The following is a 115,343-nucleotide window of genomic DNA, read 5'->3' as shown; positions in this document are numbered from 1 at the left end:
GTTAAAATTTGATTTAAATGACGAATAAAATACTGTAATAAATAAAATTGTTTTCCTGTCAAAAGAATTTCTTCTTCATCAATCGTATTGATTATTTGCATATCTTTCGTATAAATTTTAAGGTGCTGCAATGTCAGTACATCATCACTTTTTTGATATCTTCTTAATAATACTTCCAGTCTTGCTACGAGCTCATCAGGGTGAAATGGCTTTGTTAGGTAATCATCAGCAAAATGCAGCCCTTCAATTTTATCTTCAACAGCTGTTCGTGCTGATAACATTAGAATTGGCAGGTCTTTATTTTCCCGTTTAATTCTTTTACCTAAGGAGAAACCGTCCAATCCAGGTAGCATCACATCCAATATAGCAATATCTTTTGAGTTAATATGTTGCTCAAGCCCCTCCCCTGATTCCAGCCATGTCACGTCATAACCTCGTTCAGTTAATTCCTTGCTTACCCATTGTCCGATTTCTTTTTCATCTTCTATGTACAATATACGAATCAATGTTCAACCTCCTTGATACATTTAACTAAAATTAGAAATTTATAATTTCCATACATGGTTATTATAGGGGAACTGTTATTTATTTTCTTAGGAAATTCAAAAACGTTGATTTATTGAAAAAAGCAACTAATAAAAGTTGCTCTTTTATAGTATACGTTGCTACTTTATCAACTGCTTCAAATTCATTTAGAAAGGTGTAGGGAATCGGTATTACAAGGCAAGCCCCAAAGCATGCAAGAATCATATACTCCTAAGTTGAATTATTTTTTCATCGACGTTGCTCGCTTCACATTTAGGTGCTTGAAAAAAGAAACTTTACTTCTTTTTTCTTTGATAAATATGCTAACATGGCCCTAACTATATTAAAAATATTAGAGAAATATAATTTACTTAGGTTTTACCTATAATAGAGGGGTGTTTATGTTTGGATATAAGACAACTACGCTATTTTATAGCAATTGTGGAGGAAAAAAAGATTTCTGCTGCGGCTGAAAGGTTACATATTTCTCAACCACCGTTAAGTCAGCATTTAAAAACGATGGAGGAAGAACTCGGTTCAAAGTTGGTAGAAAGGAGCGGCAAGTATTTTGAAGTAACTGAAGCGGGAAAGACATTATACAAATATGCGTTGCAGGTTGCACAATTAATGGAAGAGGCAGAAGCAGAGGTTAAGGATATTGGATTAGGCCTTCATGGTCGATTGACATTGGGCATTAATACATTTTCAGTAATTGAGCTACCTCAATTACTACAACAATTTCAACAATATTATCCAAAGGTGACTTATAAAATTCAACAAAACGAATCTTCTTATCTATGTAAATTAGTAAGAGACCGTATTGTAGAACTTGCCATCATTCGCTTACCTTTAGAATTAGATGATTTCTCTGTTCTTCATATGTACACTGAACCATTTTACTTTATACAATCCAAAAAATTCGACTTCTTAGAACACGATGTATCTTTAGTTGACATACAAAATTGGCCAATCCTTTTACCAAGCACTGAAGGCTTAGGCGTACATTATTCGATATTAGAAGCATTTTCTCGCTTCCAGTTGCAGTCCCACATTGTTGGAGAATGCTCAGATACGGCACTGTTAATGAACTTGATTGCTGCTGGCTTTAGCTCCTCTATCGTACCTGAAACTATTTTAAAGCAATATGGAGATTTACCACTTCATACATACAAAATTCCATCAGCAGAATTATCCACCTCAGTAGGACTCGTATGGCTGAAGAATCATTATTTATCTAAAGCCGCTCAAAACTTTGTGGATTTAATGGGGAAGTATTATTGTTAACGATTAATAAAAAAGAGAACAAATTAGAAACGTTAGTTTGCTCTCTTTTTGAACAGTTATTGAATAATCAGCATATCATTCTCATCAAACTGCCACATGTCGCCATAGGCAACTTCCCAATAGTAGCCATTTGGATCTTGAAAATATCCACTATAGCCACCCCAAAATACAGTTACGGGCTCCTTAATAATTTCTGCACCCGCCTTTTTTGCTAATGCAAAGACTCGATCTACTTCTTCTTTTGATTTACCATTATAGGCAAGCGTGATTCCACCAAAGCCTTGGCTAATTTCTGGTGGATTGGATTCATTAATATCTTTGACTAAACGTTCAATTGGAAATAACGATATTTTTGTTCCTCCATTATTAAAGAACATGACATCGGGATTCGTCTCCTCTCCGTATACCACCACTTCAAAACCCAGTCCCTCTCGATAAAAATTTAGAGATTCCACCATATCTTTAACACCTAATGTAATTAAATTTAAACGATTCATCTTCAAAATCCCCTTTTTAAAGTATTACTACTTTAATTCTCTACCGAACGTATATTTCCTTTTATTACCGCAAGAAAAATATTTGTTTAATTGTCTCCAAAGCCTTTTGTAGACTACTCGATATTTTTTACTAGTAGTTAAGACCAATCAGGTGTGACATTTTTATTTAATCGTTCATCATCAATAAATATTTTTATTCCTCTAATCATTGCCAGCTCACAAAAGTTACCTCTACGTTTCTATGACACAAAAAAGTACGTACTTTTTTTGAGAGTTTATTAGCAGCATAATGAGTAAGCAATCCAATAATCACAAAACATGGAGGACTAAAAATGATTACTCATTTACAAGATACAATCACTTTAAATAATGGCCTACAAATGCCTGGTATGGGTTTAGGGGTTTTTCAAGTAGAAAATGACGCTACTGCAGAAATGGTTAAAAATGCTATCGAGGTTGGCTATCGAAGCATCGATACTGCTGCTATTTATGGCAATGAAGCAGGTGTAGGAGAAGGTATTAAACAAGCTCTAGCATCTACTGGCTTACGTCGTGAAGATTTATTTATCACATCTAAAGTATGGAACGATGGTTTAAGCTATGATGAAACAATTGCAGCATATGAAGAGAGCCTAAAAAAATTAGGATTAGATTATTTAGACCTTTATCTAATTCATTGGCCTGGTAAAGATAAATATGCTGAATCGTGGAAAGCACTTGAAGACTTATATGAACAAGGCAAGATCAAAGCAATCGGTGTATGTAACTTTACTGTGGCACACTTGGATAACTTATTATCATTTGCTCATATTAAACCTGTTGTGAACCAAGTGGAATTCCACCCACGCTTACAACAAGTGGAGCTTCGTTCATTCTGTGACAAGCACCAAATTCAACTTGAAGCATGGGCACCTTTAATGCAAGGTGGACTTCTTGAAGATGAAACAATTTCAAAAATCGCAACAAAATACGGAAAATCAAATGCTCAGGTTATTTTACGCTGGGATGTACAAAATGGAGTGATTACAATTCCAAAATCAGTACGTAGAGAGCGTATGATGCAAAACGCTGATATCTTTGACTTTACTTTAACAGACGAAGAAATGGCATTAATCAATGAGATGAATCGTGAACAACGTGTTGGACCAAATCCAGATGAATTTGACTTTGCTCTATAAGCATTAAAAAGAGGAAAGAGACTGTCTTGTATATGACAGTCTCTTTCTCCCCCTCATTATGATGTTTGCTGCATGGCAATATCATCATCACGTTGTTTTAACAGTACATCTTCACCTTTATCCTGTAATAATTCAACATGTTTTTCACCCCACGTACAAAGCATGTTCAGAATTGGTTCCATTCCTTGTCCATAGGCTGTTAATGAATATTCAACTTTTGGTGGTACTTGATTGAAGACCTTTCGATTGATTAACCCAGCCTGCTCCAGTTCCCTTAATTGGTTTGTGAGCATTTTTTGTGAAATACCTGGGATCAATCGTCGAAATTCGTTTGTTCGAATTTTACCATGGTGGTTTAAATGACAAAGAATAACTGGTTTCCATTTACCACCAATAACTTCTAGTGTAGCTTCAACACCAATATTATAAACTTTTTGCATCGTAAACCTCCTGTAATATCCAAAAGTAACTAAAAGTACTCTACATATCTTTTTGGTATGTATGAATATTACTACACATAATAAAAAAAATCAAAGGAGATAGTAGTAAAATGTCAAAATCAAAAAAGCCAAATGCTAAACTTACCTTACTAGCACTTGCTATCAGTGCATTTGGTATAGGGTCCACTGAATTTATCAGTGTCGGACTTTTACCATTAATTACAGATGACTTTGGTATTTCTCTTAGCACAGCTGGCTTAACCGTTTCTATATATGCACTAGGGGTAACTGTTGGGGCTCCCTTACTAACAGCTTTAACATCCCGCCTTAGTCGAAAAACCGTATTATTGCTTGTCATGTCCATTTTTATAGTGGGTAACCTAGCAGTCGCTTTAGCTCCTAATTTCGCATTACTATTAATCGGACGTATTATTTCAGCATTAGCACATGGTGTGTTTATGTCCATCGCTTCTGTTATAGCAGCAGATGTAGTGGAACCAAATAAACGAGCAAGTGCTATCGCCTTTATGTTTACTGGCTTAACATTGGCTACTGTAACAGGTGTCCCACTCGGTACATTTATTGGACAAGTAACAGATTGGCGTATGTCATTCATTTTTATTGTTGTCATTGGAATTGTCGGTTTAATTAGTAATGCATTTTTAGTACCTAGCCAATTATCGAAAGGCAACCCCATCTCTATCCGTGATATTGGCAAAGTATTAGGCAATATTCGAATGATCTTAATACTATTCATTACCGCAATTGGATACGGCGGTGCTTTTGTTGTCTACACATATGTTTCACCTATTTTAGAGCAATATATGGGGTATTCCCCACATACAGTCGTCATTATTCTAGTTGTCTATGGTATTTGTGTAGCTATCGGTAATACTCTTGGAGGTCATTTTGCTAATCATAATCCGCTACGTTCCATCTTTATTATTTTTGTTGGACTTGCATTGGCATTGCTTGGCATTGGCTTTACTCTTGAATCACCTATTATGGGATTAATAATGGTGCTGACAATGGGATTGTTCATGTTTATGAATGTCCCAGGATTGCAGCTATATGCTGTTCTACTATCTGAAAAATATATACCATCAGCAATTTCAATGGCCTCAGCATTGAATATTTCTGCTTTCAATATTGGCATATTTTTAGGCTCATATATCGGAGGCTTTATTATTCGCCACCAATCGTTGGCGCATACGCCTATATACGGATTCCTGATGGTTATGCTAGCTGCAATTGTTACACTTTTATGGTTACTTTTCGATAACAAAAAACAATAACTCTCTGAATTTCATTTTGTATAAAAAAGTAGTAGAGAATGTGTATTGTTTGTTGATATGTAGTATCCTATAATTTACTTGAACCAAACGAGAATGATTATCATTCTAATTTAAGGGAATACCCTTACTGTTTTAGTAAATCTATAGGAGTGAATAAAATGCGTAGAGGTCGATATTTTTCATTTGTAGTTTTCTTTGCACTTATATTCGTATTAGGTGCCTGTGGCTCAAATGAAGTAAAAGAGGATACAGCTACAGAAGAACAATCATCTAAAGATACAAGAATTGTAGAAGACGAGTTTGGAAAAGTAGAAATTCCTACAAATCCACAGCGTGTAGCTGCTATCTATTTGGAAGACTATTTAACTGCTTTGGATGTAAAACCCGTTGTGCAATGGTATCACCCATCTTGGGGAAAACAGGACTATTTAGGATTAGATGTTCCTGAGTTCGACATTACTGGTAGCATGGAAACATTATTACAAGCCAAGCCTGATTTAATCATTGTAGATGGTGCCGCGGACAAGGCAAAGTATGATGAATACTCAAAGGTAGCGCCTACTTACCGCTTGAAAGAAGATATTCTACAAGATCCACGTGAAATTGCGAAAACAATAGCTGATGTTTTAAATATTTCCGATAAAGCAAAAGAAATGGTTGATCAATATGAGCAACGTGTTTCCGATTTAAAAGCAAAACTAGATGAATCAATCGAAGACGAAACAGTTGCTGTTGTACGACTAAATGTAGCAGATAATACATTAGCGTTATTTGGTATTAAAAATCGCTACTCTGGCTATATTTACACAGAGACAGGCTTAACACCACATCCATTAGCCCGTGATATGACAGAGTTTCACGAGGTTTTATCAGAAGAGGCTATCACGGAATTAGATGCGGATCATATCATCCTTTTCCCTTCAAACGGAACATGGGAGTCTAAAGAAAACCAAGAAGCCATTAAATGGTTAGATAGTACACTATGGAAAACACTCCCTGCTGTAAAAAATGGGCATGTTTATATTGCTGATCGCACATATTGGCAATCTGGCGCAATCACAGCCAACTTGCTAAAGTATGATGATTTAGAGAAATGGTTCGTCAAATAATTTTCCAAAGAAAGCTCTTAATGAGGGCTTTCTTTGTGTTGTTCTGCCAATTCAAAAAAAGGGGTGAATTATTAATGGGTAACTTAACACATGTTTATACGTTACAAAATATCTCTTATTCAATTCAACCGTCAAAAAAGTTATTGATTAGTAGTGATTTCTATACACTTTTTATCGTAATGAATGGTAGCGGAAAGCTAGCCATAGATCATGACACCATTCATTTTAGTGAAGAAAAGTGCATATTGATTCCGCCAAATAACACGGTTAGTATCCACATTCAAAGTGAACACCTTTGTTTTTATCAGTTACAATTCAACATTGTCAATCTCAGCAATAGTCAAAATTCATATAGTCATTTTACAAGTATCAGCGAACGACATCTTCTCCCCTTTTCACAATGTCATAGACTGCTAGAAGTCATCTATCAAAACCGGTTAGCGGAGGATGAACACACGATTTTTGAACAGCATGTGCACTTTCAAGAGCTGATGTTATTACTCTTACATCAAACCATACCCAAGCAGATGAAAAAAAATGATCGCCAATCTGTTGAGCAGTCCGTTAACCATTTACAAAAACATTTTGAAAAAGAGTGGACGGTTGAGCAGCTAGCACAGCTAGCTGACGTACCAAGATGGAATTACACGCGCATTTTTAAAGATATTACGGGACAAATTCCTCTTCACTATTTAACTAAACTTCGTATTGAAAAAGCTAAGCATTTATTAATGACAACAAATGATCGAGTATTTGAAATTAGCCAGTCTGTCGGATTTAATAATGAGTATTATTTCAATCGTCGCTTTAAGGAACATGTCGGCATCTCTCCAGGACAATATCGAAGAAATCAAAGCAGCCATATACGTGTATTTGCACCATTCTTAGAAGATTTCTTTGTTGCGCTTGGGATTACGCCAATTGCTCAATTCAGTCATTCAAAATGGGGGAAACAAGACTATTTAGGTCTACAGAAAGTGCCAGATATCGATGTACAAAATAGAGAAATGGATCGACTCTTTTACTATAAGCCAACTTTAATTATGTTAGATTCTGGTGTAGAGCGTTGGGAATCCTTTCAGCACTTAGATGAAGTAGCCCCCGTCTGCCATCTTTCACACCCTGGAGAGAATTGGCAATCTACTTTATTTAAAATTGCAGATCTAACAGGAAAAACCTCCTTGATGCAAGACGTAATCCTACAATATGAAGATAAAGTACAACAAGCAAAAGGAATTCTTAGCAAATCTGTTTATGGGCAAAGTGTAGCATTTCTCCGTATTTCAGCCATTGGCATTACTCTATATGCGGGTCCTGAATGTGGCTATACGGGCCCCATTTTATATCGTGACTTAGGTTTAATGCCACATTCACTAGTATGGAGTATTCCGCACAATCAACGTAAAGCACAACTGACATTTGCTCAATTGTTGCAATTAGATGCTGATCATTTATTTATTACCTTTGATAAACAACATTCCATTTATGAAAATGAGGAACGTGCTATTTTAAAAACTCCTACTTGGAAAAACCTAGCTGCCGTTAAAAGCAACTGTGTCTATGAAGTAGACTTTTTAACATGGATGAATTATGGCATTTTATCACATAGTAAAAAAATTGATGATGTCTTAAATGTACTTGGCTAAAAGGAAGCTTACTTTAGCTTCCTTTTTCAATGATTAGGACAAACATTGCACTGCTAATAACACCGAAAGCCGTTTTGCTACATAAGATAGGATATCAGTTATAGGATAGGAGGAATGACCTTGTATTACAATCCTTATCCGTATTTTGTGCATCCCTATCATTATCCAACATCGCCTATCGCTAATCATTTTGCCATTAGACCCTTTTCGCAACATCTAGCAATGCCGACCAATAATCCTTTTCCACCTGTCGATACACACAAATTAAAAGCTTCAGCATCACGGATAAAGGCAATGATGCAGCAAGCCCAATTACTTACGGATAAAATAGATAGCTCCCAACAATTCGCACATGATTTAATGAATGCTGCTCAACTTTCAAATAAAACAGAGGTTGAAAAATTAATCACATCAACAGGCATTACGATGAAATTTGAAACAAACTATACACCAGACAGTTTTAGAATACGTCTTATTGATAATGATTGTTGTGGAGTCACCTTAAATTTGAATTGGTGAAAATTCCTAGTGAACTTGTAAACTATAAAAAACTATGCTAAAGTGTTTGTATTGTTATTTCTGAAAATTCTTATATTACTTTTCTTATCAAGAGAGACGGAGGGATTGGCCCGATGAAGTCTCAGCAACCAGCTAACAGTATGGTGCTAATTCCAATTGGCAAAATGATCAGCCTTGAAGATGAGAAGAAGAACTACCGTTGTTGCAGCAGGAGTCCTCTTCTATTAGGGGACTCCTTTTTATTTACAACTATTTTTACAGAAAGCAGGGAAATCGATGTCTAATGAACTTTTACAAGCATTGCAATTATTAAAATCGAAACAGTGGGTTGACTTAACACATACATTCGGCCCTAATTCACCACATTTTTTTATGTTTGAGGACGCTAAATTTGAAACGTTATTTTCTCATAAGGACGGTTTCTTCGCTCAACAATTCACGTTCCCTGGTCAATATGGCACACATATCGACCCACCCATTCATTTTGTGCGAGATACTCGCTACTTAGAAGAATTAGAACTAAAAGAGCTTGTTCTTCCCCTTGTTGTTATTGATAAATCACAAGAGGCTGCGAGCAACCATGATTTTTCATTAAGTGTTGAAGATATTCTTGATTTTGAGGACAAGCATGGAGAAATTGAAGCAGGAACATTTGTAGCATTACGCACAGATTGGAGTAAGCGCTGGCCAGATAAAGAGGCTTTCAGTAATAAGGATGCAGATGGACATAACCATATCCCTGGCTGGGGTTTAGAAGCTTTACAGTTTTTACTAAAAGAACGCAAGGTAAGCGCAATTGGTCATGAAACTTTCGATACGGACTCTGCTGCTGATTTTCGTAAAAATGGCAAGCTAGATGGCGAATATTTTGTACTTGACCAAGACACCTATCAAATTGAGCTAATGACGAATTTGGACAAGCTACCTGCGAAAGGCGCTATCATCTTCAATATCGTACCTAAGCCAGAAAAAGCATCTGGCTTCCCTGTGCGCTCATTTGCTATTTTGCCATAACTTAAAAGTCGGTATAGCGTATACCGACTTTTATGTTTGTCCATTTCTTTTTTTGAATAGAAAGTAAACAATGAGCATCCCTACAATAAATAAAAGGATAAGATAGATACTATAATGAGTCAGATAGTATCCAACAAATCGCCATTTCTCTCCAAGCATCTTTCCTAATGATATAAATGTGAACGTCCAGATAAATGCCCCTGTATAGGCAAAAAGCGCAAACTTTCTATAAGGATAATTATTAATAGCCGCAATATACGCTGTCAAATGACGTACCCCGGGGATAAAATAGCCAATTAATAATAGGGTAGGTCCTATTTTTGTAAACATCTTTTTCGTAAAGTCAATTTTTTGCTCTGTAATATGAATTTTAGGCCCATATTTCTGCAATAACGGTAAGCCAAAACGATAACCAATATAGTAACTTAAGGTAATGCCTCCAACCGCACCAATCATTGCACTGACTAAAGCAGGAATATGTTCAAGACTTTCTCGGTAAACACTATAGCCTACATAAGTTAGAAACACCTCATCAGGAAGTGGCACCCCTACAATACCTCCAATTAGAATCACGATAATTCCAAAGTATCCGTAATGTTCAATTAGAGACTGCACGTGATGTGCCATAAATCATCCCACCTAAAATTTATTAAAATCTACCTGCTATATATAGTGTAGCCTCAGCGCTCTAAATGACTTGAAGCTGACGTAAAGCAAAATTGATACCGCCATCCGTAGATGTCTTTGTAACAAAATTCGCAACACTTTTTAGAGCTTTACTACCATTTCCCATGGCAATTCCTACTCCTACATATTCCAACATGTCAATATCATTATCCCCATCCCCAAAGGCAATCGCATTCTTAGGGTCAATATTGAAATGATCAAGCACCGCTTTAATAGCTATAGACTTCGAAACATCCTGCTGTAATACATTCACAATATAAGGATGCCAACGCTGTAAAAATATATTCGAAACTTGGCTAGTATATCTTTTTTCAGCCAGCTCATCCGCATATAGACACATGAGAAAAACCTCTTCATCTACAATTTTTTCATTTATATGTGGAAAATCCCGTAAAGATAAAGTTTCTTGCATCGCTCTTAAAGCTACTGGACTTTGTATGCTATTCATGGATAGCTGCTCTGTAAAAAATGTTAGGCTATGCTGCTGTTCCTGTGCAAACGCCTGTACATTGTGGACAATTTCTTTGGCAATCGGAGTTTTATGTATGACAAGATCCTTATGTTTCACATAGGCCCCATTTGCAGTAATAAAGGTTTCAATCCCCAGCGCTTTTAACTCATAGCACATAGATAAGGGTCTTCCAGTAGCCGCTACAAGATGGATTCCTTTTTCTTGCAATAGCTGAATAGCTTGTTTTGTACTTTCTTCCACACAGCCATCCTCGTAATTAATCAATGTGCCGTCTACATCAAAAAACACGATATTATACTTCATTTCGAGCACCTCCTTCATAGTCATTTAGAACCAATTTATAATTTTTCTCCCATGAAATATGTGAAAGTATTTTGACAAACTTTAAGCAAACTATATAACTTCCTTTTGCGCCACCGATAAAAACTATTACAAGCGTATTTATAATAATATTTAACTAAAAATTCCTTGAATATTTTTATTTAATAATTCTAAAGGAGTATACCAAAGAACACAAAATTGTTAAAATAAAAGATAATATCTTAAATACATTGAACGATAAAATTTTACGTATAAATAGAACAAAAGAAATAAAATTTTAGTGCACGCAAAGGAGTTGATTCTTATGGCATTTAACATTTACTACTATGAAAGTAGTGTGGATTGTAAATTTTGCAAAAAGCAGTTTACAACATATAAAGTTCGCCCTAATCGATATAAAATTATCGAAGAACAGACGGATTTCATGCCTGTTTACGATGGCCTAAACCCTTTGCTATATGAAGTTGCCGTATGTCCACATTGTGGTTATGCCTACCATAAATCTATGACACGGACATATGGACCTTTCATGCTACTCATTGATGAACTATACATTAAAGAGCTCCAGAAACCTATGGATATCTGTCAGGAACGTACAATTGATGATGCCATTATCAGTTTTAAGCTCGCCTATTTAGTATCCCGTGCATCAATGGAAGAATCTCTTTTAATGGCGAATTTCGCTTTAAAAATTGCGTGGCTCTATCGATTAAAAAAGGACGAAGAATCCGAAAAGCGTTATCTTTTTGCAGCTAGAGACTTTTATAGTAAATCCTTTGCCTCTAATCAAGAAGGTGGGGAGAGAATTCAGTTTTTACATGCTGAATTAAGCCTTCGACTTGGTGATATTCCTGAAGCAAAAAAAGGATTTTCACGCTTAATCGCTGATCGAAATGTTTCGCCAAAATATCGCAAGCTTGCACGCAATCGTTGGGAAAATTATAAATATGACGAACAACCCATAACAATTAATGAAATCATTAATTAATGGGACGAGGAGATGATTAATTATGTTGCTATTTCAAAAGAAAATTGATGTGAGAGAAGAGGATATATTTTCAGAGCTACATCATTTTTTATTAAGAAAAAATAATCGCTACCTAACAAACGAAGAAGTTGTCGCTCTAACAGGCGTATCATCTGAGCTGCTTTACAAATGGGTAAAAGCAGGAAAATTAAAAAACTCCATTTTCCCTAATTTAGGGGCTCCATGCGAACGTTGTGGACAGATTACGCAAGCTAAAATTTGCGTGAGCTGCTCTTCCTCCATTGTTGGGACATTAAAACAAGAAGAAAAGGATCGTGCATGGTTTAACCAAATTCAACGTAACCATGTAAGAGCAAGTACGTATCACTATAAATAGCATTCCAACATCTCCATCAATTGGAGGTGTTTTTCTTTTTTACATACTAAATTTAAACTAATTTTAAACAAATTCTTCCTAAACTTTAAACTTGCCTTTCTATAATTAGTATCAATATAAAGTGAAGGGCTGATAATTAATGAGGAAAGCTAGGAAACATAAGGTTTTATTAAGTTTTGCACTGGCAAGTTTAATGACAGTAAGTGGAGTAGTAAATGTCTCTGCTGCTGTCCCTGTAAATGAGCAGATTATTAAAAACGATTCTGCTGTCAAACAAGCTAGGACTTCTAATGAAACATTACTTGATTGGAAAAAATGGGCGAATGACCATGCATACAGCCTGTCATCCATCCAGCCTGAAACGTTTGACGGACAAAAAATTCCCGCTAACAAATTTGACGATTTAGAGATGCTAAAACCTTTATTACATGATAAACGTATTGTCTTTTTAGGGGAAAGCTCTCATGGAGTGGCGCAATTCAATCTAGCGAAAACACGTTTAATACAATTTTTACATCAAGATATGGGCTATAATGTCCTTGCCTTTGAAAGTGGTATGGGTAATGTGATGAATGCTCAAGGACAAATTGATAAACAAGCAGCTCTACAAACAATGAAGGATGCCATTTTCGGCGTTTGGTGGACAAAAGAAACTTTGCCTCTGTTTGACTATGCAAAATCGACTCAAGCAACAGAGCAACCTCTTGTACTTACTGGCTTCGATATTCAACAACAAGGAGCATTTACGAACGGAGATTGGCTGCAAAACCCTAAGTTGGCTCAGCAATTCAATGAAGCTGAGAAGCAACTTGCTGAATGGAGCTCGGGAAAAGATTTGAAGGGCTATCAAAAAGTAAAAGCTACTATAATTGATGTATATAAACAGGTAAAATCACAAATACAATTCAAAGAAAAAGAGCTACAGGCAGCTTATCCAAAAGAGCCTCATATTGTAAAACTAATGGATCGCACTCTAGCAGATCGTATTCGACTAGCAGACGAATATATAGAGTTAACAATTCAGTCCAATATCGACATTGAACAAAATAATATAGAATCATTTTTGCAAACTATGGAATGGCGAGATCAAGCGATGATGGAGAACTTACTTTGGTTAGCTGAAGAGGTGTACCCTACAGAAAAGTTTATTGTATGGGCTCATAACGATCATATTCGTAAAGCACAATCGGATGTAATGGGATCTCCTTACCCAGTTAAATTAATGGGGGAACGTTTACCTGATATCTATAAGAAATATAGCTATGTATTAGGTCTATACATGACTAGTGGAGAGACAGCTAATAATATGGGAGAACCTATGCCTGTTTTACCTCCTGTCAAAGGATCTATTGAAGATATTCTGTCTTCAACAAATAAACCTTACACATTCATCGATTTACGCAATCGACAAAATGAACGAGGCAACTCATGGATGTTTGAACCACGCTTATCCTATAGTTGGGGAATGATACAGGAAAGTCTTGTTCCGCGCGACCAATACGATGGTATACTTTTAATAGATCAGGTGAATAAACCAACTTATATCAAATAATCTCTCTTATTAAACAATAGCAAACTAGATTTCCTAGTTTGCTATTATTTTAAGTATCCATCGATATAGTATCCCATTCTTCGCCTTGATATCCAATCATCCAAAATAAGCCTCTCCTTCTTTCCATCACAACACTTTCATTTAATGCTAAAGGAGCTTCTTGTCCATTGATGCGGCTATCTACACAAGCCCAATGTAATCTGTAAATTTTATCCGCCTCATCCACTATATCTACCTTACTGCGCAGTACCGTTTGACCATAAAATTGCTCAAATGTCTCGCAACGAGAAACTACTTGAATTGCATATTCACAATCACATACATCGTCAGGGAAATATAGCTCTTCCACAAGTCCCAATGCCCAAATAAGTGTCCAATAGGCTTCATATTGCCATGATATATTGACCGCTTCTTGAGCACCAGGATGCTGAGCCTCAAGAAAGAATTTTTCATGCTCCGTTAAAAATTCATGCACCTCATATGTGTGTAGCATATTGGTAAAGAACTCTCTAGACTCCTCAATATCACCCTTCTGTGCTACATCACAAGCGAATTGAATAACAATCAACAGGGCAACTGCTCTTCTTGCAATATCCTCTTGGCTTTTAAATTGAAGATTTTCTACTGGTGGTAGCTGAGGAAGCGATGCCGCATAAGGTATGTCCTTCTCTTTTAAAAAGGCTATCGTTCTAATTTTTCGTGCCTCTCCCTGTGCTGATGTGACCTCTTGTGCATGTATCTTTCTTGTACAAGCATGTGGTTGAAAATCAGATGGACCTGATTCTCCATTAGGATAAACAATAACCATACCGTTCTGATCCAGCAAAGTACCATCTGATAGGAAACCAATCCCCCCTATGCTTGCTAGTAATTTTATAAATTGCTGCATATGGTCTTCTGTCATCTCTTTGTTCATTTCGATTGCAACGACAGTATTGAGCACTGATATTTGAATCATTATACGTTCTTTTAGCTGTTCATCTTTAAATGGAATTTTATCGTAAAAGCCCATCATCCCAGGTATATTTTTTGCAAAATAATCAGGGTTCGTATCTTCAGTTAAAATGTTTATAGAACATCTATATTTATTAAATAAACCTCTTGATTTTAATAAATATTCGTTTTCATCTTTTTCAATAATGAAGCTTTTTGCCAATACATCGGATAGTTTATCCTGAATATCATCTGTATCATTTTTGGAAGCGAATATCGTAAAATGGTTCAATCTACTCTCTCCTTAGTCGCATATAGCATTTTAATAACCAATTTTCCAAACAACTAAGCGCTTGGCTAAACAGCTGTTTATTTTTCCGTAGCACCTCATGTTCAACCCAATACGCCAGCAAAGGACGCCATTTTTCTTCGTCTATCATAGTTGTTGGTGTGATTCCCCGCTGCATCATCTGACAAACAGCTCGGATGGATGTTAGCCTCTCTACTTCGTTGCCATTTAACCACTCGTATAATGTCTCTGCACTTGGTTGTGACTCAGCTAAAAGTGTATCCCACCCATCAATAGGAAACGTGACATAGGATCTCATCCAGTCTATAATATTTGGATGGTGAAATTGGCGTAGACGATATAGGGCAGTATAGGCATCAATTCTATCTTTTTCGATATCCATTAAGATAAAAGATTGTCCTTCATTTACTGGCAAACAATGTACTGTTACATAATCACGCAGCCAGTCAGGTACGTCATTCTGTCCTTGCCAAAGTTCTCTCGCCCAATTTCCCGCCTCACTCGGACATATCTTGACTAAAATTTCACTCCACGCCTTTTGTTCTGATTGAGATTGAGCTCGCTCTAACTTATGTCGAAGAGCCTGATACACCTGTACTCCATCAAAATGCAAAAATGCCTCCTGCACGCTTGTTTTTTTCACACCATGCATGGAAACATAATGAAGTAAAGATGCTAAGCTGGATTGAGCCTGCTGTAAATTAGAGCTTAAATATTGTTCTAGCCAAGTTAGCCATAATTGTGAGCGATACAATTCAATATCCAATCCATTTTCACTACAAAATTGACGATGCTGTCCGCAATCTACGCCAATACAGCCTAAAGCCGTCATATTATCAACGTACGAATGAAAGCTGGCAGCAAGCAAATCAAGCTCATCTTCTTCATGGCTCCAATACCAAACCGTTTCGTCGTCAAGCTTAAGGAGAAGGGCATCTCCATTACCGGCCGTAAAAAATTGTAAATATTGCTGTTCATACGATTCATCATTCTCTCCAAAGTAAGGAAAGTCTAGAGCTTTTAGGCTCCAGCCAAATTCACCAGAAGGCGCATCTAACAATTCAGTGGGAAGTATCGCCTCATCTGGTAATGACCAATAAATACTTACTTGCTTTGAGCAATTTTGCAACAGTTGACGAAACCCATTAGGGATTTGTACACCAAGTCTTTCCTCAACCTGCTGTAACTCTTGCTCGGTAGCGACTGGCCGCATTTCAATCGGATGTACACAAGCTCCCTGCTGCTTCAATCGCTCTACTAAATGATTCCAACGCTCAATCCACATTGTCTCTAACCTCCATATAAGGCTCATGTGATGTCATACTTCTTATTTATCGTCAGGAAATCATTTACTGATTAGGCTAACTTTAAACAGAATGACAAAATGCTATTATTTTACTGCCATCTAAACCTTCGTATATGATAAATGTCTCAGCTATATTCATTCTTTTCTATTACGTCTTAATGAATTATTTTACTTTCTTTACTTCCATCATAATTTTGGTTACATACTCTTCTTCTCGATTTTTCATTACGGCATCATAAATGTATTCCTCGTATACATACTGACCTAGCTCATAACCCTTTTCATGCATGACATTAAATAGCCGTGTGTATGTCTCACCAAGTTTTGAGGAGGGGCCTACATGATAACCAATCACAAATTCACCCTCTATCGCCTTAAAATAAGGATGCCCTTCTCTTGGATGAGGCTGCTCAATATACAAATAACTATAGTTATCGTAATTCCCAGCTAACACTTGCTCTCTTCTTGTTATCCCTCCAATGGGATACCCCGTATCTAATTGAGAGCGATCCAATTCCTCAATAAAGTCAGATACAGCCTTCACAAACTGCTCTTCTGTAGAATTCTCAATATTTTTACTCAAATATAATGTATCTTCAGGAAAATACTCAATCGTGATGTCCTTAAAATTTAGATGCAGTGCTTCCTCTGTCATTTTGATTTTGACATCAATAATATTCTCAATCATTTCTAGTTCTCTACGCTTCTTCGCAACATGCTCTTTTTGTTGGTGCATCAATTCTAAAAAATTTTCAGGTGATTTCTCTGCCATATAATGCTGAATATCCTTTAAGGACATCCCCACTGCCTTTAATAATTCAATAACACCGAAAAAATCATATTGAGCAAGTGAATAATACCTATAATCCTTACTATCTTTCATGATGGGAGATAATAAACCAATTTGATCATAATAAATAAGTGTCTGTTTATTCACCTTACATAATTTAGCAAATTCACCAGTTGTAAAATACTTTACATTTTTATTAAGCATTTTTTGAGTTTCCTCCCTTGACTATATAGTTACTATATACTTTAGATTGTACCTATTCAAAATAAAAATAGAAAGGTTTTGACATTATGTTCACGGAAATTCGTGACATTACAGCTTTTAACAAGAAAGAAATTTTAGCATTACGCATCGCTGACAATCAGCAACATTTTATTGAATCTACAGAACAATGCTTAGCAGAGGCGGAAATGGATCGACGCTTTACGCCTTTAGGTCTGTATAAAGATAACACCGCTATAGGCTTCGCTATGTACGGCTTATTCCCTCATGATGATTACAGTCAACGAGTATGGCTTGATCGCTATCTAATTGCAGAACAATACCAAGGACAAGGTTTGGGAAAACATTTTTTACAGCAACTTATTCAATATTTAACAGTAAAGTTCAACTGTCTTCAGATATATTTAAGTGTTTATGACAATAACGCTGTAGCTATCCAGCTGTATAAACAATTTGGTTTTATATTTAATGGAGAGCTAGATGATAAAGGGGAAAAAGTGATGGTTTTGGAGGTGCATGGTTATGACAACCATTAATCCAATTGAAACAAAGCCACTGAAACCATTATTTTTATCATACTTATTCCCTGCAATGATCGGGATGCTTTTAATGTCCGTCAATATATTGGTAGATGGCATTTTCGTTAGTCATGGCGTGGGACCTACAGCTTTAGCTGGAGTTAATATAGCTGTTCCTATTTTCTCTATTTTGCTTTCTATTTCTCTATGGATTGGCATGGGAGGAGCTACTCTTTTCTCGATTTCTCTAGGAGAGGGCAATAAGCAACGTGCCCATCAACTATTTACATTGGCGTTTTCTACAATGCTAGTGGTTGTGATAACGATTATTGGATTTCTCGCGTTAAATCTAAAGGACATTTCTTATATATTCGGAGCGAGCGATGATACGTATCCGTATGTGCAGGAATATTTACATGTAATTTTGCTCTTTGGGATATTTTACACAATTGAAAATTTATTAAGTATTTTTATTCGGAATGACGGCAACCCAAAATTGGCTATGCTGGGCTTAATTACAACATCGGCTTTGAATATACTCTTAAATTATGTTTTCATCTTCGTACTAGATTATGGCGTGACTGGCTGTGCCTTAGCGACAGCAATAGCTACAATTATAGGTACGTCTGTGCTATGTCTTCATTTTTTCCGTCCTCAATCTGAATTAAAATTTGTCACTTCATTTTTAAATCTATCAGATTTGAAAAAAATTTTTGCTATAGGTTTACCTAGCTTTATTGTTGAAGCTTCCGTTGCAGTTATCGTTATTTTGTATAACGTTACATTTTTACATTATTTGGGTGCGAATGGCGTTACTGCCTATGCAATGGTCAATTATATCCATACTGTCTTGCTGACTATTTTCCTTGGAGTCGGTATGGCTCTACAACCGTTAGTTAGCTATCACCACGGGGCAAGATTACTTGAAAGATTAACTGCTTTATTGAAAATCGGTTTAGCTACCGCATTTATTTTAGGATTAACAACTGCTCTTATAGCTCTTCTTTTCCCTTCTCAATTAATGGCGTTATTTGGAGATAGCTCATTTGAAATTCGCAGTATGGCAGCACAGGGCTTTGTACATTTTGCCATTGGCTATGTATTTTTAGGGATCAACATGGTGTTCGCAGAATTCTTTCAATCCATTGAAAAAATTCGTATTGCTACAACAATTATGTTACTACGTAGTATTATCTTATTTATCCCTACTCTCATCATACTACCCAAGATACTTGGCTCGCAGGCTATTTGGTGGACCTTCCCAGTAGCAGAAGGAATTACAGCATTGCTTATTTACTTGTTCATTAGGAAAAATCCAAGAACCCTTTCATCTCCTGACCATGCTTAAATGAAAGGGGACCTCATCAAGGTCCCCTTTTAATATGTTTGCCTAACAAAATTGCATTTTTAGCGTACCTCTTCCTTCTTCTACTATTACTTCCCCAACTGCTCCATTCACTAGAATTAATTGAGGGGGGACATGTCCAATATCTACTTCATAGAAAACTGGTATTCCCATCTCGTCAAAAATATCCCTTAATGCATCCACCAATGTAAAGTCCCCTAGATTTTCATATAGTCCTGCTCGCCCGATTAGAACACCATTACATTTATTGAACCAACCATTATACTTTAATTGCCACAAAGCTCGGTAGATTTTTGCTGCATCCATACCAACACTTTCTAAATACCATATTGTTCCTTCCTCAGAGCAATATTCGTTAATAAATGATTGAACGTAATCGAAGGGCGTACCTATAAGAATTTGCAATGTATTTAAACAGCCACCTATCAACCTACCTGTCATACGATTACTACGCTCTTGGTTTAGAACTTTCCATTCGGTTTCACTGTCAAAATAAAATCCTGTAGCAGGATTTTTATAAACTTGCTCCCAGCTCGATTGAAAATAGTGAGAAGAGCTTTGAGTTATTGAATGACCAGTCTTACATGTAATTACGTCTATCCATTTAGAAGAAAGTTCATCCCATTGAGGTGCAGATAATTCAGTAAAATTCACCCCATGTGCGGATGCGTACCCCGTCATGGTTGTGTATACAAAAGATAAAGTACTAATATCTGAATACCCCAATATCCATTTGGGTCCCGCTTTTTTTAATTCGTCCCAATCGATTAAAGGTAATAACTCCATTAGAAAACTGCCTCCCCACGGTGGCATGACGACATCTATTCGCTCATCTAATAAATAGTCCATAAGTTCAGAGACTCGCTTTTCTTTTGTTGTACTTCTACCTTTAAGTTGCGTCCAGGTAGTATTTCCAATAATAACTTTCATTCCTCTTTGTATTAATTGTTTTTCAGCTTCTGTTATTAATAGATGAAGATGCTGTTCGACTCCACTAGAGGGTGCTGTCACGCCAATCGTAAGAGGCGTTTTTAAAGTAGGATATTGTATTTTCATTTACCATCTCTCCTTTATGCCTGCAACAAATAATTGTTTTACAACAACAAGATGATTTTGGGTCTCTTAATTAGTTTTGCTATATCAGATTTAGAATGCATTTTAACTAAAAATACAGCTATGAAAGTTTCAACACTATTTCTGTCCTTCACACACAGAAATTTTTACCAATTATACTTGTGTTCAGAAAAAAAACCAACACAAAAATCTGTGCTGGTTAAATTTCTACTTTTGAATTTTCATATATTCATCACGCAACAGACTCATAATGATTTCATCAGAAAATGTATTATTCATAAACAAGGCCTGCCTCAAAACACCTTCTTTTTTAAAGCCGACCTTTTCATAGGATTTAATTGCTCTACTATTGTGTGAATATACCTGTAATTCTAAGCGATTCAGATTTAGCTCCTCAAATGTAAATCTTTGAGCAAGCCTAACTGCTTCTGAACCCATACCTCTGCCACAATTCTCTATATTATGTAAAGCTATACGGAACACTGCCTTTTTATTATCTAAATCAACCTCCATAATCGCCAAATCACCAATTACCTGATCATTATCAACTAAACAAATAGCAAAATCATAGCGAGAAGAATCTGCTTTAAAGCGTTTGATCGCCTCTTTGATTTGTTCCTTTGTTAAAATATTCCGTGTTCCTGTCATATACATGATTTCTTCATTTTGAAAGCATCTTATAATACTATCACTATCATCTTCACGTATTTCTCTTAAATAGACCTGTTGACCTTTTATCAATATAAACACCTCTTGTGCATTAAATAAGGAATCATCATATATGTAGATGATTCCTTTGTTTGGAACTATTCCATTTGTTTTTCAGTGTGTACCTTTACCGATTTCTTCGCAGGGTCTTCCGAGGAGGTTACACCTAGAATATCAAGCAGGAACATAAATAGTGGAATACCTATGATTAGTCCCCATACACCAAGGAAATGCTCAGAAAAGAGAATGACCATAAACGTATAGAAAATCGGTAAATCTGTTTTGGCAGACATAAGCTTTGGATTTAAGAAGTAAGCTTCAATGGCATGTAAAACCATGACAATAACTAAAATATAGACGATGTACATCAAGCCACCAATGCTATATGCGATAATACTTAATGGTATTAATGAGATGATAACTCCCGCGACTGGAACTAAGCCTAAAATAAAGAGCATAATCCCAAGTGCAATCAAATGTGGGAAGCCCATAATAGAAAGGGCAATGACGGATAACACACAGTTAACAGCAGCAATAATAAATTGTGCTTCAATTACTTTACCAAATGAGCGGATGAATATTCTTGAGAAATAATGAAGCTCATCGTAAAGCGGCCCAATTTTACTATCCTTAAACTTAGCTGTAAACTCAATAATACGATTCTTTTCTAACAAGATGAATAAACTCAAAATTAGAGAAATCAATATTTGCATAATGATTTTACCAATATTCGTAATATTTTTAAGAGTTAAATCCACACCTTGCTCTAAATATTTCCCGAGCTCTATTTTCTCAAAAGTCGGTGCTAAGTATCTCGCAATCTCATTGTCATCTGGATCGAGATTAAAACTTGCAATGAGGTCGAAAAGCTGTGTGATCTGCTGGGTCACAATTGGTAAATATTTGTAAATAACAGCTACAATACCCGCAACAAGTAAAAGGTATAATGTTACCGTCACAGCTTTTTCATTCATCGGCGTATATTTTCTTATGCTTTTCGTTGTCTTCGTAGTAAGCTGGTTCATCAAATAAGTAATAATAAACGTAAGTAAAATTAGATTGATCATACTACGCATTAAATATAATGCAAGAGCAATCCCGACTAGAATAATAAAACGCTTAAATCCATTACTCCGAAAGAAATTATTCATTTATTCACTCCTTCTACAAAACGGCCTTGCTGCCTCTGCTACCTAGGGCTACACTATAAAATTGATTTATAACAATACGCATCATTCTTATGTAAAAATTTCCCTCTCATTTAATGAGTATAGCCATCTACCTTCAAAATAAGACGAAATGTATGTTTCTTTTAGAAGTGTCTGTATAAAACCTAAGGCGGGGTTGAAGTGAATTGTATGTCTTGTCAAATTAAAAAGTCGATACTCTTATCCTTTGTGAAAGCTTTACCAGCGTATTAGCCAAAATTCTATAAATCTATTATAACCCTTTAAACCAGCATATCCAATTTGTATGTTCTTTTATAATGGTATTTGTATAGAACTTTTATCAACTATTACTTTATGCTATTTTGATTAGAGATATAAATTAAACAGAGACAAGGACTGATTCTATGAAAATTGCGAGAAACCCTCAGAACATTCATCCACCCGTTGCTCCTTATGTTCATCAAATTGAGGTGACGGGACCTCAGAGATGGTTAACATTATCAGGACAAATTGGCATGATAGCTGATGGATCTATACCTGAAGATGCAATAGCTCAATTGAAGATAGCACTTGAAAATATTAAAAGAAATCTAGATAGTGCCGATATGGAGGTTCAAGATATTACAAAGCTCGTCTTTTATTTAGTGGGGGATATGGATGCTATTCAACGTAAGGAAATTATCAGTGACTTCTTGGAGGAACATCTTCCATGCACAACATTAATGTATGTCGTTGCACTCGCTACGCCAGCTTTAAAGGTTGAGATTGACGCATGGGCTTGTAAGGAATTATAAATTCATCCTATGTTTTATAAACTAAATTTGTGCATTTTTTTCTTATTTTTTCAATACCCCTTTAGCAACGCTAAAGGGGTATTGCCTTATTATTTAAGTAATGTCAGCGTCGTTGCAATGGCATTATCAACAAACGAGCGTTGTGGCTGCGATTTCAGCATAACTGTTAACCCTATTAACGCAACAATTAATGCTTGCGCTAAAGACTTTGAATCCGTGTTCGCCTCTAGTTCTCCTGATTGAATTCCCCGTTCAATTGTCTCCTGAAAAATTACTGATAGATAGAGTTGATGCTCTCTTGTCAAAATCTCGAACTTCTCATCATGTGGAGCTAATTCAACCATTGTATTGATACAAAAACAGCCATTACTAAGATCTTTTGTATATTCAGCAGTAATCACATCTTCAAAAAATATAGAAAACGCCTGTTTTACAGAGGCATAACTTTGAAGTTTAGTCCGTATTTCGGATGCGCGAGTTGTCGTATATCTACGAAGTGCCGCTTCAAATAGTTCCTTTTTATCCCCAAACGTTGAATAAATACTAGGACGCTGAATCCCCATTCTAGTAGTAAGATCACTTAAAGAAGTTGCTTCATACCCCTTCTCCCAAAATAATTGCATTGCTGCCTCTAACACTTTTGCCTCATCAAATTCCCGAGTTCTTGCCATTATAGATACACCCCCATTAGGAAAAAATAGTAAGTTAATCATTAAATTTTACGATACTAAACAGTATGTAATTATTTTATATCTGGCTTTTTTTATTGTCAATTTCATTTCATCAATCGAAATAAAAAGAAAATATATACCAAATAAATATTGACAAATCCAATGTAGTTAAGATATATTTACCAATAATTATTTTGTACCGAACGGTATGTTATAATTACAATTCAATTAGAAAGGGAGGTTACAATGTGAACAATGCAAATGATGATGCAATTCATATAAATCAATCATCTTCTATATCCCGAGCTGTAACATTATTATTCGCTACAGCCTGCGGAATGTCTGTCGCCAATATTTATTTTGCTCAGCCGCTGCTAGATGAATTATCGAATGATTTTGCTATTGATCAATCAATTATTGGTTTGATTATTACTGTCACACAAATTTTCTATGGGCTAGGCTTACTTCTTCTAGTTCCACTTGGAGATTTACTAAACCAACGACGCTTGATTATTGGACAAATGCTATTGTCCTCTGTTGCTTTGCTTCTAGTCGGTACTGCCTCCTATGTTGTAGTGCTATTTGCGGGTATGGCCTTAGTTGGTCTACTTGCAGTCGTGACTCAAACCCTTGTTGCGTTCGCTGCAACTATGGCTTCCTCTACAGAACGTGGTCGTGTCGTAGGCATTGTTACAAGTGGCATTGTCATTGGCATACTACTTGCTCGTACCTTTGCTGGGTTAGTAACAGATCTTGCAGGGTGGCGTTCTGTCTATCTAGCCTCCGCCGCGTTCATGCTTCTAATGAGTGGTATGTTTTTAAAAGTTTTACCAAGGGGCGAACGTGAAGTAAAATCAATCACCTATTCTCAGCTAATTCAATCCGTGTTTACGCTGTTTATTCAAGAGCGAACATTACGTATCCGCTCTATTCTAGCCATGCTAATTTTCGCTGATTTTAGTGTTTTGTGGACGCCCCTTGTTCTGCCACTTAGTTCACCACCATTTTCTCTAGCACACACTGTAATTGGCGCTTTTGGTCTTGTAGGTGTGGCAGGGGCATTAGCTGCTGCACAAGCGGGTAAACTTGCTGACCAAGGCTATGGACAAAGAACGACAGCTATTGCTTTAACGCTTTTACTTATCTCCTGGATATTTATTAATTATTTAGATAAGTCATTCTTGGCATTAATTATTGGCATTGTGTTACTTGACTTGGCAGTACAGGCAGTACATGTCACAAACCAGACGATGATTCTCCCATTACGTATAGAAGCACGAAGTCGACTGACCGCAGGCTATATGGTGTTCTATTCTATTGGTAGTGCTAGCGGTTCAATCGCATCGACTCAGATGTATGCACATTTTGGTTGGGGAGGGGTTTGCTTACTCGGAGCCTCTATTAGTACAATTGCTCTTCTTTTTTGGGCAATAACTAATCGATTTACTAAATAAAATTAGACTTGGAGAGATAACAAATGGAAATAGGAATTACTTCTTTCGTAGAAACAAAACCAGATGTTCACAGTGGTGAAATAATTAGTCATGCACAGCGTTTACGTGAAGTAGTAGAAGAAATCATTCTTGCAGATCAAGTAGGAATGGATGTCTTTGGCATTGGTGAGCATCATCGTGAAGACTATGCCGCCTCTTCTCCAGCAATGGTGCTATCTGCTGCTGCTTCTCAAACGAAAAACATTCGACTCACAAGTGCTGTAACTGTCCTTTCTTCGGCAGATCCTGTGCGTGTTTTTCAGGATTTTGCCACATTGGATGGACTATCAAATGGACGTGCAGAGATCATGGCAGGTCGTGGTTCTTTTATCGAATCCTTCCCCTTATTTGGCTACGATTTACATGATTATGATGAATTATTTGAGGAACATTTAGACTTACTACTTAGCATTCGTCAGTCTGAGAAAGTAGTTTGGGAAGGTAGACATCGTCCAGCAATCAATCATTTAGGTGTGTATCCTAGACCTGTTCAAAAATCTCTCCCAATCTGGGTGGCTAGTGGAGGAAATCAACAATCTGCTATGCGTGCGGGCCTTTTAGGATTACCCCTTATGCTAGCAATAATTGGTGGCAGCCCAATGCAATTTGCACCGATTGTACAGCTATATAAAAAGGCAGCACTTCATGCAGGTCATGATTTATCAAAACTTCAGGTAGGTTCTCATTCAATAGGTTTCGTTGGACCGAATACGGAATGGGCAGCAGACACATTTTTCCCATCAACAATGACTGGTATGAATAAATTAGGCAAGGAAAGAGGCTGGCCTTATTATGACCGTTCTAGTTATGATGCTGCAAGAAGCTTTGAAGGAGCATTATATGTTGGTGATCCAGATACAGTTGCTGAAAAAATTATTCATCTTCGTAAACATGTAGGAATTACACGGTTTATGCTATACGTTCCTTTAAGTACCATGCCGCATGATCAAGTCATGCAAGCTATAGAACTGCTTGGAACAGAAGTTGCTCCCCGTGTACGTGAAGAAGTCGCTAAATGGGAAGCTGAAATGGCTCTAGAAGGAAAGCCATTTCTTTAAGATTCATTATTCAACAGGAGGAGTATATATGACCATCATTAACCGAATTTTACCAGAATTAAGGCAGGCTTACTCAGAATTTCCTGGCTTTCGATTGGAGGAGGATTTAACTTGGAGTCGAGGTCTCTTGTCCAATCCACCTTCAAAAAAATCAGAAGATGTACTTACGACCAACTGTATGATTCCTAGAGGTGACGGGGACGAAATGCTGGTTAAAATCTATGAACCAGCTAAACGGGAGCAGGATAAACTTCCAGCTATGCTTTGGATTCACGGAGGTGGCTTTGTCATGGGGCACCCTGATATGGATGATGTTTTATGTGAACGCTTTGTTGAGACAGCTAACTGCGTTGTCGTATCCATTGATTACCGACTAGCGCCTGAACATCCCTACCCAGCGGCTATTGAAGATTGTTATACTGGATTAGTTTGGTTGACTAATGAGCACCAATCACTTGGTATCGATGTCAAACGGGTGGCAATTGCTGGAGCAAGCGGTGGAGGAGGATTAACAGCAGCACTTGCATTAATGGCTCGTGATAAAGGAGGACCATCAATTATATTCCAGATGCCACTGTATCCGATGCTTGATAACCGAAATGTAACACCTTCCAGCTATGAGATTATTGATGATCATGCAACATGGAGTAGAACAAATAATTTAACTGCTTGGCATTTGTACTTAGGAGAGGAGAAGGACATCAATGCCCGTTCTCCGTATGCGGTCCCTGCAAGAGCTGAAAATTTAACAGGATTACCGCCAGCCTATATATGTATTGGCCAACTTGATTTATTTCGTGATGAAACCATTGATTATTTAACACGTCTTGCGCAGGCAGGAGTGGACGTTGAATTCCACCTCTACCCTGGCAGTTACCATTGCTTTGAGGTCTTTGTGCCTGAAGTAAAAGTAAGTCAACAGGCTATTCAGAACTATTTAGATGCCATGGCACGTGCACTCAATTTTTGATTAGCACTTCGCCTTCTAATAATAAAAAATGCGAAAATGTTGGCTATCAACATTTTCGCATTAATTGAAAATCTATTGTGGACGTTCTATCTCATAAATCCCGCCAACTTTAGCTTAGCTTGATCCTGCAAACCCGCTTAATCAAGCTCACGCACTTTAATCGGGATTAATGTTCTTTCTAGTTGTTCACGATGTTGCTCGTATTGAGGTGGCAACATTAATTGGCTACCCATTGTCTCTGGTGTCTCGTCATGAGCAAATCCAGGAGGATCTGTAGCGATTTCAAATAAGATTTCGCCAGGTTCACGGAAATAAATAGCATTAAAATAATTACGATCTTTTACTTCTGTTACATGTTGTCCATGATTCATCACATACTCTTGCCATTCTAAATGATCTGTATTATCTTGGGCTCTCCACGCAATATGATGCACAGTTCCTACACCCATTTGGCCACGTTGACCTGCAACTGTTTTTAAATCCACTGTATTGCCGATCTCTGCACTAGAAGTAAAACGCGTATAGTCACCTTCCGTCGCTAACTTTTCAAGACCCATTACTTCTGTTAAAACTTTGGCAGTTTCTTCAGGGTGACTTGAGAATAGTGTAGCTCCACCAAATCCTTTGATAGCAACCTCAGGTGTTACTTCACCAAATGACCATTCGTTGTGCCCGCCTTTCGCACGTGCCACGAGTTCAATATGCAAACCATGTGGATCATCGAATTGAATGACTTGCTCACCAAAACGTTCAGCTTTTTGGAAAGGAATCGAGTATTTCGCTAAGCGATTAACCCAAAATGGCAGTGCTCCTTCTGGTACAACATACGTTGTAACCCCAACCTGACCATCACCAATACGTCCTTGATAAGCATTAGCCCAAGGGAAGAAGGTAATGATTGTTCCTGGTTTCCCACCTTTGTCACCGAAATATAAATGATATGTGCCCGGATCATCAAAGTTTACTGTTTGTTTTACTAAACGTAAGCCTAATACTCCCGCATAAAAATCAATATTCTCTTGCGGATGTCCTACGATCGCTGTGATATGGTGTATACCTGCTGTATGTTTTTTCATGTTAACAAGCCCTTTCATGACTATATTTCTCACCTATACTATGCCCTATTTATACCTACCTCAATCTGTAAAAGCTTAGCGAATTGTATACAACGCTTTAGACCATGGGATCAATTGATCTAACATTTGGTTTACTGAATCTATTTGTACTTCTTTTGGTTTAAATTCTGTGCCATTTTCAAAATCTGTGAATAATGATAGTGCTGGATGAACACGCACATCTGCGATTAAAAGCTCACCCATAATCCCACGTAAATGTTCTGCTGCACGAGCACCGCCAACAGAACCATAAGATACGATTCCAGCCGCTTTGTTATTCCATTCAACACGTAAGTAGTCTAGTGCATTTTTTAATGCCCCTGTAATAGAGTGATTGTATTCTTGTACGATGAATACAAAACCATCTTGTTTAGCAATAATTTCTGACCAACCTTGTGCTCCTGAAGCATCCTGTCCTGGCTCACCTAATAATGGTAATTTATAATCAGCAATATCAATCACTGTATAATTGGCATCTCCACGTTGATCTGCAATTTCCTTTACCCACTGTGCTACTTGAGGGCTTACACGCCCCTCACGAGTTGATCCAATAATAATACCGATATTTAATTCTGCCATTGTTTGTTCCTCCTCTTTTTTTGAGCTAAAAAATTTATTAAAAAACCCCATAATTGTACCTCCTAACGAAGCTAAAGGTTCGAATTCATTTATCTTGAATTTATTTATCTTGAATTCGAGATAATAATAACACGATATTTTTATAAACGTCAACAACTTTGTTTTGAAAATTAAAAAGGCAGAGATAATTAATTCTCTGCCTTCCCTAAAAGCTTATAAACTTGTGTTTTTAGATAACGATATTGACTATCATTAGTATCTTGAAAAGCCTCTACCCTATTTGAATCAATATCTTGGTAGTCGATTAGATATGGGAATTGTTCCTCGGAGAAATCCTTTCTTTCTCCATTAATAATATTATAAAAGTGCCAGCCTTCCTCAAGAAATGTCTTCCTAATTTCTCCGCCAAGAATATCCTGCACAACTAATGAAGTGACGCCACATTGTCCTTTTGCAGGGTTGTCCACACTCCATTTAGAACTTGATTGAATGGACCATGATTTTCTTAAGGCATTTAATACGTCTTTTTCCATGCAAAAACTCCTTTCAAACACTTTAAAATGGAACTTCATCCATTCTTATTGGTGTTGACTTCCCTACTACCCAGTCATCTTTAATAGCACCATAGACAATACTATCTGTCACAGTACCATCTTCATTTTCCCAAGTATTTATTTTGCACTAATAAATGTACTAAATCATCAATTTCTTCTTCAAATAATTTGATTTCCATACATATCTCCCTTCATCTAAACGTCCTCACATATATCTGAAAAAATAAAGTTAGTTTTCGTATGTGCATATGGCTGTAATGCATCAATAAACTGCTCTACATCAGGAAAAGATTGAAAATGCCCCTTTAATAAAAAACATGACTCACCTGAAATGCGATAGCAGAAGTCTATATTTGTATAAACCTTCAGATGTTCTTTAAAGTCTGCATAGCGGTTATTTTTGATTGTCGCTTCAACAATAGCGTCAATTGGATAACCCAATGCTTTTTTATTAATATCCAATGTATACCTCTTAATAACGTTCTGTTCCTCTAATTGCCGTATTCTTTCGCGAACTGCTGGTGCAGATAAGTGAACCCTTCTCCCTAGTTCGCTCATAGAAATTCGACTATCTTCTTTTAATTCTTTAAGTATCATTTCGTTAATGAAATCCATTTTGTAAATACCCCTTCTTTTTGAAGGAAAACAATCATATTTCCCTTCGAATTGATATGTTAACTTCGTTATGAACATTTTACACTAATTAATAGAAGGAGGAATGATTGATGACACTTATTCAATTATATGACAAGGACTTAACACCCTTTCAACAATTATTAGGCTACAACAAGGGAATTCAGCTGCACTGGCAGCAGTTGGGGGAGGTACTCGAAAAAGACGGGCATCTATCCGCTTCATTAAAAGAAGAGGTTCGAAAAACTTTAGCTCAAAAAAATGGCTGTCAGTATTGTCAGGCAAAAGGCAAGCCTGATCCCCAGAACTATGATGAGAAAACGGCAGTATGCACAGGTTTTGCGGAAGCATTCTTAGCTGCTAAGGGGCACACCGCCCCCAACGTCACGGCTGTATTAAAGGACTATTTAACAGAAGCCGAGATTAGCGAGCTACTAGCATTTATTTGCTTCACGACAGCACAGCAATATTTTGGCGCACTCATGCAATTAAAATAATAAGGAGCTAGGGGCGAAACCCTAGTTCCTTTCCCAGCTGCTATCCTTTTAATTCCATTTTATTAGCTATATCTATAATAAATTTCCTACTAAGCTCTTCTTTCATATTATTTTCAGCATCCACCATCACTTGTTCAATGAGACAACCTTGATGATGGAAGGAATGATCGTGTTCAGAGGAACAACTAAATAATGAGGTTTGTCCTTCAATTGCATATATCACATCTAAAAACGATATTTCATGGGGGCGCTTAGAAATTCGATAACCACCGTTGACACCTGGGTTCGACTCAATTAAACCTGCCTTCACAAGCTTAGTTAATATTTTGGAAAGATAGGTTGGAGATAATTTTTGCATTTCTGCTAAAGACTCTACACTCATTGATTTCCCTTTAGGATTGAGTGTTAAAAACACCATTGTATGTAAAGCATAATTTGTTGCTTTTGAATACTTCATCATTCATCACCCTTCATTCAGGACCTTTATTATCTGCAATTAAAACACATTCTATCATAATTCAAGAAAAAAGCATGTTTTGTATGAAAACACGCTTTTATGATCCCTAGTCATGCTGTCCATAACCCGCTTCTCCAGCAAGAGCATCAGCCTTTGTTACTTGTACAGTCCCAAATGGATGATTTGGTGGCGCATAAATCGTGTAAAGCTTTAGTGGTTTATCCCCTGTATTCGTAACATTATGCCATGTTCCTGCTGGTACCATAATAGCCGTATCTTCTGCGACATGTCTCTGATAGTTTAAATAATCTCTAGTTGGCCCCATTTGAGTTAATCCATGCCCCTCCTCAATACAAATGAATTGGTCCACATGTGGGTGTACTTCTAAACCAATATCTTCTCCGACATTAAGACTCATCACCGTTACTTGTAAGTTTGACCCTGTCCACAATGCTGTACGATAATTATTATTGCGCTTTGTAGCCTCTTCAATGTCGATAACAAATGGTGTTGGTCCAAAATCATTCTGGACATTACTTCTTGGCGCTCGTTCTGCCTGATTTGGATAGGCCCAATAAACAGGTTGATAACCGTAATGATACGATTGATAATTACCGTAATAAGGGTGGTACATTTATCTCAATCCTCTCATGCTTGATAACGCTATAGTATGCAGTTGAATGAAAGAAGGTACTCACATGTAGTGTGACTTAATTGAGTAATCTTTATATAGAGACTGGAGGTAGATACAGTGTATGCTAGATTAACAGAAAAACTTGCAGGCACTCCTGCAATTAAATAGTTTTCTGGACACGTTGTAAAACATGAATGGATTGTAGAAGTGGAAGCAGAGTTAGGATTTGAATTACCACCACCCTATTGCTGGTGGTTAAAAAATTATGGCAATGGGCAGCTGAATGGTGGATCTATTCTCTCAATCGGTCCACCAGTATACAGAGACATCAATGATCATGATATTCTCTATATACATCGTCTTAACTTGGCTGACGAGGAGTGGTGTAAACAATTTCCGAATAGATTGGATTTATTTATTCCAGACTCTGACGAATTGTACTTCTTTGATCGTTCGTCTAAAGATGAACACGGCGAATTTCCAGTTATGTGCTATGACTTAATGAATGACATGATCTATGAATATGCCTCTTCTTTCTCAGAATTTCTTGAAAAACTGATTGATGAGCGTAGTCAATAGTATGAGTTGCCTTATCTATGGGCAACTCACAACTCGGAAAATTCCTCTTTCAAACGCTTACGAAATTTATCATCTGTAAGAAATTTCAATTGAAAACTATTCATACTATTTGAGAGCTTAATCTGCTCCATTGTATTTAAGTTGTTAGCGAAAAAGGCTATTTCTGTTTGATTTCCATCTTTATCTTCCGCATAGGCTGCTAGTGTTAACACAAATGCCGTCGATCCTCCCTTTTGACCAGCATGTTTTAACCATGCTTGATTTCTAGGATTCTGCATCAATTGCTCCAACACGGGATCTAAATATTTATGTACTTCTGCGCTAAAGAAATTTTTACCATTCATTTTTTCTAAAATAGAGATGTAATCACTTGTTGTGGCCCTTATTAAACGATCAGACCATATCTTTTGAAAATCCATATTGAGCATTTTTTGAGCTTTTGTTTTCTCCTCAATTGTTAAAGGATGTTCTATCCAATTCGAATGAATAGCCAATGCACGCTCACGATATTCAACCATATCCATTTTTCGCAAAGCAGTTAATGTTGCTTTTTTCGTTAAATTTTTTTCCTCCATCAAGTGAATGGGAATATAAAGTGCACTTACAATTGGATACAAAGGTTCATGATCCTCTACATTTAACTGTGTAAGCACATCATTAATTATTTGAAAGTCTAATACATGCATTAAATATTCCGTATTTGCATTGGAGCTATAGGCAATCATGCCATTTGCTACTTCACTTAAAGGTACACTATCTGCACCCTGAAGGTTTAACTGCGCCAACCATGCTTTATGTGCGCCACCATCTGTTTTAGGAATGTAAAATGCCTCTAACTCCTTTAGATTTACTTGCTCTTTAGGATTAATACGGCCATCCGCTGCTTGTTGCGCATAGGCGATGGCTACGATTATTTTAACCGTACTTGCTAACGGTAGCTGTTCCTTGGTGTTTAGCTCCACCCAATGTTGTTGATTATATTGAATGGCTACGGAAATATTTTTATCCTCTTTATGTTCCTTGATAAATTGCACGATATATTCAGGATCGTTCTTCTTGATTTCTTTTTGAAACTTCCAAAAAATAATGCTACATACAAAACCTATACAAACCAAAACACCGCCAATCATCCAATACAACTTTTTCATATTCATCCCTCCATCACTCAGCTGCTTCTAACAACCATTGCTGTAATACTGTAGACGACTGGTTATTTAATCGTAATGCTATTTCTGTTTTTATTTCTGGAGGCATTACTTCAACAAGTATGCATACAGAATCCCTTGCTTGATTCACCTCGAATAACCCTTCTTAGCACAAACTAATTCAGCTCCAATTGCTCGATGATATCGATCGTTGACATACCTCTCCTCCTTAATGAATTAGAGAAGCTCGTAAATTGCTAACCCCATTTTCTAAATATCCTTTGAGGCATGTTAATGTATAGACCCAACCCTCTTTTTGGCCCATCATTTTTGTCACAATTTCTGGGTCATGTGCATTTAACCCAGATTCTACAACAGTAATAATTGTTTCACTTTGTGATTCTTCAAAAGAGACGGTAACCATTGTCACTTCACCATGCTCTTCTCCCCAAACAAACACAATTTTTTTATTCATCTCCATTTCAAGCACAGTGATCACACCCTCTGCACCATACTCCTCATATTTAAGCGTGATTCTTTTACCTTCTGCCCATCTTTCGGAACTGCTAGAAAACCAATAATGACCGATTTCAGTAGGGGAAATAATGGCTTCAAATACTTTATGGGCTGGTTGATTGATTTTTAGTTTCGTCGTCACATCCGTATTTATCATCATTCATCATCCTTTTTCATATTGTCTATCTACACCTTCGCCGAAATTTTCCATTAACCTTCCTTACTAATAAAAATTCACTAAAAAAGGTGCGATTCTCCTAATGGAATCGCACCTTTTCACTTAAAGTATTTTTTTATTATGAACAGTAAACTGAATATCTGCTACATTGTCGATAAAATTTTTATCATGTGTGACAAAGATTATTGTTCCCTCATAAGCAGCTATAAATTGTTCAAGGGCTTCGAGTGCTTGAATATCTAAGAAATTAGTTGGTTCATCCAACAGCAAAATATTATAATTTCCTAAAAATAGCTGACAAAGCTGAAGGCGTATGGCCTCACCACCACTAAGTGTGGTAATTTTCTTTTGTAAATCAGTGCCAGCAAACTGCATGGAATGAAGTACGCTTCGTAATAAACTTTCATCATATTCAGAGCGATTCTTTAAAAATTGTAGCACTGTTTCCTCACCAGCAAATTGGTAGCTCATCTGATGAAAATAACCTATTTTAGCCTTTGGAGAAATAGTTATACCCTCACCATTATTGGCTATATGTTTTAGTAATGTACTTTTACCACTACCATTGTTACCCTTAAGCGCAATTTTTTTACCTAACGGGATTTGGAAGCTCACCTCGTGTAATAGTACCTTATCTTGGGCATGTAAAGTGAATCGATCTGCCATAATGGGATACTTATTATGCAATTCCAAAGCTTTTGATTGTCGAAAAACAATTTTTCTTTCTTCCTGCACCGCTTCTGCTTTATGAAGCTTCCCTATCCGATGTTCGATAGCTTTTGCTGCACGCTGTACGGCTTTTTGACTTGTGCCTTTGGACTTTGTCATAAACATACGATTAGGTTTAGCGTTAGCCTCTCTTTTAGACATATTGCCTGCCTGAGCAATTTTTTCAGCTTTTTTCATTTTTTCATCTACAGCTTTTTCAAGTCTGCTCTTTTCTTTCAAGTATTGTTCATGAGCCTGATTTTGTTGATCTTGCTCTAATTGCTTTTGCATGGCATACTCGTTGTAATTCCCTGAGTAGATCGTTACCTTACCACCATCTACCTCCCATATCGTTGTAACCAGCTCATCTAGTACAGCACGATCATGGCTGATGAGTATGAGGGCCCCATAATAATAACGTAATTCATCTAATAAAAATGAGATGCCGAGTTGATCCAAATGTGTTGTCGGCTCATCAATAAGCAAAGCTTCCTCATAAGTAGTAAATAATTGTGCTAGCTTTAATCTTGTTTGCTCTCCACCACTTAATCCTTCAGAATACGTAGGTACTGCTAATTTCCCTAATAACTGTGGATCTGCCTCTATTAACGTTGGTGCCTCCATCTGTTCAAAGTATCCGAAATGAACATGCCTTTTCAATTTCCCACTTACTGGTTGTATCTTGCCAGCAAGTAACTTCATCAACGTACTTTTACCTGCACCATTTTTACCAACGATTCCTATTCGGTCAAATTGATGCACAGCTAATTTTTCAATATTTAATAGTTCTTTATCTAAATAAGTAACGACTACATTCTCTAACTCAAAGCAAACCTTTTCCATTTTGCTACCTCCCGAAATTGATCATTCCGTACCGATAGCGATGGTATCGATACGAGCTTTTAATCAAAGCTCGTATTAAAAGAATAATAGACTATACATTTCACTTTCCTCCCTACATTCAATAAAAAAACACAGACAAATTTGCCTGTGATGTAAAGTAAAAGAGATTTATTGTAAGACAAGCGTCTCTTTTTTCTCATGATTATGAAGATGATTAAAAAAGGACAGACTATCCCATTTACTCTGGTGTCACAAAACAGCGTTTGGCCCTATTCAGTTACTGGTTCAATATTGGGAAACGTAGTCTCATAGCATGTGTCATTTTTTAATAACCCTCCTAGCATTGTTACGACTATTATAAATTCTGGCTATAATATGTCAAGTTTCCAAAGTTCTCTCTAAAGACACACTAATTACTGTCGATATATCACAAATGAACATTCCAAAAAGTATATCATTTGCTGAAAACCTGATATAGTATGGAATTTAAGAAAAATAAAATTTGATTTGGTGGTGTTATGTGAATGAAGAAATATGTTATCGATATTTTAATGATTATGCTTGGATCACTGCTTTTTGCCCTAGCAGTTAACTTATTTGTTATTCCTAATGATTTAGGTGAAGGTGGCGTAACAGGCTTAACGATTATTGCTTATTATCTGTTCGGATGGTCGCCAAGTATTGTCAGCTTTGTTATGAACGCAGCTTTACTTATCGTTGGTTATAAATTTTTAAATAGACAAACAACAATTTATACAATCATTGCGGTCTCATTCCATTCTTTATTTTTACATTTAACAGAAACGTGGTCTATCTCTTCAGATGAGATTATCGTCAATACAATTTTTGGTGGCGTATTTGCAGGAGTCGGTATTGGCTTGATTATCAGAGTTGGTGGTACAACAGCAGGTTCTACAATTTTAGCGAGAATCACTAACAAATATCTTGGATGGAGTATTAGCTATGGACTTTTATTCTTCGATTTAATTGTTGCTTTTTCATCCTATTTTATCATTGGTGCAGAGGCATTAATGCTAACAATTGTTATGCTGTATGTTGGTACAAAGGTAATGGAGTTTGTTATTGAAGGGGTTAACCCTAAAAAGGCAGTTACCATTATCTCTAAAAAACCTGAAGACATTGCTGGACAAGTAACTGCTTATATGAATCGTGGGGTAACTGTGCTATCAGGTCATGGTTATTACACAAAGGAACAAAAGGAAATCCTGTATATTGTTATTAGTAAGCAAGAAGTTGTAAAGCTTAAAAAAATTGTCAAAGAAGTCGACAAGGATGCCTTTATTGCCATTCATGATGTAAGGGACGTTTTCGGAGAAGGCTTTATTGAATTAGCAAAATCATAAAACAGTCAAAACACCTTTTGTAGGTAACAACAAAAGGTGTTTTATGTTGTTAAAAAAGATTTCACTAGCAGAAAAAGAACTTTTGGCAAAGCGAAGGGTTGATTTACGTTCCGCCAGCGTCACTCAAATCACCATGTGCAAAAGAGTCTTTTCCTTATCTTTCATCCTAACAGTAACGATCGAATAACCAATTAGAAGTAGCTTGGAACGGATGTTCATTTTATCCTTTCACAAAAATTCTATTGGTGGTTTTGTTTTTCGATTTACCTATTTCTATCAATCTGTAAAGAGCTTTGGATAATGCTGTCTAATAGTGCTGAATAGCTGATCCCCGCAGCAAGGGCACTTTTTGGTAGTAGGCTATTTTGCGTCATGCCAGGCAACGTATTAACCTCCAACACATAAGGAACGCCATCCTTAATTAACATATCTACTCTTGCGTAGACACTGCATCTTAAAGCCTTGTAACTGATCATCGCAGCCTTTGCCACTCGGTCATGAATTGCAAGTGGTAGTTCCACAGGCTCCTCCACGGTAGAAGCATCGTCATATTTTGCCTGGTAGTCAAAAAATACTGCTGTATGTTTGATTGACAGGACTGGCAATAGCTGTTCATTGAGTATTGGGCATGTAATTTCGTCACCAATCAAATACTGCTCAATAATGATTTCGTTATCCCACTTAAATACTTCTGCAACCGCAGCCAATAAGGCACTCCGATCATGGACAATTTGAACACCCACACTAGAGCCGCCAGCATTTGGTTTAACTACAAGTGGATAACCCATAAGCTCTATATCCTGCAAGGGCAACTCCTCTTCCTTTATGAGATGCACCCAATCTGGAGTTGCGACACCTTCATATCGAAGGATTTTTTTTGCCATATTTTTATCCATGCACAAACTACTTGCTAGAAGACCGCTTCCTGTATAAGGAATACCCAACGTTTCTAGTACCCCCTGAATCGTACCATCTTCCCCGAACTTACCGTGAAGTGCTAACAAAGCCACATCAATATCACCTACCTTGTCAATTACCTCTTTGTTGTTATCTAATGTGATTGCCACAACTTCGTATTTTTGCTTATCTAATTGAGTGACCATTTCCTTACCTGTCATGATGGAAACCTGCTTTTCAGAGGAAGTACCACCCATAATTACGCCAACCTTCATTTTTTCAACTCCTCATAACGTTTTCAATGTATCACCAATAATTTGAATACCTCGAACAATATCGTCATCTGCTAAACGGGAAAAACCTAAACGAAATGTATTACTACCTCTTCCATTTGTATAAAATACATCACCTGGATAAAATACAACGCCCTTGTCATAGCATTTCTCAAGCAACAATCGTGCATCTACGTCCTCTTTTAGTTCTATAAAAAGGTGAAGCCCCCCATCCCCTGTTATCCTGCTATAGGGAATGTATTGGATACAAGCTTGACGGGCAAGCTCATATTTTTTCTTGTAAACAAATCTTGCTTTCTTTAAATATTTTTCAAAGTAACCATCCTGTAAATATTGATATAATACTGCCTGATCCAGTGTTGATGTATGAATTGTTCGAGCTCTTTTCATACTTTCCAAGCTATCAATTAACTCCCTATCTGCTAAAATCCAGCCAACACGTAAGCCAGGGAAAAGAATTTTAGAAAAGCTACCAATATAGACAATGTTATTACCTATACCGCTAAAAGCGATTAGTGGTGCCAAATGCGAGCTTGAATACCTTAATTCCTCATTAAAACCATCTTCTATAATGGGTATTTGATATTTGGAAAAAAGCTGAAAAATAGCACTCCTTTTCTCGGAGGAAGTGACAATTCCTGTTGGATTATGATAGGACGGGATAAGATAGGCAAAATCAAAGTCCTTATCTGCTAATGTTTTTTCCACCTGTTCCATGTCAATCCCGTCATCTTGCATATCGATGCCATGTACGTCTAACCCATGCAAACGGAAAAGCTTCAATGCTGCATGATGTGTAGGATTTTCACATAGTACACGCCCTGATTTTTTAGCTAAAGAGGACAATAAAATATCTAGACCTTCTGTAAAACCATTTGTAATTAAAATATCTTTATTAGAAATGTCCACACCTTTCATCTCCATATAGCTAAGAAGGTGGTCAATTAAGGGCTTATAGCCCTTGGCATAGCCATAGTTTAAGACAATATCTCCTTCAATGGACATCCTTGTGAGAAATGCCCTTTTGAAATTTTCAACATCAAAAAGCTTTTCTTCTGGAGCTATACTAGTAAATGAAATCATGCCTTTTTTCCAGTGTATATCTTGTCGTATTAAATCAATTTCATCAGCTAACAAAGCTGTTTCATTCAGCCTTTGTTTCCAATTTATTTCAATAGAAGAAGTTTTCAATGTAGTAACCTTTCCGATAAAATGCCCTTTTCCTTTCACTGCATAGATGATGCCATCTAGCTCTAATTCGGCATATGCGTTCAGCACCGTGTTTCTACTGACCGCTAATAACTTACTAAGTTCACGGGTAGATGGAAGCTTTTGATGTTCCAACAGATGCCCCTTGACAATCATGTCTTGAACATAATCCTTCAATTGTACATAAACTGGCCGTTCATCCATAAGCTTAAAATCACTAAACACTTCCTAACCCCCTTGCTTCATTTTTGCATAAACCCTGATAACCAAAAAGGTCCACACATTATGTAATTTCCTGTTAGAGTGGTTGCTCTTCTTTCTATCATATTTCAATATGGTCATAAGCATAAAAAGAAAACTCCTCTTTTGAGAAATATATCAGCAAAAAAGGAGTTTTATTATTATTTTAAAATATCATTCAGACCGTTTTCCTTTTTATCAGGACATACTAAAGACACCACAACTCCAACAATTAAGCAAATAAAGAATGTCGCTGCCTTGGCTGACACTACAGCCTCCATAGGTGACAGGGACCATACAATCGCACTAATAAAACCGACAATAATTGTAGCAATAACCCCAATGCCTGAAACACGTTTCCAGAAAAAGATTAAAAGGATCACAACCGAAAATGTATTGCCAATCCCTGCCCATGCAAAGGATACTAAGCTATAAATTACAGAACCTGATTTGAGTGAAATGATAATACCCACAATCCCACTAATAACAGCCACTAGACGCGAAAGGTGAACTAATTTTTTGCTAGAAATATTCCAACGTAATGTTTTATGAATTATATCCTCACTTATCGATGTTGTGATGACTAACAATTGAGACGAAGCCGTTGACATAATAGCTGCTAAAATACCAGCCACAATAATTCCCGCAACCCAAGGTGGTAAAATTTCAAATACCATATGTGGCAATATCATTTCAGGATCTTCAATAGAACCTTGCTTATACAAAGTGGAGGCGAAAATCGCAGATAAAAAGGCACCCACATAGACAATTAATGTCCAAATAATCGCCATATTACGGCCAGTAATTCGCTCTTTTTCAGTAGTAATAGCCATAAAGCGGGAGCTCAATTGAGGTTGCCCCCCAAGCCAGCCAAAGAACCAGGATAGATTTGTAAATAGCATCGCCCCTAAGGCAAGTCCATTTAAGCCTCCAACCCAACTATCCGCACCATTGCCCATTTGAGCTAGCTCTGTTGAAATGCTTAAACCTTGATGTTGAATTTCCATATAAGCTGCAATTGGTACAATAACAAACGAGATCAGCATTAAAAAACTTTGGATTGTATCTGTCCAAACAACGGACATAAATCCTCCCATACATGAATAGGCAATTATTATTGCTCCAATAATAATTGTTCCCCAAGTGATGTTGAGTCCTGAGAATGAATAAATCGTTTTACCCATCCCGGAAAATTGAGCTGCTAAATAGCAAACAAAGAATAACACCATTACTGCAGAAGCTAACCAACGAATTATATCTGCGTGCTTTGGAAATTTAACAGCAATATAATCTGTTAGGCTATTCACCTTATATTTTTGTTGCTCTGTCATAAAGCGCTTTGATAAAAATAGCCATGATGCAACAACGCCTAAAAGCATGCCAGATAAAATCCAAATGCCTGACAGCCCAGCCACATATATAAAGCCAATTGCCCCTAAAAACATATAGGCGGATTCACCCGTTGCACGTTCAGAAAAGGCTAACGCCCAGCCCGGTAGTTTATTTCCCCCTAGAAAGTAATCATTATGTGATAAATCTTTTTTACTGAAGTATATCCCTACTCCTAGCATAGCGAGTAAATATATAAATATTTCAACATAAACAATTGTATGCATATACCCAAAGTCCTCCATCTGATTAATCTAAACAATCCCAATTGGTTTTATCAGATAATAGTTCGGGTTTTTTTAATTGTCAATAACTAATTTTGTAAAAAGGAGGCAAAGTATTTCGATATTTCTACAAACTTTAAAGCTCCTGGAGAAAGATGAATACTGTGTTTGTGTGCAATTCCAACCTGTCTAATATATGCTTGATAAAATTTTTTTCTAATCAGGTTACTTGGTGCATGTAGTAAAAGCGAATTCGGCACAACAGAAATGCCTAAATTTTCATTGACCATTGTCAAAATGACTTGGTCAACTGATAATTCATAGACTACATTGGGATGGATTTTATGTTTAGCTAAGATCCTTGATACATCTCGATCAATCGTACGTTTAGGCATAATCCAGCGTTCATCCTGCAATTGCTCTAGAGAGAGCATCTCTTCCTTCGCCAATTGATGCTCCTGTGCCATAATGCAAACAAGCTCATCATTAAAAATCGCATCGAATACAAGATGTTTAGAATTTGGTTGCACTAAAAAACCGATATCGACAACGCCATTATGAAGCCATTCTTCGATTTGATCATAATCTCCCTCCATCAAACGTATTTGTAGGTCTGGATGATGCTGTTCGAAATACGCTAAAACCTTTGGTAATAAGACCAGAGAAACACTTGGTAGAATACCAACCGATAACGTCCCCCCGATGAGATTTTTTAAATTTGCTACAGAGGTTTCAAGCTGCTGTTGTTGCTGCAATATTTTTGAGATGTGTTCGTAAACAATTTTCCCCTCACTCGTTAAAACAATATTATTGCGGTTTCGAATAATTAGAGAAAGCCCTAATTCTGCCTCTAAATTACTAATCGTATGACTGATTGAAGACTGTGTGAGATTGAGCTTTAAGCCTGTTTCTGTAAAATTTCCTGTATCGATAAGTGTATGGAAAGCAATATATTGTGCTAATGTAGCCATGCTATTCTGCTCCTTTTATGATTTTTTTTCATAGTTGATTGTGTAAATATTCATTTGATTTAAATTACTAGCCACCTCTATAATAAAAATAAAATCCAAGTAAATCAATATGATTTGTTAATGAGGGGGCTCATAAAATGGCAGAGGAAAGATTAATGATGAAGGCTTTATCTATGGACATAATTACCGCAAAAATGTTTACAGAATTACATCTCTCCATTACAGAGCAGTACGGAGAGCATGGTCGGAGATTAGTACAAAAAGGCTTAGAGGCGTTTGGTTTAAAGGATGCTGAAGCCATGGCGAAAAAAGCAACAGCAGAAGGGGAAAATCATACTTTCTTTGAATACTTACCCCAAATCGTTGTAGGTGAAGAGAAATTTGCTAATTTAACACCGTTTGCTCGATTTTCTAAAATGTTTGCACAGATTGCCAAGCCAGTTGTAGATGAATATGGAGAAGCTGGTGAACAAGTGATTATGCGGGCAGTAGAGCGTTTTGGTCATAAGCGAGGCCAAGGTATTGCTCAACGTGCTCGCACAAACGGTCTAGAAAATTCCGTGGAGCATTATTTAACTAACTATGATATGGGTCGCAGTGATTTGTTTGAAATCGATACAGTTTATAAGGAAAATGAGGTTGAACAAACGTTTACTCACTGCCCATTAGGTCAACAATGGGCAGATGATGATATGGGTAAATATGGAATTTTGTATTGTAAAGTCATCGACCCCTCTATTGCTAAAGGGTACAATAAAAGCCTAGAGGTGGTACATGATCAATTTGTTTTACGTGAAGGACAGTGCCACTTCCAATTCCAAATGAAAGAGTGATGTCATGATTAACGGAGTTAGGCTCGTACAGCATCTTCAAGACTTAAGCCAAATTGGTCGTAATGAAAAGACAGGTGGCATTAACCGCTTCTCGTTCACACCAGAAGAAAAGCAGGCAATTGAGTTAGTTACAACTTATATGGAACAAGCAGGTATGAATGTCACAATCGATGCAGTTGGAAACCTTATTGGTACATATGGTGAAGGAAATGAAACCATTATGCTAGGTTCTCACATCGATACAGTACCAGAGGGTGGCAAATATGATGGAGCATTAGGGGTGCTAGCAGCTATTGAAGTGGTACATACTATGCATGAGCAACAGTTGATACCCTCTAAAAAAATTCAAGTTGTCGCTTTTAAGGATGAGGAAGGAACGAGATTTGGCTTTGGGCTCCTTGGCAGTAGTGCAATGGCTGGTCTTTTAACAGAGGAGCAATTACAGCATACAGATGAAGCTGGCATTTCCATCGAAGAAGCCATGAAAGATTTCCATTTATCACCTTATCCTTTAACACAAGTGCATCGTAATGACATAAAAGCTTATTTAGAAATGCATATCGAGCAAGGAAAAGTGTTAGAAAATGAAGGCCTACCAGTCGGTGTTGTCACAGGTATTGCAGCCCCATTATGGTTAGAGGTAACCGTAACGGGTGTCAGTGAACATGCTGGTGCAACCCCTATGCCGATTCGTCAGGATGCTCTAACTGCAGCAAGTGAAATGATTTTAGCTATTGAGCAACTATTAACCAATACAACAGATTCCGTTGCAACGGTTGGTAAGCTAACGGTCTCCCCAAATGGGACAAACGTTATACCAGGTAAAGTTACGTTCTCGATTGATCTTCGTGATATTGACGAAAATAAAGTAAGTGCATTAGAGCAAGAAATTATGCAACAACTTCAACAAATTGCTGAACGAAGACATGTCTCGTTGGCTTCCAAAGTATTACAGCGCATTAAGCCTGCAAAAACCGATGCCTTACTACAACAGCAACTTACTACAAGTATTGAAAAGCAAGGTATACGTCCTTATTCTCTCATAAGTGGTGCTGGGCATGATGCAATGAATATAGCTGAAATTGCCCCGATTGGGATGCTATTCGTCCGTTCAAAGGATGGTATTAGTCACAATCCTTTAGAATACAGTTCAGATGAGGATATTATTGTAGCAACTAATATTTTTTATGATACAGTTGTTGAACTTGCTAAATAGACTACTATATAGAAGAAAGCCATTCTCTAATTTTTTTTAGAATGGCTTTTTTAATTTTATCCATAACCTTCATTTTTAGCTTGAGTAATCATCTTTTGAATAAAAGGCTCTTTTTTCAGGGTATATGTTGGGCGAATCATATTGAAAAAGATAGCCCAATTTGGTTTATAGTCAGACAATACCACTTCAATTTTTTTCATGTGTCATTCACCTCACTGTTTTGAAATAAGCCAACTATAAATAAAGCGTATTTACCTTAAAATAATAAATCTATTTCGTTTTTAAATTTCCCTTTATATAAGAAGATCTCTCTATTTTTGATTGAACTGGTTTCATTTTAGCATAAGGAATATTATCTCTTTTAATATGATATAGTGTAATTATGGTTAATTTTCCAAAATAATTGAAAGGGGCTATAAAATGGAAGAGATTTTAACAATTACGAATTTAACGAAGAGTTATGGAAACAAGGAAATTTTGAAAGGGATTGACCTTCACGCAGCTAGAGGTGAAATCATCGGTTATATCGGCCCCAATGGCGCGGGTAAAAGTACAACTGTAAAACTTATTCTAGGGCTAGAAGGTGATTATGGTGGCGAAATTAAGCTCTTTGGGAAAAGCATAGGACAAGACCAAATTGATTATAAACGGCGAATTGGTTACGTCCCTGAAATCGCTGATGTTTATGATAACTTAACAGGCTATGAGTATTTAACCTTCATCGGCCAGCTATATGGATTAGAGCTAGAGGAGGCGGCTGACAAATCCAAATCACTAATGGAACTGTTTGGAGTTGGTGAAGCATACCATTCTAGAATTTCTTCCTATTCTAAAGGCATGCGTCAAAAACTACTAATTATTGCAAGCCTTATACATAATCCAGACCTGCTATTTTTAGATGAACCAATCAATGGCCTAGACGCAAACAGTGTCATGATTTTTAAAGAAATCTTAACGCAACTAGCTGCCAATGGAAAGACTATATTTTACTCATCACACATTATGGATGTCGTTGAAAAAATCAGTAGCCGCATCATTTTGCTGTATGATGGAAAAATTGCAGCGGACGGAACATTTGCCCAATTACAAGCAGATAATACTGAAGGAACATTAGAAAGAATTTTTAACCAGTTAACAGGATTTCATGAACATCAGGAAATCGGAGAAAAATTTGTGTCCGTCGTTCGTGGGGGACAATTATGACAGATTTCAAAACGCTACGATTGCTTGATAAGTTCCGATGGCTTTTTATAAAAATGGGCATTGATTATGACATGATGAGAAAAATCCTCCATATAAAATTAACAATGGATGAACGGAAAGTACCTACCCTATTTAATCAAAACAAAAAGAAAGACAATCAAAAGTATGGCTACATTAAGTCTCTATGGATTTATATGTTATTCGGGCTTATACTCATCCCGCTTATGGGATTTGGTCAAAATTTTCTATTTCAGATGAGTATCGCCTTTGCAATGATCATCTTTTTGATTATGACTTCATTGATTTCTGACTTTTCTTCTGTGCTTTTAGATGTACGAGATAAAAGCATACTTTCAACTAAGCCTATTTCAGCTAAAACAATTAATGCAGCAAAATTTATGCATATTTTTATTTATTTATCCTATTTAACATTGGCCCTAACAGCCATCCCTCTAATAGTCAGCCTTTTTACTCAAGGTATTGTGTTTTTTATTTTAACAGGTCTTGAGATTCTATTAATGAATTTATTTATAGTTGCCATCACAGCCATTTTATATATTGCCATTTTACGCTTCTTCGATGGTGAAAAGCTGAAGGATATGATTAATTATGTACAAATCGCTTTATCTCTAATGCTGATGATTGGCTACCAAGTTCTTATTCGATCCTTTGAATTCGTCAATTTAGATATGGTAGTATCGTTTCATTGGTGGAACCTCTTCTTAATACCGATGTGGTTCGCTGCCCCTTATGAACTCATACTGCATGGTGACACATCCTTATTGACAGTCATTTATACCATCTTAGCAGTGATTGTACCTATTATTTCGATTTGGATCTATATTAAACTCATACCAACCTTTGAACGCAATCTCCAAAAACTGCTAAGTACAAGTAAGTCTAAAAAGGAAAAGAACAATCGACTAAAGTCCTTTTTATTAACCATTGTGTGTAGAACACACGAGGAACGAGCTTTCTATCGCTTCGCAGCTCTGATGATGAAGCAAGAGCGAGAGTTTAAGCTAAAGGTCTACCCATCTTTAGGCTTTTCATTTATTATTCCCTTTATTTTCATGTTTACTTTTAGCAGAGGGGAAGAAGTCGATTATGCTAGTAGTATGAGCTATTTAAATATCTATTTTAGTATGATGATTATACCATCCGCTGTCCTTATGCTTGGTCACTCTGCTAAATATAAGGCTGCATGGATTTATAAAACGCTACCGCTTAAAGATTATACAAATTTACAAAAAGGTAGCTTAAAGGCATTTTTAATTAAATTGTATACTCCGTTATTTTTAGTACTAAGTATAGTCTTTAGCTATATTTATAGTATTCGAATTATCCCTGATTTACTAGCTGTTTTGGTAACAAGCTGGTTATATACCATCCTTTGTTTCGTCATGATGACAAACAAATTACCCTTTACCAAACCCTATGATGAAGTTAATGATGCGCAAGGCTGGAAGATTCTTTTGTTATTGCTCCCTTTAGGTTTACTTGTAGGGCTGCACTATGTAATAGCTAGTCAGATAACATACGGCTCTACTATATATTTCATTGTGCTTTTCTTCATCAACATCTTGATATGGAAACTGGTTTTTAAATCGAAAAAATAACCAAAAAACGGCTCAAATCCTATAATAGAGTGGGATCAGCCGTTTTTCCATGCTATGGTGTTTAAAAGATAAATGCAACGATTTCTTCCTCACCGCTTTTCATATCTTTTATTTTATACATATTTTGATTGACCTCGTTATCTCCTAATACAATAACCTTTGGTGTGTTTTCACGATTGGCTTTTTCCATCGCCTTCTTCACTTTTTTCCCACTTAGCTCAACTTCTATCTTATATTTTTCTCGCCGTAATGCAGTTGCTAGCTTTAGTGCCTCTTTTTCTGTTCCCAGAGGAATAATATAAATATCCACGCTAGGAGCGTTTTGCTCTGTTTTTCCCGAAAGCTCCAATGCTGTATAGATGACATCTAAACCAAATGAAATACCAACAGTAGCATAGGTTTGATTTGTCTCTAAAAGGCCACCAATAGCATTGTCATAGCGTCCCCCACTACCAATACTTGAGCGGATTGTTCCATCTGCTAAAAAAATTTCATAAATTGTTCCTGTGTAAATTTCAAGTCCCCTCGCTAAAAATGGATTGAAAATACATTGGTCACTTATTTCAAGTGCCTCTAAATAAGAAGTTAGTTCCATTAATTCCTGTAAACCTTGATGTAAAAAGACATTCTCGGTCGCGAATCCTTCAAAATACGCCATACTTATTTGAGGACGTTCATCTAAAAAGTGCTTTATTTTATGAATACTATTATCTGATAACCCCAATGCCTTCAATTCTGCGAGCATTGTTTTCTCGTCTATTTTTTCAATCTTATCTAATGTTAAAATAACTCGATTCATTTGTTCCTGTTCAACCTCAAATAATTGCAGTAAACCAACTAAAAGCTTGCGATTATTATATTGGAGATTAATTTTAAGTTTAAGCTGATTAAAGGCATCTAGCGCCATCATCATTAGCTCCGCCTCAGCAGCCTGTGATTCTACCCCAACAATATCTACATCACATTGTGTAAATTCGCGAAAACGGCCAGCCTTGATGGGGCCATCTCGAAACACTTTGCCAATCTCATATCGTTTAAATGGCATAGCAATCGCTGGATTCATCGCTACAACTTTTGCAAATGGAATTGTTAAATCATAGCGTAACGCTAAATCTCGCTCACCTCGATCTGTTAATGTATACATCTCCTCTAAAATCTCAGCACCACCAGCATATTTAGAAGCCATCAACTCTGTATAGTTAAGAATAGGTGTTTCTAACGGCTTGCAGCCATAGGCTATAAATGTATCTTCTAACGTACGTCGTATCACACGACGAGTAGCCTCTTGCTCTGGTAAATAATCTTGTGTTCCTCGAACATTCTGATAGTCCATTATTTTTTTCATCATAATCTCCTCCTCATTTTTTGAGCAATAAAAAAACCGTATAGCGATAAAGCTTCAAATCAGCTTTATTTATACGATTACATGAGAAATAGTCTTCCTATTCAATATTAATAAGTTAATAAAGATAGCAAGACTAGTGATGATGATGATGTTTTGTTGTGAATGATTGGACAAGAGTAATGACCATGTTTATTCCCCCTTTTATATTAAGGGTTACTATAAGACACACCCAATAGAATGTCAAATTTTTTCTAAAATTCATACAGTATTTTTTTCATTTTTTCTAGAGTAGCTAACATTTCAGCTAATTCTTCAGTTGTTAAGTTAGCATGGTACTTTTCTGTAATCTGTTGATTAAAGGCTTCAATTTCCTGTTTATATAATAGACCCTTCTCACCCAATTCAATAGAAAATGCACGCTTATCCTCCTCATGCTGCCTTTTCATTATATAGCCATCCTGTTCAAGCTTGGTTAATTGCTGACTCACTGCACTTTTTGTAATAGCCATTTTATCTGCTAGTTCTGAGGGTGAGCAGGATGGATGACGCATCACTAATGTTAAAAGAACATATTGCTGATTATTTAAGGCGAAATTAGTATAAGCCCTTTCCATTTTCTCAAGCATGATCCAAATATCTTCAATGGTTTGATTTATTTGCTCCGCTACCTGGTTATTCTTCATTTTTTTGAGTGTCACCTTTTTCTCGCCATTTTTTAGGATTTAGATAGCTTTTAAATTTGTTGGCTACTTCTTTTCCAACAAGTAAAGCACCAAGCCAAAATAAGATTTCAGCCATAATAATACTTCCTGGTATAATCCCTGCCTTTACTTTTGTAGGTATCGGTGTGAAAGGTGTAATAATTGGGATTAACCATAAAGAAAGTGAAAAGATAATAAAGCCTAGTCCAAGCTTATAAGCAAAAGATTTTTGTGTTTTTTCGTTAGAGGTCATGTATCTTCTCCTGTACAATAATTAATTTATTTAAGTTAACTAAACTATATGATACATTTCTTTTTATGTAAAGCCCTTTAATCTTTATAAGAAATTAAAAAGCCCCATCTATTTGAATAGCGAAGAATCAAATAGATGGGGCTGCTAGTACTGTTATTTTCCAAATGTAAGTGGTATACGAAGCTCTGCATCTGGATAATTCGTAGTATATTTCCAAATATAAATATCAAGATCTTTATCTTTAAAATTCTTATACTCATCCATCTGCTTATTATTTTCATCACCAAGTATGCGAGTCATCATAGGCATTCCATAATTTCGCTCTTTATGATCTAGATAATAAGTCTGAGAGACACCACCAAATGTAGGTTCAGTGCTAAAGGATTCCACATAGAGATTGCTATCTTTCTTATAGTAAGTCCATGTAATTGAATACTCTCCAATCGTAGATGTCTTACTTTGAGGTGTATCTGATATATCAGTCAAATGAATCGGTTGCTCGTCACCGTCTTTTATATCAACACGATGTTTAGCTACCAATGCCACAGTTTGATTCGCTAACGAGGTCACATCCACTCCAGTCAATTCAAAACGAAGTTCGGTTTTATAAGGCTCGTTTTCTATATCCCATCTACCTCCATCCAAAAGTACGCCACCAATATCCAGCTGATAGTCCATGTAAGGAATATGTGCATATTTTTCCTTATGGGTCAGTATTAAACGTACCTGTGTTGGAGTAACTTTCATTTCATGAATTACTATTCCATTAGATGCATTTTCTAAAGGAATATTGACGACTTTTTTAAATGATCCCTTGTTTAATTGTTCTTTGGATAAATTCATCTCTATATTCCAATTATCCTTTGCAATATCTAATGTATGTTCATAAGTTAGTTGGAACTTTGTATCCTTCGCTCGTAAGCTATCTGAAGTGAAAATTTGCTGACTAAAGTATTCACCAGTTGCACCAGGAGTTCCAAAAACAGGTATTTCCGCTTCTTTAATAGTCTGATTTTTATCATCTAGCGCCTTAATTCGTACCCATTTGTTCTTCATTTCAGAATCTGTAAATTGAACCGCTGATTGAAGCATTACTTTCCCGTCTGATTGTTCAAAGGTTTGTAGAATTACATTGTCAATTCCATCCTTTTGAATGGTGAAATTCTGCGTATGAGAGTTATTAGGGTTGTAATTAATAGGCAGTTCTTTATCACCAATAGAATGAATATTCTTCATTAAAAATTTAATGTCTGACTTCTGATTATCTGCCACCCAGTCTGTCTCAAAATACCCTTGGAAAAGACCAAGATCTTCATTCCAGCGATGTGAGTAATTCCCTTGAATAAAATCACCATTAGAATCTTGAAGTCCGATTTCATCAAAACTCACATTCATTCCATCCCAAGTGGCATCAGGTTTCAAACTATATAAAAGAAAGGTTCTGTTATCATCGATAAACGCCGTATGTACGGTCAACGTAAACCCATCCTTCGTAACGGATTTCTCAATCGTCTGCCCTAAGCCCTGGTCTAATGCAGACTGAATACCAGCTCTATAAGATAGAATAGTTGACCAATCATAGTTCAGTGCTGCATAGACAGGTGTAGCCATTAGAGCAACAGCTAATCCTGCGACCAAAACAAATCTCTTCCTTTTTCGAGGTAGAAGTTCGATCGGTTCATTTACCATTTTTAATTCATCCTGCTGGATACCATTCCACATTTGTTCAAAGTCAGGATACTTCATGTTATGGTCTGCGTTCATCTCTTTTTTCAATTTCTTTTCAATGCGTTCCAAATTGATTCTCTCCCTTCAACCATAAATTTTGATTTTTTTCTAGTTTTTTGCGCATGATTTTCAATGCCTTATGGAGTCTCGATTTCACTGTTCCCACTGGAATCTTTAGGGTTTCCGCAATTTCCACTAATGATAGCTCACCAATGTAGCGGAGGGTGACAACAGCCATTAACTTTTCTGGTAACTGTCTGAGTAGTGCCTCCCACTCCTCCTCAGCTGCCTTCTCCAGTACAATGGTGTCTACAGATTTAACTGATGCCGTAGTTTGCTCCTGTAGCAACTGTACCTGACTCACTTTTTTTAACTGAGCCTGCTTTCTTTTAAGCAAATTTAAACATTGATTCATCGCAATCCGTAAAATCCAAGCACGTGTATGCTCTACACTTCTCCAATCCTGACGAAAAACGGTGACAAATACATCATGGCAGAGATCTTCCGCATCTTGGGCATTCCGTAGCATGTAATAACAGGTACGGTAAACATCTTTGTTGTATGAATCGAATAATTCACGTTCTGTCAATCCAAGGCACTCCTTTCTGATGGTTCTACGTTATAAACAAATGACTACTTGAAAAGGTTCATTTCTTTAAGAAATTCATATACGTACTTTTTTAATTTAGTGTTTATGTAAAAAGATCCAGTTAATGTGCAAAAAAAAACAGATGGCAATAGAGGTCCGTTATGGAACATCTAATCCATCTGTTTTTGGCTATTGGGAAATGGTGAGCGAAGGCAATATCATGAATCACATTTGATTCTTCTAGAAACTAATTTTAAACTTCACCTTTTTTTCGTGCTGTCATTTCATCTTTCATTTCATCTTTTAAAGCTTCAATTGACTGTTTACGTCGCTTATTTTTTTCCTTTAGCCTGTTACTTTCTAGAGGATCTGCAAATTCCATACTAATTTCTGCTTCCTGCACTCTCTCCTCAGTATTTTTAACAATATCACGAATGCGTTCAACATTATTGGAGCGATCATCTGGTTTTCGATGTCTTGAATTAGCCATGTTAACCTCCTCAAATTATGACATAAGGTTATTTTGGAATGATTTTATCATTATATGAGTGCTAACTTTTGCTAAAATAACATCCTTTAAGCGCTATCTATCCAATAATTCTACCTTCATTAGAAGCAATTAAGTTTCCACCTGACAGGATTTTAAGACAATCTCTTCCTTCAAACCTTCATAGGCAGATTTTGAATGCATAAATACATATAAAACTAGGGAGAGGAAAATAGCTACAATTCCAAAGACAATGCAGACCATTTGTAGGGAGAGCCATTCCGCTAGCAACCCTAAGGCTAACGTAAAGACAATCTGTAGCACATTAATGACCATCGTTGAAACACTACCAAAACGGCCCATAATTGATGTCGGTACACTTATTTGATAAAAGGTGCTGTAGCCTGCATTACAAAATGACATACATATTCCTAATGCTACAAAGCTAACAATCGCCATTATCACATTCGGTGAAGAGTAAAACAATGTATAGCAAATTGTGGTCAAAAGCAGACCAGAGACAATATATTGTCTTGTTGAAAACCTTTTAGCATAACGAGCAGCCATTGCTCCACCAATAATAGCCCCAATTCCAGCGATACTAACGATGACACCATATAGACTATCTGAAGCTTGAAGGTTTTGTTTAATAAATGTAGCTTCCTGTGAATCTAATGCAAAGGCAATCATCAATGCACCTTGAAAATAAAGAAATACTTTGGCAAAGACTTGCTCTTTTTTTATATAGGCGTAGACAATACCATAATCCTCTTTTAGCATCCTCCAAGTAATGGGTTTTCGGTGCATGTCCTGATGATCTTCTACTGCGGGAAGCTTAAAAATGGAGAGTGCACAGATAAAGAACGTCAAAGCATTAAACCAAAACGCTATAGAAATATTGGAAATGGCAATGATAAACCCAGCCAATGCTGGCCCAATTAAAAATGAGCCTGAGCTAAACATTCCTAATATTGCATTAAAGGATTGTTTATCTTCATCTGGTATATATTTCGAAATATAATAGGTACTACTTGGCCCAAAAAAGCTACTTGCTATATTAGATAAAAATAAAACACAATAGATGAGCCAAATAGAGGACGTAAAAGGTAACAATAAAATCAATATGCCACGAATAATATCACTATAGATCATTAATTTTTGTTTATTCGATCGATCAATGATGGAGCCTGCAAAAAAGCTTGTTAAAATTCGAGCAATCGGTCCTACAATAAATATACTCGCCATAGCAGTAGGCGATTCTGTTAAATGCCAAACTAATAAATTGAGCGCAACTAGATTCACCCAATTTCCTAAATACGAGAAACCAAAGCCAAATAGAATGAGCCAATACTTCCTAGCAATGCTCATAAGTCCCCTTTCTATCACCAAAATGAATGATTGGTCTTTTTTGACATAAAAGTATTCCTTTAGATAATCATATCTATCGATGAATAGCTGTGCAACTAAAAATAGCAACCCTTAGCTAAGTTCATAGCTTTGGGTTGCCTTTTTAGTTAGTTGAATCTCGATCGATTAATATCGGTTTGAAGCGATATAGTTTTTGGTCATCAGCTAGATGTTCTTTTTTAATTTTTGCTAAGAGCAATGATGCCGCTTTCTGTGCCATTGGTAAAATGGGCTGTTGCAATGTTGTAATGGAAGGTGTTAAAAAATTGGCATATGGTACATCATCCACAGCAATTACTTGTACATCATTAGGCACATGTAAGTTTCTTTTTTTAATATAAAGCATTAATTCTTGGAAAATACGATCATTTGCCGCAATGATTCCCCTTGGTGGTTGCTCCAATGTAAACAATTGATTAAAAATCTCTGTCATCTGAGCTGGCTCACCATTTTTTATATAGCGCTCATCGATCAACAGATTCCTATTTCTGAGTGCTTGACGAAACCCTTCTAAACGTTCGACACGAGGAGTAATCGGTAAGGCTAAAGAAGTAGTGATAATGGCTATTGGTTGCTTTCGAAATGTCTCCACTGCCGTATCCATGGCAGAAAAATTATCAAGCAATACAGCAGGAATATCTACTCCCTCAATAAAACGGTCAATAAAAACGATTGGCATTGCTTGTTGATGAAGTCTTATGTAGAGATTTTTGTTTTCTCCTGTTGGAAAAACGATTAAGCCATCCACCTGTTTTTCTAGTAAAGTTTCGATATGCTTTTTCTCTTTTTTAGGGTTATCCGCTGAGTTACACACAATCATATGAAAGCCTTCTTTATCGAACTCTGCTTCCAATGCATTTATTATTTTTGTTGAAAAGTCATGGATAATATTCGCCACAATAATACCAATTGTAAAGGTAGATTTCTGTTTTAAGCTACGAGCCATTAAATTTGGACGATATTGCAATGCTTCAATAGCCTCTTCAATTTTCTTACGAGTCTCTGCACTCATATATTCATATCGCTTATTCAAATATTGCGATACTGTACTATTCGAAACATTTGCATATTGTGCAACATCGGCAATTGTTGTTTTTTTCACTAAAATCAATCTCCTACCTATAATATGAAAACTCTCCTTGGTATTATGTAGCATAGCATACTTTACTGGTTAAATTAACTAGTCAAATAGTTATATACTTGTTCAGGTAAGTCAATGCCCTTATCCATTGTTTCCACACTACGTATCTGTTCAATTTCACCAGGCACTAGTACCTGATCAAAATTTGGTGCTGTTGGCGCATCATGTAATTCATTTATCATTTGCGAGATATTTGCTTTGAATTGATCTACATCTCCAAAAATATTTGGATCTAATACATATAAATATTGTCCTAGATTACGTTTCTGTTCGTAATCACCATACATTTTTGAAATGTGAGGACCAAAAGCTGCACTTGCTAAAATTCCAGAAAGAACATCTACTACAAGTGCCATACCATATCCTTTTGGCCCTGCAAACGGTGTTAAAGATTTTACTTGGTGTGGGTCTGTAGTTGGTGCTCCTTGTGCATCAACTCCCCATGTATTTGGAATTGTCTCCCCTTTTTCACGTGCATATAGAATTTTCCCTAGCGCTACATTGCTTGTTGCCATGTCCAAAATAATCGGTTTATCGTTGGTTGGAAAACCGTAAGCAATTGGATTCGTACCAAAGTAAGGCTCTTTTCCGCCAAAAGGAACAACTGCGGAGTCCGTTTGAGAGCACATAATAGCAATTAAATTTTCACTCGTGGCTTGTTCAAGAAAATAGCCGAGTGCCCCACAATGGCTACTCTCTTGAATAATCGTTGTACATGAGCCATGTTCCTTAGCCACTTTAATGGTTTCATCCATAGCTTCCTTACAAATGACATGCCCAAAGCCATTATCCCCCTTAAAAAGAAGGTGATTTGTGCCTCTTTTTTCTACTGAAAAATGAGGGTTTTTCGTTATTCCACCTGCCTGTAAACGTGTTATATAATGCTCCACGCGCATAACACCGTGAGAACTGACACCACGTAAATCGGCATAAATCAAAACATCTGCTACTTGCGCTGCTGTTTCAGCTTCAACACCTTCAGTTGTGAATTTTTGAACTACTATTTTTTTTAATGCTGGTACAGAAATATTCATTGAAAATCCTCCCCATTATTTAAAATAGATTTGTGCTTTATTTGTGTTGTATTGTTTTGCCTCAAAGTAAGAAATAGCTTCATCGAATGCAATATGCTTCGTAACATAGCCTTTCTTTATAGCTCCTGACTGCATGTAGTTCATAACCGTCTCAAAATCTTCTAACGTAGCATTACGGCTGCTCTTCAATGTTAATTCCTTTGAATGAAATTCAGGATCATTAAATGTAATGGTTTTCTTCATTAAACCAATAAACACTAATGTGCCACTATTTTCTACGTATTGAAATGAGGATTCCATTGATTGTTGATTGCCTGTTGCATCAAAGACAACTGTAGGAAGTTCACCATTAAATTTTTCATGTAACTGCGCCATTATGTCATGGCTACCAACAATCACACCATCCGCTTCCGACCATGCCTGTCCTTCTTTTAAACGTTCTTCGTTCAAATCCATTAATACTGTTTTTGCACCGCGTAACTTAGCAAAACGTGCTGCTCCTAATCCAATTGGCCCTGCACCGATAACAAGTACTGTATCATTTTCTGTTAGTTCCGAACGACGTACTGCATGGGCACCAATAGCTAATGGTTCCACAATGGCTAATTGGTCACCTGACACAGCATTATCAGTAATTACAATACTGTCATCAACTACGATATATTCGCCCATACCACCATCCATATGTACACCTAATACTTTCAAAAATTTACAGCAGTTTGTTTGACCTCGACGACATGCAACACACTCTCCACAATGGATGTATGGAATAACTGTTGCACGATCTCCTACTTGGATGTCCTTAACTGCTTCACCGACTTCTTCCACGATAGCAGCTAGTTCGTGGCCTAACACTCGTGGATAACTAAAGAATGGTTGTTCACCTGCAAAAGCATGTGTGTCTGTTCCACATACACCAATATGCGTGATTTTTAATAAAACATCATGACTTCCTTCAATACTAGGCTTGTCTACTTCACGTTCCACCATTTGAAACGGTTCATTAATGATTAATTGTCGCATGCTATTGCCTCCAATAAACTAGTAATTGTAGATAATTGCTGAATAACCTCTACTGCATCACACTGGAAATTTTGTTCGATAAATTGTTGCATTGGCTCTGACTGACCTTGTTCAAAATAGTTATGGATTTCAGTCAGTTTTTCAATAATTTGATCAGATTCACGCACGGAAAAGCGTGTTGGATTCATTGCATATATCCCTATTGCTAAAGCTTGATAGTATATTTCTGTTTCAGCGTAAGGGGCAATACGTGTTTGCCACTTGGATAACTCATTTAATTGAATATCATATAGCTGATGCTCAATAAATGGGTTTAAAAAACGTTCAAAGACATCTTGCTGATAGTGCTCATCCACTTGGAAGCGTTGGGTAAAATCGTTTGTTACTTTTTCAATAAAGGCTCGAACACCTGCATGTGAAAATGCCTCTCTTACAGTTTTATAGTTAAAAATCTTGCCGAATGCTGAAAGCAAAATATGACTACCATTTAAAATGGCAACTTTGCGTTTTCGATACATGTCTAAATCATCAAAGACAAAAGGGAAATCATGACTTGTTGGCCAATGTTTAAATGGCTCTTTTTGGTCAATTATAAATAAGAAATACGGTTCACAAACTGTGTAAAGGGCATCCTCCCCCTGATAATCCTGTGGATAACCTGTTACAATACGGTCTACAAGTGTATTACAAAAAGTTAACGTAGCAAGCCAATCATTAAATGCTGTAGGCAACTTCCAGTCTTTAGCATGCTGTAGACAAATTGTTTTTAATGTAGAGCCATTCTGTTCTATTAATTCCAAAGGCACAATTGCCACTTGTTTTTCACCTTGAAAATGTTTGTAATATTGTTCTAGAAAGACGGTTAACTTTGCTGCATAGCTTGTTGGACAAGCCGTAGGATAAGGAATATTTTCATAATAAATCCCTGCCTCTGTTGTATTAGACACAATCATTTCTAATGTCTCAGACTGTGCGTATTGTAAAAATGTAGGCCAGTTCTCATATGGAAGAATAGTATCTTGAATAATCTTAACAGTGGTTTCTTCTTCTACGACCTCACCGTTTTTTAGCCCACGTTCCATCACAGTGAATTGCAGCTGTTGTTCTTCTAGCAGTTTAACTGTTTTTCCTCTTGCTGTTGCTGCGACAGAAACAATACTGCAAGGGACTTGTAGTTTTTCAACTGCTAGGTCAAAAAAGCCTCTGATAAAATTCCCATCACCTATTTGCATAATTTTAATAGGATGTTTCATGTCATTTATCTCCTACATCGTCACGCCATCTTTAAAAATGGCGATTTCTTTGAATCCATATTTCTCATTATTCGTTTGCACTTCACCTGAAGCTAGCGCTACTATATAATCCATAAATTCATCGACTAATACATCCATTGGCTTCCCATCCACTAACTGCCCTGCGTTAAAGTCAATCCAATTTTTTTTTCGTTCATAAAGTGGTGTGTTTGTTGAAATTTTGACTGTTGGTGTAGGTCCTCCAAAGGGTGTTCCCCTACCAGTTGAGAAAAGGACGATTTGGCAGCCTGTTGAGGCCAGTGCTGTTGTTGAAACAAGATCATTTCCTGGACCGTTTAGTAAATGTAGCCCCTTTGTTGTCATACGTTCGCCATAATCAAGCACTTCTTTTACCTCTTGAAAACCCCCTTTTTGTATACAGCCAAGTGATTTTTCTTCCAATGTTGTTATTCCACCCGCTTTATTTCCTGGAGAGGGATTTTCATAGACAGGTTGATTATATTTCATAAAATACTGTTTAAAGTCATTTACTAAATGCACAATATCCTCAAAAACAGAGGCATCTTTTGCACGTTCCATTAAAATTTGTTCAGCACCAAACATCTCTGGAACTTCCGTTAACACCGTTGCACCTCCAGCTGAGATCAACTGGTCAGAAAATACACCAATCATCGGATTAGCGGTAATGCCAGAGAAACCATCACTACCACCACATTTCAAACCAATTTTCAGTTCTGAAATAGGTAATGTTTGTCTGTCAAATGTCGTCACATAGTCAAAGGCTTTTTCAAGCAGTTGTTGACCCTCTTCCATTTCATCTGCTGATTCTTGAACATTTAAAAAGGAAACGCGTTGTTCATCATAATCACCAATTGTTTTCTTAAAGAGCTCAATATAATTGTTCTCACATCCTAGCCCTAATACAATGACTGCCCCTGCATTAGGGTGATGAATTAAATTAGCTAAGATTTTTTGTGTATACGTTAAATCATCACCAAGTTGTGAGCAACCATATGGATGAGCGAAATGCTGTACACCATCAAAATTGTCAGCCTTCAATAATTGGTTGCCTAACTTCGCCAAGTTTTCAGCTACTTTGTTAATACATCCAACCGTATTAATAATCCAAATTTCATTTCGTACACCAGCCTGACCATCTTTTCTACGATACCCCTTGAACGTGCGCTGTGCATGACGAGACTCGGCTACGGTATGTGTTTTTGGATTAAATTCATAGCTTAATTCACCCGATAAATTGGTTTTCATGTTATGGGAGTGAACCCAGCTACCTGCTAGGATTTCTTCTGTCGCATGACCAATTGGAAAACCATATTTCGTGATGTGTGCATCTTTAGAAAGAGTCTTGATGGCGATCTTATGCCCACGTAGTACTTGTTGCTGTAACGTTATTTCCTTTCCATCCAATGGAAGTAAAAAGCCTTGAGGAAGATCACTCAAGGCTATGGCAACATTGTCCATCGGATGAATTTTAATAACTGATTGATTGTTCATTTGAATCCATCCTTTCTATTTCTAAGCTATTTCTTTATGAACTATTGGTGTAACAAATTTAATAACTGCTAATGAAGCGATAACCGCTAAGCCGCCTGCAAGTAGGAAAGCTGCGGAGAATGTTCCTGTTCTGTCTACTAGGAAACCTGTTAAAGTTGGCCCAATAATACCAGCTGTGTTTGCAAGGAAGTGCATAAAGCCACCAACAGATCCAACATACTTAGATTCCACCACATCATTAATGATTGCCCAGTAAATAGCCCCTGTTAAATATAAGAAGAAAACAGAGGTAGCAACAAGCGCAACAGCACTAACTGTTGTTGTTACAATACCTGCACAGCCAATCGATACAGCTGCTAAGAATAAACATGTCACTAGAACGACTTTACGAGAGAATAAAACTCCCTTACGCATAAAGCGTTTGTAAATGAAATCTGAGACAATTCCACTCAATGCTAAACCTAGGAATCCTAAAATCCACGGAATAACCGTTACAATACTCATATCTTTTACAGCCATTCCACGAGCTTCTACTAGATAGCTTGGGAACCAAGTTAAGAAAAAGAATAGGATATAGTTATAGGCAAAGAACGAAAAGGCAGTAAATAATACTGTTGGTTGTTTTAAATAATAAGATAGACCACGACTATGATTGATATCTTCTGCTGCAATCTCTAAGTTTGCCATTGATTCTACACTGTCTTCTTTGTTTGGCTTTTCTTTCACCACTTTAAACCATACGATTGCCCAAATAAATCCAAGGATCATGATCGCAATAAATGAATATTTCCATCCATATGCTAATGCAATATAACCAACGATTGGACCTGCGATTGCACCACCAAGTGGCGTACCACTATTGGCTAGCCCTACTACAGAGGCACGTTTATCCGCAGGAAACCAGTTATTCACCATTTTATTTATGGTTGATGACAATGGCCCTTCCGCCATACCAAATACAATACGAACAATAATCAACGATGCGAACCCAACGACTAAAACCATTGCTCCACTAAATAAAGACCATACAATCATCGCTACAAATAGCGTTAACTTGGCACCAAATTTATCGGAAGCCATTCCACCTAAGAAGTTAAAAATGGCATACCCAACAGAGAAGCTACTAAAGATAATCCCTAATTGGGTTGACGTTAGATGAATATCTTCTTGAATAAATGGTGCTGCAATTGATAGTGCTGAACGATCTAAATAGTTAATGACACCCGCTAAAAATAGCATGACAATTACAACCGTTTTGCCGTCTCCAAAAATACCTTGTTGTTTCATATCATTCACCCCTAAATTTGAAATAAATCCCCTTTGTTAAACGCCTGAATAAGCCATAAATCCACCATCAACAGGAATTGTTACGCCAGTGACAAATGCTGAGTATGTATCATCAGCTAAAAATAATAAAGTTCCTAATAAATCTTGTGGTTTTCCAAAACGCTTTTGTGGTGTAGCTGTAATGATTTTTTCTGAACGTGCAGTTAATGAACCATCTTCTGTTAGCAATAAATTACGGTTTTGTTCGGTAATAAAAAATCCAGGTGCAATAGCATTAACACGTAAACCTGCTTCTGCAAAATGCACCGCCATCCATTGCGTAAAGTTATTAATCGCTGCCTTTGCCGCGCTATATGCAGGCACTTTTGTCATAGGGGCATAGGAGCTCATGGATGAAATATTAATAATTGTGCCCTTCGTTCTCAGCAATGCTTCACCAAAAACTTGGGCAGCCAAAAATGTTCCTGTAAAATTATTCGAGAATACGCTTTCAAAACCACTTGGTGTTAATTCAAAGAAATTTGGTGTAGTCGATTGTTCTTTATATACTTCATCAGCCGTAATGGCATCTGGATGATTGCCGCCCGCTCCATTAATCAGTACATCAATTTGACCATATTGCTGTAAAATTGCTTGTCTCGCTGCTATTAACGACTCTTTGTTTAAAACATCCACAGAAAAATTAATTGCTTCTCCGCCATTTTCTGTAATCGATCGGACGACTGCTTCTCCTTTTTGCGCTGTACGATTTAAAATAGCAACTCGCATACCTTGCCTAGCCAATTCCATTGCCATCTCTGAGCAAAGAACACCACTACCACCCGTTACAACAGCCACTTTATTTTGCAATGCTTCATGCACCTTACTCACCTACTTTTAAAATAACTTTACGTACTTCATTTTGGTTTTTTTCTATATATTCAAATGCTTCTTTTGCTTCATGTAATGAGAAAGTATGTGTAATTAAACCTTGATGCTGTAGTTTTCCAGCATCAACAAGCTTCACTACATTTTCAAATTGGAATGTTTGTAAACGTGAGCCTTTTATCGATAATTCCTTTTTCGTAATTGGTAGTGGGGCAAGCTCAATGGCTTCCTCTCCAAAGCTAAGGACTACTACTCTCCCAGCAACTGAAACAGCATCGATAGATTGCTTAAATGTTAGTGGAATACAAACTGCATCAATAGATACATTGACACCTACTCCATCTGTCCATTGGTTAACAGCCTCTAATAAATCTTGCTCGTTTACATTAACAACTACATCTGCACCAAGTTCTTTTGCAAATGAGAGCTTTGCTGGATCCAGATCAGAAATCATCACGCGTGCATCTATTAATTTAGCCATCTTTAAAATACAAATGCCAATCGGTCCGGCCCCTTGAATCAATAGTGTTTCACCAGCCTGTAATTCACCACGATATACTGCCTGCGCGCCAATTGTATAAGGTTCAATTAAGACTGCCTCTTCTAAAGAGGTGTGGTCTGCTACTTTATGCAATTGCTTTTCAGCTACAACAAAACGCTCACGCATGCCTCCATCTTCATGAACACCAAAAACAGAAAGTTGTTCGCAGACATTTGGTTGTCCTTTACGGCAAGCATAGCACTCACCACAATAACGAATTGGTTCGACAACAACCTTGTCACCAGCTTTTAAACCTTGTACGTCTTGACCAACCTCTAACACTCGGCCAGCAACTTCATGCCCAGGTACACGAGGCAATGTCGCTAATGGATTCGAACCATGATAAATATGCATGTCTGAGCCACAAATACCAACATATTCTGTTTGAACAAGGACATCTGTTGACTTTGTTATTACTGGTTCTGCTACGTCAATTAAAGCCATTTCAAAAGGTTTGATTACTTGTAGTGCTTTCATACATGTCACCTATTTCTTCAGATTTTCATAAGCATCCCAAAGTCCATTTAAATACATAATGCCAAGTGCTCGATCATATAAGCCGTAGCCTGGACGACATTGTTCTCCCCAAATATGACGACCATGATCTGGACGTACATAACCTTCATAGTTTTGGTCATTTAATGCACGGACAATATTTTTAATATCGATTGAGCCATCCGATGTAAAATGCGATGTTTCAAAGAAACTACCATTTTCCATAATCTTGACATTGCGGATATGAGCAAACGGAGCACGATATGCATATTTTTCAGCGATGGCTACCATATCATTTTGTGGGTCTGCTCCCATTGAACCTGAGCAGAACGTAAAGCCATTTGCCATGGAATCAGAGATTTTAATTAATTTTTCATAGCTTTCTGCTCCTGTAATAATGCGGGGTAAGCCAAAGATGGTATATGGTGGATCATCTGGATGAATTGCCATTTGAATACCTACCTCTTCCGCAACTGGTAAAATGGCTTGTAAAAAGTAAGCTAAGTTGTCCCAAAGTTTGGCTTCATCTACTTCTTTGTACTGTTCAAATAAATCTGAGAGTCGAGCTAATCGTTCTGGTTCCCATCCTGGAAGGGTTAAATCTGAAGAAGCGCTTACTTCATTCACTAGTTCTTGTGGATCTAAGTTCATGACCTTTTCCTTATCAAAATAGAGAGCCGTTGAGCCATCTTCTAATGGATGGAATAAATCTGTACGTGTCCAATCAAATACGGGCATGAAGTTATAGCAAATAACTTTGACACCCACTTCACCAAGGTTGCGAATAGATTGTTTATAGTTTTCTATATATTGATCACGTGTTGACAATCCTAATTTAATATCTTCATGGACATTGACACTTTCCACGACATCTGTATGGAATCCGAACGATTGAATATAGTCAACTTCATCTTGAATAGCCTCTTTAGTCCATACCTCTCCTGCTGGTAGGTGATGGAGTGCCCAAACAATACCTTTTACATTTGGTATTTGCTTCACATCTTCTAATTTCACTGTATCATTGCCACGACCATACCATCTAAATGTCATATTCATACGTCATTACCTCCTAGTTTGATAGATTTTCGATATATGCTTTGGCACGTTCCACTACACCTGCATAGCCATCTTTTACAAATGCTTTATTTAAATCACTTCCAATCCCAACTGCAACTGCGCCTGCTTCTAACCATTCATTCATATTAGCCAAACCAACACCACCTGTAGGCATAATTGTGATATGTGGTAGAGGCCCTTTAACGGCTTTAATAAAGTTTGGTTCAAATTGATTTCCCGGGAATAGTTTAATAATGTCACTTCCACCTTCAAGTGCTGTCACCATTTCTGTAATGGTCATACAGCCTGGTAAATATGGAATGCTATAGCGATTGCAAAGCCTTGCAATTGCAGCGTTATAGCTTGGACTAACAACAAATTTGGCACCGTTTAAAATCGCATGGCGTGCAGTTTCAACATCCAAAACTGTGCCAGCTCCAATTATTGCATCGCTATTGCGTAATGCTTTAAAAGTTTCTTCAACAAAAGGCGTTGTATACGTTATTTCGATTGCTCGAATGCCACCTGAGATAGCACCTTTTGAAATTTCCGTCGCTTCTTCAGGTGAATCCCCACGAATAACAGCTACAATTTTTGCATCTGACAACGCTTTCAAAATTTCGATTTTTTGCATTCCTGACAACTCCTAACGCTCAATTAGTTTTTCATCACCAATAAATTGCCTTAATTCTTGCAGGGATGGAAGCCCTTCATTATCTCCTTTAATTGTTGCTACCAATGCACCTGCTCCATTAGCTAAACGGAGGCGTTCTACGATATCATCACCATTTAAATAGCTATAGACATAGGCAGCATCAAATGCATCCCCTGCTCCAACTGTATCAATGGCACGAACGGAAAATGCTTCTCGATCGTACTGTTCAGTGGCTGTATAAACCGTGGCGCCTTGTTCACCTTTTTTCACAATAATTTCATCTATTTTATAACTCTCTTGAACGTCTTTCACTGTACGCCCTTCAAATAAAAGCTCAAATTCATCCTGTCCTGTTAACAGAAGATTGATAGATGGATACACTTTTTCGTATACCGCTCGGGCATCTTCTATAGTCCATAGTTTTAAACGTAAATTTGGATCAAAAGATATTGGAATATTTTTCGCCTGTGCTAAAGCAATTAATTTCAATGCAACTTCAATGTTATGTTCACATACTGCTAAATACACGCCGCTAATATGTAATAGGTCCACATCATCCAGTACTGACTCATCTATACGATCTTCTGTCAGCTCAAGTAAAGGTGATGGGTTGCGGTAGTAAAACGATTTACCTGCACCGTCTTCCCGAATCTCCTTAAAGTAGATAGACGTTGGAATATGTGGTGTTCGTAAGACATGTGATACATCAATCCCTTCACCACGCGCAAAGTTATAAATTAATTTGCCAAATTCATCGTCTCCAATACAACTAATCCATTTTGCTTCCATATCTAAACGCGTAACACCTATCGCAAAATTTAATTCTGCACCACCCACAGCTCGCTCAAAGGAAGGAACGAAACGTAGAGGACCTGTCTTAGATGGATTAAAAACGACCATTGCATCCCCAATCGTTGCAATTCGTTTATTTCTCAATATGTTCATCCCCTTCACAAGTAAAACGTTTTAGTAAAACGTTTTACTAATACTAACACGATTTTTTTTACGTTGCAACAATAATCCGATTATTTAGATTGTTAGGGTCAAATGACCATTATTGTCTTACATGCATAAAAAAACCTCGTAAAAGACAGAAAATAATCTATCCTTTTACGAGGGCAATCTATTTTATTGATAAAATGGCTTTACCTTGTAGCCGTTTTTCTCTAAATGATAGCGAATATTTTTATCGATTAGGAAGTGACCTGAACCAACAACAACAAAGTACTTACCTTCTTTTTCTTCCAGTACATTCATGATTTTCTTGGCCATTTTTTCATCACGTAGACCAAATAGCATTTCATTAAATTCAGATGATGTACCTTCCATTGCTTGGAAGCTTTTTGCAAACTCTTCAACATTTCCTTGCTTCCAGCTTGTAAACCACTCTTGAAGTACTTCAGATTGATTTTCTTCCGCTGGATGAATGATACTATCCAGTACAGCGACTAATGACTGCTCCTGTGCATCTGGTGATAATCCTTCAAACATATCAACCTGTGCTCTTGTACCTTCTAATTCAATCACTGGCTTTTGCTGCAACTGTGCATTTAATAAAAAGTAGACATCGATACCGTGCATAGCCATCTCTTGAGGTGTCATACCAAAGGAATCGTCCATAGCTAGCATCGATAATGCACTCGAAAGCATCCACGGCTTTTGAACTGTTAGCTGGTCCATTGGCAGATCATAAAGCTTTGCCACTTGTTCAAGCTTCGCATATGTTTCTGGTGCAACAGCATCTTTCAATGTTGAGCCATCTGTATACATTGCTTTCTCTGAATAGTATTCAAGTGCTTCCGTATCCAAGATATTCGCCTCTACTAGCAGTGCATCAGATTCATCAAATGCCGTTACTAATTTTTTATCGAATGGATATAAGTCTGGTGTTCCTAAATGAATAGAGCCTAATAAGTAGATAAGCGTATCCTCGTCCTCTACTACCCAGGCCACCCCTTTAGAGCCTTGCTCTGCAAGTGCATATGTACTCTGAATGAAACGAACAGCTAGCAAAACAGCCTGTTGAGTGGTTGCCTTTTTCTCTAACTGAAGTCCATTGGGAGAGCCTTGTAATATATTTTGCTCTTTCATAAATTGAACAGCATCTGTACCAACAGGTAAATCATACCGTGCTACAATATTATACAAGCGATTGACAATATCACCACGTGTATTATCGTTTTTCACACTTACTGGTTCGTATTGTTTATTTTCAGCTAAACCTAGAGAGGCAACCTTCTTTTCTGTTAAAGCTAGTAGTTCATTTACTTTGTCCACTGGAATTTCCTGAAGAAAACCATCGAAGTACCATTCAGTTGAGTAAATCCCGTATTTTTCGCCCTCATTTAATGTTTCTATTGCCCATTCGCTTATCGACGGTAATAGGGGTGTTGTTTGCTCTTCAGCATGAATCACAGGGACAACTGTCGTCAGCATTAATGAGGCACCAAGCAACGCTGCACTCGTTCGTTTCATCATCTTTTTCATCAAATTCTTTTCTCTCCCTTTTCCTATTTTATGTATAAGTATCGTATGAAATTATACCATATACTATCCAACTATTTTATAAGTAAAAGTGTAAATATTGACAAATATGTATTGACATTTCTCTATTTTGAAATAGTTATGAAGAGGTCAAATTTAATAAGACGATGACAAATTATTATGTCATCGTCTTTTTCGTTTATTAGTAGAGAAGGTTTATTGAATAAATTTAGGATCTAATATACCTAAACCACTGCCTTCAAGTTCAAACTTCACTTTTGAAACTCCATCTAAATTAACATGAACCTTTACCTTATCTTTGATTGCTCCACTATCATAAACTAATTTCCCATCTGCGTAAATTTTCATGAAACCTATTCCGAAGGAATTAGCTGCTAATTTTTTAATTGGTGCCAAATAGGTTTCGAATCCCTTGTAATTTCCATTGGCTAAGTATTCCACTGTATGGTCTTGAACTGCGCCTCCCCCATGATAACCACCAAGCTGATAGGATCGCTCAAATTTTTCACCTGTACTAATAATGACAGAGCTTGGATTGTGGAAGAAGTGGTCTTCATCACTTCCAATTTTTACATCTTTTAAAGCGATGAATTTTGGAACATCACCAATATAAACGGATTTTGTTTTCCCATCCCATGTTACTTTTTCACCTAAAGATTCAGCAATAAATCGCATTGGGACATATATCGTGCCTTGATAATTAAATCCAGATTGACCTTCTGGCGGTACTTTCTCAACCTTATCTACATAATAATTAATTGGATCCTGAAACACGCTAATCTTTTTCATGTCACTTGCTGCTTCCGTTGTTGAAAAGTAGGTAAAAGTCAAACCTCCTACTATAAAAAACCCTAAGTAACTAGTTATTATAAATAGCTTTTTCATAAAATCACTCCTTAAAATAAACATAGATATATGTAATTATACCAGAAATTTCATACAACCTTTAAAGATTTTTATATCAGGATATTTTTTAAATTTATTTGTGAGCAATTATACGGTTAATGGCAAAAACTCAATCCAATTAATGGATCGAGTTTTACTTTTTAATTATCGAATAACTTTCTTCTTAAAAATAGACGGTAGAACCTCTAATAACCGTTCACGTGTAATGGGATCACAATGATTCCATGTAAAATCTATGAAATGAGTCTTACCAGGAGCAAGCTCAATTAACGTGGCGATTTGTGGGCAGTAAGTAATCGTTAGTAATTCTTTGGGGGAAGCCAAAATAAAATTACGCTCTCCAGCATAGTGATTTATTTGATGCTGCTGAATTTCTATCCATGCTTGCCCTTGCTCGATTAGCTGCATTACCTGAGGAGTAGGACGAAAGCCAAGAGATTCATACAAGCTTGCAGCCAATCCAGTCTGACACATAACATAATATTTAGTATCTAATTTGAGATAAACAGTAGCCGTCTCCCCAGCAACATAAACATCTGCTAATTGCCTACGTACCAATCTTACTTTGTTCTCATATGTAGAAATCCACTTCTCTGCCGCTTTACTCCGTTCAAATAGTTTAGCGATATATCGTAACCGCTCAAATAGACTAAACTTGCTATTCAGTATAATAGTAGGAGCAATCGCATCTAGTTTCTGCAAATCATGTTCAGGATGAAAATAGCTAAGCAATAATAACTCTGGCTGCAGCTGTGCGATTTTATCCGGATCTACCCAATGCCCAATACTATGAATGTTCCTTAATTTATTGTGATAAACCACGTTATCTTTCATGATTGAGATGGCCGCCCCTATAGGAGGTATGCCTAGAACAAGTAATTCCCCAAGTGTAAATTTGCCATCAGTCACAATACGTGTTGCATCTTTAGGAACATGAATCTTTCTACCAAATGAATCGATAACTGTTCTTTCTGGAGTATGAAGTTGAATGTTTGCATATTCACGTGGGGTGTTTCCGGTTAATTTATGAAAGCATCGACTAAAATAATATTCATCCTTAAACCCAATTTGTCGAGCTATTTTTCTCAATGGCTCAGTTGAATTACTTAGAATTTTTTTTGCCTGGTTTATACGTACATGAGTCAAATAATCCGTCGGCTTTTTACCGGTCAATATTTTAAACTTTTGACTATATTGCCATCTTACCATTCCAGCCATGTTAGCTAATTGTTCAACTGTCAAGTCCTCATCATAGTGCTGTTCTATGTACTGTACAGTTTGTTGAACCAATTTTGTCTTTTCTTCGTGCTGTAACTGGTTAGCTTGTTCATCTAACTGAACCATCATAGCTAGTATTTGCTGAAGTCTACCTTGCAACATGGCCATTTCTAATGTGGATAGAGAGGAACAAAATTGATTATTGTTCGATGCTTCATTTCCTAATACCTGCTTGACTTGAGAAAACAACAGATGATAGGGATAACCATGAAGCAGGGGTGGATGAGCAATTCGGTTCAAAGTCATTCCTTCTACTTCAAAGGTTTCAAAGGTAAAGCGAGCAAGCTGTGCCTCTTTGTTACTTGACTCTACCGTGTAGCTTTGTATAGGCAAAATGAGCGTACAGCTTCCTTGTCGTAGATCGATTGCCATTTTGTCTACATACAGTCGTATGGCAGGACTGAGTGCTATCAATAATGTGCATAAATTTGTTTCATGATTATTTATTCCCTCATTATGGCTAGTAGCTGACATTAATCGATCAACTTGAAATCGATCATAGTGTTGTAGTCTAATATATAAGGATGTCAGATTCATAAGCAACTCTCCAAACACTGAAAATGATTCTCATTATCATAATTGTAACATATAATGACCCACTATCGATTGTTCGAGTATGTGCTATTTAGAATACTAGCGGTTTAAAAATTGATTGGACGGATACAATTTTTACTGTTTGCGCATCCACTCTGGTAGCTTTTGGAACAATTGCTTCAAAGCTAATAAATTATCTGTATTCCATTCATTAGGAACAACATAAACTTTTCCCTTTTTGACAGCAGGCAAAGTTCCCCATATCGGGCTTTGTAGCAGCCGATCAGCTTCTGCTTCACTTTCACTATCCTCTTGTACAATTACAAACAAATGATCACCAGCAAACTCAGGAAGCACCTCTTCTGAAACCTCTAGGAAAGATACCCCTTCTACATCAATAATATTCTTTTGTACTGCTGGTGGGACAGCAAAGCCATTTTTCCCATAAATAATAGCACCTAGGCTACGATCACCCATAACATAAAGCGTCTTTCCTAGCTGATAGAAAACTGTTGCGGTTTCCCCTTCTGTTAATTGAAACTTGTCAAACATTTCTTTAGACTCTGTTTCAAACTTAGCAAGCAATTGAGCTACTTCTTCCTGCTTATCTAGGATATTCCCCATCTCTTTTACTCGTTCTGTATAAGGAAGAGCAGGATTAAAGGGAATCGTAGTAGCGATTTTTGACAATTCTTCATTAAGATTTGGATCCGCCTTGTAATAGCCATTAATAATCAAATCAGGTTTTAAAGTCAAAATCGTCTCTAAGTCAGCAGGATTACCAATATCAACGATCCCTTCAAGTTTGCCTTCATAGTAACTAGGAGAATCTTTAGGAAGATTATTACCAACAACCGGAATATCCATCGCCAAGAAATCACCAATTGTCTGACCAATATAAACGACTCGTTTTGGATTTGCAGGTATTTCAACCTGTTCACCTGTAATCGTTGTATATTGAACAGTTGACTCACTTTCCTCTGCTTTCACATCAGATTGAGTTATTTTCTCGTTTTCCTTTTTCTGCGCATCAGATGTGTTGCCATTAGAACTACATGCCGCTAATATCAATAACAACAGGAGGAAACTCCCCCATAGTATAATTCGCTTTCCAATATACTGCTTCATATTTGTTGCCCCTTTCAGATTTATCTTTAATTGAAAATGATTATCATTTACAGAGTTATTATAGATTTTATGAAAGGGCGAAACAATGAAAAAAACGCAATAATTTATTTGGATAAATGTCAATAATCAGGATTATGAAAGCCTTTTGGTTTTTTTTAGTGAAGAATTATTCATTTTAGGGTTTATTCTATTTCGACTATATGATCAATTTAGAATCTCAAGAGAGAAAATGGTGAAATGTAAGCATAAGTATTAGCTCCCTATAGAAAAAAAGAAACCATTTCAGTGGTTTCTTTTCATATTAACAAGCTGTTGATTACTATTCTATTTGATTTCTTCAGCGAGCTCTAAAATAATTCCTTCTGGCCCACGAACATAGCATAATTTATAGGCGTTTTCGTACCTATAAATGTCACTAATAAGTTCTGCGCCCTTCTTTGTCAATTTGTTAACGAGGGCTTCAATATCTTGAACATTGAAGGCAATATGCTGGATACCCAAAGTATTTGCTAAAGGATGCTGGATGCCTATTTCATTTGATGGCGCGTTAAATTTTACTAGTTCAATATTCGTCTCACCGTCTGGCGTTCGCAGCATTACTATTTCTATATTTGCGTCACTATCTGACGTTCGCAATTTTGCAACGTCCTCTTTTATATCTTGAAGCCCTATTACCCGCTCCATCCTCTTCACCCATTCACCCTCCACTTTTCCTTCCCCTAACACCTCAAGGCCAAAGTCAAGAAAAAATGCTTTCGCTGCAGGAAGATCATTGACGATTATCCCCACATGGTCAATCTTACGGATTTTCATATTTCAAACCACCTTTCTCCTATTTGAATAATTTCTTTTTAATTGCAGAATCCTAAGTCTTAATTATTTTTATCGTATATGATGATTGTCCTTTTTACGAATAAAAACGCTTTAAAACCCCTATCTGAAACATCCTTCTAAACAATTTTTAATTTATGGCGGGTACTCGAATAAGAATAGAAAAAAAGAAGCCCATTAAAATAGGCTTCTCTTACATTTATAAATAAAGGATTTTTACTAGGTAATCTTTTTCACCCCATGAACCGTGGCTTTTAAAGGGGGAAAATCCCCAACACTACACAGACAATAATCATGACAATTGTAGAACCGAATGCCCACTTTAAGAAGATACGTTGTAGTGTTCCGAAATCCTCTCCAACCATTCCTACTAATAAATACGTAGAGGGAACAAGCGGACTTAGAAGGTGTACTGGCATACCTAAAAGAGAAGCTCTACCGATTAGGGCTGGATCAATGCCATAAACTGCTCCTGCCTTTGCAAGTAACGGCAGTACTCCATAGTAAAAAGCATCATTAGACATAAAAAATGTAAAAGGTGCGCTGAGAATGGCTGTAACAACCGCAAAATGAGAACCCATTGCATCTGGAATATAATGAATCACTGAGTTTGCCATCGCATCTACCATTGATGTACCTGAAAGAATGCCTGTAAATATCCCAGCTGCAAAAACCATAGAAACAACAGATAATGCATTGTCAGCATAATTCGCAACACGTTCCTTCTGATCTTTCAATTTTGGATAGTTTACAGTAATCGCAATCGCAAAACCAAGCATGAATAATGCAACAGGTGGTAATAACTCCATAATTAACGCTACTAAAAGAACAATTGTCAAAGTATAGTTAAAGATAATTAGTTTTGGACGTTTCAAATAGTCATCTTCGACTGTAGCAGCAGACTGAGCTGCCGCTTCATAATCATATTCTATAATACCAATCCGCTTTCTTTCCTGTCTTCCGAACGTAAATGCCATGAACAGAACAAAGATAGCCCCGCCAATCATCGCTGGAATCACTGGTGTAAAAACCTCAGACATTTCCAGATTCAAGGCTGTCATAACCCTTGCTGTTGGTCCTCCCCAAGGTAGAAGGTTCATCACACCCGAAGCTGAAACGGCAATACCAGCTAATACAATTGGTCGCATGCCAATTCTTTTATAAAGCGGTAGAAAGGCAGAAATAGTAATCATGTATGTTGTCGTACCATCACCATCTAAAGAAATAAAAAGGGCTAATACGGCTGTTCCGATAGCAATTTTTACAGGATCCCCTTTTACTAGCCTAAGAATCGTTTTAATGATTGGATCAAATACACCAGCATCGATCAAAATACCAAAGAAAAGAATTGCAAATAAAATCATAATCCCTGTTGGAGCGACACTTTTAATCCCATCCAACATCATAGGTCCCATTTCACTTCCGAATCCACCAATAACTGCGAACGTAATTGGCACTACAATTAATGCAATCATTGCTGTAAGACGGCCCGTCATAATCAAAATCATAAATACTATTATCATTAAAAAACCTAAAATTGCTAGCATAATACTCCCCCCAAATGCTTCGTGAAGTTATTTATTAATTCGTTAAATAACTAATTTTCCGAATATTACACCTTATAATAAATTAACATCGACCAAATGTAATCGTTTACAAATTAATGTTTATTAATTTCTTTATAGCTATTTTGTACATTTTGTTCACGAAAAGCATTGTATACCTGTCTATTTTTGATAAACAAAAAAAGAGGCTAACCTTGGACTATGTATTCTCTCCAACATCGTATAAGACGATAGAAAGGAAAACACATAGATCTCAATAGTCAACCTAATAAAGCAAATATATTACTATGCATAATAAGAATAAATTTACTCAGTAAATCTCCAATAATTTCTCATATTTCTTATTTTCATCATCAAGAAATCTAGATGTATCTCTACTGTTCATATAAAAATCTTCCCACATATACGTCTGCAAAGTTTGTTTCCATTCTTTAGTTTTGACCATTTTTGCAAATGTCGTCTCCCAAAATTCGATTTCCTTTTTTGACATATTAGGTGGTCCCATAATACCGCGCCAGTGTTTAAAAACTACATCTATTCCCTCTTCCTTCCATGTAGGAATTTCTGGGAGCTCCTTTAAACGTTTCTCCGAGGAAATGACAAGCAATTGTACCTGATTCAAATCATAATATTTTTTAGCCTCGGACAAAGTCATCGTTGCCACATCTATTTGCTTTTTTAATAATGCATCAACAACTTCATCACTATTCTCATAAACTAAAAAATCTAGTTTTTCAGGATGCACTCCTGCCTGTTTACTCGCTAATACAAAAGAAATTTGATCATCATTGCCTAATCTCGGAGAAACTCCTATTTTATACGCTTGAGGTGTTTCTTTGAGCTCTTCCATTAAACCTTTTGCACTTTTTATTTCTGAATCCTTGGAGACAATTACGACATTCCATTCTGTAGCCAAAGTGGCAATGGGTGTAAAATCTTTGTAGGTTAGCTTACTTTGCCCCAACAAATGATTGGTAATGAGTAAGCTTGAATTCATTGCTAGCACATGTTTTTTTTGTTGTTTAGTATATTTCCATCCTAGCTCTCCACCAGCACCTATTTTATTCAGTACATGAATATCCTCATCAATCAAATTGTTACTCAGTAAAATATCCTGTATGGCTCTTGCTGTTTTGTCCCAACCTCCACCAATAGAGCTTGGGGCAATGAATGTTACTGTATCTGTTATTGCTTCATGCCCCTCATCTTGTGAACAACCAAAGCAAAGCATGACAACAAGCACGAAAATAAACATTATTTTTTTTCTCATTGTTCATCCCTTGTCCTTATTTTTAAGTTAACCTTGTTGTTATTCTTTATAGTAATATTTCCTCTCAGGCCTTCCAACAACTCCATATTCATGTTTTGCCGTACAGACATCAATTGAAACAAGAAACTCTAAATACCTTCTAGCAGTTGTTCGAGATGCACCGATTTGTTCACCCATCTCCTCGATGGAAATACCACCTTTTAGTTCCTTCATTACCTCTTTCACTTTTTCTAAAGTATGACGATCAACACCTGAAGGCAAGTCTTTTTGAGATGAGGACAATTGATTGGCAACACCAAAGTATTGATCAATCAATGTTTGGTCGACCTCATCACGATGACTTAGAAGTTTTTTCTTTTTTTTATATTCTTCCACCGCTTCAACAAATTTCTCCATTGTCACAGGCTTCAACAAATAGTTACTCACACCATATCTAACTGCCGTCTCCAACATCGTTTTTTCTGTTGCAGCAGTCACTATAATAATATCGATTGATGGATAATGATCGCGAATTTTTGCTAACAAATTTGTTCCAAGATCATCGGGCATATAGATATCCAAAAAAAGCAAGTCAACTTCATATTTCTCTAGTATGTCCATCGTTTCCTTTGCATTCAATGCCTTCTGAACAACCTTTACATCTGGTACTTTATGCAAAAACTGTTCTTGCACTTGTGCAATACGAAAATCATCTTCCGCAATGACAACCTTAATCATTTTTCCCCTCTCCTTCTTTTATCTCCCTGTGCTGACATTTAGAAACCCAACTTAAAGGGAAGTACCTCCAACATCAGTAGTACTATAGATTATCTCATTGAGTAAGCTTCATTATTTCGGTAGGAATACCGTGAAAATGGCCCCACCGTGTTTGTCATTTTTTACTTCTACTGTTCCACCTAAAGATTCTACAATTTGTTTAACATTAAATAAACCGTACCCCCTATTTTTTCCTTTAGATGAACTACGTAAATCAAATATAAAATCTAACATATCTTCAGCAATTCCCTTTCCATTATCTGCTACTTCTATAATGATATCACTCCCAATTCCTGTAATTGAGAAAGACACCCTTCTCTCTTTTCGATCGGCTACGGCATCAAATGCATTATCAATAAGATTTCCAATGATTGTGATGATATCCGTGATTTCAATGTGACTTGGTAAGACATCTACATAACTATCAGGATCAATTTCAAAGGCAATCTTCTTTTCCGATGCATTGCCCAGTTTCCCTAATAATATAGCTTGAACATTTATATCTTGAATTTGATTAAATAGGATTCGGTTTTGGTGTTGGTGATTGGCTGACTCCTTTTGTATAAATTCAAACGCATCCTGATATCTCTCTAATTGGATTAATCCTGATAATAAGTAAAGTTTATTTGAGTACTCATGCGTTTGCGCACGAAGTCCCTCAGAATATGCGCGAACCTCTGTGATCGTATCAATAAGCTTTTTAAGCTCCGTTTTATCACGAAAACTAGAAACCACACCCATAATCTTTTCATTTTCGATAATGGGAATAAAATTAAAAATAAATACTTTATCATTAATTAATATCTCTACATTATGAATGGGCTTACCTTTCTGTAATACATGATCGATATTAATTGCTGGTAAGACAAATTGAATATGTTCACCAATAGAGGATTCATCCTTGAGGTTCAACATTGAACTAGCAGAATGATTGATTAAGGTTAAGAAACCCTTTTGATCGATTGCAATGATTCCTTCCTTTACTGATAACAGAATGGCACTTCTTTCTCTATATAGTGAGGAGATTTCATGCGGTTCCAATCCCATAGTATCTTTTCTAATACTTTTGGTTAAAAAAATACCACCAATGATTCCTAAAATTAAAACAATTAGAGAAGCAATGAGAATGGACTTAATTCGTTTATAAATATTTTGAAAGATTTCTTTTTCTGCGTATTCAACCGCTACGGTCCCAATTACACGAGTATATTCTCTATTGTCTGCTATGATAGGAACCTTTCCTATTAAAACAGAACCACTCTCTCGTTCCAATTCAAAATTATTAGAACCACCAAATATTAACCCATAATTATTTGTATGATCAAAACTCTTCTGACCAACCTGACTTGGGCTTCTGTGCGAATAAATAATCTTCTCCCGATCTTCAATAATAATATTTTCTGCATTTACCTGATCTATTACTTGCTCAGCAATTGGACGAAAACGTAGCTCTAAATCACTTTTCCCAATGGATTCTTTAAGTTCTGGCATAAGAGAGATTGTCATAGCCGTTTGCAATGCCAATTGTTTAACTTGAGTCCTTGCATCGACATATTGTAAATAAGCAAATATACTGGCGAGCAGAAAAACAATAAAAAGAATTAACGTGCTAATCAGTCCCAATATTTTTGTTTGTAATGGTATCTTTTTTTTGTTCAATATACTTAACCTTCACCCTTTTCAACTAGTATAATTCATATAACTTTCATCCTACTTTTATTTAAATCCCTTTGTTGCCATATTTAAGAGAATATAACTTAGCTCATGGTAATTTGACTGTTATGATTGTCTTAACTAGAAAAATCATAAGAACTTACTAAATATCAGAGGAAAACCTAGTTTGAATCCAGCTTAATTTCTAGATTATACTATATTTCAAAGGAATTTTAGAATGCATAAAATTCTTCCACCAAAATCGGTGGAAGGTTTATGTAAATCAATAATAAAATCTTATAGACACATCAGGAAAAGTCCTGTTGTTAATCCATGCTTATACGCTAAGTCTCCATTTTGTAATTCTTGGTCAAAATAAACTTGTGATTTGATATTGGATTTCGGCGTTCAGGATGAAAATAGAATAAACATGAATTTATTACTATCATTAAAATAAAGATGCTCCTCTTATTACAGAAATGCGCCAATGTCTGATATCTCCCTTGAAACTTCCCCTAATTTTTATTTTTTCCCTCCTTATAGTTTGAAAGAGTTCAAAAAAGGTTATAAAACACTATAACAAAATATTTAAAATACAAAATAGGAGATGGATAGTATGAGTTTCATTTGGTTTTTAATAATTGGCGGGCTTATCGGTTGGCTTGCAGGTATAATTTTGGGTAAAGATATCCCAGGTGGAATTATTGGTAATATTATTGCAGGTATTATCGGAGCATGGATAGGTGGTATGCTTCTTGGAAGTTGGGGTCCTAAAATTTCTGATTTCTATATCTTCCCTGCCCTCATTGGAGCAATTATACTAGTTTTCATTTTGAGTTTAATTCTGAAATCATTGCGTAATGCTTCGTAAGCTAAATAGATCTCTTAATCTATTACTATACGATTAAGTGAATCAGATGTAACCAATAATAAATGGTGACTGTGCTTATAACAAAAAAGCGGCCTTCCACATCATATCTGTGGAGGACCGCTTTTACTTTGTTTTTAATTAACTTAACAATCCTCCGCTTCGTGAATTCAAGAAGAACAGAACAGCCTATACAACAATAGCGCCTGATTGAGGAGGATTATGCCATACAAAGCTTGATAATTAATGTTCTATAGATGTGATCCTCCACTTGCATCGAGCAATTGACCAGTTACCCAACGGCTGTCTGATGAAGCAAGAAAGGCGGCAATATCTGCCACATCCCCGGGTTCTCCCCATCTGTTGAAAATTGAAAGACCAGCCGCATATTTTTGTCCATCAAGGTTTTTCAAAGTCTCAGCATTCATCTCTGTATTAATAATTCCAGGCTGGATGGCGTTTACCGTAATATTCCGGCTCCCTAGTTGTTTGGCTAGAAGACGCGTAAACGTGTCGATTGCACCTTTGGACATACTGTACGTGAAGACACTTGGTGAAGCTGCACGTGTCACAAAAGATGAAATATTAATAATACGTCCCCCATCTTTTAAACGTGGCAAAGCTTGCTGAGTAACAAAAAGTGGTGCTTTAACATTTATCTTCATTACCTCGTCAAATGATACCTCCGTCGTCTCTTCTAAACTGATAATTTGACCAATTCCAGCATTGTTGACAAGAATATCGAATCCGCAACCACCCATATATTCCCGAATAGTATCATCCAAAGTAGTAAATAAGTCTTGAATACCATCTAGTGTACTAAGGTCAGCACCAATCGCCAAAGCATTTCCTCCGCTTTGTTCGATCTGGTGAACAACTGCTTCTGCCTCAGTACGTCTTTTCCCATAATGAACGACGACAAAGGCTCCCTCTTGTGCCAGACGCAATGCAATACTGCGGCCAATTCCTCGACTTGATCCTGTAACTAAAGCGATTTTGCCTGTTAACTTACCCATGCTTCCATCTCCTTGTTCAAACATAGTTAGATTACATAGAGAATTATATCAAGGGACATTATTTGAAATGTTGCTCTCCTATTCGGTTTCAAGGAGTGTTTCGTTATGGATAAAAACACCCCTTTAGATTAATAGTATCCAAAGGGGTAAAATGGTGTAATTTTTTTACAAACGGTATGACTTTATTTAAAATCACCAACACATGTAGGTTTGGAATAAAGTTTGAGCAAAAATACCTCGCAAACCCTTATTTTATGATAAATAAGAAGAATCCCTTTTAAAAAAAGATTGATCAAAAGGGATACCTCTTTAGCAGTTTTAAGCTAGGTTTTTATAAAAAAGTTTGATTGTTTTCTACCTATGTTGCTCCACAATCGCGCCCGATTGTTGAAGATGGTTTTTCAACTAAAGACCCTGTAGTTAAAATATAGGAACGATTAAAAAATGCAGGTATTCACCGCCAAAGAATATGCATGATTTTATTCAGTAATACCTCTAAACCATTACTGTTAATAGCTTTCTACTAGCGTACATAAAAAGCTGTATAAATAATATCATAGGAAAAGTCATGAAACGATGATTTAACAACATTTATGGCTTTTTGGTGATTTCAAACTTTCATTTTGGAACGGTTATTAATTAGGTTGTTTATTTTGTATACGTAATAATTCTTGATGCACTAAAGTATCACGTTAGTGCATCGTATTAAGAACAATTTTTTGTTAATTAGTGACGCTACTTTTAAAGGGTTAAATCTGTTGCTTTAAAAAGATAGACCAACTATAGTTTGAAAGTATAGCTCATTAACATCTATTTCATTTTTTCTTGTTTCATATAGTATTCCATCGCATCATTAAGCCATTTTTGTTCATTTTCTGCAAAGGAAGAAGGTATCATATTTTCAAGTTCTTGAATATCCAGTTCTTCTAAGATATTCAAATTGAAAAAACCACTGTTCCGGGTACAGTTCCTGTCAAAATAAATCATATTCATTTACTTGGTCCAATTGTACAAATTGAGTTACACTGTGAGGATATCGGCGAATTTCTAGAAGCCGAATTGTCAAAAGAACAATTTCTGTCCCTAGAACTTAAAATCGGTGATCAAGTATTTGTAAAACCAAAGCAGCAAAGTCTTTATCCCTGAAGATTTCTCCATCTAAATGTAGCTTACTTTCAAGCCGCTCTTTTTACTAAGAGTAGGCTTATTTTTTATGAGTAGCAATTATATAGGTTCTTTCAACTTAATTTTCCTATTTTACTATTTATTTAACCTAATTTTAACCTTACTCATCTATAGTAATAGACAATCGATTTTACAACTTCAATAAAAGGAAATGAAAATGTTAAAAATTAATCTTGGCAGTAAAGTAATCAATTTTCGTGAATGCAAGTATACAATAAATGCTGCCTGAACAAATAACCGAACACCCTTTTAAATAACCACGTAAACCTTCCCTTATTATTGAAAATGTAGAAGACTATGATCTATAGTTCCGGGAAACCATTCTGCTCACTATATCAAATATATTCGTGGGCAATCACTTACAATACTCTGACAAAAGGAGGAGGACAAAATGGAACGAATCAAGCAAATTATGGCACCGTTATTAGCATCGATAATACTTTTATTCATGCTACTATCTGGACCTATTACAACTGTATCTGCATCTTCAAATCCATGTGTAGCCATCGGGGATCAATCCAACTCAAATTATAGTAGTTTGAATCTCGGTTATTTTGATAGCCTAACACAAACTTTTACAGCGGAACATACGGCTAATTTAACCTCTTTGGAAATTTATTTGCAACATGAACTTGCGGGAAGCGAGGTATGGGTCGATTTATTATCCCTATCCGCAGGTGATTTATCACCTGGAACGGTAATCGCTCAGTCAAGCAGTATGATACAAGGCACTGGTTGGAGAACCATACATTTTCAGACTCCAGTTTCGCTTGTCGCTGGACAGAAATATGCAGTCAAAGTCTATCAGGCTAGTGGAAACAATCTCGTAACTATGCTGTCTGTTTCAGCAAAAGATTATATGGACGGACTCTTTTATGTAGAAAAGGATGCTGTACCCAAGATCAGCGATGGGGAAAACATGAAATTAAGACTGTATATGAGTAAAGGAGATCCAAACAGGGCTACAGCAAATTTGAGCAGCTTAACAATAGCGGACAATGTACTCCGTTCTGAAAGTGATTTAGACAACTTAAAATACTTGGTCATCACTCTTCCAAGTACATCTACTATTACGCTGACACCAATAGTAGAGACCCCCGCGGATTCATATTTGGAGATTAACGGAAGTCCGAGAATAAGTGGAATTCCTTATACAATTTCTGTGAATGAGGGGATAAGCACGATTGATTTCACTGTTATCAAAGGAGATTGTTCTGAAAAGAAAACATATACAGTCAATGTCGTGAAGGATACGATAGCACCTACAATTACGGGCACAATGACACCTCAACCAAACGCAGCAGGATGGAACAACAGTGATGTAACTGTACGCTGGACGGTAAATGATAATGCTTCTGGAATTGATCCTATGACGATACCTAGCGATCAAACTCTAACCACTGAAGGTGACAATCTGCAAGTAACGGGAACTGTGAAAGACAAGGCTGAAAATAGTGCGACCGAAACGGTAAGAATTAAAATTGATCGTACACCTCCAATTATTAATGGAGAGGCAACTATGCCCCCTAATTCTGCTGGCTGGTACAATGGGGATGTAGTTATAAGCTGGATAGTCTCTGATGCGCTTTCAGGAATTGATCCATCTACTTCACCAAGCAACAACATTATTACAGGAGAAGGTGACAATTTATTTGTGACGACAAGCGTGAGCGATAATGCTGGAAACAGCTCGAATGCAACGGTGAGTGGGATTAAGATTGATCGCACTGCACCAATGACGACAATAGCACCGCCTGTCCTTTTGTCAAACGGTACTACGAGGCTGACACTAACTGCAACAGACACCCTGTCCGGCGTAAAGCAGACTTTTTACCAGATTGATAATGGTAATGTAGAATCTGGGAATATTGTCGACTTTCAAACAGATGGAACATTTGTATTAAAGGCTTGGAGCGAAGACAATGCGGGTAACGTGGAGCAGGCACAAAGTATGCAGGTGGATGTGGATCAAACCGCACCCTACTTTATACAAAATTATCCCAAGTTTGGGATAATCGGAGAGACTACTGCCGAGGTGCTTCTTAAAATAAATGAACCAGGTCACATCTATTACACGGTTCTCTCTAACGGAACAGCTCCAACTGCTGCACAGGTTAAGGCAGGAACAGATGCATTAGGAAACTTACTCTCTGCCAACCTGCAAGGAAATGTTGCTATGGCAGGAAATAAAGAAGAAAAAATTAGCCTATCAGGACTGCAAGAATCAATGAAATACAGTATTTATTTAGTAACAGAAGATCAAAAGAGTAATCTTATGCAAAACGTCAAAGTTCTATCGTTAACAACATCTACTCCCCCATCAGCTAATAGCTATACGGTATCCTTCGAGTCAAACGGTGGAAGTATTGTAACCGATCAAAGCGTTTTGTATAATACAACTTTAAAAGAGCCAGTAACTAATAAAGTGGGTTATACATTCGGAGGTTGGTACAAAGATGCAGCTTTTACAAATGCATGGGATTTTGCAAAAGACATTGTAACGGAACGGATCACTTTGTACGCAAAATGGATATTGAACAGTACTTCAGGTGGTGGTAATATTCAAAATCCTGAGCCGAATCCAATACCTATACCCGTTGAACCGCCAAAAACGGAACCAGCTTTACCAACAACTAAAGAACCAGAGCAACCTAAAGGAACGACACCAAATTACCGCTTCACTGATATTTCTAACAATTGGGCAAGGGATATGATTGAGGTCATTGCGGAGCGTGGTATTATCATGGGTTATCCAGATGGCACGTTCCGACCTAATGAATCAATAACAAGACAACATATTGCGGTCATATTTGCACGTGCATTCGAGCTAACAACTAAACGTGAAGCTACGCCATTTAGTGATGTACCCCAAAACCATCCATACTATGATTCTATAACGAAACTTCAACAAGCCGGTATCGTAGATGGATCAAACGGTGCATTTAATCCAAACGCACCGATGACACGGGCTCAAATGGCAAAGATTCTTGTACTTGCATTTGGTTTAACACCTGGAGGAACAAGTACATTCCAAGATGTTCCTGCCACGCATTGGAGCTATGACTATATATGCGCACTCGCCGATTCTGCTATCGCATTAGGCGATAATGGTAACTTCAAACCCGATGAACCAGTGACACGAGCACAATTCGTGGCGTTTATGTATCGGGCACTGAACCTATAATTTGAAATACGCTACAAAGTCTTTGACTAGACTTTGTAGCGTATATTATTTTTTAATCTCTTATTGTTGGTGAAACTCTCTTCCATCATAGAATGCTGTTACATAACCCGCACGAATCACAAAATCTCCGAAATGTTCACCCTCTAACCGTTCTTTGGCAAAGTGCAGAAGAATTGGACGCAACTCTGCTAGCATCTCCTCTTCACCTATATTTTCACGATATATTTTATTGAGTCGATTGCCTGTAAAGCTTGCCCCTAGATACATATTATATTTTCCTGTGCGGTGTTACATTACCAATCATTAAATTCTGGTTTGGCGTTAAACGGAAATCACCTGTATGCACTTTAGCTATTTCACGTAATCCTGTTAACAGCTGATAATCGTCAAAGTCTTTAATGCGGCTATTTTGAAATAAACAACGTATAATGCCATTTCCCCTCTGCCCCTTTAATCCAACCAAACCCATCACCTGTACGTTCAAAGGTAAAAGGACGTGCGTCTTGAATGTCCCAGCCTAAGCGACGCGTTAGTTCTTCGTTAAACCATTCAAGTCCCCGTGCATCAATTGTATATTTAAAGCGTGCATTTTTACGTACGGAGCGATTTCCATAATCGCGCTGAATCGTAATAATTTTCTCCACTGTTTCCAATAGTTTATCTGGTGTGATAAAACCGATAATTCGAGCAAGCTGCGGGTATGTTTCATGATCTCCGTGTGTCATTCCCATTCCACCACCAACTGCCACATTAAAGCCTACTAATTTGCCATCCTCAGCAATGGCAATAAAGCCTATATCTTGTGAAAATACGTCCACATCATTACTTGGAGGATAGCAATACCAATTTTAAATTTACGCGGCAAACACAGCGATCCATATATAGGTTCAATTTCTTCATCCTGACTATCTACAAACATTATGGTTTCCATCCCCACATGCAGCAAGTGAATCCAATAATACATCATTCATTTCCTGCATATATTTTTTGACATTCCGTTTTAAAATACCATGTACTTGAAATGCTTGACGTGTTGTTAATTTTAAGGAGCCATTGCCATACTTTCTTGCCATTTCATCCATTACTAGCCATTGAGCTGGTGTATCTGCTCCACCTGGTGTACGTACTCGTACCATAAATTGATAAGCTGGCTCTAGTTTTTGAAGAGTTGCCTTTCATTACGAAGATCACGGTCATCTTGTAGGTAACTACCATGGAATTTCATTAGACGATTATCATCCTCTGGAATTCCTGAGCTTAATGGATCATTCATCGTACGCTCTAGCGTTCCACGTAGATAATTACTTTCGCTCTTAATACGAACTACATCACTTGGGTTTCCAGGCTGTGGAGGTAAAATTATTTTTCCTGTCATTGTTAATCGCTCCTTTATTAATAAACGTCACGTTGATAGCGGTTCTGTTGTTTTAGTTCATTGACAAAGACTTTCGCTTCCTCTGACGTTTTTTGCCCTTGTTGCTCGATCACACGGTGAATGATGGCATCCACATCCGCTGCCATAGATTTTTCATCTCCACAAACATAAATGACAGCCCCTTAAGAAACTCCCCGTTGCACTTTTCTTAAATCTCAACATGAAGACCTGATTTTCTTTTAAGGTATTATTCAATTAAATGGCCCTTTAATGGTGAAAAGCGCATTCCTTATTAAAGAAATGCGCCCTTTTCTTGAATAATTTAAAAGTGACTTAGTACACGTTCTTCTCGTATTACACACGGTGACCCAGATAATGCAGCTTTCTACTTTGCGGATAATAGGTTAGCTGGTCCCCCTTATAAAAAAAATTTTATGACTGATTCAACACTTACCCTTATGTAAGTACCTGTACTAAAAGTGCGTACTTACATTGTTTTAGCTTGGACTTTATAATAAAAATTAATTCAGTCTAAGGAGGAAGAAACATTGAAAACTCTTGTTATCGTAACACACCCAAACTTAGAAACATCCGTTCTTAATAAGCGATGGGTAGAAGAATTAAAAAAATATCCAGAAAAATATACTGTGCACGAATTGTATAAGGTTTATCCTGATGGGAACATAGATGTGGAAAAAGAACAAAAATTGGTTGAAACTCATGGGAACCTTGTTTTACAATTTCCTGTATATTGGTTCAACTGTCCTCCTCTCTTAAAAAAGTGGCTGGATGATGTCTTTGTTTATGGATGGGCTTATGGTTCAAAAGGAGATAAATTAAAGAATCGCAGAGTTGCTTTAGGGGTATCTGCTGGGATTAAAAATATAGATTATAGAGAATCTGGAAGATACCGTTATACACTTGAACAAGTATTGCTTCCTTTTGAGATGACAGCTATCTATTGTGAAGCAGATTATCGTTCGTTCTTTGCGTTTTATGGGGCAGAATTTGAGCCATCTGTAAGTCAAATAGAAAAAAGTACTAAAGATTATCTTAATTTCATTGATAATATGTAATGGTATAATAGCTAAAAAATGAAGTACCTTCTTGATTAGAAGGTACTTCTTTTTTACACTATGCCTATTTTGTTGCATCTTCTTGAGCTTGAAAACTATTTTTCTCCCCCCACTCGCACATCATATCTAACAATGGTATAAGTGAACAACCACGTTCAGATAATGAATATTCAACTTTTGGAGGTATTTGGGGAAATTCGTTGCGTATAATAAGACCATCTTCCTCAAGCTCTTTTAACATAACACTTAGTGTTTTAAAGGAAATAATCCCAATACATCGCTTCAGCTCATTGAACCTAATAACCTTATTTTCAGACAACCAATACAAAATAATCATTTTATATTTACCATCTATTAAGGATAACGTATATCCAAAATCAGTGCTTTTTAGTTCTACGCCAGTCGGAACACATGTTTTTCGCACAAATTACTCGCTCCTTTTGTAAGGATATGAAATAGATAACTATAAGCTTAATTAATCCAGGTTTTTCCTTATGAATAATAACAATCCCTTGATTGGCTTTTTATATTACGGCGGATACTTACCTTTGCAATATTTAATCCAACTGCCTTGTTTATATGCATTTCAATATTATGATACAGAAAATATTTCTTCTAAATGTCTATCAGTATGATATAATATTTTTCCCATATCAGGTTGTGCAACTGAGTGATTAGAAAGTGTTTTTAATGGCTTTAAACCTATAAATTGATGTGGTTTATGCATTGCTATAAGGACATCGTCCAACTTCTTACCTTCAAAGAAAGGTTCATCAAGAGGGGAAGTGAAAACCTTTTCGTGTGCTGCCCATGTAACAGAAAGCATGTATTTTTTACCTTTTAGTAATCCTCCTGTACCATAGGTATCTGCACTTTTATAAAAAACTCCATGTTCATATACAGAGTCAATATATTTTTTAAATGCAGCAGGATAGCTAAACCAATAAATGGGTGTTTGAAAAATAATAACGTCAGCCCACAAAAACTTTTCTTGTTCCTCTTTAATTTCATAACCATTTTGAACAATTGTCTTTTTTAAATTATAAAAAGGGCTTAATTTATCCACCATTCTTTCTGTTAAAGTTCTATTTAATTGTCCTTTGGCCGTATCATGATATTCATGTGCATTAATAACTAAAATATTCTTCATTGTAATCCTCCTATGTTAATTTTTTCTGAAATAATACTTATATTTATACATATAAAACAATTTTTACATTTCTTTGCCAAAAGTAAGCTTAGTAGTAGTTTTTAAATTTGCAAGAAGAATATTTTTCTATCTAACCCAAGTGTAATGTCAGGTTATAGGTTTATAGATTTAACTACTTTTACCTTAATCATTAGGCTTTTTGGCTGCATGAGAAACAAGACCCGCAATAATAATAATAAAAAGAACGATAATCATTGCATTTAATAAACCAATCTTATCTCCTATCATACCTAGAATAGGTGGTCCTACTAAAAATGCAGTATAGCCGGCTACAGAGACAATTCCTACTCTAGCCACTGCTCCATTGGGGTCATCCCCAGCTGCTGAAAGACCTACAGGAAAGCCTAACGAAGCACCAAGCCCCCAAAAGAAAACACCCATGATTGCAATAGGGAGACTTGAAGTGAAAATGACAAGTGCTAAACCGATTGTAGCTACTCCGGATGCAATTCTAAGGACTGGTACACGACCATACTTATCTAAAAAGAAGCCTCCTCCTATACGCCCTACAAACATAGCTGTTAAAAATACAGTGTAGATGGCAGTCCCTATTGCAGGTTCAACCGTAAAACCATCAACCATTGCTAATGGAAGCCAATCATTAGCTGAGCCTTCCGCAAAAGCCATACCCAGAACGATAAGGCAAATGAACATGGTTCTAGGTTCTTTCCAGACATTCACAACAGTCGTTTTTGTAACAGTCTCTTCTGTGCCTTCATTTACACTTTTACCAGTGTCACCTGGAAGAAAACGATATGCTGACCACAGAATAACCAGTACCAAAAGACAAATAAACAGAAGATGCATCATAACAGAAATATTCAAAGTAATGGCCAATGCTCCCAGGCCAGCTCCAATTAAAGTACCAGCACTAAAGGAAGCATGGAGTGCCGGCAATAATGTTTTTTTCGCTGCATGCTCTAAAGCAGCACCTTCTACATTAATTGCTACTTCTGCAAGACCATATCCAACGCCAAAAATAACAAGCCCCAAGAATACCCCACTACTTGATGCTGCAAAGACACCAACTCCAACAAGAGCAAGTCCTACTTCAATCAAGGTAATACTGCAAACTGCCGTAAACCTTGCTCCCGTCCGCAAAATGACTTTATTTGCACTTAAAAGCCCAATGATGGACCCAAAAGCTAGCCCAAAAATAATCCAGCCCATTGTTGCTGTGGAGACATTGAGAAGGTCTCTTATCTCTGGAGTTCTTGAGATCCACGAGGTAAAGGATAAACCAGGTAGCAGAAATAGAATAAACAGGGCATTACGCCATAAGAGGACTTTTTTTTTAAGTAAATTGTCTCTTTGAGTACTCATAAATTCTGTCCCCTCTCTATCAATTTAATATTAAATTGCAGTGTTTCTAAGGTCAGGGTAATAAGCCCATTGCGATAGTATTCCCGAACATTTTCTAACAAAAAAAGTTTCGGCATATGTTCTTTAGGGATTAATTCACTGCATCTTTCATAAATTTCATCAATAGACATCTTGTTGGATAAACCACCTATCAGAACAATCGCTTCTGGATTCATAATTGATATCGTGGATGCAATCATTTTTACTACGACGGATATTGATGTGTCTGGATTGTATAATTTCTCTAATTGTTCATTCCAAGAACCTTCTAAAGGGAGAAAAGAAATTTCTCCTGCAAAATTGGTAGCCCCTTTTAATGGATGCCCATTCACAATGAATCTAGCACCAGGCGGATTATCCTTAATAAATGCTAGCATAGCAATGGTTTTAGGTTCTTTGTAGTTCTGTTTCTTGTAAAACCCAGACAATGCATAATGTATTTCATTTTCAACATTTACTTTTATAGAATGGCTTGCTTCGATTCTATCTTTAATGGGTATATTTATAAGATTTTTAATATCACATATTCCAATTACTCCGTGACTAACCACACCCGGAATACCTATTCCAACTCCTTGGATATTAGGAAACTCTTTCACAAGTTTACCGACTAAACCTTCAATAACTGAATATGTTATCTCCTCATAGTATAAAGTCTCAGAATGTAGAGGGTCTCCAATCCAATTTGCTACTACCACATCAATTGAATGGATACCGCCTTCATTTGAAACGGCAAGACCTGCTACTTGTTTATAATTTGCGTTTAGTTGAAACTGTCTAGCTCTTCGTCCACCCGTAGAATTTTCAAGTTCTGTTTCTATCACCTCATTGTTAGAAAGTAATTCATTCAAGATATTCCCACATGTTGCTACACTTAACCCAGTTAGTTTGGATAATAAGGCAATGGTAACTCTTCCATTTTGTTTTAAGATCGTCCTTATAGCTTCTTCATTGGTTTTCTTAACAATGTAAGTATTATTAATGACTTTTTTCAATCGCATTACCTTCCTTATACAGATTTCCAATTTAATTTAACTTATTAAAAGACTTATTATAAGTTGTGATAAAATATATAATAATGCACGGACTTTGTCAAACAATTTTAAGCGTTTGATTTAGCTTGCAAATACTAATGAATTCAAATTTACTTAATTTCCCAAACTGATTCTATTGAAAAATTAATCCTATCTTTTATTGAAAACGTTCCTCCACAATCTGGCCCGATTGTGGAATAAGAGTAAAATCTACATATTAACAAATGATTTTTAATTGATTTTTATTATAAATGTTCAAACTTCATTTTATTATCGAACTAATTAAATGAGCCTTTAACTAAGCCGCAATCATTTCATTTGCTCTTTTAATCCAACGTAATCATTGATAGCAAATAATAAAGAATCCAGCTCTCTCTTAGAGCGACGATTAGATAATTCACCTAGCAAATAAACAGTTAATTGATCTTCCTTTATTGCATCTGATTGAACCAATTCTTTTGTCGTGATTCCCATTATCTTTGCAAATTGTTCAATACGTTCTGATTTTAAATTATGTTCTCCTTTTAACATACATCCTACAAGTGATTTACTTACATCTAATTGTTCAGCGAACCATTGATAAGATTTGTTCTCAGCCTCTAACCATTTAATTACTTTGTTTATTACAATGTCGTTAGTTTTCATAACATCCCTTCCCACCTATCTATAAAAATTAGTATGGCTGCCCATGAATTTTTTAATTCTATAAGGCCACTTACGAGGGATTATTATTTGACTGTTTACTGTTTATGTAATCCTCTAATTCCACTCTTATTTCCTTAAAATGTTCCCATCTAGTGCCTCCCTTTATCTGACTAATATAAATTGGATTACCATCTCTTAATAACAAATCTATAATTTTTTTACACCTTCTAATTTGAAATTCTTGTACAGATTCCGTTATTTTATTTAAAAGCTTTTCTGTGTTTGGCATTTTAGATACTCTATCCTTTTGTATACCTCTAAAGATATCTAGTTTTTTACCTATAATTGAACGTGTTATTCTAACTGGCTTATCTAATACTAATAATTCATCATAGAGTTTCTTTATTTTTTCGTAGTACTCTTCGTCTCGCTTGTTCCAATCTACACTTTTTACCTGTACCATTTTTTTTTTTGCTGGAACATTAGCATTGAACCATTCTTTATCATACTTAGATAAAAACCTATAAACCTTCCTAAATTCAGTTAACAAATCAGTCCTGTTATAATTCGGAAATTGCCTCATCACTTCTAATAATTCCATTCGATATCTTTCTATTAAAGTTTCTTGTGTTTCAGAAACATTTACTTTGGTTTTTTTACCTTTTAGTAAATATTTTCTTACTGTAGCTGGAGATTCATCTAAGAGTTCTGCTATTTTTCTTGCACTTAAACCTTTCTTATGTAAATTCTTTACTTTTGTTCTCCAAATCTCCCCATATTCTTTTACACTGTTTTTTCTATATCTATCATCGTTCATTTTGTCTGTTCCCTTCCGAACATAAACATAACCACATGAACATGAAAATTCTCCAACTGGATTTTTACTATAATAATCTCTTTTTATACGTAGCTCGTTAACAACATTTTGCATATAATGAATGGAAGCTTTATTTAAACACGGCCATGGTCCTAAACCATACGGGCCTTGATCTGGAGTAACTAAAAAAAATGATTCAATATCATGATTTAAAAAGTAAATCATTAATATATGTCTAAATGGATGTACATGTCGATTAACATCGCGTGTTATAATTCTTAACCAATTATAACTATCATTTATATCAAGTGAACACTCATATTTATCTAAAAAACCTTTCGGAAATTTCAATTCAAATGCTTTATATAACTTTTTTAACCTCACTGTATTTCTTAGTGTTAATAAATTGTGTTCTCTAAAAAGGGTTCTATATCTTAGTTTAATACATTCTCTGGAGAAATTATTAATTGATATTTGTAATAATTGATATGCCATTTTCGCTAATTTAATCTGAAGAATTGCTATTTCGTCATGTTTAGTTTTTGAAGTTAAATCCATATCCATTTTTCTTTTATCAAATCGAATATATTCACAATTACTTACTAACCTTGGATTTTTAATGTATTTTTTTAATTTCAATTCATGATGTGCACAATATTCTATTCCTTGAAGTTGATGTTCTCGATGAATAAATGGTTCACCATATTTCTCAATATCTTCAGTTACACACTGTGAACAATAATATAGGCCACTCTTTCGACAAATCCCTCCTGCTATCATTCCTAATCTAGGATAAATTCCAGATCCCTTCCCTTTTACATCATTTATAATTTCTAACTGTCTCTTTTTTGAAAGAAAGGGGGAATAATATGGATAAATTGTATGATCAGCAAGTAAATTTTCAACTGAGTAATTTTCTCCTATATTTTGAACTAATGCAGAAAAGTTACTTCCTATTTCTATACTAGAAGTAACTGAACGCGAATTAAATAACTCTTCTAAAGTATCTTTAGTATCAATATTACCAATATAAAAATGATATCGTGCTATTGAAGAATATAGTAATTCATCTTTATATGGCGTAGTGAAAAAAGGTAAGATACCGATTACCTCCTAACTATTTTTAATATCAAATTCATTTCTTTTAGATCTATTAGTGATTTTTTCTTTATATAGTTCTAACACAGGTTTTATTTTTTGAAAACAACCTGTTTTTATTCCTGCATTTCTTTGTACTTTCCAAAGAGTTATCACATCTTTTTCTAGTAACATTCTATCGATTATCTTATAGCATCTGCGAAGTTGATAATCTTGTATATCCTCTGTTATTATTTCCAAGAATCTTTTGGTTTTTGATAACTTATCCAAATGACGCTGTAAATTCGCTAGTATACCAAGTTCTCTTCCAATCGCTGAAACAGTTATACGAATTGGTTGTTGTCGCTCCAATAATTGCTTATGCAACAGTTTTATTTCTCTAACATAAACGTTATCCCGATTAGTCCAATTAACAGTTTTAGTACACTGCTGTTTCTTTTGTTTAGGAGGTAAGTTTTCCATCAGCCATTCCCTATCATGACGATATAAAAAGATATATTGCTTCTTAAATATTTCTCGCAAAGCTGTCCGAGATATATAAGGTAACTCCTTTATTCCAGAAATTATTTCTTTTTTGTATTGTTGAAGTTGGGCTAAATCTATAATATATTTCTTTTCGTCATTTATTTTTTTATATTCTTCCAGATACTTTTTTACTGTTTTAGAATCCACTCCAAGTTCTCTAGCAATCGCTCTTATGCTTAAATTTTCATTCGCTAACTGCTTAAGCTTAGTCCGCCACACCTCACCAAATTCTATTACTCGGCCAATTCGAAATTGTTCTTCTTCTGTATTAGGACCCTTTCTTGCATAAATAAAACCACATGAACAGGTAAATGTACCAATCACATTTTTCGATTTATAATCTCTTGATACTTCTACATTTAGAATAATTAATTGCTTGAAATGAGTTGCAGCTACATTTAAACAGGGAAATGGTCCTTTTCCAAAAGCACCTGTATCATCACTCTGTTCAATAAGACTATCTATATCTTGTTGTAAAAAACAAAGGAAAAGTAAATGGCGAAACGGATGAACATGCCGTTTCATATTGCGAGTTAATATCTTTAACCAATTATATTCATCTTCTTTATTTAAATCGCTTTCATAGCACTTTAAAAAGTCATGGGAAAATATTTTTTTAACAGCTTGATACAACTCATGCTGACGAACCCGATCCGAAGCTGTTATTAAATTATGCTCTCGTAACAATGCTTTATATTTAGAATTAATGTCTTCCCTTGAAAGTGATTGAAACGGTAATTGAAGCAATTTATAGGCCTGCTTTGCTAAATACACTGACATTTCTTTATGTGGATCATTTTCATATAACTCTGATAAATTCATATGGTTTAATTCGAAACGAATATACTCAATTCGACCTTTAATTACGGGGTATTCTCTTAATAGAACTTCATGGTGGGGACAATAATCTATTCCTTGTAGTTGATGCTCCCGATGAATATACGGTTCTCCGTATTGCTCTGTATCTGTTTTTGCACAGTTAGCACAATAATAGATACCGTTTTTAATACAAATGCTTCCAGCGACCATTCCTAGCCTTGCATAAAGTGCCTTACCATCTTCTTTTACATCATTTAATATTTCTTCTTGACGTTGCTTCGATAAAAACGAAGCATAGTAAGGATAAATTGTGTGGTTAGCCAATAGCGATTCTACAGTATATTGAGCACCTAGCTTTTCTGATAAAACAGAAAAATAGCTACCAATTCCTACACTCGGTATCACAGAACGATTGTCAAACAACTCCTCCAACGTATCTTTACAATCAATATTGCCACTATAAAAATGATACCTAGCAATTGCTGAATATATTAATTCATTTGGATAAGGATTTGTAAAAAATGATAACACCTAATGTCCCCCTAGAAATACTCGACTTATTTCTATAATGCCGATATAACTAGCTTTTCAGACATAAGATATACCTTTAGTTATGAAAAAGTATCAAAAATCATTTAATAAACTCCTCTAAAAACGGTTTTATATATCCATCTACTTTTAATAATTCATATGGATGCTTTTTACTTTCTAACGCTTTTGCTCTTAACCTTATTAACGGTAACAATTCGTCTTTATGTGTATGATTTAATTTCCGTTCTTTATTTTTTTGATTTAAAGTCATTGCATTTTGTATAGCTTCTAACTTTAAATTGTTATATTCACTTTCAATTGGCTGGTTATCTACAACTTTGGAAACTAACTTTTTTATATCGTTAGGATTTAAGGTATCGAAAATTCCTAATGAAGCAATCTCATAACTAAGATTTTCAGTTATCTCTAATCGTCTGTACTGAAGAGTATTTTGACGCTCTGCCATAGCTTCCTTGACTTTACCCTCATATTCAGTATTCTTCTTATGATTAATCATAAGATCATCTAGATTGATCATAATATCCTCATATTTATACATTGCCTTTAAGTCATTTGTACGTAATGCATTCATCATTGGTTGGATAATTTTCATATCTTCTCTTGCTGTTTTGTTTATTACTTTAGGCGTAATTCTTTCTTCTCCATTTTCTTCATCAAATAAAGCTCTTTCTTGAGCTAAAATAAACAAGTTAACTGCTACCGAAGTAATTCCTTGGCATTCTTCATAAAATGTTTTTTTCAACTTTTCTGTTAGTTCCGAATGAATCTTTAAACATTGAAATGCCCATAGAGTTTCTAAGAAGAATTCCCACTCCTCACTATCCTCTACCATACGATCCCATATAATTGAACCATCACTTGCTGCACGACGAGCTTGTCGGAAGTTTCCTTTAAATAGTTGTTGTGCTTTCGAGGTACCAATTAATACTGTTGGTATGCCTACTGTGTTTGATAATGTCACAAAGAAATTTAGCATTTCTTCCTGGTCATTTTTTGAATGTAACAAATGCTGAATTTCATCAATGACAAGAACGCCAATCCCGTACATACTCGCTAATGATGTCATGTGTAATAACATTGTTGAGGTAACACGGTTTAAATAACCGAATTTCTCTAAATAACGTGTACCTAATAAATCATCAATTGCTTTGAAAAAACTTTTACATAAGGTCGATAAACTACCGTCATACGGACAATCTATTTTAAGCCAAACGATTTGAGTGCGATTAAAAGGATGACCTCCATACAATTCATGCTTAATGACTTGTGGATACATTAACAACAAACGTTCAATTGCGGTTGTTTTACCGATACCTGAGATGCCAATAATCGATAGACTATCTGCTGTTGAACGAATATGGTTTAAGCGTTCATCAATATATTGATGTGCCTGCTCTTCATCCTCACGTAGGTGATGCAATATTCGAATCCGTTCAAGGAATGATTTATCTAACGGATTTCGGGCTAAATAACCACGACGAATCAAAGTCGATAACCGGCGCTCTACTTCAAAATGTATTGGCAACGGCTGAATAAAGTTTTTCACACGTTTTAAAACATGATAACGAATATTCGCTGCACTCTTCTTATCTTGTTCACTAATACGTGGCGTCACCATAAAACGATCCAACACATCTTCTTCATCAAAGATTGGCGGTAGGGCTTCAATAAAAGGATTATGAGCATATTCAGCAAGCATTTGAGTCTTATAACTTGCTTCTTCCATATCTCCTTTTAAGACGACATTATTCATCTTTTCCAAATTCCTCATCTCGCTTCCTCTTTAATTTTTCCATAAGACGTGAAGGTGATTTCTTTTGCGGTTGCTCTTCTAGTTTTATTCTTGATGTAAAATCTATGATTTCTGTTGATTGTTCAGCTACAGTCGGTGACAAATCAAATTTTTCTTCCTCGCGATTAGCTTGTTTTTCATTCGCTTTATTATCTCGAATTGCAGCTAGTTTTTCTTTTTTACTTGTTGGTTGATGTAGGGCTTGTTTTTTCTTTTGCTCTGCTGCCTTAATAATTTGATCCATCATCGTATCTGTATTAATTGTCAGTTGCACTTGCTTAGAGCGTTCCTCTTCCTCTAATTCATTTCGTAGTTGTTGCTGGAAAACAACTTCTTCTAAAAAGTCCAATTTATATTGCTGGCTAGGCTCTAATAAAATGCACGATTCATAATCCATTCCGTTATCATTCGGGATATAAATTTTGTCTAAATGACGTGGATCATACACAATATCAATACTTTTGTTTTTCAGCTTTACATACCATTGTTCTTCGATTGCTCGCTTTGATCCATATAATAAACTTTTGAACTTGATACCTGCTCGTGAAATTGTGGCTTTACCACGAGGCAACACATTTAAACGTAAAATATCCCTATCTACTGTTCGAAGACGACCTTTCCGATTTTGAATACCCCAGTTCCATAAATTTACAGGAGTTGGCACAATGCCATCTGTAATCATCGCTTTTTCCATTGGATACTTATCAATGATTTTATGGTTATGCTGCAGCATAATCGTAATGATTAATGCCGTAAACTCTTTTAAATTCAGCGTAGCATCGAGCCTATAATCCCTATCTCCACGCTCTTTATATTCTTTTTGAATAGCACCAGGCGCTTTCTGTTTTACTTTGCCATTAATTGTACGAAATTTACGTTCAACGATACCTTTTAAATCCCCTCGATATGCTGTTGTATTTTCGATTTTAATATTTAAATTATTAATAAGTCCAGCTACTGCATAGCCTTCAAACTCGCCTCTGTCAGCGATAATTATTTCGGGTAAATGATACGTTGGCCATTGCTCATCAGTAATCTCAATATCATATTGCTTACAAAATTCAACCTTATCAGCAACCATATTATCTAAAGCCATCATTGCTCCTAGCCAAGACGGGCCTTCCAATCCTACATATACCCCTGTAACGATACGTGAATATACATCAATAATTGCATAAACAACAGGTCTACCTATAATTCGATTTATATCAAAAGAGCTGACCAAATAAATATCCGCAATCGTTGCATCGATTTGAAAGCGTGTGCCAGGTCCGTTTGTTTCTATTTTAGAATTACTTAAAATAGGACGATGTTTTAACTCGTATTCCTTAGCACTTTTACGAAATTCAATATCTTTTTTAGGGTCTTCAAGCTTTTTAAACCAGTAGTAAAATTGATGATATGAAGGAATACGATTTGCTTCCCAAATACGATATTGAATTTCTCCATCTTCTTTATAACGGTCTGCATAAAAATCTCGCAAAATAAAATGGTACACATCTTTTAACGAATAGTTATTGGCTTTACGGTAGTATTTATTAATGGCATGTTCAAATTGCGTCTTAATCTCCTCAGTTATATTAATGCCACTTCGATATTCACCGTTTACAGTTACTCTACGTGGGCGACCAACCTTATCATTGCTAAGATTTTTAGACTTCCCTCGACCACCCGAGTTTGCGTAATCGGGTAACATAGCATTTTTGTTCATCCCACGTTGCCAATAGCGACTTAGCAGCTTTTTCACCTTTGTTTTGCCTAGTCCACTCTCGGCCGTAATCTCTACTATTTTTACTTCACGTCCCTTTTTCTTTAGTAGCTCTTTCATATTAGGGAGGATAAAATTTTCTACAGTTGCCCAGTCCTCATCTCGTTTGCTAATTTGAACAGACGTTAATTCATCATCTGGAATTGCTTTTGCAAAAGGATCGCTTATTCTCAATAATTCACCTTGCTCAAGCTCTATCTCTAAATGGCTATATAGCTCTCTTTTAGGCATAGCACTCGTTGTATCGATATTAACTACATAGGCGTACGATTCTTCAATTTCAATAATACGAATGCGTTGTGAATCTGCTGTATATTGAAGTACTTGATTAATATAAATCATCCATATTTCACCTTCTTCAACTTGCTTTCATCAATTGATTGAATAACAACTATTTGTTCCACGTTTAACGGCTCTAACATATCTACCCGAATAATTTTCTGTGCAAGTAAATGATAGAATAGCGTCATACCACTTCCTAAAGGCATATGTGTCTCTTTATCAAATACACTTGTAACTTCTCTAATGCTTTTGCTTTCACATAATATCCTCTGTAACAGTGCCATTGCTAAATCTTCAATTTGTTGTTGGTTCATATTTTGAAATGCATCATATTGTTGAATATCATAATAATCATGAATATAGCTAATATTCCGAGCCATTTCTTTAGGAATCTCTAGTTCTGTTACAATGCCCCAATCGATTTGTCTTCGCTCCCAATAAACTCGTTCAATCTCAAACTTTTCAATAACTCGTTGTTTTAGTAGCTCGTCTTTCATTTTTATTGTTCGTGCAAGCTCTACTAAACCGTTTCCTTTATCTACAGTTAATAAAAAATCCGTTGTCATTACAACTGGCTCATTCGTTTTAGGGTCTGTAGGATGTTTTAGACCTAATTCATCAGCAATGACAATTGTTTCTTCCAACGGCAATAAAGGAAATTGTTCTCGAATATCAACGACAAAATCCGAATATTCAGTTAAATAAAAGTAGTTTCGTTCCAAATCTGATAAAAATTCGTGCTGCCTTTTTGTTTTAATCCCTTTTAAACGAGTGGATCTTCCCAATGAGGAAACATCTTGAATATTTAACCACGGTTTATAATCGACACCAATTCCCGAGCCACGACCTTCTTTAATCCACTTTTCAACTTTAGATGTTCTAGTTCTTTTAGACATAAAAAACACCCCTTTGGCTAAATAATAACCAAAGGGGTAAAGCTTCGCAACTTTTTTACAATCGTCGCGACTTTATTTTAAACATCGCATCTTTTTTATAAACATCGCGACTTTATTTCAAATCTACAACACATTAAATCTAATTTTTGTTCCTACTCAACAGTTACCGATTTAGCTAGGTTACGTGGTTTATCTACATCACAGCGGCGGTGAAGTGCAGCATAGTAGCTAATTAATTGTAAAGGTACTACTGATACAAGCGGTGTTAGTAATTCATGAACATGTGGAATGACTAAACGGTCGCCATCTTCATCAATGCCTGCCATTGCGATAATACATGGATATGCACCACGAGCCGCTACTTCTTTAACATTACCACGGATGTTTAATCCTACTGAAGCTTGTGTGACAAGCGCAAACACAGGTGTACCTTCTTCGATTAAGGCAATTGTTCCATGCTTCAGTTCTCCACCAGCAAAGCCTTCTGCTTGGATGTACGAAATTTCTTTTAGTTTTAAGGCACCTTCAAGGCTGACATAGAAGTCCATATTACGGCCAATGAAGAATGCGTTGCGTGCGATTTTTAAGTAATCTTCTGCAATGTCTTCTAGCACATCTTTTGAATCAATAATTGTTTGGATGCCATTAGCGGCAATCGCAAGCTCTTGTTTTAAATCAAATTCTAAGCCTTTGCCATTTGCTGTCACATAGGCTGCTAATGCAAGTACTGCTACTTGTGCCACATAAGCTTTTGTAGAAGCTACAGCAATTTCTGGACCTGCATGTAATAACAATGTATGGTCAGCTTCACGTGATAACGTAGAGCCAGGTACATTTGTGATCGTTAATGTTGGATAGCCCAACTCTTTAATTTTTACAAGTACTTGACGACTATCTGCTGTTTCTCCTGATTGTGTAATGAAGATAAATAATGGTCTTTCTGAAAGTAATGGCATGTTATAGCCAAATTCACTAGAAATATGCACTTCTACAGGGATACCGGCCATTTTTTCGAAATATTGTTTACCGATAAGACCCGCATGATAGCTTGTGCCCGCTGCAATAATATATAAACGATCTGCTGCTCGTAAGGCTTCTAAAATCTCCGCATCAATCGTTAAATCACCGTTGTCACCTTCATATGCTTGAATGATTTTACGAATAACTGTAGGCTGCTCATCCATTTCTTTTAACATATAGTGTGGGTATGTGCCTTTTTCAATATCACTCATATCAAGCTCAGCAGTATATGGTGCACGCTCTACTACAGTACCATCTAATTTTGTAATTTCCACACTTGCTTTGTGTACGATAACTACCTCTTTATCGTGAAGCTCTACGTATTGATCTGTTACCTGTAGCATCGCCATTGCATCTGACGCAACAACATTGAAACCTTCACCAATTCCAACTAGAAGTGGTGATTTATTTTTTGCTACAAAGATTGTATCTGCTGCCTCTGCATCTAATAGTGCCAGTGCATAGGAGCCATGTAATAGAGATAATGTTTTACGGAAGGCGTCTGCAGTGCTTAGACCATCTTTCACAAATAACTCTACTAATTGCACAATAACCTCTGTATCTGTATCAGATTTCATTGGAATGCCTTTTAAATATGTTTTTTGCAATAAGTGATAGTTTTCAATAACCCCATTATGCACAAGTGTAAAGCGTCCTGATGCACTTTGATGTGGGTGAGCATTTAAACGATTTGGCACACCATGTGTTGCCCAACGTGTATGACCAATACCAATTTTCGCAGCAACATCTTCATCTACCGCTTCTCGTAAATCTGCAATACGCCCTTTTTCTTTGAAAACCGTTACGCCTTCCTCGTTACGTACTGCAATACCCGCTGAATCATAACCACGGTACTCTAGCTTTTCTAAGCCTTTTAATAGAATTTCCTTTGCATCTGATTCACCAATATATCCTACAATTCCACACATAATTCTCGTCCTCCGATAATGTCAATTTAACGCAATGACAAACTAGGCCTCATCCTATCGAATTTTTTTGAATGTACAGCGAAGCTTTATTTTTATAAAAAATAAAGCACTCCAATACACACAAGCTATTCAGCCAACTGAATAGAGACCTTCGATATGTGAAGCTTCATCTATTTATCTATTGCTTTTACAATACCTTCTCCATTTTCTGTACATTCAATCACTCAAATGCTTTCAAAATGGAAAATGACAATCGGGTATGTCGATTGGGAGGCATCCGCCGAATTTTCGATAAACCTCCACCTCGTCTGCTGAAGATCTTTTCGTCCGATTTCTTCAGCTCAGGCGCTATAATTGTTTTCCGATTTTACGCTTTCTTCCCTCCTTAGGCGTTCGTTAAAGGATAAGGTCGGACCTCATCTTCAACTTCTCCATCATACTCAATCATATGCTATCCGTCAAATTTTCGTTATAAAAAACACCTAGTCCTAAAGCTTTTTCGTGACAAATATGTAGACAAAGCGATACATAAGCACTTTGATAAGCATTGTAATAGAAATTAGGCACAAGCATTTAAAATGCTTGTGCCTATCCTTTATTTACTGTCTAATAATTTAACAATTTCTCTATTAAATGCAGGAAGATCATCTGGCGTTCTACTTGTTACAAGCTGTTTTTGACAGACAAATACTTCTTCATCATGGAAGATTGCCCCTGCATTTTCTAAATCCACTTGGATGGATTTATAACCTGTGGTGTCACGCCCATTTAATGTCTTTGCAGTAATAAGAAGTTGTGGTCCATGACAAATGGCAAAGGTAGGCTTCATTTCATCCATAAAGGACTTTGCAAATGCTACTATACGATCATCCGCACGTAATATATCGGGAGAAAAACCACCAGGAATAAATAATGCATCGTAATCTGTAGCTTTTACTTCATCAATGCCTTTATCAATTTTCACGGACTCTCCATGCTTACCCTTAACTTCCTTGCCTGCTTCGATATCAATTGTTACTAGCTGATGCCCAGCTGCTTCCAAAGCTTCTTTAGGGCTTGTAAACTCAATGTCCTCAAACATATCTGTTATAACTGTAGCAATTTTAGCCATATCAATTAAACACTCCTTGTTATTGTGACTCCTAATTACTGTTCCCCATCTCGCTTATTTAAAACATTCCTTTCAAATAAGTAAACCCGATTTCCTGTTTACGGAAATCGGGTTTACACTCTATTTCTTATTCTGTTAGGCCCATTTCTACACGTACAACATCTGCAATACGCTCGACAAAACGCTCACAATCCGTTTCTGTTGCTGCTTCCACCATGACACGTACTAATGGCTCTGTACCTGAAGGACGTACTAAAACACGACCATTTCCAGCCATTTCAGCTTCTACCTCTGCAATTACTGCAGCTACTTTCGCATTATCAGTCACAGCATGCTTATCTGTTACACGCACATTGACAAGACGCTGAGGGTAGATTTTCATTTCAGCTGCAAGTTCTGAAAGCTTTTTACCCGTCGCTTTCATAATGTTGACAAGCTGAATTCCTGTCAGTAAGCCATCACCTGTTGTATTAAAATCTAGAAAGACGATATGCCCTGATTGCTCGCCACCTAAATTGTATTCATTCGCACGCATTTCTTCCACAACATAACGATCACCTACAGCTGTTTGTACACTTTGCATACCATTGTCAGCCACAGCTTTATAGAAGCCCATATTGCTCATTACTGTTGAAACAATTGTTTGCTTCTTTAAACGCCCTACCGCATTTAAATGCTTACCAATGATAAACATAATTTGGTCACCGTCAACAATTTTTCCGTTTTCATCTACAGCAATTAAACGGTCTCCATCGCCATCAAAGGCTAAACCAACATCTGCACCTTTTTCAGTAACAAATTTAGCTAGTCCTTCTGGATGTGTTGAGCCTACACCATCATTAATATTTAAGCCAGTTGGAGAAGCACCCATTGTAGAAATGTCAGCTTCTAAATCAGCAAATAAATGTGTAGCTAAAGATGAAGTTGCACCATGTGCACAATCAAGCGCTACATGGATACCATCAAATTCTTCATCCACTGTTTGCTTTAAGTATTGAATATATTTTTGACCACCTTCGAAATAGTCACTTACAGATCCTAAATCTGCTCCTATAGGACGTGGTAATGTATCCTCTTGCGCTTCAATTAACGCTTCAATTTCCGCTTCCTGTGCATCTGTTAGCTTAAAGCCATCAGGACCGAAAAATTTAATACCGTTATCTGCAACTGGGTTATGTGAAGCTGAAATCATGACGCCTGCATCTGCGCTCATAATTCGAGTAAGGTATGCCACACCTGGTGTTGAAATAATACCCAGACGCATTACCTCTACCCCAATTGATAAAAGACCAGCCACAAGTGCACCTTCAAGCATCTCGCCTGAAATACGTGTGTCACGACCAATTAAAACCTTTGGACGGTCAGTTGCATCTTTTGTTAAAACATAGCCGCCTATACGACCAAGTTTAAATGCAAATTCTGGTGTTAATTCACTATTCGCGACGCCACGGACGCCATCTGTTCCAAAATATTTACCCATTCTACTTATTCTCTCCTTCAATGCAAGACAGTGCCTAGTGAGTTTCTATCAAGCATTAGACACTTGTCCGCTTACTTTTGGAAAAGTCTGCTTTTGTTCATTCATTGGTAATTATTAATATTCCACTCTGCCAGTTTGTTTGATGAAACCTGAATTACAAACCTGATTGGATTTTTGATTTAGAATCAAAATAAAATTATAGTCACATATTGTTTAAGAATCAATATCTTCCGATTCCTCAGTTGACGTATTTTTATCAGTTGTAGTACTCTCATCTGTCACATCAGGTTCTTCAGTTGGAGGTGGCGTTTCCTCTGTAGAAGCTGGTGTTTTCTGCTGTTCTTCTTGTTCTACCTTTGTAATATCTGCCTTCACTTTTATTTTCTTGTCAGATATTTTTGTCACACCATCTGGTAATTTTACATCAAATTCATAAGTTTTGGACTCAGTAATTTTTGACAGGTCAACTGTTATTGGAATGGATGTTAAACTGTCAATAATTGATTTTCTACCATACACTTTGATCATTTTCGGTGTAAATGTTAATGAGTTAATGGTAATGTCTTCGGCAGCTTGCCCTGTTTCCTTAAGGACAACTGGGATCTCTCGACTATACTCCGCTATATCTACTTGAACTTTCACAATTTCAGGTTCAATAGTCACGTCTAACTTATTTAAATCTCTATCTAATACTTTTACAGCTGCTTCCTGCGTGAATGATTGCTTCAAGCCCTGCTCTCCTGTAACAGTTGCTTTTACATAACTAATGCTTTCAATAGCACTTTTTGCACCTGTTACATAAACAGTTGGCGGGTTGGCCGTCATTTCTTTTAAGATAAAACCTTCTTCGATTAAACGTTTGTTCATTTCAGGGTCCACTCGGAACTCCTGCGTGACCTTTTCCTCAATATTCACATGAACAGTTGCAGGGTCTAATGTCACCTTTAACTTTTCTGAAATATTTTCGTATTGCAGTTTTACATCATGCTCTCCCAGCAATAAATTGCTCAAATCCGCAAATATAGAAAAATCCTTAGCTCCCTTTGCTTTTAAAACCAATGCCATCGGACCTTCTATCGTTACATCCACAGTTTCAGGTAAACCTGTCACAATAAGATTCTCATTATCGTAATAAACATCCACTGGAACATCACGAATAACATCCGTTTGTTCATTTGAGGTAGCTTTATTTAAAGGTGACAACTCAGTACGCACTGAGAAAAAAAGCAAAAACGCTAAAAATAGCGCGATGATTCTAAGTACCCAAGGGCTATCCATCATTTTATCCATTCTTTTTCCCCCTCCAAGTCAACTTAGAGGATGCATTTGATTCTTGTACTGATCCGAACCACATTTTTCTTAATAATGTTTCAAACTCCTCTAGAGATAGATTTCGATGGAGATTACCATTTAATGTTATACTAATTGCGCCTGTTTCTTCTGACACAACAATTGTAATAGCATCTGTAACTTCACTTAAGCCAAGAGCAGCACGGTGGCGTGTCCCTAACTCTTTTGAAATAAATGGGCTTTCAGATAAAGGTAAATAACAAGCCGCTGCTGTAACTTTATCTTTTTGCATAATAACAGCCCCATCATGTAGCGGGGTATTTGGTATAAATATATTAATCAGTAATTCTGATGAAATTTCAGCATTTAGCCCTATACCTGTTTCAATATATTCATTAAGACCTGTTTCTTTTTCAATAGAAATTAACGCACCTATTCGACGTTTAGCCATATAACTTACAGACTTCTTCATAGCCTCAATAAGTCTTGTTTGTTCTTCTTCCTCTTGACTTGATGAACGTTGGAATAGCTTTCCTCGTCCAATTTGTTCTAAACCACGTCTGATTTCAGGTTGGAATATAATAATAATCGCTAGGAAACCAAACTCAATAACTTGTTGTAGCATCCAGCCAAGTGTTTGTAACCCTAAAAGGTCTGTTGCAATTCGTGCAATAATAATGACGAATATTCCCTTAAGTAATTGGACAGCCTTCGTACCTTTAATGAGGGTTAAGACTTTATAAACAACGTACCAAACGAGCAGTACATCAATGAAGTTAATAACAATATTCACAGGTGTTAAATCCGTGAAATGTTCGATAATTTGCACGTGGCATCCCCCACTTTTCATTACGAATCCATACACATTCAAGTATATCACATTCTTATCAAATGTAACTTTTTTCAAATAAAAAGTCTACTCAGAAGAGTAGACCTTTCAGCCTCTCACGTGCACTATTTTTTAGGACGTATAGAGTGTTATTTAGTTTCTTCTTTTTCCTCAAATGTCATGGCTGTCTTAACAGAATTTTTAATTGTATACCATAACCATTCAAATACTTCGTCAATTTCTTCGATTCTCCCTGAAACTACCGCTGAAGATGCCATATATTGCCCGTTGATTACTGTGACGTTGCCATCAACTTCACCTTCAACAATCAAATCGCCATTTTTCACAACAATATCGCCTTTTACCACTTCTCCTTCAGGGACAATCACTGTTTGACCATCCACAACTAAATTAGGTTGCTTGGTCACCGAGAAATGCTGGTCATCCATGAAGCTACCCAATAATGTAGCACTCATGAATAAGCAAAATACTGCTGCTGCCACAAAGAACGGATGCCGGCGAATCCATTTTTGTATACCTACTCGACTTTTTGGTTTTGGTAAACGAGCCATAACTGCTACTTCAAAACTTGGAGGCGCTGTAATGTGGGAAGCACTCTTCACAAAGGCGATTGTTTCACTCAATTCTTGCATCAACTGTTTACAATCATTACATGTATGCAAGTGTTGTTTCAACTCTTGCTCATGCTCACGACTAATGTCACCGTCTAAATAATCATGCATATAGTCTATAATATGCTCTGGACAAGTATTCATGACGCTCCCCCTCCTACAGATTGTTTAATTGCTTACGTAATGCCTCACGTCCGCGGTGAATCCTCGTTTTCACCGTTCCAAGCGGCATATCTAAAATCTCGCTAATCTCTTGTAACGATAACTCTTCTATATATTTCAATACTATAACCGAACGGTATTTATCCGGCAATCGTCCAATTTCATATTGAATGCGATCTTGCAGCTCCATTTGTTCTAACTGCTCCTCTGGTAGCTGGTCATCTGCTGCGATTTGCGAATACATATCAAGCCCTTCTGTACCAGCTACTTCTGCATCTAAATAATAATCCGGTTTCTTTTTTCGAATACGGTCAATGCAGAGGTTTGTCGCTATGCGATAAAGCCACGTTGAAAACTTTCTTTTCTGATCAAATGTATGCAAGTTCATATAAGCTCGCACAAAAGCCTCTTGAGCAATGTCTTCAGACTCTTGTTTGTTGCCTAACATTCGATAGCATACTTGGTACAGTTTGTGCTGATAGAGACTCACAATATCGGCAAATGCGTTTTGATCGCCTTTAAGCACTTGTTTTATTCTCTTATTTACTAACGCATCCATTGTGTTGACTTCTCCACCTTTACAACTGTCTTATACTATACGAAGCACCGATAAGAAAAGTTTCGTTTTAATTCAATTATAGCAAAAGATTTTTATGCAATGTGGCAACAGGCAATTTTTTGTCAAATTTTCTTTAAACTAGTGTTTCACCAAATAAAGATCCCATTAATGCAACAGCAACATTTGCTGTTGTATTCTTTTCATCTAGTATAGGATTTACCTCTACAAACTCTGCTGAAGTTACCATGCCTGATTCTTGTAACATTTCCATTGCTAAATGGCTTTCTCGGTACGTAATTCCACCTGGAACTGGTGTACCCACACCTGGCGTATAAAGTGGATCTAATCCGTCTAAATCAAGTGATAAATGTAAGCCATCAACATTTCGTTCCTTTAAATAAGCAAGTGCATCTTCCATCACACGTGTCATGCCAAGTCGGTCGATTTCATGCATTGTATATACTTTAATTCCTTGTTGACGTATCAATTCACGTTCTCCTGGGTCTACTGAACGAGCTCCAATAATAATCACGTTTTCTGGCTTAATTTTTGGAGCATAGTTGCGAATTTGCACTAAACGTTCATGTCCTAGCCCAATACTAACGGCTAACGGCATCCCATGTATATTGCCTGAAGGTGTTGTTTCAGGTGTATTTAAATCTGCATGAGCGTCATACCAGATAACACCGAGATTTTTGTAATGTTCACCTAATCCAGCTAATGTTCCAATAGCAATGCTATGGTCTCCACCAAATACGAGTGGGAATTTCTTTTGTTCCACTACTTCATGCACACTATTTGCTAATGCAGTACTAACATCTACAACTTCCTCTAAATTTAGTAATTTTTCATCCACAGCTCCGTCAGCAAGCTTTTGACTAACACGAATATCCCCTTGATCCTGTACATCGTGTCCGATAGCCTCTAAACGTTCAACAATACCTGCATATCGAATAGCACTTGGTCCCATATCTACCCCACGGCGTGTTTGTCCGTAATCTGTTGGTACTCCAATAATAGAAATATTAAGTTTATTCATGTTTTTATACCCCCTAAAAGTTATAAGATTATTGTAAAGCCTACATACCACTTGGCTCAACTCAACAAAAAGTTGTATATTTATTCATTTATAAATAACATAAAAAAATCTCCTACTGTTTTCAGCAAGAGATTAGTTATCTGTAGTTAATATAACACTTTTGAATAATTTTCATTCTAAAAAAGTGAGCCATGAAGGACTCGAACCTTCGACCCTCTGATTAAAAGTCAGATGCTCTACCAACTGAGCTAATGGCTCATAAAAGAAAAAATGGCTGGGGTACTAGGATTCGAACCTAGGCATGACGGAATCAAAATCCGTTGCCTTACCGCTTGGCTATACCCCAATCATTTATAAAACTGGTGGAGGGGGACGGATTCGAACCGCCGAACCCTAAGGAGCGGATTTACAGTCCGCCGCGTTTAGCCACTTCGCTACCCCTCCGAAATAACACAATAAGAATGGTGGAGGATGACGGGCTCGAACCGCCGACCCTCTGCTTGTAAGGCAGATGCTCTCCCAGCTGAGCTAATCCTCCATAGAAACAGGTGTTATATCACAGTTTATATTCTTTATAAAGCCTATGTTTTAAATGGTGACCCCTACGGGATTCGAACCCGTGTTACCGCCGTGAAAGGGCGGTGTCTTAACCACTTGACCAAGGGGCCAATATTATGTCTCAAACAAGACAAGAATTATAATAACATTTTTCATTAATAATTGCAATGCTTTTCCACAAATTTTTTTATGTATTATAGCATTTGAAAAAAGGACAAAAAAATGGCTCCGAAGGCAGGACTCGAACCTGCGACAACCTGATTAACAGTCAGGTGCTACTACCAACTGAGCTACTTCGGAACAATGCTATTCACTTTGGTTTTAGACAACCTCTTAAGTACATTTATTATTATAGCAAGCATTATAAATAATGCAACACATTTTGTGAAAATTTTTATATTTTTTGTCGAAGTATGCTCCTAATATTCGTTTGAAAGCATAATAGTTCTCTATTAATTCTAATATTTCTATTTAACGTACTAAATATTCTTGCTGTATATTATTGTAATTGTTAAAATAAAAATAGTTTTATGAATTTTCTATCAAATTTTCTGGGGGAGGATGTTCAAGATGGTATCAAATGATTTAATTGCACCTGAATTTTATAACATCACAGAGGAATTAGAAAAATTTTCGCAAGATAGTGATCGCCAAGCAATACGTTGGTTAAATACACAACAAGAGAGACGTACAGTTTCTTATGTGGAGCTTAACCAAAAAATGAATCAATACGCAAACGCTTTTACGGAGAAGGGGCTTCAAAAAGGTGATCGTGTATTAGTTATTATTCCTCGACTTCCAGAAGCCTATTTCGTTTTTCTAGGCTGCTTAAAGGCTGGTATCGTACCCATTTCATGTTCAGAGATGCTACGTGCAAGCGATTTAGAATATCGGATGGAACATTCTTCTGCTAGTGCAGTTATTGCTTATGAGGCTTTTACTAGTGAAGTTGATCAAATTGCTTCTTCTGTAGACGCATTGAAAAATAAACTAGTGATCGGTTCTGCGAAAGGAGATTGGACTTCTTTAGATGAATTAGCAAGCAGCCAGCCAGCTACATTTACAGCCGTAGCTACTACACGTGATGACATGGCATTCCTTTCTTATACATCTGGTACAACTGGTAAACCTAAAGGCGTTGTTCATTCACATGGCTGGGGATATGCACATATTAGAACTGCAGCTTCAAAATGGCTTTGTGTACGTGAAGGAGACCTCGTGTGGGCAACAGCTGCTCCTGGTTGGCAAAAGTGGATATGGAGTCCTTTTTTATCCACAATCATGCTCGGTGCTACTGCATTTGTCTATCATGGTGGATTCGATGCAAAAACCTATCTTCAATTAATGCAGGATGAAAAAGTTAATGTTCTATGTTGTACACCGACTGAATACCGGATTATGGCGAAAATCGATAATTTACAAGACTACAATCTATCATCTCTACGTAGTGCCGTTTCTGCTGGTGAACCTTTAAATCGTCCAGTTATCGAAACATTTATGAATCATTTTGGACTAAAAGTACGTGACGGCTATGGACAAACAGAAAACACATTATTAATTGGTACACTCGAAAACACAGAATTACGTCCTGGATCTATGGGTGTTCCAACTCCAGGTAATATTGTACGTATTATCGACAATGAAGGGAATGAAGCGCCAGTTGGCGAAGTAGGTGATATTGCTGTTCACAAATCTTCACCAGCTTTATTTAAAGAATATTATAAAGAACCAGAGCGCACACAAGCTGCATTTCGTGGGGATTGGTATATTACAGGTGATCAAGCAAAATGTGATGAAGACGGTTACTTCTGGTTTGAAGGTCGTGGAGACGACATTATTATTTCATCTGGTTATACGATCGGACCATTTGAAGTTGAAGATGCATTAAACAAACATGAAGCTGTACAAGAATGTGCAGTTGTAGCTGCGCCAGATGAAATTAGGGGGCATATTGTAAAGGCATTTGTTATCTTACGAGAAGGCTTCAAAGAATGTAATGAAGAGGAGTTAACAAAGGAGCTACAGGAGCATGTAAAAGCGTTAACAGCCCCTTATAAATACCCTCGTAGTATCGTCTTTCTTGATGAGTTACCAAAAACGACATCAGGGAAAATTCGCCGTATCGAACTACGAGCTACTACAGTTCATACGCATTAAGTTAAGTATCAAAACAAGAAGGCACCCATTGAGGATGCCTTCTTTTATGTATTTATAAATAAATAATCGGCTCAAAAAAAAAAGCCACTACTGAGTGTATCAGTAGCGACTTTTTGCGCCTAGCGACGTCCTACTCTCACAGGGGGAAGCCCCCAACTACCATCGGCGCTAAAGAGCTTAACTTCCGTGTTCGGTATGGGAACGGGTGTGACCTCTTTGCCATCATCACTAGACTTTTTATTTAATTGAAAGATTTATTCTTTCAAAACTGGATAAACGGTGCATTGAATGTTTCAAACTTTTTTGGTTAAGTCCTCGATCGATTAGTATTCGTCAGCTCCATGTGTCACCACACTTCCACCTCGAACCTATCTACCTCATCGTCTTTGAGGGATCTTACTTACTTGCGTAATGGGAAATCTCATCTTGAGGGGGGCTTCATGCTTAGATGCTTTCAGCACTTATCCCGTCCACACATAGCTACCCAGCGATGCCTTTGGCAAGACAACTGGTACACCAGCGGTGTGTCCATCCCGGTCCTCTCGTACTAAGGACAGCTCCTCTCAAATTTCCTACGCCCACGACGGATAGGGACCGAACTGTCTCACGACGTTCTGAACCCAGCTCGCGTACCGCTTTAATGGGCGAACAGCCCAACCCTTGGGACCGACTACAGCCCCAGGATGCGATGAGCCGACATCGAGGTGCCAAACCTCCCCGTCGATGTGGACTCTTGGGGGAGATAAGCCTGTTATCCCCGGGGTAGCTTTTATCCGTTGAGCGATGGCCCTTCCATGCGGAACCACCGGATCACTAAGCCCGTCTTTCGACCCTGCTCGACTTGTAGGTCTCGCAGTCAAGCTCCCTTGTGCCTTTACACTCTACGAATGATTTCCAACCATTCTGAGGGAACCTTTGGGCGCCTCCGTTACCTTTTAGGAGGCGACCGCCCCAGTCAAACTGTCCGCCTGACACTGTCTCCTGCCCCGCTAAGGGGCATGGGTTAGAATTTCAATACAACCAGGGTAGTATCCCACCGACGCCTCCTTCGAAGCTGGCGCTCCGAGATCTCTGGCTCCTACCTATCCTGTACAAGTTGTACCAAAATTCAATATCAGGCTACAGTAAAGCTCCACGGGGTCTTTCCGTCCTGTCGCGGGTAACCTGCATCTTCACAGGTACTATAATTTCACCGAGTCTCTCGTTGAGACAGTGCCCAGATCGTTACGCCTTTCGTGCGGGTCGGAACTTACCCGACAAGGAATTTCGCTACCTTAGGACCGTTATAGTTACGGCCGCCGTTTACTGGGGCTTCAATTCGCAGCTTCGCTTGCGCTAACCACTCCTCTTAACCTTCCAGCACCGGGCAGGCGTCAGCCCCTATACGTCACCTTACGGTTTTGCAGAGACCTGTGTTTTTGCTAAACAGTCGCCTGGGCCTATTCACTGCGGCTCTCATGCGCTTGCACGCTCAAGAGCACCCCTTCTCCCGAAGTTACGGGGTCATTTTGCCGAGTTCCTTAACGAGAGTTCTCTCGCACACCTTAGGATTCTCTCCTCGACTACCTGTGTCGGTTTGCGGTACGGGCACCTCTCACCTCGATAGAGGCTTTTCTTGGCAGTGTGAAATCAGGAACTTCGTCCATACGGACTCGCCATCACAGCTCAACGTTACAGTGTGCGGATTTGCCTACACACACGCCTTACTGCTTGGACGCGCACAACCAACGGCGCGCTTACCCTATCCTACTGCGTCCCCCCATTTCTCAAACGGTGAGGAGGTGGTACAGGAATATCAACCTGTTGTCCATCGCCTACGCCTATCGGCCTCGGCTTAGGTCCCGACTAACCCTGAGCGGACGAGCCTTCCTCAGGAAACCTTAGTCATACGGTGGACGGGATTCTCACCCGTCTTTCGCTACTCATACCGGCATTCTCACTTCTAAGCGCTCCACCAGTCCTTCCGATCTGACTTCAACGCACTTAGAACGCTCTCCTACCACTGACATCGTAGATGTCAATCCACAGCTTCGGTGAATCGTTTAGCCCCGATACATTTTCGGCGCAGCGTCACTCGACCAGTGAGCTATTACGCACTCTTTAAATGATGGCTGCTTCTAAGCCAACATCCTGGTTGTCTGTGCAACGCCACATCCTTTTCCACTTAACGATTACTTTGGGACCTTAGCTGGTGGTCTGGGCTGTTTCCCTTTTGACTACGGATCTTATCACTCGCAGTCTGACTCCCGTGTATAAATATCTGGCATTCGGAGTTTGTCTGAATTCGGTAAACCGGGATGGCCCCCTAGTCCAAACAGTGCTCTACCTCCAGTATTCTCATCACGAGGCTAGCCCTAAAGCTATTTCGGAGAGAACCAGCTATCTCCAAGTTCGATTGGAATTTCTCCGCTACCCACACCTCATCCCCGCACTTTTCAACGTGCGTGGGTTCGGGCCTCCAGTAAGTGTTACCTCACCTTCACCCTGGACATGGGTAGATCACCTGGTTTCGGGTCTACGACCACGTACTATTTCGCCCTATTCAGACTCGCTTTCGCTGCGGCTCCGCCTTCTAAAGCTTAACCTTGCACGTAATCGTAACTCGCCGGTTCATTCTACAAAAGGCACGCTATCACCCATTAACGGGCTCTAACTACTTGTAGGCACACGGTTTCAGGATCTCTTTCACTCCCCTTCCGGGGTGCTTTTCACCTTTCCCTCACGGTACTGGTTCACTATCGGTCACTAGGTAGTATTTAGCCTTGGGAGATGGTCCTCCCGGATTCCGACGGAATTTCACGTGTTCCGCCGTACTCAGGATCCACTCAGGAGAGAACGAACTTTCGACTACAGGGCTTTTACCTGCTCTGGCGGACCTTTCCAAGTCGCTTCATCTAACTCGCTCTTTTGTAACTCCGTATAGAGTGTCCTACAACCCCAAGAGGCAAGCCTCTTGGTTTGGGCTCTTCCCGTTTCGCTCGCCGCTACTCAGGGAATCGATTTTTCTTTCTCTTCCTCCAGGTACTTAGATGTTTCAGTTCCCTGGGTCTGCCTTCAAGACGCTATGTATTCACGTCAAGATACTACGCGATTAAACGTAGTGGGTTCCCCCATTCGGAAATCTCCGGATCAAAGCTCACTTACAGCTCCCCGAAGCATATCGGTGTTAGTGCCGTCCTTCTTCGGCTCCTAGTGCCAAGGCATTCGCCGTGCGCCCTTAATAACTTAACCAAGTTATTAAGCCTATAAAAAACTTAAAAAATAAATGTGTTTGTTACAATTTCAATGTCGTTTTATCCAGTTTTCAAAGAACAAGTTTTGAAGTGTTTCATTCAGATAGAATGAACCTTCAAAACTGAACGCAAAACGTAATCTTACAAACCCAAGGTTTGTATTCCGAAATAATCCTTAGAAAGGAGGTGATCCAGCCGCACCTTCCGATACGGCTACCTTGTTACGACTTCACCCCAATCATCTATCCCACCTTCGGCGGCTGGCTCCAAAAGGTTACCTCACCGACTTCGGGTGTTACAAACTCTCGTGGTGTGACGGGCGGTGTGTACAAGGCCCGGGAACGTATTCACCGCGGCATGCTGATCCGCGATTACTAGCGATTCCGGCTTCATGTAGGCGAGTTGCAGCCTACAATCCGAACTGAGAACGACTTTATCGGATTAGCTCCCTCTCGCGAGTTGGCAACCGTTTGTATCGTCCATTGTAGCACGTGTGTAGCCCAGGTCATAAGGGGCATGATGATTTGACGTCATCCCCACCTTCCTCCGGTTTGTCACCGGCAGTCACCTTAGAGTGCCCAACTAAATGATGGCAACTAAGATCAAGGGTTGCGCTCGTTGCGGGACTTAACCCAACATCTCACGACACGAGCTGACGACAACCATGCACCACCTGTCACCGTTGCCCCCGAAGGGGAAACTATATCTCTACAGTGGTCAACGGGATGTCAAGACCTGGTAAGGTTCTTCGCGTTGCTTCGAATTAAACCACATGCTCCACCGCTTGTGCGGGCCCCCGTCAATTCCTTTGAGTTTCAGTCTTGCGACCGTACTCCCCAGGCGGAGTGCTTAATGCGTTAGCTGCAGCACTAAGGGGCGGAAACCCCCTAACACTTAGCACTCATCGTTTACGGCGTGGACTACCAGGGTATCTAATCCTGTTTGCTCCCCACGCTTTCGCGCCTCAGCGTCAGTTACAGACCAGAAAGTCGCCTTCGCCACTGGTGTTCCTCCAAATCTCTACGCATTTCACCGCTACACTTGGAATTCCACTTTCCTCTTCTGCACTCAAGTCCCCCAGTTTCCAATGACCCTCCACGGTTGAGCCGTGGGCTTTCACATCAGACTTAAAGGACCGCCTGCGCGCGCTTTACGCCCAATAATTCCGGACAACGCTTGCCACCTACGTATTACCGCGGCTGCTGGCACGTAGTTAGCCGTGGCTTTCTAATAAGGTACCGTCAAGGTACAGCCAGTTACTACTGTACTTGTTCTTCCCTTACAACAGAGTTTTACGATCCGAAAACCTTCTTCACTCACGCGGCGTTGCTCCATCAGGCTTTCGCCCATTGTGGAAGATTCCCTACTGCTGCCTCCCGTAGGAGTCTGGGCCGTGTCTCAGTCCCAGTGTGGCCGATCACCCTCTCAGGTCGGCTACGCATCGTCGCCTTGGTGAGCCGTTACCTCACCAACTAGCTAATGCGCCGCGGGCCCATCCTATAGCGACAGCCGAAACCGTCTTTCAGTCTTTCACCATGAAGCAAAAGAGATTATTCGGTATTAGCCCCGGTTTCCCGGAGTTATCCCAAACTATAGGGTAGGTTGCCCACGTGTTACTCACCCGTCCGCCGCTAACGTCAAAGGAGCAAGCTCCTTTTCTGTTCGCTCGACTTGCATGTATTAGGCACGCCGCCAGCGTTCGTCCTGAGCCAGGATCAAACTCTCCATAAAAGAAATTTGATTAGCTCAAATTTTGCTGGCATCATGTTTGATGTCCAAAATTGTGTTTCGTTCACTAGCAAAACTAGCTACTTAAAACTTTATTGATTACGTTTTGCTTGTTCAGTTTTCAAGGTTCA

Annotated in this window: 103 protein-coding genes, 6 tRNA genes, 3 rRNA genes, 2 pseudogenes and 1 riboswitch (1 of these 115 running past the window's edge); of the genes and pseudogenes, 28 read left to right on the top strand and 86 right to left on the bottom strand. The window is 37.2% G+C overall.

Features of this window, described 5'->3' with window-relative positions; translation table 11 throughout:
• Window positions 1–506, bottom strand: partial view of a response regulator transcription factor gene (locus ACMGGO_RS00570; RefSeq protein WP_103118952.1) — the 5' portion only. 163 nt of this gene lie to the left of the window's left edge; only the first 506 of its 669 coding nucleotides appear in the window; the start codon lies at window positions 504–506; its stop codon lies beyond the left edge, outside the window.
• A 424-nt stretch (window positions 507–930) separates the two neighbouring features.
• On the opposite strand from ACMGGO_RS00570, the gene ACMGGO_RS00565 reads away from it, so the two are divergent.
• A complete protein-coding gene (locus ACMGGO_RS00565) occupies window positions 931–1,809 on the top strand; it encodes a LysR family transcriptional regulator (RefSeq protein ID WP_420281500.1) in 879 nt (292 codons plus the stop codon).
• A gap of 56 nt (window positions 1,810–1,865) precedes the next feature.
• Here the strand turns inward: ACMGGO_RS00565 and ACMGGO_RS00560 are convergent, their stop codons facing one another.
• Window positions 1,866–2,306 (bottom strand): VOC family protein, encoded by a 441-nt coding sequence (locus ACMGGO_RS00560; RefSeq protein WP_048394038.1) that lies wholly within the window; start codon window positions 2,304–2,306, stop codon window positions 1,866–1,868.
• Window positions 2,307–2,638: 332 nt separating this feature from the next.
• Here ACMGGO_RS00560 and ACMGGO_RS00555 point away from each other — a divergent pair, with 332 nt between their 5' ends.
• Window positions 2,639–3,484: an aldo/keto reductase gene (locus ACMGGO_RS00555; protein ID WP_016992626.1), complete on the top strand. Its 846-nt coding sequence runs from the start codon at window positions 2,639–2,641 to the stop codon at window positions 3,482–3,484.
• A gap of 56 nt (window positions 3,485–3,540) precedes the next feature.
• On the opposite strand, the gene ACMGGO_RS00550 is transcribed toward ACMGGO_RS00555, so the two are convergent.
• Window positions 3,541–3,924 carry a winged helix-turn-helix transcriptional regulator gene (locus ACMGGO_RS00550; RefSeq protein WP_016992625.1) on the bottom strand — a complete coding sequence of 128 codons (384 nt, stop codon included), beginning with the start codon at window positions 3,922–3,924 and terminating at the stop codon, window positions 3,541–3,543.
• Between the two features lie 110 nt (window positions 3,925–4,034).
• Between ACMGGO_RS00550 and ACMGGO_RS00545 the strand changes: the two genes are divergently transcribed.
• From ACMGGO_RS00545 to ACMGGO_RS00525, 5 genes are all read left to right on the top strand, one after another.
• Window positions 4,035–5,219 (top strand): MFS transporter, encoded by a 1,185-nt coding sequence (locus tag ACMGGO_RS00545; RefSeq protein WP_054549682.1) that lies wholly within the window; start codon window positions 4,035–4,037, stop codon window positions 5,217–5,219.
• Window positions 5,220–5,377: 158 nt separating this feature from the next.
• Window positions 5,378–6,328 (top strand): ABC transporter substrate-binding protein, encoded by a 951-nt coding sequence (locus ACMGGO_RS00540; RefSeq protein WP_066037947.1) that lies wholly within the window; start codon window positions 5,378–5,380, stop codon window positions 6,326–6,328.
• A 74-nt stretch (window positions 6,329–6,402) separates the two neighbouring features.
• A complete protein-coding gene (locus ACMGGO_RS00535) occupies window positions 6,403–7,974 on the top strand; it encodes an AraC family transcriptional regulator (protein ID WP_066037946.1) in 1,572 nt (523 codons plus the stop codon).
• 120 nt (window positions 7,975–8,094) lie between these two features.
• A complete protein-coding gene (locus ACMGGO_RS00530) occupies window positions 8,095–8,493 on the top strand; it encodes a hypothetical protein (RefSeq protein WP_016993417.1) in 399 nt (132 codons plus the stop codon).
• Window positions 8,494–8,574: 81 nt separating this feature from the next.
• A riboswitch (SAM riboswitch) is annotated at window positions 8,575–8,680 on the top strand.
• An 89-nt stretch (window positions 8,681–8,769) separates the two neighbouring features.
• A complete protein-coding gene (locus tag ACMGGO_RS00525) occupies window positions 8,770–9,507 on the top strand; it encodes a cyclase family protein (protein ID WP_048394025.1) in 738 nt (245 codons plus the stop codon).
• Between the two features lie 30 nt (window positions 9,508–9,537).
• Here ACMGGO_RS00525 and ACMGGO_RS00520 read toward each other — a convergent pair whose 3' ends face one another.
• Entirely contained in the window at window positions 9,538–10,134 is a 597-nt protein-coding gene (locus ACMGGO_RS00520; RefSeq protein ID WP_066037945.1) for a DedA family protein, read from the bottom strand.
• Window positions 10,135–10,195: 61 nt separating this feature from the next.
• On the bottom strand, window positions 10,196–10,969 hold the full coding sequence (locus ACMGGO_RS00515; protein WP_054549687.1) for a Cof-type HAD-IIB family hydrolase: 774 nt from the start codon (window positions 10,967–10,969) through the stop codon (window positions 10,196–10,198).
• 322 nt (window positions 10,970–11,291) lie between these two features.
• On the opposite strand from ACMGGO_RS00515, the gene ACMGGO_RS00510 reads away from it, so the two are divergent.
• From ACMGGO_RS00510 to ACMGGO_RS00500, 3 genes are all read left to right on the top strand, one after another.
• A complete protein-coding gene (locus tag ACMGGO_RS00510; protein WP_016993422.1) occupies window positions 11,292–11,975 on the top strand; it encodes a DUF2225 domain-containing protein in 684 nt (227 codons plus the stop codon).
• Between the two features lie 22 nt (window positions 11,976–11,997).
• Window positions 11,998–12,351, top strand: a complete 354-nt coding sequence (locus ACMGGO_RS00505) for a hypothetical protein (RefSeq protein ID WP_016993423.1) — start codon at window positions 11,998–12,000, stop codon at window positions 12,349–12,351.
• Between the two features lie 139 nt (window positions 12,352–12,490).
• The gene (locus ACMGGO_RS00500) at window positions 12,491–13,903 is read left to right on the top strand and encodes an erythromycin esterase family protein (RefSeq protein WP_048394022.1); all 1,413 of its coding nucleotides are present in this window, start codon (window positions 12,491–12,493) and stop codon (window positions 13,901–13,903) included.
• Window positions 13,904–13,952: 49 nt separating this feature from the next.
• Here the strand turns inward: ACMGGO_RS00500 and ACMGGO_RS00495 are convergent, their stop codons facing one another.
• The 3 genes from ACMGGO_RS00495 to ACMGGO_RS00485 all read right to left on the bottom strand — a co-directional run bounded on the left by ACMGGO_RS00495 (window position 13,953) and on the right by ACMGGO_RS00485 (window position 17,446).
• Complete coding sequence (locus ACMGGO_RS00495) at window positions 13,953–15,128, bottom strand: DUF4272 domain-containing protein (RefSeq protein WP_420281499.1); 1,176 nt, start codon at window positions 15,126–15,128, stop codon at window positions 13,953–13,955.
• Window position 15,129: 1 nt separating this feature from the next.
• Entirely contained in the window at window positions 15,130–16,431 is a 1,302-nt protein-coding gene (locus ACMGGO_RS00490) for an SMI1/KNR4 family protein (protein WP_416141212.1), read from the bottom strand.
• A 184-nt stretch (window positions 16,432–16,615) separates the two neighbouring features.
• Window positions 16,616–17,446, bottom strand: a complete 831-nt coding sequence (locus ACMGGO_RS00485; RefSeq protein ID WP_009370580.1) for a MerR family transcriptional regulator — start codon at window positions 17,444–17,446, stop codon at window positions 16,616–16,618.
• Window positions 17,447–17,532: 86 nt separating this feature from the next.
• On the opposite strand from ACMGGO_RS00485, the gene ACMGGO_RS00480 reads away from it, so the two are divergent.
• The gene (locus ACMGGO_RS00480; protein ID WP_048394017.1) at window positions 17,533–18,000 is read left to right on the top strand and encodes a GNAT family N-acetyltransferase; all 468 of its coding nucleotides are present in this window, start codon (window positions 17,533–17,535) and stop codon (window positions 17,998–18,000) included.
• Window positions 17,987–19,330: an MATE family efflux transporter gene (locus tag ACMGGO_RS00475; RefSeq protein ID WP_048394015.1), complete on the top strand. Its 1,344-nt coding sequence runs from the start codon at window positions 17,987–17,989 to the stop codon at window positions 19,328–19,330. The genes ACMGGO_RS00480 and ACMGGO_RS00475 overlap by 14 nt, the downstream gene beginning before the upstream one ends.
• Before the next feature lie 42 nt (window positions 19,331–19,372).
• Here the strand turns inward: ACMGGO_RS00475 and ACMGGO_RS00470 are convergent, their stop codons facing one another.
• The 3 genes from ACMGGO_RS00470 to ACMGGO_RS00460 all read right to left on the bottom strand — a co-directional run bounded on the left by ACMGGO_RS00470 (window position 19,373) and on the right by ACMGGO_RS00460 (window position 22,281).
• A complete protein-coding gene (locus tag ACMGGO_RS00470; protein ID WP_048394013.1) occupies window positions 19,373–20,404 on the bottom strand; it encodes a S66 family peptidase in 1,032 nt (343 codons plus the stop codon).
• Between the two features lie 225 nt (window positions 20,405–20,629).
• The gene (locus tag ACMGGO_RS00465; protein WP_048394011.1) at window positions 20,630–21,163 is read right to left on the bottom strand and encodes a GNAT family N-acetyltransferase; all 534 of its coding nucleotides are present in this window, start codon (window positions 21,161–21,163) and stop codon (window positions 20,630–20,632) included.
• Window positions 21,164–21,228: 65 nt separating this feature from the next.
• Window positions 21,229–22,281: an AI-2E family transporter gene (locus ACMGGO_RS00460; RefSeq protein ID WP_048394009.1), complete on the bottom strand. Its 1,053-nt coding sequence runs from the start codon at window positions 22,279–22,281 to the stop codon at window positions 21,229–21,231.
• A 422-nt stretch (window positions 22,282–22,703) separates the two neighbouring features.
• Between ACMGGO_RS00460 and ACMGGO_RS00455 the strand changes: the two genes are divergently transcribed.
• A complete protein-coding gene (locus ACMGGO_RS00455) occupies window positions 22,704–23,093 on the top strand; it encodes a RidA family protein (protein WP_048394006.1) in 390 nt (129 codons plus the stop codon).
• 89 nt (window positions 23,094–23,182) lie between these two features.
• Here the strand turns inward: ACMGGO_RS00455 and ACMGGO_RS00450 are convergent, their stop codons facing one another.
• Window positions 23,183–23,764: a TetR/AcrR family transcriptional regulator gene (locus ACMGGO_RS00450; RefSeq protein ID WP_048394004.1), complete on the bottom strand. Its 582-nt coding sequence runs from the start codon at window positions 23,762–23,764 to the stop codon at window positions 23,183–23,185.
• Window positions 23,765–24,012: 248 nt separating this feature from the next.
• Between ACMGGO_RS00450 and ACMGGO_RS00445 the strand changes: the two genes are divergently transcribed.
• Genes ACMGGO_RS00445 through ACMGGO_RS00435 form a run of 3 tightly spaced genes read left to right on the top strand, consistent with a single transcriptional unit; the run spans window position 24,013 to window position 27,285 of the window.
• Window positions 24,013–25,218 (top strand): MFS transporter, encoded by a 1,206-nt coding sequence (locus ACMGGO_RS00445; protein ID WP_374805673.1) that lies wholly within the window; start codon window positions 24,013–24,015, stop codon window positions 25,216–25,218.
• 23 nt (window positions 25,219–25,241) lie between these two features.
• A complete protein-coding gene (locus ACMGGO_RS00440; RefSeq protein ID WP_374805672.1) occupies window positions 25,242–26,315 on the top strand; it encodes an LLM class flavin-dependent oxidoreductase in 1,074 nt (357 codons plus the stop codon).
• A gap of 28 nt (window positions 26,316–26,343) precedes the next feature.
• Window positions 26,344–27,285: an alpha/beta hydrolase gene (locus ACMGGO_RS00435; RefSeq protein WP_374805671.1), complete on the top strand. Its 942-nt coding sequence runs from the start codon at window positions 26,344–26,346 to the stop codon at window positions 27,283–27,285.
• Between the two features lie 137 nt (window positions 27,286–27,422).
• Here the strand turns inward: ACMGGO_RS00435 and ACMGGO_RS00430 are convergent, their stop codons facing one another.
• The 4 genes from ACMGGO_RS00430 to ACMGGO_RS00415 all read right to left on the bottom strand — a co-directional run bounded on the left by ACMGGO_RS00430 (window position 27,423) and on the right by ACMGGO_RS00415 (window position 30,148).
• Window positions 27,423–28,361, bottom strand: a complete 939-nt coding sequence (locus ACMGGO_RS00430; RefSeq protein WP_048394296.1) for a ring-cleaving dioxygenase — start codon at window positions 28,359–28,361, stop codon at window positions 27,423–27,425.
• 75 nt (window positions 28,362–28,436) lie between these two features.
• On the bottom strand, window positions 28,437–29,030 hold the full coding sequence (locus ACMGGO_RS00425) for an NADPH-dependent FMN reductase (RefSeq protein ID WP_112116841.1): 594 nt from the start codon (window positions 29,028–29,030) through the stop codon (window positions 28,437–28,439).
• A gap of 137 nt (window positions 29,031–29,167) precedes the next feature.
• Window positions 29,168–29,512 (bottom strand): YunG family protein, encoded by a 345-nt coding sequence (locus ACMGGO_RS00420; RefSeq protein WP_048393998.1) that lies wholly within the window; start codon window positions 29,510–29,512, stop codon window positions 29,168–29,170.
• A 216-nt stretch (window positions 29,513–29,728) separates the two neighbouring features.
• Complete coding sequence (locus tag ACMGGO_RS00415; RefSeq protein ID WP_054549696.1) at window positions 29,729–30,148, bottom strand: Lrp/AsnC family transcriptional regulator; 420 nt, start codon at window positions 30,146–30,148, stop codon at window positions 29,729–29,731.
• Between the two features lie 110 nt (window positions 30,149–30,258).
• Here ACMGGO_RS00415 and ACMGGO_RS00410 point away from each other — a divergent pair, with 110 nt between their 5' ends.
• Window positions 30,259–30,663: a carboxymuconolactone decarboxylase family protein gene (locus tag ACMGGO_RS00410; protein ID WP_374805670.1), complete on the top strand. Its 405-nt coding sequence runs from the start codon at window positions 30,259–30,261 to the stop codon at window positions 30,661–30,663.
• Window positions 30,664–30,703: 40 nt separating this feature from the next.
• On the opposite strand, the gene ACMGGO_RS00405 is transcribed toward ACMGGO_RS00410, so the two are convergent.
• Complete coding sequence (locus ACMGGO_RS00405; RefSeq protein WP_103118966.1) at window positions 30,704–31,123, bottom strand: Rrf2 family transcriptional regulator; 420 nt, start codon at window positions 31,121–31,123, stop codon at window positions 30,704–30,706.
• 103 nt (window positions 31,124–31,226) lie between these two features.
• Window positions 31,227–31,754: a cupin domain-containing protein gene (locus tag ACMGGO_RS00400; protein ID WP_112116843.1), complete on the bottom strand. Its 528-nt coding sequence runs from the start codon at window positions 31,752–31,754 to the stop codon at window positions 31,227–31,229.
• Between the two features lie 207 nt (window positions 31,755–31,961).
• Here ACMGGO_RS00400 and ACMGGO_RS00395 point away from each other — a divergent pair, with 207 nt between their 5' ends.
• Window positions 31,962–32,333: an SMI1/KNR4 family protein gene (locus ACMGGO_RS00395; RefSeq protein ID WP_241489993.1), complete on the top strand. Its 372-nt coding sequence runs from the start codon at window positions 31,962–31,964 to the stop codon at window positions 32,331–32,333.
• A 26-nt stretch (window positions 32,334–32,359) separates the two neighbouring features.
• On the opposite strand, the gene ACMGGO_RS00390 is transcribed toward ACMGGO_RS00395, so the two are convergent.
• From ACMGGO_RS00390 to ACMGGO_RS00370, 5 genes and pseudogenes are all read right to left on the bottom strand, one after another.
• Window positions 32,360–33,481, bottom strand: a complete 1,122-nt coding sequence (locus tag ACMGGO_RS00390) for a serine hydrolase (protein ID WP_054549699.1) — start codon at window positions 33,479–33,481, stop codon at window positions 32,360–32,362.
• Between the two features lie 13 nt (window positions 33,482–33,494).
• Window positions 33,495–33,632 (bottom strand): annotated as a pseudogene (locus ACMGGO_RS00385) (hypothetical protein); the annotation flags it as partial.
• A gap of 75 nt (window positions 33,633–33,707) precedes the next feature.
• The gene (locus ACMGGO_RS00380; RefSeq protein ID WP_054549700.1) at window positions 33,708–34,151 is read right to left on the bottom strand and encodes an SRPBCC family protein; all 444 of its coding nucleotides are present in this window, start codon (window positions 34,149–34,151) and stop codon (window positions 33,708–33,710) included.
• Window positions 34,152–34,274: 123 nt separating this feature from the next.
• Entirely contained in the window at window positions 34,275–35,723 is a 1,449-nt protein-coding gene (locus ACMGGO_RS00375) for an Msr family ABC-F type ribosomal protection protein (RefSeq protein WP_374805668.1), read from the bottom strand.
• 277 nt (window positions 35,724–36,000) lie between these two features.
• Complete coding sequence (locus ACMGGO_RS00370) at window positions 36,001–36,045, bottom strand: erythromycin resistance leader peptide (RefSeq protein ID WP_115364072.1); 45 nt, start codon at window positions 36,043–36,045, stop codon at window positions 36,001–36,003.
• Window positions 36,046–36,247: 202 nt separating this feature from the next.
• Between ACMGGO_RS00370 and ACMGGO_RS00365 the strand changes: the two genes are divergently transcribed.
• Window positions 36,248–37,087, top strand: coding sequence for a YitT family protein (locus ACMGGO_RS00365; protein ID WP_036079667.1), 840 nt, complete (start codon window positions 36,248–36,250; stop codon window positions 37,085–37,087).
• 263 nt (window positions 37,088–37,350) lie between these two features.
• On the opposite strand, the gene ACMGGO_RS00360 is transcribed toward ACMGGO_RS00365, so the two are convergent.
• The 4 genes from ACMGGO_RS00360 to ACMGGO_RS00345 all read right to left on the bottom strand — a co-directional run bounded on the left by ACMGGO_RS00360 (window position 37,351) and on the right by ACMGGO_RS00345 (window position 42,310).
• Complete coding sequence (locus ACMGGO_RS00360; protein ID WP_054549702.1) at window positions 37,351–38,259, bottom strand: D-alanine--D-alanine ligase; 909 nt, start codon at window positions 38,257–38,259, stop codon at window positions 37,351–37,353.
• Between the two features lie 12 nt (window positions 38,260–38,271).
• Window positions 38,272–39,711 (bottom strand): PLP-dependent aminotransferase family protein, encoded by a 1,440-nt coding sequence (locus tag ACMGGO_RS00355; protein ID WP_374805667.1) that lies wholly within the window; start codon window positions 39,709–39,711, stop codon window positions 38,272–38,274.
• 176 nt (window positions 39,712–39,887) lie between these two features.
• Window positions 39,888–41,342 (bottom strand): sodium/proline symporter, encoded by a 1,455-nt coding sequence (locus ACMGGO_RS00350; protein WP_048393984.1) that lies wholly within the window; start codon window positions 41,340–41,342, stop codon window positions 39,888–39,890.
• An 86-nt stretch (window positions 41,343–41,428) separates the two neighbouring features.
• Window positions 41,429–42,310 (bottom strand): LysR family transcriptional regulator, encoded by an 882-nt coding sequence (locus ACMGGO_RS00345; RefSeq protein ID WP_420281498.1) that lies wholly within the window; start codon window positions 42,308–42,310, stop codon window positions 41,429–41,431.
• 137 nt (window positions 42,311–42,447) lie between these two features.
• On the opposite strand from ACMGGO_RS00345, the gene ACMGGO_RS00340 reads away from it, so the two are divergent.
• Together ACMGGO_RS00340 and ACMGGO_RS00335 are read left to right on the top strand one after the other, a co-directional pair.
• Window positions 42,448–43,143 carry an L-2-amino-thiazoline-4-carboxylic acid hydrolase gene (locus tag ACMGGO_RS00340; protein ID WP_420281497.1) on the top strand — a complete coding sequence of 232 codons (696 nt, stop codon included), beginning with the start codon at window positions 42,448–42,450 and terminating at the stop codon, window positions 43,141–43,143.
• A 4-nt stretch (window positions 43,144–43,147) separates the two neighbouring features.
• Window positions 43,148–44,359: a Zn-dependent hydrolase gene (locus tag ACMGGO_RS00335; RefSeq protein WP_420281496.1), complete on the top strand. Its 1,212-nt coding sequence runs from the start codon at window positions 43,148–43,150 to the stop codon at window positions 44,357–44,359.
• Window positions 44,360–44,415: 56 nt separating this feature from the next.
• Here the strand turns inward: ACMGGO_RS00335 and ACMGGO_RS00330 are convergent, their stop codons facing one another.
• Window positions 44,416–44,559, bottom strand: coding sequence for a hypothetical protein (locus ACMGGO_RS00330; protein WP_420281495.1), 144 nt, complete (start codon window positions 44,557–44,559; stop codon window positions 44,416–44,418).
• Window positions 44,560–44,779: 220 nt separating this feature from the next.
• Here ACMGGO_RS00330 and ACMGGO_RS00325 point away from each other — a divergent pair, with 220 nt between their 5' ends.
• Both ACMGGO_RS00325 and ACMGGO_RS00320 read left to right on the top strand, forming a co-directional pair.
• The gene (locus ACMGGO_RS00325; RefSeq protein ID WP_066037934.1) at window positions 44,780–45,562 is read left to right on the top strand and encodes an ABC transporter ATP-binding protein; all 783 of its coding nucleotides are present in this window, start codon (window positions 44,780–44,782) and stop codon (window positions 45,560–45,562) included.
• Window positions 45,559–47,181, top strand: a complete 1,623-nt coding sequence (locus ACMGGO_RS00320; RefSeq protein ID WP_420281494.1) for a hypothetical protein — start codon at window positions 45,559–45,561, stop codon at window positions 47,179–47,181. Before ACMGGO_RS00325 ends, ACMGGO_RS00320 begins: the two co-directional genes overlap by 4 nt.
• A 61-nt stretch (window positions 47,182–47,242) precedes the next feature.
• On the opposite strand, the gene ACMGGO_RS00315 is transcribed toward ACMGGO_RS00320, so the two are convergent.
• The 27 genes from ACMGGO_RS00315 to ACMGGO_RS00185 form a co-directional block, all read right to left on the bottom strand.
• A complete protein-coding gene (locus tag ACMGGO_RS00315) occupies window positions 47,243–48,526 on the bottom strand; it encodes a histidine--tRNA ligase (protein ID WP_420281493.1) in 1,284 nt (427 codons plus the stop codon).
• 251 nt (window positions 48,527–48,777) lie between these two features.
• Entirely contained in the window at window positions 48,778–49,209 is a 432-nt protein-coding gene (locus ACMGGO_RS00310; RefSeq protein ID WP_054549710.1) for a MarR family winged helix-turn-helix transcriptional regulator, read from the bottom strand.
• Window positions 49,199–49,480 carry a transporter suffix domain-containing protein gene (locus ACMGGO_RS00305; protein ID WP_420281492.1) on the bottom strand — a complete coding sequence of 94 codons (282 nt, stop codon included), beginning with the start codon at window positions 49,478–49,480 and terminating at the stop codon, window positions 49,199–49,201. The genes ACMGGO_RS00310 and ACMGGO_RS00305 overlap by 11 nt, the downstream gene beginning before the upstream one ends.
• Window positions 49,481–49,633: 153 nt before the next feature.
• A complete protein-coding gene (locus tag ACMGGO_RS00300) occupies window positions 49,634–51,277 on the bottom strand; it encodes a DUF4179 domain-containing protein (RefSeq protein ID WP_420281491.1) in 1,644 nt (547 codons plus the stop codon).
• Complete coding sequence (locus tag ACMGGO_RS00295; RefSeq protein ID WP_066037930.1) at window positions 51,264–51,797, bottom strand: RNA polymerase sigma factor; 534 nt, start codon at window positions 51,795–51,797, stop codon at window positions 51,264–51,266. The genes ACMGGO_RS00300 and ACMGGO_RS00295 overlap by 14 nt, the downstream gene beginning before the upstream one ends.
• 253 nt (window positions 51,798–52,050) lie before the next feature.
• Window positions 52,051–52,287, bottom strand: coding sequence for a small acid-soluble spore protein Tlp (locus tag ACMGGO_RS00290; RefSeq protein WP_054549713.1), 237 nt, complete (start codon window positions 52,285–52,287; stop codon window positions 52,051–52,053).
• Window positions 52,288–52,416: 129 nt separating this feature from the next.
• Window positions 52,417–53,652: an MFS transporter gene (locus ACMGGO_RS00285; RefSeq protein ID WP_420281490.1), complete on the bottom strand. Its 1,236-nt coding sequence runs from the start codon at window positions 53,650–53,652 to the stop codon at window positions 52,417–52,419.
• Window positions 53,653–53,794: 142 nt separating this feature from the next.
• On the bottom strand, window positions 53,795–54,793 hold the full coding sequence (locus tag ACMGGO_RS00280; RefSeq protein WP_054549715.1) for a LacI family DNA-binding transcriptional regulator: 999 nt from the start codon (window positions 54,791–54,793) through the stop codon (window positions 53,795–53,797).
• Between the two features lie 74 nt (window positions 54,794–54,867).
• On the bottom strand, window positions 54,868–55,866 hold the full coding sequence (gene allD, locus ACMGGO_RS00275; protein WP_066037927.1) for an ureidoglycolate dehydrogenase: 999 nt from the start codon (window positions 55,864–55,866) through the stop codon (window positions 54,868–54,870).
• Window positions 55,867–55,881: 15 nt separating this feature from the next.
• A complete protein-coding gene (locus ACMGGO_RS00270; RefSeq protein ID WP_066037926.1) occupies window positions 55,882–56,889 on the bottom strand; it encodes a zinc-binding alcohol dehydrogenase family protein in 1,008 nt (335 codons plus the stop codon).
• Complete coding sequence (locus ACMGGO_RS00265) at window positions 56,877–58,142, bottom strand: hypothetical protein (RefSeq protein ID WP_066037925.1); 1,266 nt, start codon at window positions 58,140–58,142, stop codon at window positions 56,877–56,879. The genes ACMGGO_RS00270 and ACMGGO_RS00265 overlap by 13 nt, the downstream gene beginning before the upstream one ends.
• A gap of 12 nt (window positions 58,143–58,154) precedes the next feature.
• Complete coding sequence (locus ACMGGO_RS00260; protein WP_420281489.1) at window positions 58,155–59,654, bottom strand: UxaA family hydrolase; 1,500 nt, start codon at window positions 59,652–59,654, stop codon at window positions 58,155–58,157.
• A gap of 21 nt (window positions 59,655–59,675) precedes the next feature.
• Window positions 59,676–60,941, bottom strand: a complete 1,266-nt coding sequence (locus ACMGGO_RS00255; protein WP_112116856.1) for an MFS transporter — start codon at window positions 60,939–60,941, stop codon at window positions 59,676–59,678.
• Window positions 60,942–60,977: 36 nt separating this feature from the next.
• A complete protein-coding gene (locus ACMGGO_RS00250) occupies window positions 60,978–61,811 on the bottom strand; it encodes an SDR family oxidoreductase (protein WP_048393957.1) in 834 nt (277 codons plus the stop codon).
• Window positions 61,804–62,826, bottom strand: a complete 1,023-nt coding sequence (locus tag ACMGGO_RS00245; RefSeq protein ID WP_048393955.1) for a zinc-binding alcohol dehydrogenase family protein — start codon at window positions 62,824–62,826, stop codon at window positions 61,804–61,806. The genes ACMGGO_RS00250 and ACMGGO_RS00245 overlap by 8 nt, the downstream gene beginning before the upstream one ends.
• Window positions 62,827–62,835: 9 nt before the next feature.
• The gene (gene uxuA, locus ACMGGO_RS00240; RefSeq protein ID WP_048393954.1) at window positions 62,836–63,900 is read right to left on the bottom strand and encodes a mannonate dehydratase; all 1,065 of its coding nucleotides are present in this window, start codon (window positions 63,898–63,900) and stop codon (window positions 62,836–62,838) included.
• A gap of 13 nt (window positions 63,901–63,913) precedes the next feature.
• Entirely contained in the window at window positions 63,914–64,534 is a 621-nt protein-coding gene (locus ACMGGO_RS00235; RefSeq protein ID WP_048393953.1) for a bifunctional 2-keto-4-hydroxyglutarate aldolase/2-keto-3-deoxy-6-phosphogluconate aldolase, read from the bottom strand.
• Between the two features lie 12 nt (window positions 64,535–64,546).
• Window positions 64,547–65,500 carry a sugar kinase gene (locus tag ACMGGO_RS00230; RefSeq protein ID WP_269898009.1) on the bottom strand — a complete coding sequence of 318 codons (954 nt, stop codon included), beginning with the start codon at window positions 65,498–65,500 and terminating at the stop codon, window positions 64,547–64,549.
• Between the two features lie 183 nt (window positions 65,501–65,683).
• Window positions 65,684–67,042, bottom strand: a complete 1,359-nt coding sequence (locus tag ACMGGO_RS00225) for a TraB/GumN family protein (protein ID WP_420282311.1) — start codon at window positions 67,040–67,042, stop codon at window positions 65,684–65,686.
• Window positions 67,043–67,255: 213 nt separating this feature from the next.
• Window positions 67,256–67,945, bottom strand: coding sequence for a stalk domain-containing protein (locus ACMGGO_RS00220; RefSeq protein ID WP_420281488.1), 690 nt, complete (start codon window positions 67,943–67,945; stop codon window positions 67,256–67,258).
• A 165-nt stretch (window positions 67,946–68,110) separates the two neighbouring features.
• A complete protein-coding gene (locus ACMGGO_RS00215; RefSeq protein WP_315059520.1) occupies window positions 68,111–69,781 on the bottom strand; it encodes a helix-turn-helix domain-containing protein in 1,671 nt (556 codons plus the stop codon).
• Window positions 69,782–69,913: 132 nt separating this feature from the next.
• Window positions 69,914–70,906: an ABC transporter substrate-binding protein gene (locus ACMGGO_RS00210; protein ID WP_420281487.1), complete on the bottom strand. Its 993-nt coding sequence runs from the start codon at window positions 70,904–70,906 to the stop codon at window positions 69,914–69,916.
• Window positions 70,907–71,230: 324 nt separating this feature from the next.
• Window positions 71,231–71,719: a VOC family protein gene (locus ACMGGO_RS00205; protein ID WP_420281486.1), complete on the bottom strand. Its 489-nt coding sequence runs from the start codon at window positions 71,717–71,719 to the stop codon at window positions 71,231–71,233.
• A 272-nt stretch (window positions 71,720–71,991) separates the two neighbouring features.
• A complete protein-coding gene (locus tag ACMGGO_RS00200; protein ID WP_054549726.1) occupies window positions 71,992–73,284 on the bottom strand; it encodes a CitMHS family transporter in 1,293 nt (430 codons plus the stop codon).
• Between the two features lie 328 nt (window positions 73,285–73,612).
• Window positions 73,613–74,572 carry a tripartite tricarboxylate transporter substrate binding protein gene (locus ACMGGO_RS00195; RefSeq protein ID WP_048393944.1) on the bottom strand — a complete coding sequence of 320 codons (960 nt, stop codon included), beginning with the start codon at window positions 74,570–74,572 and terminating at the stop codon, window positions 73,613–73,615.
• 39 nt (window positions 74,573–74,611) lie between these two features.
• Complete coding sequence (locus tag ACMGGO_RS00190) at window positions 74,612–75,289, bottom strand: response regulator (protein ID WP_112116865.1); 678 nt, start codon at window positions 75,287–75,289, stop codon at window positions 74,612–74,614.
• 111 nt (window positions 75,290–75,400) lie between these two features.
• Window positions 75,401–76,990, bottom strand: coding sequence for a sensor histidine kinase (locus ACMGGO_RS00185; protein ID WP_279496402.1), 1,590 nt, complete (start codon window positions 76,988–76,990; stop codon window positions 75,401–75,403).
• 607 nt (window positions 76,991–77,597) lie between these two features.
• Here ACMGGO_RS00185 and ACMGGO_RS00180 point away from each other — a divergent pair.
• A complete protein-coding gene (locus ACMGGO_RS00180) occupies window positions 77,598–77,852 on the top strand; it encodes a GlsB/YeaQ/YmgE family stress response membrane protein (RefSeq protein WP_016991561.1) in 255 nt (84 codons plus the stop codon).
• 248 nt (window positions 77,853–78,100) lie between these two features.
• Here ACMGGO_RS00180 and ACMGGO_RS00175 read toward each other — a convergent pair whose 3' ends face one another.
• A complete protein-coding gene (locus ACMGGO_RS00175; RefSeq protein ID WP_259950450.1) occupies window positions 78,101–78,865 on the bottom strand; it encodes an SDR family oxidoreductase in 765 nt (254 codons plus the stop codon).
• Window positions 78,866–79,675: 810 nt separating this feature from the next.
• Complete coding sequence (locus ACMGGO_RS00170) at window positions 79,676–79,804, bottom strand: hypothetical protein (RefSeq protein ID WP_420282335.1); 129 nt, start codon at window positions 79,802–79,804, stop codon at window positions 79,676–79,678.
• Here ACMGGO_RS00170 and ACMGGO_RS00165 point away from each other — a divergent pair.
• Together ACMGGO_RS00165 and ACMGGO_RS00160 are read left to right on the top strand one after the other, a co-directional pair.
• A complete protein-coding gene (locus ACMGGO_RS00165; protein WP_420282310.1) occupies window positions 79,799–80,011 on the top strand; it encodes a TOBE-like domain-containing protein in 213 nt (70 codons plus the stop codon). The genes ACMGGO_RS00170 and ACMGGO_RS00165 overlap by 6 nt on opposite strands.
• 430 nt (window positions 80,012–80,441) lie before the next feature.
• Window positions 80,442–83,234: an S-layer homology domain-containing protein gene (locus tag ACMGGO_RS00160; protein ID WP_420281485.1), complete on the top strand. Its 2,793-nt coding sequence runs from the start codon at window positions 80,442–80,444 to the stop codon at window positions 83,232–83,234.
• A 60-nt stretch (window positions 83,235–83,294) separates the two neighbouring features.
• Here the strand turns inward: ACMGGO_RS00160 and ACMGGO_RS00155 are convergent.
• Window positions 83,295–84,609 (bottom strand): annotated as a pseudogene (locus tag ACMGGO_RS00155) (hypothetical protein).
• 17 nt (window positions 84,610–84,626) lie between these two features.
• The gene (locus ACMGGO_RS00150) at window positions 84,627–84,755 is read right to left on the bottom strand and encodes a hypothetical protein (RefSeq protein WP_420281484.1); all 129 of its coding nucleotides are present in this window, start codon (window positions 84,753–84,755) and stop codon (window positions 84,627–84,629) included.
• A gap of 402 nt (window positions 84,756–85,157) precedes the next feature.
• Here ACMGGO_RS00150 and ACMGGO_RS00145 point away from each other — a divergent pair, with 402 nt between their 5' ends.
• Window positions 85,158–85,685: an NAD(P)H-dependent oxidoreductase gene (locus tag ACMGGO_RS00145; protein WP_420281483.1), complete on the top strand. Its 528-nt coding sequence runs from the start codon at window positions 85,158–85,160 to the stop codon at window positions 85,683–85,685.
• Between the two features lie 64 nt (window positions 85,686–85,749).
• On the opposite strand, the gene ACMGGO_RS00140 is transcribed toward ACMGGO_RS00145, so the two are convergent.
• The 24 genes from ACMGGO_RS00140 to ACMGGO_RS00025 form a co-directional block, all read right to left on the bottom strand.
• Entirely contained in the window at window positions 85,750–86,109 is a 360-nt protein-coding gene (locus tag ACMGGO_RS00140) for a winged helix-turn-helix transcriptional regulator (protein ID WP_420281482.1), read from the bottom strand.
• A gap of 168 nt (window positions 86,110–86,277) precedes the next feature.
• On the bottom strand, window positions 86,278–86,835 hold the full coding sequence (locus tag ACMGGO_RS00135; protein WP_420281481.1) for an NAD(P)H-dependent oxidoreductase: 558 nt from the start codon (window positions 86,833–86,835) through the stop codon (window positions 86,278–86,280).
• A gap of 183 nt (window positions 86,836–87,018) precedes the next feature.
• Window positions 87,019–88,218, bottom strand: coding sequence for an MFS transporter (locus tag ACMGGO_RS00130; protein ID WP_420281480.1), 1,200 nt, complete (start codon window positions 88,216–88,218; stop codon window positions 87,019–87,021).
• Window positions 88,215–89,252, bottom strand: coding sequence for an ROK family protein (locus ACMGGO_RS00125; protein ID WP_420281479.1), 1,038 nt, complete (start codon window positions 89,250–89,252; stop codon window positions 88,215–88,217). The genes ACMGGO_RS00130 and ACMGGO_RS00125 overlap by 4 nt, the downstream gene beginning before the upstream one ends.
• Before the next feature lie 348 nt (window positions 89,253–89,600).
• Window positions 89,601–89,936, bottom strand: a complete 336-nt coding sequence (locus ACMGGO_RS00120; RefSeq protein WP_420281478.1) for an XRE family transcriptional regulator — start codon at window positions 89,934–89,936, stop codon at window positions 89,601–89,603.
• A 70-nt stretch (window positions 89,937–90,006) separates the two neighbouring features.
• Window positions 90,007–91,854: a TnsD family Tn7-like transposition protein gene (locus ACMGGO_RS00115; protein ID WP_420282309.1), complete on the bottom strand. Its 1,848-nt coding sequence runs from the start codon at window positions 91,852–91,854 to the stop codon at window positions 90,007–90,009.
• Window positions 91,855–91,866: 12 nt separating this feature from the next.
• Window positions 91,867–93,726: a TnsD family Tn7-like transposition protein gene (locus tag ACMGGO_RS00110; RefSeq protein ID WP_420281477.1), complete on the bottom strand. Its 1,860-nt coding sequence runs from the start codon at window positions 93,724–93,726 to the stop codon at window positions 91,867–91,869.
• Window positions 93,727–93,826: 100 nt separating this feature from the next.
• Window positions 93,827–95,518: an ATP-binding protein gene (locus ACMGGO_RS00105; protein ID WP_420281476.1), complete on the bottom strand. Its 1,692-nt coding sequence runs from the start codon at window positions 95,516–95,518 to the stop codon at window positions 93,827–93,829.
• Window positions 95,493–97,649 carry a Mu transposase C-terminal domain-containing protein gene (locus tag ACMGGO_RS00100; protein WP_420281475.1) on the bottom strand — a complete coding sequence of 719 codons (2,157 nt, stop codon included), beginning with the start codon at window positions 97,647–97,649 and terminating at the stop codon, window positions 95,493–95,495. Before ACMGGO_RS00100 ends, ACMGGO_RS00105 begins: the two co-directional genes overlap by 26 nt.
• Window positions 97,646–98,485 carry a TnsA endonuclease N-terminal domain-containing protein gene (locus ACMGGO_RS00095; protein WP_420281474.1) on the bottom strand — a complete coding sequence of 280 codons (840 nt, stop codon included), beginning with the start codon at window positions 98,483–98,485 and terminating at the stop codon, window positions 97,646–97,648. Before ACMGGO_RS00095 ends, ACMGGO_RS00100 begins: the two co-directional genes overlap by 4 nt.
• Window positions 98,486–98,637: 152 nt before the next feature.
• A complete protein-coding gene (glmS, locus tag ACMGGO_RS00090) occupies window positions 98,638–100,434 on the bottom strand; it encodes a glutamine--fructose-6-phosphate transaminase (isomerizing) (protein ID WP_420281473.1) in 1,797 nt (598 codons plus the stop codon).
• A 595-nt stretch (window positions 100,435–101,029) separates the two neighbouring features.
• On the bottom strand, window positions 101,030–101,545 hold the full coding sequence (locus tag ACMGGO_RS00085; protein ID WP_420281472.1) for a type 1 glutamine amidotransferase domain-containing protein: 516 nt from the start codon (window positions 101,543–101,545) through the stop codon (window positions 101,030–101,032).
• 127 nt (window positions 101,546–101,672) lie between these two features.
• A complete protein-coding gene (gene glmM / locus ACMGGO_RS00080; protein WP_420281471.1) occupies window positions 101,673–103,025 on the bottom strand; it encodes a phosphoglucosamine mutase in 1,353 nt (450 codons plus the stop codon).
• Window positions 103,026–103,238: 213 nt separating this feature from the next.
• Window positions 103,239–104,315 (bottom strand): YbbR-like domain-containing protein, encoded by a 1,077-nt coding sequence (locus tag ACMGGO_RS00075; RefSeq protein WP_048393928.1) that lies wholly within the window; start codon window positions 104,313–104,315, stop codon window positions 103,239–103,241.
• Window positions 104,308–105,144 carry a diadenylate cyclase CdaA gene (gene cdaA, locus ACMGGO_RS00070; protein ID WP_009370548.1) on the bottom strand — a complete coding sequence of 279 codons (837 nt, stop codon included), beginning with the start codon at window positions 105,142–105,144 and terminating at the stop codon, window positions 104,308–104,310. Before cdaA ends, ACMGGO_RS00075 begins: the two co-directional genes overlap by 8 nt.
• A gap of 149 nt (window positions 105,145–105,293) precedes the next feature.
• Complete coding sequence (locus tag ACMGGO_RS00065; RefSeq protein WP_420281470.1) at window positions 105,294–105,920, bottom strand: anti-sigma factor family protein; 627 nt, start codon at window positions 105,918–105,920, stop codon at window positions 105,294–105,296.
• Between the two features lie 13 nt (window positions 105,921–105,933).
• Window positions 105,934–106,497, bottom strand: coding sequence for an RNA polymerase sigma factor SigW (sigW, locus tag ACMGGO_RS00060; RefSeq protein WP_004225410.1), 564 nt, complete (start codon window positions 106,495–106,497; stop codon window positions 105,934–105,936).
• 133 nt (window positions 106,498–106,630) lie between these two features.
• Window positions 106,631–107,536, bottom strand: a complete 906-nt coding sequence (gene rocF / locus ACMGGO_RS00055; RefSeq protein ID WP_004225412.1) for an arginase — start codon at window positions 107,534–107,536, stop codon at window positions 106,631–106,633.
• Window positions 107,537–107,721: 185 nt separating this feature from the next.
• Window positions 107,722–107,794 (bottom strand) — tRNA-Lys (locus ACMGGO_RS00050).
• Between the two features lie 13 nt (window positions 107,795–107,807).
• A tRNA-Gln gene (locus tag ACMGGO_RS00045) sits at window positions 107,808–107,882 on the bottom strand.
• Between the two features lie 14 nt (window positions 107,883–107,896).
• Window positions 107,897–107,980 (bottom strand) — tRNA-Tyr (locus ACMGGO_RS00040).
• An 18-nt stretch (window positions 107,981–107,998) separates the two neighbouring features.
• Window positions 107,999–108,074: transfer RNA gene (locus tag ACMGGO_RS00035), tRNA-Val, on the bottom strand.
• 55 nt (window positions 108,075–108,129) lie between these two features.
• A tRNA-Glu gene (locus ACMGGO_RS00030) sits at window positions 108,130–108,204 on the bottom strand.
• A gap of 113 nt (window positions 108,205–108,317) precedes the next feature.
• Window positions 108,318–108,394 (bottom strand) — tRNA-Asn (locus tag ACMGGO_RS00025).
• A 270-nt stretch (window positions 108,395–108,664) separates the two neighbouring features.
• Between ACMGGO_RS00025 and mbcS the strand changes: the two genes are divergently transcribed.
• Complete coding sequence (gene mbcS, locus ACMGGO_RS00020) at window positions 108,665–110,251, top strand: acyl-CoA synthetase MbcS (RefSeq protein WP_269898029.1); 1,587 nt, start codon at window positions 108,665–108,667, stop codon at window positions 110,249–110,251.
• Between the two features lie 117 nt (window positions 110,252–110,368).
• Here the strand turns inward: mbcS and rrf are convergent.
• From rrf to ACMGGO_RS00005, 3 genes are all read right to left on the bottom strand, one after another.
• Window positions 110,369–110,484, bottom strand: a 5S ribosomal RNA gene (gene rrf / locus ACMGGO_RS00015).
• A 70-nt stretch (window positions 110,485–110,554) separates the two neighbouring features.
• Window positions 110,555–113,482 (bottom strand): 23S ribosomal RNA (locus ACMGGO_RS00010).
• Window positions 113,483–113,663: 181 nt separating this feature from the next.
• Window positions 113,664–115,215, bottom strand: a 16S ribosomal RNA gene (locus tag ACMGGO_RS00005).
• The 16S, 23S and 5S rRNA genes sit together here, the layout of an rRNA operon.
• Between the last annotated feature and the right edge of the window lie 128 nt (window positions 115,216–115,343).

Source organism: Lysinibacillus sp. BNK-21, from assembly GCF_048684915.1.
Taxonomy (GTDB): Bacteria; Bacillota; Bacilli; order Bacillales_A; family Planococcaceae; genus Lysinibacillus; species Lysinibacillus capsici.
Note: the sequence above shows the minus strand (reverse complement) of the source record. Positions and strands in the feature narration are given on the sequence as shown.

Coding starts and splice junctions, on each gene's coding strand:
- ACMGGO_RS00560 (WP_048394038.1), bottom strand. CDS start 2,306: ATGAATCGTTTAAATTTAATTACATTAGGTGTTAAAGATATGGTGGAA.
- ACMGGO_RS00555 (WP_016992626.1), top strand. CDS start 2,639: ATGATTACTCATTTACAAGATACAATCACTTTAAATAATGGCCTACAA.
- ACMGGO_RS00550 (WP_016992625.1), bottom strand. CDS start 3,924: ATGCAAAAAGTTTATAATATTGGTGTTGAAGCTACACTAGAAGTTATT.
- ACMGGO_RS00545 (WP_054549682.1), top strand. CDS start 4,035: ATGTCAAAATCAAAAAAGCCAAATGCTAAACTTACCTTACTAGCACTT.
- ACMGGO_RS00540 (WP_066037947.1), top strand. CDS start 5,378: ATGCGTAGAGGTCGATATTTTTCATTTGTAGTTTTCTTTGCACTTATA.
- ACMGGO_RS00535 (WP_066037946.1), top strand. CDS start 6,403: ATGGGTAACTTAACACATGTTTATACGTTACAAAATATCTCTTATTCA.
- ACMGGO_RS00525 (WP_048394025.1), top strand. CDS start 8,770: ATGTCTAATGAACTTTTACAAGCATTGCAATTATTAAAATCGAAACAG.
- ACMGGO_RS00520 (WP_066037945.1), bottom strand. CDS start 10,134: ATGGCACATCACGTGCAGTCTCTAATTGAACATTACGGATACTTTGGA.
- ACMGGO_RS00515 (WP_054549687.1), bottom strand. CDS start 10,969: ATGAAGTATAATATCGTGTTTTTTGATGTAGACGGCACATTGATTAAT.
- ACMGGO_RS00510 (WP_016993422.1), top strand. CDS start 11,292: ATGGCATTTAACATTTACTACTATGAAAGTAGTGTGGATTGTAAATTT.
- ACMGGO_RS00505 (WP_016993423.1), top strand. CDS start 11,998: ATGTTGCTATTTCAAAAGAAAATTGATGTGAGAGAAGAGGATATATTT.
- ACMGGO_RS00500 (WP_048394022.1), top strand. CDS start 12,491: ATGAGGAAAGCTAGGAAACATAAGGTTTTATTAAGTTTTGCACTGGCA.
- ACMGGO_RS00490 (WP_416141212.1), bottom strand. CDS start 16,431: ATGTGGATTGAGCGTTGGAATCATTTAGTAGAGCGATTGAAGCAGCAG.
- ACMGGO_RS00485 (WP_009370580.1), bottom strand. CDS start 17,446: ATGCTTAATAAAAATGTAAAGTATTTTACAACTGGTGAATTTGCTAAA.
- ACMGGO_RS00480 (WP_048394017.1), top strand. CDS start 17,533: ATGTTCACGGAAATTCGTGACATTACAGCTTTTAACAAGAAAGAAATT.
- ACMGGO_RS00475 (WP_048394015.1), top strand. CDS start 17,987: ATGACAACCATTAATCCAATTGAAACAAAGCCACTGAAACCATTATTT.
- ACMGGO_RS00470 (WP_048394013.1), bottom strand. CDS start 20,404: ATGAAAATACAATATCCTACTTTAAAAACGCCTCTTACGATTGGCGTG.
- ACMGGO_RS00460 (WP_048394009.1), bottom strand. CDS start 22,281: ATGAATAATTTCTTTCGGAGTAATGGATTTAAGCGTTTTATTATTCTA.
- ACMGGO_RS00455 (WP_048394006.1), top strand. CDS start 22,704: ATGAAAATTGCGAGAAACCCTCAGAACATTCATCCACCCGTTGCTCCT.
- ACMGGO_RS00450 (WP_048394004.1), bottom strand. CDS start 23,764: ATGGCAAGAACTCGGGAATTTGATGAGGCAAAAGTGTTAGAGGCAGCA.
- ACMGGO_RS00440 (WP_374805672.1), top strand. CDS start 25,242: ATGGAAATAGGAATTACTTCTTTCGTAGAAACAAAACCAGATGTTCAC.
- ACMGGO_RS00435 (WP_374805671.1), top strand. CDS start 26,344: ATGACCATCATTAACCGAATTTTACCAGAATTAAGGCAGGCTTACTCA.
- ACMGGO_RS00430 (WP_048394296.1), bottom strand. CDS start 28,361: ATGAAAAAACATACAGCAGGTATACACCATATCACAGCGATCGTAGGA.
- ACMGGO_RS00425 (WP_112116841.1), bottom strand. CDS start 29,030: ATGGGGTTTTTTAATAAATTTTTTAGCTCAAAAAAAGAGGAGGAACAA.
- ACMGGO_RS00420 (WP_048393998.1), bottom strand. CDS start 29,512: ATGGAAAAAGACGTATTAAATGCCTTAAGAAAATCATGGTCCATTCAA.
- ACMGGO_RS00415 (WP_054549696.1), bottom strand. CDS start 30,148: ATGGATTTCATTAACGAAATGATACTTAAAGAATTAAAAGAAGATAGT.
- ACMGGO_RS00410 (WP_374805670.1), top strand. CDS start 30,259: ATGACACTTATTCAATTATATGACAAGGACTTAACACCCTTTCAACAA.
- ACMGGO_RS00405 (WP_103118966.1), bottom strand. CDS start 31,123: ATGATGAAGTATTCAAAAGCAACAAATTATGCTTTACATACAATGGTG.
- ACMGGO_RS00400 (WP_112116843.1), bottom strand. CDS start 31,754: ATGTACCACCCTTATTACGGTAATTATCAATCGTATCATTACGGTTAT.
- ACMGGO_RS00390 (WP_054549699.1), bottom strand. CDS start 33,481: ATGAAAAAGTTGTATTGGATGATTGGCGGTGTTTTGGTTTGTATAGGT.
- ACMGGO_RS00380 (WP_054549700.1), bottom strand. CDS start 34,151: ATGATAAATACGGATGTGACGACGAAACTAAAAATCAATCAACCAGCC.
- ACMGGO_RS00375 (WP_374805668.1), bottom strand. CDS start 35,723: ATGGAAAAGGTTTGCTTTGAGTTAGAGAATGTAGTCGTTACTTATTTA.
- ACMGGO_RS00365 (WP_036079667.1), top strand. CDS start 36,248: ATGAAGAAATATGTTATCGATATTTTAATGATTATGCTTGGATCACTG.
- ACMGGO_RS00360 (WP_054549702.1), bottom strand. CDS start 38,259: ATGAAGGTTGGCGTAATTATGGGTGGTACTTCCTCTGAAAAGCAGGTT.
- ACMGGO_RS00350 (WP_048393984.1), bottom strand. CDS start 41,342: ATGCATACAATTGTTTATGTTGAAATATTTATATATTTACTCGCTATG.
- ACMGGO_RS00345 (WP_420281498.1), bottom strand. CDS start 42,310: ATGGCTACATTAGCACAATATATTGCTTTCCATACACTTATCGATACA.
- ACMGGO_RS00340 (WP_420281497.1), top strand. CDS start 42,448: ATGGCAGAGGAAAGATTAATGATGAAGGCTTTATCTATGGACATAATT.
- ACMGGO_RS00335 (WP_420281496.1), top strand. CDS start 43,148: ATGATTAACGGAGTTAGGCTCGTACAGCATCTTCAAGACTTAAGCCAA.
- ACMGGO_RS00330 (WP_420281495.1), bottom strand. CDS start 44,559: ATGAAAAAAATTGAAGTGGTATTGTCTGACTATAAACCAAATTGGGCT.
- ACMGGO_RS00325 (WP_066037934.1), top strand. CDS start 44,780: ATGGAAGAGATTTTAACAATTACGAATTTAACGAAGAGTTATGGAAAC.
- ACMGGO_RS00320 (WP_420281494.1), top strand. CDS start 45,559: ATGACAGATTTCAAAACGCTACGATTGCTTGATAAGTTCCGATGGCTT.
- ACMGGO_RS00315 (WP_420281493.1), bottom strand. CDS start 48,526: ATGAAAAAAATAATGGACTATCAGAATGTTCGAGGAACACAAGATTAT.
- ACMGGO_RS00310 (WP_054549710.1), bottom strand. CDS start 49,209: ATGAAGAATAACCAGGTAGCGGAGCAAATAAATCAAACCATTGAAGAT.
- ACMGGO_RS00305 (WP_420281492.1), bottom strand. CDS start 49,480: ATGACCTCTAACGAAAAAACACAAAAATCTTTTGCTTATAAGCTTGGA.
- ACMGGO_RS00290 (WP_054549713.1), bottom strand. CDS start 52,287: ATGGCTAATTCAAGACATCGAAAACCAGATGATCGCTCCAATAATGTT.
- ACMGGO_RS00285 (WP_420281490.1), bottom strand. CDS start 53,652: ATGAGCATTGCTAGGAAGTATTGGCTCATTCTATTTGGCTTTGGTTTC.
- allD (WP_066037927.1), bottom strand. CDS start 55,866: ATGAATATTTCTGTACCAGCATTAAAAAAAATAGTAGTTCAAAAATTC.
- ACMGGO_RS00270 (WP_066037926.1), bottom strand. CDS start 56,889: ATGCGACAATTAATCATTAATGAACCGTTTCAAATGGTGGAACGTGAA.
- ACMGGO_RS00265 (WP_066037925.1), bottom strand. CDS start 58,142: ATGAAACATCCTATTAAAATTATGCAAATAGGTGATGGGAATTTTATC.
- ACMGGO_RS00260 (WP_420281489.1), bottom strand. CDS start 59,654: ATGAACAATCAATCAGTTATTAAAATTCATCCGATGGACAATGTTGCC.
- ACMGGO_RS00255 (WP_112116856.1), bottom strand. CDS start 60,941: ATGAAACAACAAGGTATTTTTGGAGACGGCAAAACGGTTGTAATTGTC.
- ACMGGO_RS00245 (WP_048393955.1), bottom strand. CDS start 62,826: ATGAAAGCACTACAAGTAATCAAACCTTTTGAAATGGCTTTAATTGAC.
- uxuA (WP_048393954.1), bottom strand. CDS start 63,900: ATGAATATGACATTTAGATGGTATGGTCGTGGCAATGATACAGTGAAA.
- ACMGGO_RS00235 (WP_048393953.1), bottom strand. CDS start 64,534: ATGCAAAAAATCGAAATTTTGAAAGCGTTGTCAGATGCAAAAATTGTA.
- ACMGGO_RS00230 (WP_269898009.1), bottom strand. CDS start 65,500: ATGAACATATTGAGAAATAAACGAATTGCAACGATTGGGGATGCAATG.
- ACMGGO_RS00225 (WP_420282311.1), bottom strand. CDS start 67,042: ATGAAAAAGATGATGAAACGAACGAGTGCAGCGTTGCTTGGTGCCTCA.
- ACMGGO_RS00220 (WP_420281488.1), bottom strand. CDS start 67,945: ATGAAAAAGCTATTTATAATAACTAGTTACTTAGGGTTTTTTATAGTA.
- ACMGGO_RS00215 (WP_315059520.1), bottom strand. CDS start 69,781: ATGAATCTGACATCCTTATATATTAGACTACAACACTATGATCGATTT.
- ACMGGO_RS00210 (WP_420281487.1), bottom strand. CDS start 70,906: ATGAAGCAGTATATTGGAAAGCGAATTATACTATGGGGGAGTTTCCTC.
- ACMGGO_RS00205 (WP_420281486.1), bottom strand. CDS start 71,719: ATGAAAATCCGTAAGATTGACCATGTGGGGATAATCGTCAATGATCTT.
- ACMGGO_RS00200 (WP_054549726.1), bottom strand. CDS start 73,284: ATGCTAGCAATTTTAGGTTTTTTAATGATAATAGTATTTATGATTTTG.
- ACMGGO_RS00195 (WP_048393944.1), bottom strand. CDS start 74,572: ATGAGAAAAAAAATAATGTTTATTTTCGTGCTTGTTGTCATGCTTTGC.
- ACMGGO_RS00190 (WP_112116865.1), bottom strand. CDS start 75,289: ATGATTAAGGTTGTCATTGCGGAAGATGATTTTCGTATTGCACAAGTG.
- ACMGGO_RS00180 (WP_016991561.1), top strand. CDS start 77,598: ATGAGTTTCATTTGGTTTTTAATAATTGGCGGGCTTATCGGTTGGCTT.
- ACMGGO_RS00175 (WP_259950450.1), bottom strand. CDS start 78,865: ATGGGTAAGTTAACAGGCAAAATCGCTTTAGTTACAGGATCAAGTCGA.
- ACMGGO_RS00160 (WP_420281485.1), top strand. CDS start 80,442: ATGGAACGAATCAAGCAAATTATGGCACCGTTATTAGCATCGATAATA.
- ACMGGO_RS00150 (WP_420281484.1), bottom strand. CDS start 84,755: ATGGCAGCGGATGTGGATGCCATCATTCACCGTGTGATCGAGCAACAA.
- ACMGGO_RS00135 (WP_420281481.1), bottom strand. CDS start 86,835: ATGAAGAATATTTTAGTTATTAATGCACATGAATATCATGATACGGCC.
- ACMGGO_RS00130 (WP_420281480.1), bottom strand. CDS start 88,218: ATGAGTACTCAAAGAGACAATTTACTTAAAAAAAAAGTCCTCTTATGG.
- ACMGGO_RS00120 (WP_420281478.1), bottom strand. CDS start 89,936: ATGAAAACTAACGACATTGTAATAAACAAAGTAATTAAATGGTTAGAG.
- ACMGGO_RS00105 (WP_420281476.1), bottom strand. CDS start 95,518: ATGAGGAATTTGGAAAAGATGAATAATGTCGTCTTAAAAGGAGATATG.
- ACMGGO_RS00100 (WP_420281475.1), bottom strand. CDS start 97,649: ATGATTTATATTAATCAAGTACTTCAATATACAGCAGATTCACAACGC.
- ACMGGO_RS00095 (WP_420281474.1), bottom strand. CDS start 98,485: ATGTCTAAAAGAACTAGAACATCTAAAGTTGAAAAGTGGATTAAAGAA.
- glmS (WP_420281473.1), bottom strand. CDS start 100,434: ATGTGTGGAATTGTAGGATATATTGGTGAATCAGATGCAAAGGAAATT.
- ACMGGO_RS00085 (WP_420281472.1), bottom strand. CDS start 101,545: ATGGCTAAAATTGCTACAGTTATAACAGATATGTTTGAGGACATTGAG.
- glmM (WP_420281471.1), bottom strand. CDS start 103,025: ATGGGTAAATATTTTGGAACAGATGGCGTCCGTGGCGTCGCGAATAGT.
- ACMGGO_RS00075 (WP_048393928.1), bottom strand. CDS start 104,315: ATGGATAAAATGATGGATAGCCCTTGGGTACTTAGAATCATCGCGCTA.
- ACMGGO_RS00065 (WP_420281470.1), bottom strand. CDS start 105,920: ATGAATACTTGTCCAGAGCATATTATAGACTATATGCATGATTATTTA.
- sigW (WP_004225410.1), bottom strand. CDS start 106,497: ATGGATGCGTTAGTAAATAAGAGAATAAAACAAGTGCTTAAAGGCGAT.
- rocF (WP_004225412.1), bottom strand. CDS start 107,536: ATGAATAAACTTAATATTTCTATTATTGGAGTACCAACAGATTACGGA.
- mbcS (WP_269898029.1), top strand. CDS start 108,665: ATGGTATCAAATGATTTAATTGCACCTGAATTTTATAACATCACAGAG.